Below are 111,244 nucleotides of genomic sequence, written 5' to 3' on the forward strand. Positions count from 1 at the left end.
TTGTCACCGGCCACCTTGAACGAGCCGATGTTCTTGCCGGCATATTTGCCCGACTTCAGCGTGATGGAAAACGTACTGCCGCCGCCCGTGATGGCGGCCGTTGAGCCGGCCTGGGTTTTCCAGTTGCCTTCGATCGGATCAGCCCACGCCGCACCCGCCATGATCAACGTGGCCGCAAGTGCCAGGCTCACTTTTCGAAACATGCTCTTCCTCCCTTTGGATATCCGGCTGGATGCTCCGCCTCGCCGGTCTGCCGTTTACGCAAACGTAAGTTAATCCAGCTCCCGGCAAAACAAAAGCGGTGCCGCTGCGGAAGACTTCGGGATTTTAAAGCGTCTGAATGCGCCCCGTTGGCGAGAAACTGAAACGATCGGCACATTGGCTTTGTCTCTCGTGGTTAGCGGAGTGTTGATGTCAGCCGCTAAAATTTTCGTCGAATTTTGTGCAAACGGGCTGAGTTGCTGGCTTCGTATCCTTAACGAATTCCGCGTTTACCTCTTGTTTTAGCTTTGTTTTCCTCAAATTAAGCACGCCATTTAACGACGGATTCAAGCCTGCACGGCATTCTCGAAAGCATCGAAAGAGCGGCCCGGCAAGACAAACGGAGGCAGCTCTCGGGAGCCAGACAGGGCCAGAACAGGGGATTGAAAATGGCACGTTTTGAAATGCTTGAAGCAGGCTTCGGCGCCATGGGGGCAACTGCCCAGGCCGACATTCTTTTTGAGCTGGGAATGATGTATGCGACTGGCCGCGATTGCGAGACCGATGTCGTTGCCGCCCACAAATGGTTCAACATTGCCGCCATCAAGGGTTCGGCCCGCGCCGCGGAATTGCGCTCGGAACTGTCGGCCGCCATGTCGAAGGTGGAGATTGCCAAGGCGCTGCGCGAAGCCCGCGAATGGATGACCATGCACTGAGATCCGTCCACAGACCTATCGAAGACAGGGAAGCTCCGGGATCAAGACCGCACAGACGGCCAGACCCGGCGGAATAGAAGGCCGCGCAAGACGGTCAACGACGTAAGGAAAAGAACGCGGCAGGCCAGCAAGGCCGATCCGTGCGACACGGGGAAGGCGAGCGGGATTTTTTGGCGCGGCGCGCTTGGAAATTGCTCGACGGCAAAAGAGCCATGACCAGCCGGAACAAGGCTGGCATGGCTTTTTGGCGTGGCTGAGGTCACGCAGGCCCAATCGAGTGCCGCCAATGCGCCTAGACAGGCCCAGCGAAGGATGAAATTGTCCCGCCTCTCTGGAAGAAGCGCGGCCGGGGCGGCCGCGCGTGAGTGGAGGAGTTCTATTGTCATGAAGAAAACGAGTATTTTGAGCGCGGCCGTTTTTGGCCTGATGATGAGTGCGCCGGTCGCGTTCGCCGACGACATCACCTTTTCGGTGGTCGGCCCGATGACCGGGCAGCTCGCCACCATCGGCGATCAGTTCAAGCAGGGCGCACAGGCCGCTGCCGACGCGATCAACGCGGCAGGCGGTGTCGGTGGTCGCCAGATCAAGCTCGACATCGAGGACGACCAGTGTGATCCCAAGCAGGCCGTGTCGGTCGCCAACCGCATCGTGGCCGATGGCGTCAAGTTCATCGACGGTCATGCTTGCTCGGGCTCGAGTATTCCGGCCTCTGCTGTCTATGCCGAAGCCGGCGCCCTGATGATGAGCCCGGCCTCTTCGAACCCGGTGCTGACCGACGCGGCGGCCAAGGCCGGCTGGCCGACCATCATGCGCCTCTATACGCGTGACGATGCGCAGGGCGCCTTCATCGGCCCGTGGATCGCCAAGAAGTACGCCGGCAAGAACGTCGTCGTCCTGCACGACAAGAGCGCCTACGGACAGGGCGTGGCTGACGCCGTCAAGGCAACCATGAATGCCGGCGGCCTCAAGGAGGTGGACTACGAAGGCATCAATGCTGGCGAGAAGGATTACTCGGCCCTCGTCACCAAGCTGAAGGATCTGAAGGCCGACGTCGTCTATTTCGGCGGCTACCACCCTGAGGCTGGCCTGATCCTGCGCCAGTCGGCGGAGCAGAACGTCAAGTTCCAGCTGATCATGCCGGATTCGATCGCCTCGCCGGAATTCTGGCAGGTTGCCGGCCCGGCCGGCGAAGGCACCATGTTCGTATTCCCGTCGGATCCGCAGGCAAAGCCTGAAGCCAAGGCCGCGGTCGAGAAGATCAAGGCGAGCGGCTTCGTGCCGGAAGGCTTCACGCTGTTCTCCTATGCCGTGATCCAGGCCTTCGCCGAGGGCGTCAAGCGCGCCGGCAGCGACGATCCGGCCAAGGTTGCCGAAGCGTTGAAGAACGGCACGCCGATCAGCACGGTTGTCGGTGATGTCACCTTCGACGAGAAGGGCGATCTCAAGAATGCCAGCTACGACATCAACCAGTGGCACGACGGCAAATACGCGCCGATCGCGCAGTAATCGCTGACGTCGCTCCGGCGACCAGATAACCAGAGAAATGGCCGGGTTCATCCCGGCCATTTGTCATTGAAGAGATACTGGCTGACGCAGACGCGGTTGACGGCATTAACCACCGTCCGACAAGGCGGCGCCAAAACCCATGTGGCGGGTTTACCCCATGGAAGATCGCCAACACAGATTTATTGTCACGTGGAGACCGGCGGAACGTGGGCCGTTTGGGACCGCATCACCGATGCTCCGGCAAGCTTGGGAGGACGTGAGCCACTTGGCTGCACATCCCAGCGAGCAAACGTTGCGGAAAGCGTGCTGACGCGAATCTGCGATGACGGATTGGATGCGCTCGCCGTTCGCATATCAGGAATAGCCGTCGGCGTTTCACTTTCGGCCTGGTCTTCTCGACCCGGACCTTGTCGCCAATCTCCCTGGTCATGGCGAACGCGTTGGCCTTGTCCTTCGCAATCAGCACAGTTTGCCAATGCGGCGCCGCGAACGCGTTTGGGATAGATCGCCCCTGATAAGCTTTATCGCAATTTAACTAATGTAGGACACTCTACTGGAAGGCATTCTACCGACTGCGGGAGGATTGGAATGACTGAGCTTATCGACGACGAAGATGTGCTTCCCAAAATCCGCCCAACCGCCCGCTGGCGCGCTGTGGCTTTGACGGCAATACAGTTTGCACCACCGGCCATCTCAATAGGATGTGCCATCCTGGCCGGTTATTTCACGTATAGAGGCGCCAACCAAAAACCGCCCGCGGACGTCGCGGCGCTGGCCGTGTCAATACTAAGATCAGGGGATGCCTCCCCCGAAATGAGAGATTGGGCAACGGAGGCTCTGGGAATACAGACCGACATTCGAATGCCGGCCAGATTTGTCCAGCAATGACAGGTCGGGAACTTGCGCCAAGGCAACCCGACGAACTTTGCCGCGTGACGACGACGATTGGATCGTGGCCGGGTTAGTCCCTGCTATTCTTGCTTGCGATCCGTCGTCCGCTTCCGAACGGTCAGTTCGCAGCAGCGGTCGAAGCGCTCGGCTCCTCGACGAATCGCACCAGCACTGTCCCGTCGGTCACCTGTGCTCCCTCGGCCGCGATCTCGGCGATCACTCCGTCGTGCGGCGCGGCGATGGTGTGCTCCATCTTCATCGCCTCGAGGATCAGCAGCGGCTGGCCCTTGGTCACGGCATCGCCTCGTGCCGCACGCACCAGCTTGACCAGCCCGGGCATCGGCGCACGCAGGCTGCCGGTGGCGCCAGCCGCCTCATCGGCTCTCGCCAACGGGTCCGTGACTGTGAAAGTATAGCCGACGGCGCCTTCGAATACGGTGACGTGGCCTGGCCAGAGGGCGAGGCCAGGAACGGCGCGAAGATCATGCGAATTGGTGCTGTCATAGGGTGCATCGAGCGCCACCTGGAACCGCCCGTCCGGCCGCATCGAAACCCGCGCCACGATATCATCTTCGCCGAATTTCAGCCGTGAGCGCCGCGCCACGCTGTGGAAATGCGCATAGCCAGCAAGCGAAGACCATGGCTCGTTGGACAGTGGCAGTGCTCCCGCGCCAGAGGCCGCAAGGGCGGCCGCGGCGATGGTTCCGCCGCTCGGCGGCGCGACCTCGGTCAGCGCCGGCTGGTGCCTGGCGATCAGGCCGGTATCGACATCGCCTGCGGAAAAGTCCGGATCAGCGACAAGAGCGGCGAGAAAGGCGGTGTTGACGGTCGAGCCGGCGATCTCGGTTCGCGACAGCGCGGCGCCGAGCGCCTTCAGCGCCGTCGGTCTGTCCTTTGCGTGGACGACCAGCTTGGCGATCATCGGATCGTAGTAGGGTGAGATGGCATCGCCGGCCCGCACGCCGGTCTCGATGCGCATGGTAGCGCCTTCGGGAGCGGCGTCCGGAAATTTCAGATGGTGCAGCGTGCCAGTCGCGGGCAAAAACCCTTTCGCCGCATCCTCGGCGTAGATGCGCGCCTCGAAGGCATGGCCGTCGAGCGTGATCTCGCTTTGCGTCTTCGGCAGTTTCTCGCCGGAAGCGACCTTGAGCTGCCACTCGACCAGATCGGTGCCGGTGACCATTTCGGTCACGGGGTGCTCGACCTGCAGGCGGGTGTTCATTTCCATGAACCAGAAGCGGTCGGCTTTCAGGCCTTGCGAGGCATCGACGATGAACTCGACGGTGCCGGCGCCGGAATAGCCGATCGCCTTGGCGGCTTTTACCGCCGCCTCCGTCATCGCCTTGCGCAGCGCTTCCGTCATGCCGGGGGCAGGAGCCTCCTCGATCACCTTCTGGTGGCGGCGCTGCGCCGAGCAGTCGCGCTCATAGAGGTGAACCGCATTGCCGAAATTGTCGCCGAACACCTGCACTTCGATGTGCCGCGGCTTGTCGACATATTTTTCGACCAGCACGCGGTCGTCGCCGAAGGCGGCCTTTGCCTCGCGCCGCGCGCCGGACAGAGCCTCGGAAAACTCATCGGGATGCTCGACCCGCCGCATGCCCTTGCCGCCGCCGCCGGCGCGCGCCTTGATCAGCACGGGATAGCCGATCTCGCGCGCCTTGGAGGCAAGCAGCACGATCTCCTGCGCCTCGCCATGATAGCCCGGCACCACCGGCACACCGGCCTCTTCCATCAGCCGCTTGGCGGCGTCCTTCAGTCCCATGGCGCGGATCGAGGCCGCCGACGGGCCGATGAAGGTGAGCCCCGCTGCTTCCACCTGGTCGACGAAATCGGGGTTTTCCGACAGGAAGCCGTAACCGGGATGAATGGCCTGCGCGCCCGTCGCCAGCGCCGCGGCGACAATCCTGTCGCCGCGCAGATAGCTTTCGCCAACAGGCGAGGCGCCGATATGAACCGCCTCGTCGGCCATCTCGACATGCAGGGATGTCGCGTCGGCATCCGAATAGACGGCGACAGTGCGCACGCCGAGCTTTCGTGCCGTGCGAATGACACGGCATGCGATCTCGCCCCGATTGGCGATCAGGATCTTGCCGAACATGGAGCCTCCCGGGTTTGCCTCGGCCGGCGCCAGCCTGGCAGGCGCCTGCCTATTTGGAAGCGGCGATCTCGCAGGCGCCGCCATTCGTCACCTTGTAGTGCGCGCGCGTGGCCAGGCAGGATTTCATGGCCAGCTCCTCCGCCACCTTTTGCGACGGCGCATTCAGGTGCGCGCCGCAGAGAATGTACAGCGAGACCACCCTGGAATACGGCGTGGTGGCGTAGGCGGAATGGCCGCTGGCCGCCACATAGGCCTTGTATGCCTTGGTGCATGGCGACTTCGGATCGCCACTCAAAGCTGGCGGGAACCGTTTGTCTCCCTCGCTTCCCGTCAGCGTGCCGGCCATGCCGGCGCTGGGGACCGCCGCCATCAGCAAGCCCGCGAATATCGTGGTGGCTACTTGTTTGCCGGTCCTGGATTTCATTCTGCTCCCCCCATTCAGAAAAAAGTCTCGGCTGGTTGCCTACTTCGACGCCGAGACCGCGCAGCCGCCGCTTGCGGTCTTGAGCTTCCACCTGGTCAAGCCGGCCTGGCAGTTGCGCAGCGCCATCTCTCCCGCTGCCTTCTGGGAGGGCGCGTTGAGCTTCGAGCCGCAGACAATGTAGAGGTCGACAACGCGCGAATAAAAGGTCGTGGCGTAGGCCGAATGACCGCTCGCCGCGACATAGGCCTTGTAGGCAACATTGCATTCGCTCTTCGGATCCGAGCCTCGAGTTGCAGGAAAACGCACGTCTCCCTCGCTGCCCGCAAGCGATCCGGCTGCGCAAGCGCCTACTGTTGCTACGATCAGCAGTCCGGCCAGCGTCGATACGGCTGTCCGTTTGATGGTCTTGGATTGCATTCTGTTTCCCCCAGGAAGAAGCTTGCGGTCTGAAGCCTATTTGGACGCAGCGATGCTGCAGGCTCCGGCCGTGGAAACTTTCCACTTTTTCAGACCCGCTTCGCACAATTTCAATGCCTTGGCCTCCGCCGCTTGCTGCGACGATGCGTTTAGGGAGACACCGCAGATCGTATATTCCGCCGACCAGTTGAACGGCGTCATTGCGTAGGCGGAATGACCGCGCGCTGCGATATACTCGTTGTAATTCTTGCCGCAGCCCCCCGTGGTACCCGACGCTCGATAGACCGGGAAGCGGACGTGCCCCTTGCTTCCCGCGAGCGATTCCGCCGAACTGACGCCCGTCGTCGTTAATATTAGAAATCCTGCAAATATCGACGACGCCGACGTGCGGCAATATTTCAGTTTCATTTCCGCCCTGTCCCCATTGCACTGAGCAAGATAAGCAGTAGCGAATATTTTGCTTCCACACCAGTTCGTTGGCGGAGATTCTTGGCTGCCTATGCTGGGGAATCGATTGGTCCATTCAGTTCAGCCTTCTCGCAAGGCAGCAACGGCCTGCCGGTATAGTTCGGCCATTTGACCGTCGAAGCAGCAGAAAATAACGGTCTCCGGCATTTTCTTCTGTTCGATGAATATGCTGACCGTGCTGGCAGCGACTTCTGCCGCCTCATCCTTCGGATAGCGGTAGACACCGGTGGAGATCGCCGGAAACGCCACTGTGCGGCAGTCATTGGTGGCGGCAAGTTCCAGCGAACGGCGATAGCAGGAGGCCAGCAGTTCGGCTTCGCCCTTGCCGCCGCCCTGCCAGACTGGCCCGACCGTGTGGATGATATGTCGAGCCGGCAGCCTGTAGCCCTTGGTGATCTTGGCTTCGCCAACCTTGCATCCATTCAGCATCCGGCATTCGAACTCGAGTTCACGTCCGGCTGCGCGGTGAATGGCACCATCGACCCCGCCACCACCCAGCAGCGAAGAATTGGCGGCGTTGACGATGGCATCGACGTCAAGCTTCGTGATGTCACCGATGTGGATGCGGATCCTGTCGCCGATGCCGTCCATGTCACATCCTGAACACGCCGAAGCGCGTGTCCTCGATCTCGGCGTTGAGCGCGGCGGAAAGGCTGAGCGCCAGCACGTCGCGGGTCTTGGCCGGATCGATGATGCCGTCGTCCCAAAGGCGGGCGGACGAGTAGAGCGGATGGCCCTCATGCTCGTATTTCATCAGGATCGGCTTCTTGAATTTCGCCTCTTCCTCGGCACTCCAGGCGCCGCCCTTGCGCTCGATGCCCTCGCGCTTGACCATGGCGAGCACCGTCGCCGCCTGTTCGCCGCCCATCACCGAGATGCGGGCGTTTGGCCACATCCACAGGAAGCGCGGCGAGTAGGCGCGGCCGCACATGCCATAGTTGCCGGCGCCGAACGAACCGCCGATGATGACGGTCACCTTCGGCACCCTGGCGGTGGCCACCGCCATCACCAGCTTGGCGCCGTCCTTGGCGATGCCGCCAGCTTCGTATTTCCTGCCGACCATGAAGCCGGTGATGTTTTGCAGGAAGACCAGCGGAATCTTGCGCTGGCAGCACAATTCGATGAAGTGCGCGCCCTTCAGCGCGCTTTCGGAAAACAGCACGCCGTTGTTGGCGATGATGCCGACCGGCATGCCATGCAGATGGGCGAAGCCGGTGATCAGCGTCGTGCCGTAGTTCTGCTTGAACTCGTCGAATTCGGAGCCGTCGGCGATGCGCGCGATCACCTCGCGCACGTCATAGGGCTGGCGCAGATCGGTTGGCACGACGCCGTAGAGTTCGTCCGCTGGATGAAGCGGTGGAATCGATTTCTGTAAGTTCAGGCTTACGGTCTTGTTCCGATTCAGGTTCTTGACGATGCGCCGGCAGATGGCGAGTGCATGTTCGTCGTCCAGCGCATAGTGGTCGGCGACGCCGGAAAGCCTTGTGTGCACATCGGCACCACCAAGATCCTCGGCGCTGACGTCCTCGCCGGTGGCCGCCTTCACCAGCGGCGGACCGCCGAGGAAGATGGTCGCCTGATTGCGCACCATGATCGTCTCGTCCGACATCGCCGGCACATAGGCGCCGCCCGCCGTGCAGGAACCCATGACGCAGGCGATCTGCGGGATGCCGGCGGCCGACATGTTTGCCTGGTTGTAGAAGATGCGGCCGAAATGCTCGCGGTCGGGAAACACCTCGTCCTGGTTGGGCAGATTGGCGCCGCCGCTGTCGACCAGATAGATACAGGGCAAATTGTTCTGCAGTGCGATCTCCTGCGCCCGCAGATGCTTCTTCACCGTTAGCGGATAATAGGTGCCGCCCTTCACCGTGGCGTCGTTGACGACGACCATCACTTCGGTTCCTTCGACGCGGCCGATGCCGGCGATCATGCCGGCCGACGAAATCTCCTCGCCATACATCGACCACGCGGCGAACTGGCCGATCTCAAGGAAGGGCGAGCCGGTGTCGAGCAATTGGGCGAGGCGTTCGCGCGGCAACAGCTTGCCGCGCGAGACGTGACGCTCGCGCGCTTCGTCCGAGCCGCCGCGCTCGACGGTTGCGGCTTTCTCGGCGATGTCGGCGACCAGTGCCCGCATGCGTTCGGCATTGGCGCGGAAGGTGTCGGAGGAGGGGGATATCTGGGTCTGGAGCGTGGCCATTCTATACCCTCTCCGCCATGATCTCGCGCCCGATCAGCCAGCGGCGGATTTCGCTGGTACCGGCGCCGATCTCATAGAGCTTGGCGTCGCGCAGCAAGCGGCCGGTCGGATAGTCGTTGATATAGCCATTGCCGCCGAGCAGCTGCAGCGCGTCGAGCGCCATCAGCGTCGCCTTCTCTGCGGCAAACAGCACGCAGCCGGCGGCATCCTTGCGCGTCGTCTGGCCGCGATCGCAGGCGGCGGCCACGGCATAGACATAGGCGCGCGCGGCGTTCATCGTCGTGTACATATCGGCCAGCTTGCCTTGCACCAGCTGGAACTCGCCGATCGCCTGGCCGAACTGCTTGCGCTCGTGCACATAGGGGATCGCCACGTCGAGGCACGCCGCCATCAGGCCGATCGGGCCGCCGGCGAGCACCGTGCGCTCATAGTCGAGGCCCGACATCAGCACCTCGACGCCGCGTCCTTCCTCGTGCAGCACATTGTCGAACGGCACCTCGACATTCTCGAACACCAGCTCGCCGGTGTTGGAGCCGCGCATGCCGAGCTTGTCGAGTTTTTGTGCCACGGAGAAACCGGCCATTGCCTTTTCCACGATAAAGGCGGTGATGCCGCGCGATTTCCGCTCCGGATCGGTCTTGGCATAGACGACAAGCGTCTCGGCGTCCGGCCCGTTGGTGATCCACATCTTGGTGCCGTTGAGCACATAGCGGTCATTGCGCTTTTCGGCGTGCAGCTTGAGCGAGACGACATCCGAGCCGGCACCGGATTCCGACATTGCCAGCGCGCCGACGCGTTCGCCCGAGCACAGCGGCGGCAGGAATCTTTCCTTCTGCGCCGGCGTTGCCCAGCGGTTGATCTGATTGACGCAGAGATTGGAGTGGGCGCCGTAGGAGAGGCCGACCGAAGCCGAAGCCCGGGAAATCTCTTCCACTGCGATTACATGGGCAAGATAGCCCATGCCGCTGCCGCCGAAATCGGGGTCGGCGGTAATGCCGAGCAGGCCGAGCGCCCCGAGTTCGCGCCACAGATGCGCCGGGAATTCGTTCGAGCGATCGATATCGGCGGCGATAGGCGCGATCCTGTCCTGGGCGAAGCGCCGCGCCATGTCGCGCAGTGCCTCGATATCCTCGTCATGCCCGAAGCTGAGCGTGTTCGTGTACATGTCGTTCCTCCTGCCGCATGACCCCGAAAATCGATTTTGATTTTCGGAAAGGGATCATGCGCGAAACAAAAATTCTACAGTGTCCTTTGCGCGTCTAAAAAGACGCGCGGCGCTGTAGCGGATGCCGCGCCGACCAGGCGCATTGTCATTGAAAGATATGTCGCCGTCACTTCAGCGATCGACAGCCGCTCGCCCGGCCGAAACCAGACGATGACCCCGGTCATCATCTGGATCAGCGCCATGGCCGTCAGTCCGGTGTCGTCGATGCTGAAGGCATCAGCCTCGGCGCCATCGCGCAGGATGGCGCGCAGTTCCTTTTCGTAGGCGGTGCGCATGCGCAGGATCTGTGTCAGCCTTTCGGGCGACAGGCTGCGCAATTCCATGTTCGACACATGCGTGGCCTGCCGACGTTCGATATGGAAAGCGATATGGTTTTCAACATAGGCTGAAAGCCGTTGTGCCGGGCCCGCATTGGCCGGCCTGGCCGCTTCCCACGTTTTGGCCAGGCCCTCCATGTGCTCTCGCATCAGCGTGTACAGAAGATCTTCCTTGGTCGGGAAATAGCGGTAGAGCGCGGCTGCCTGCACGCCGACTTCGGCGGCAAGCTGGCGCATCGACATCGCCTCGTAGCCAAAACGCGCGATCAGGTTGACGGCCGCCTCGCGGATCGCCGCTTCGGTCTTTTCGCCATCGGATCCGGTGGTGCGCGCCATATCAGCCCCTTCCTGCGACAGTAATAAAACGAACGTTCAATTAATTCAAGGCGCCCGAACCAAATTCACCATCATGCAACAATCCTGAACCCAACAAGAGCGTTGCCGGCTGCCAATTCCTCGACGTCGACCCTGGAAACCGAAGCCCCGGACGGTCCTTTCCAGAGGCGTTCGATCATTGTCGAGACCGCTTCGTCGAGGCCTGCAATCTGGGCCGTTACAGATCCGTCCGCTTCATTACGAACCCAGCCCGCAAGACCAAGGCTTGTGGCCTCGCCCCGAACCCAGAGTCTGAAGCCGACGCCTTGCACGTTGCCGAGGACGCGCGCCCGCACTTTCCTGCGATGACCAGCCATGAATCTCTCCAAGCCTGTCGCCCTGGAATCTGGCGCATGGCTCAGGGAATGCAACCTGGGAATTGCGCGCAAAACGCAATAGCTGGGCTCTCTGGTTTTTGAAATTTAATTGACTCAGTCCATTAATTTTGGAAAATTCAATTGCCTTGTCGGAAGGTTGGATGCAGATGTTGGACGAACGCAACGCATTAGTGGCGCAGATACGCCACTTCAACCGGTTCTACACCCGCACCGTCGGCCTTCTCGACGAGACCCTGACACAGAGCGCGTTCACCTTGACCGAGGCGCGCGTGCTGTTCGAGTTGGGCCATCACAGCAGCCCCGCTGCTCCCGAAATCGCCGGCGAGCGAGGGTTCCTGGCCGGAGCCTTTCGGTTGGAGAACGGCCCGGCGGCGTCCGAAATCGCCAGGCAATTGCGTGTCGATGCGGCTTATCTGACGCGGATTCTGCGGAAGTTTGCGGGCGAGGGGCTGACCGAGGCCCGAACGGATCCGGCCGACCGGCGCCGAAGGGTTCTCTCGTTGACGCCCAGGGGCGAGGCAGCGCTTGCAAGCCTTCAGGCGGCGGCCGATCGCGACACCGCGCGGCTGATCGAAAACGTGCCCGACGGCAGGTTGCATGAACTGGGCAGCGCGTTGCGCAAGGCAGGGGAATTGCTGGGTGATCCTGCCTGCGGGAATGACGCAGTGACGCTGCGGCCGCACGGTGTCGGCGACGTCGGCTGGGTCGTGCAGCGGCAGGCCCAGCTCTATGCCGAGGAATATGGCTGGAACATCGAGTTCGAAGCCATGCTCGCCGAGATAGGTGCCGATTTCATCCGCAATTTCGTGCCTGGGCGCGATTTCTGCTGGATCGCCGAACGCGGCGGCGAGCCGGTCGGCGCGGTGTTCCTGGTCCATCTGGACGACGAGGTTGCGAAGCTGAGGATGCTGCATGTCGAGGCGGCGGCTCGCGGCCTGGGCATCGGCAAACGCCTGGTCGCGGAGTGCGTGAACCAGGCCCGCGCCTGCGGTTACGTCAGGCTCATCCTATGGACCAACGACATTCTCGTCGCGGCGCGCGCGATCTACGAGCGCGCCGGCTTCAAGCTGGTCTCGCAGGAGCGCCATCACAGTTTCGGCAAGGAGCTGACCGGTCAGACCTGGGAACTGGATTTGTGAGCTTCGTATGCGGCGGTTTGCCTACAAACGGACCCTAATTGCCCCGCGCCGCTGCCAGCGCGCCAGGCAGTTCCTCGGCAAAGATGTCGAGTTCGTGGTCGAGGCCGACGCTGACACGGATGCAGCGGTCGAGCACCGGTACCATCGGCTTGCGGATGAACACGTCGCGCGACAGCAGACCCTGCAGCACTTTCAGCGCGAACGCGCCGTCGCGGCCGCAATCGACGGTGACGAAATTGGTCGCCGAAGGCAGCGGCTTCAGCCCGTTCTGCTCGGCGGTTGCCGCGATGCGTCGGCGGCCGGCCGCGACCCGCGCCACCACGGTTTCGAGATAGCCCTGGTCGGCAAGCGCCTCGACGCCGGCGATCTGGGCCATGCGGCTGACGCCGTAATGGTTGCGGATCTTCTCGAAGTCGCGGATGACTTCGGCCTCCGCAATCGCATAACCGCAGCGTATGCCGGCCAGCCCGTAGGCCTTCGAAAAGGTGCGCATGCGGATGACGTTCGGCCGTGAGATATCGATCGGCGGCAGCGCCGAGGCCGGTCCGAGTTCGCCATAGGCCTCGTCGAGCACCAGCATGGTGGTTTCCGGCAGTGCTTCGATGAAGCGGATGAGTTCACCCGCTTCCCACCAGCTGCCCATCGGATTGTCGGGGTTGGACAGGTAGACCAGTGGTGCCTTGTCCCTGCGCGCCGCCGCGAGCAAGCCTTCAAGGCTTTCCCGGTCATTCTCGTAAGGGACCGTGACCAGCCGCCCGCCGACACCGGCAATGTGGAAATTGAAGGTCGGATAGGCGCCGAGCGAGGTCACCACGGCATCGCCTGGCGCCACATACATGCGCGCCACGAGGCTGAGCAGGCCGTCTATGCCTTCGCCGACAACGACGTTTTCGGCGTCCACGCCGAGATGCCCGGCAACGGCAACCTTCAGATCGTGATTGTCGGGATCGCAGTACATCCACATGTCGCGGGCAATTCCAGCCATGCGCTCTATGACGCGTGGCGAGGGCCCAAAGCTGCTCTCATTGGCGCCGATGCGGGCGCGGAAGGCGCGGCCACGCTCGCGCTCCTGCGCTTCTGGGCCGACAAAGGGCACCGTCGACGGAAGTGCCGCGATGAGCGGCGTCAGGGGAGGGCGTTGGCGCATGGCGGAAGCTCTTATGGAAAGGGCCTTCTTGCTAGCGTGACAGGGGAATGGGTGCAAGTCCTGAGGAGGTACCGGCAGGGAACTCGACGTGTCCTGGAAGGCCAGCATCACGTCGGATTTGCTGGATTCTCTCGCCCCCTTTTGCTAGCGAGACAGGATGAGCAACCGATTTCCGCCCGCTTGGGCAAAGCACCTCAAGACCCAACCCTCGGCGAAGACGGTAGGGCCGAAAACTGCGCCACCGAAAGCCCAGCCGAAGGCCGCTCCGCCTCGCGGTCAGGCCGACGACATGCTGTTGAGGCAAGCGCTTGAGCTACAGAAAGCCGAGCAACTGCCAGAGGCAGAGGAACTATGTCATCGCGTCCTGGCCCGCACGCCACACCATCCGCTGGCCCTGTATATACTAGGAACGCTTGGGCTCGGATACGATGACGAGAAGGCCCTGCGGTATTTCGCTCGGGCGGTCGGAGAGGAGCCGCAGAACCCCTACTACCACCTTAGCCTTGCTGAAGCCTATCTGAAGCTCAGCGAATTTACGCCGGCAATCAGGCACATTCAGCACGCCCTTGATTTGAAGCCGGATCTGGTAGAAGCGCTGTGCGCTTTGGGTGATGCTTACAACGCGTTTGACAAGGGGGAAATGGCGCTGCCGCTCTTCGAGAAGGCGCTGGAACTCGCGCGAGATCATCCTTTAGCCCGAATGGGGCTGTCCCACGCACTCGCAAGCCTCGGTCGTATGGACGAAGCCGCTGTTCATCTGAAAAAGGCAATTGAACGGCGCATCTCAATACCGGCTGCGTATAATGCGCTTGTACATACGCGCAAATACACGGAAGAGCCGCCGGAACTCGCGGCAATCCTGGCAGAGCTTCGAGACCCGGACCACGGGTCGGAAGGAGCGGCAGCGCTTCATCACGCGGCCGGGAAAGTGCTCAATGACATGCGTCGCTACAAGGAGGCGATGGACCACTTCAAGAAGGGAAATCAAGCCGCCGGTCATAAATTCGACCTGGAAAACTACCGTCGATGGGTCGATGCCATGATCGAAACGTTCACGCCGGAACTGGTGGCTTCAACGGCCGCTTATGGCAATCCTTCAGAGCTGCCTGTATTCGTCGTCGGCATGCCTCGCTCGGGCACGACGCTGACGGAGCAGATCTGTGCTAGCCATCCCGATGTTCATGGCGCGGGCGAGCTCAGCAAGCTTAGACGAATAGCCAATGGTATGGGCCTTGGAGACCGCTCCAGCGCGAACGTCGGCGAATCTATAGCGACAATTACTAACGATCTGACCAGGACTTTGGCCGGGGAGCACCTTGCCTATCTCCGCGAGCGGGCTCCTGATGCGCTTCGAATCGTCGACAAGATGCCTCATAATTTCGAGCTGATCGGTCTGATCGGCATTCTCTTCCCTAACGCGCGCATCATTCATTGCCGCCGCGATGCCATTGACAATTGCATCTCCTGCTTCGTCCTGCAATTCAGTAAAGCGCACAGCTACAGCGCCGATCTTCAAACGCTGGGACTTTACTACAGGGAGTATGATCGCTTGATGCGCCATTGGGGGAGGGTTTTCCCCGGACGTGTTTTCGAAAATCGCTATGAGACGTTGATTGGAAATCAAGAGGAGCAGTCGCGTCGGCTCATAGACTATCTCGGATTGCCCTGGGACGATGCCTGCCTGCGCTTTTTTGACCGGGATGGCTCGGTAAATACCTACAGCCGCTGGCAGGTTCGTCAGCCAATCTACAAGTCGTCCGTCAAGCGATGGAAGAATTACGAAAGCGAGATCCAACCGCTAATTGAGTCATTGGGCGATCTTGCTGAGGTTTGACCAGTAGATTCTAGACTATAGGCGACCTTCCCAGGACCATGTAGTCAATCTCGCCGATCGCTCCTTTCGCTGAGACTTCCCCCTGCCAAGCTTGGTCAAAAATGCTTGCGTGGCAAAATCGTACCGCGTGGAGATTGGCCGAGGCGCCTGTCAGTTCGTCATCCTCGGGCTTGACGCGGGGATCCATGTGATTTTGACGCGCGACTGGTCCGGAATTCTGCTCCACTGCATTCTTCGGCTGGGGTAACGGCATGGATTCCTGGGCCTCGCTCCGCTTTGCGTCACTACGATCAAGGATGACGACGTTGGTCGGACCCCCGAATGTAGCACTGTGCGATGGCCCATCGGGACACTGCTGCGGAAAAGAAAAACCCGGCGGTTGCCCGCCGGGTTCCGGTTCCGCCGAAGCGAAGTCTGTTAGAACGAGCGCTGGAAGCGGAGGATGCCGCCGACGCTGTTCTTCTTGTCGGCACCGGTCCAGTTGACATTGGACGGATCGGTCGTGACTTCACCGAACTTGCCGTAGTGGTTGTAGTCAACTTCGGCCGTGACCGTGAAGCCGGGAACGATGTCATAGGCAACGTTAGCCGCCACGCCATAGTTCTTGAGCTGGTCACCCGACACCTGAAGGTTGAACGAGGTCTTCTCGTTGAACTTATAGGTACCGCCGGTCCAGAATGCCCAGTTGCCGCCCCACTGCTTGTAGAAGCCGCGGCCGTGAGCATCGACAAAGTTGGTCAAGTCGTCGTTGAGCTTGCCGTCGGAGCCGTAGCCGCCCATGACGAACAGCGACAGGGCGCTGGAGACGTTCACGTCCAAGCGGACCTTGCCGGCCACCGATTCGTAGTTGCTGTCATAAGCAACGACGCCGGTGATGGCGCCCCAGCCCTGCGTGTACTTCACGCCGCCGACGACATGCGGGACGTAGCTGTCGATCGTGCCAACCGCGCCCGAGCCTTCTTCGAGCGAGACCACGGCCGAGAAGCCGTTGCCAGCGTCGAAGTAATACTGGACGACGTTGGTGTCGAAGTTGCCATAAGGAACCAGCGTATCCTGGATGACGTTGCCGGCGTAGCCGATGAACGTGTCGAAGGCCGATTCGTCCTTACCGACGCGCAGACCACCGAGCTGGATCCAGGCGAAGTTCAGCGAAACGCCCTTGTTGTGGGCGGAGTTGACGGTCCTATCGCCAAAGGTAGTGGCGCCATAGCCGTTGTTGTTGCCGAAGTTGAAGCGGGTCTCGGTATAGGTCTTCAAGGTACCGAGCTCGGTTTCCTGGCCAGTCCAGGTCTTCAGCGTGAAACGGGCGTTCTTTGCAAAGGTGGCCTGGTCTTTGCCGCTCTGCACGTCAAAGGTACGTGCGCCATCGAACGAGCCGATATCGCCCACGCCAATGTCATAGCGGACATAGCCGCCGATGCGCAGGCAGGTTTCGGTGCCGGGGATGTAGAAGTAGCCAGCGCCGTAAACGTCGCAGATCTTGACGTATTCAGCGGGTTCCGGCTCGGCGACGACGACGGCGTCGGCGGCGCGCGCACCGGAAACTGCGATCAGGGCCGCAGCGGAGCCGAGAAGAAGGCTCTTGATGTTCATTTTCTGACCTCCAGTCAGAATCGAACGAAACAGCGTTGTATTTGGCGCGAAGTCGCGCGGACAGGGTCGCGCCAATCCTATCTATCTGTTTTAGTGGGGAAATTTCTGGCTTGTCGCCACCAGGGTGGGCAAGAGTGGCGGAGAGGATGGGATTCGAACCCACGAGAAGCTTTTGACCTCTACTCCCTTAGCAGGGGAGCGCCTTCGACCACTCGGCCACCTCTCCGTTGCGCCGCTGGATAAAGAAAAGCGCCGGCACAATCAACAAGCCCGCGTCATTATATGGAAAAATAAGGAGGCGCCGAACCCCGGTATTTCCGCGATGCGGCGGTTCCGCGGCAATTCGCTGGCCAGCGACTCGCGGCTTTGCCATGATTCCGTCGACCGATTGCCGGATTCGCCCGCAAACAAGGGGGTGCGGAGGGGCGGATGGTTAACGAGAGCTTTCTGAGTGAGGCCAAATCGTGTCATTTGTGCAACAACGCCAGGGGATAGCAGCCGAACAGCCCTTTCGCCGGTACGATCGTGGTTGAACGCCGCCGCCTCATGGGTAATGTCGATATCGAAGGAGCGGCGCGGTGCGCATCTTTTTCGGTAGTGGGGATGGGGCAGGGAACGCTGTCCTTCAGCAAAGAATACCCAGACCCGTTTTTTAACTTTTGACTGGAGGTCAGAAAATGAACATCAAGAGCCTTCTTCTCGGCTCCGCTGCGGCCCTGATCGCAGTTTCCGGTGCGCGCGCCGCCGACGCCGTCGTCGTCGCCGAGCCGGAACCCGCTGAATACGTCAAGATCTGCGACGTTTACGGCGCTGGCTACTTCTACATCCCCGGCACCGAAACCTGCCTGCGCATCGGCGGCTATGTCCGCTATGACATCAGCGCCGGCCAGGAAGGCAGCTTCGACGGCGCCCGGTCTTTCGATCGCATGACTGGCGACGCCCAGGATACCTGGCACAAGAACGCCCGCTTCACGCTGAAGACCTGGACCGGCCAGGAAACCGAACTCGGTACCTTGAAGACCTACACCGAAACCCGCTTCAACTTCGGCAATGGTGACGGCCCGTACGCTGGCAACAGCGGCGCTTCCCTGAACTTTGCCTGGATCCAGCTCGGCGGTCTGCGTGTTGGTAAGGACGAATCGGCCTTCAACACCTTCAGCGGTTACGCTGGCAACGTCATCCAGGACACGCTGGTTCCCTACGGCGATTTCGACACCAACGTCGTCCAGTACTACTTCGACGCTGGCAATGGCTTCTCGGCCGTGGTCTCGCTCGAAGAAGGTTCGGGCTACGAGACCATCGACAGCTATATGCCGCATGTCGTCGGCGGTGTGAAGTACACGCAGGGCTGGGGTGATATCGTGGCGGTCGGCGCTTACGACAGCAATTTTGAAGAGTGGGCCGGCAAGGTTCGCTTGGATGTCAATGCTACCAACGAACTGTCGCTGTGGGTCATGGGCGGCTTCGGCACCGACAAGAACACCGCTCGCAACTTCTTCAAGCAGTGGGGTGGCAACTGGGCAGTGTGGGGCGGTGGCACCTACAAGTTCAACGAGAAGACCTCGTTCAACCTCCAGGTGTCGTATGACGAAGCGAAGGAAGCGGGTGTCGCCGCCAACATCGCCTATGACATCGTTCCCGGCCTCACGATCACGGCCGAAGTTGACTATGCTCACAACAGCCACAACAGCAACGGATACAACTGGACGGGCATCCCGGCCGGCAAGAGCAACGCTATCGGCGGCATCCTCCGCTTCCAGCGCTCCTTCTAAGGGCTGGTTCCATACAGGTGAAATCCAGCCCGGGCGCACAAACGCCCGGGCTGTTTTTGTTTCGTGACTGGGCTTGGGCAGACAGAAGGAAAAGGGGGAATCGGTAGCTGAATTGAATCTGCGATATGATTTCGTGGGATCCCCATCTGGTGGATGAAATCACTATCGCGTGATTCAAAACTCTTGAAAGGACGCCTTGAGGTGGGCTAGGTCTGACCTATCCACTCGGGGGTGTGGCTCATAATGACAAACGAAGCGATTCAAGAGGGTAATCCCTCTGATCATTTTGCGGTGTTCTCTTCTCAGAATTCAAAGTTTAAATATACCTACAACAAGATAAGAGAAGTAAAGTCGCATAGGGTTGGAGACCTATTTTCAGCATATCGGGATATATTGTGGGATGATGGGCGACATAAATACAATGTCAGCTCTTTCATCGGCGAAATAGACGAGATTCTCCTCGGAGAACGGTTCAGCGCCTTTGACCAGAGTACCCTGGACAACCTTATCGGCACCTTGCGCCAGCGCGGCAACAGCAACGCAACCATCAATCGAAAGATGGCTGCCCTCAGCAAACTGCTGCGCAAGGCTCACAAGATGGGGGATATCCACAGCCTGCCCGAGTTCCGCCGCCAGAAGGAGCGGGCGGGACGGATTCGTTTCCTCGAGAGGGACGAAGAGGCCAGGCTGTTCGCCGCCATCAAGAGCCGCAGCGAGGATGCCTACAGGCTTTCGGTCTTCCTGGTCGATAGCGGATGCCGTCTCGGTGAGGCGCTTGGGCTGATCTGGAACGACATCCAGGAGCATCGCGTCAGTTTCTGGATTACGAAGTCCGGCCGCAGCCGCACCATTCCGATGACCGAGCGGGTCAAGGAGGTCATCAAGCTGCCAGCCGCCGAAGGCCGCCGGCCCAAGGGCCCATTCACCAAGCTCAGCCAGGCACAGTTCCGTGCCATCTGGAACGACGCGAAGGCCGAAGTCGGCCTCGGCGCCGACGACCAGGTGGTGCCGCATATCTTGCGCCACACCTGTGCTTCGCGTCTTGTCCAGGGCGGCATCGATATCCGGCGTGTGCAAATGTGGCTCGGCCACCAAACCCTGTCGATGACCATGCGCTACGCGCATCTGGCCACCAACGACCTCGATGGCTGTGTTGTCGTGCTGGAAGTACCTCGATGCGGTGGGTCCGACAGTGCGGCGGCAAAGCCCGAATCGTCTCCAATGCAGGAAAAAAACAGCGAGCCGGTCGCGGCAAAGGCCAAGGTGCGGAAAAGCTCAAAGTCCCAATAGCATAGGACATTTTCGGCGCGCCCCTCGACCTGATCTTGGTCGAGGGGCGCATTCGTTTTTGCCTGTGCCTGTTCTCAGCCCGCGGTCGCACCGCGTTGCTCGGCATTGTCGAAGAACGTGGCGATCCTTTGTGGCAAGTCGCCGGTTTCGAGGAACGGGGCGTGCCCTTGGCCCTCGACAGTGATCGTCTCCATCTGCGAATGGCGTTCTCGCATCTGCCTCAGCGTGTCTTCGGACAGTAATCTCGAATTTGCGCCTCGGAGTGTGAGCAAGGGAATGGCTGCCAACGCCTCGAATTGCGGCCACAGGGCCGGGAGCGGCTGCGTCAGGTCAAGATTGGCAACGGTGTCGACCAGTTTTGGGTCGAAATCCGGCAGCAGTCCTTCATAGGTCTCGCGGTAAAGCGCCTCCACCATCCGCCTCCAGTCGGCGTCGGTGAGCGCGGGAAAATCCTGGCCGTGGACATCGCGCTGGCCATTCATCGCCGCGGCGAAGGTTTTCGGCTTTGGTGCGCGTTCCAGGTAGGACTGGATGTGGGCAAGGCCGGCTGCCTCGATCACCGGGCCGATGTCGTTGAAAACCATGGCTTTCACCACGGTCGGCCGCAGCGCGCCCAGAACATGGATGATCAGCCCGCCGCGCGAGGTGCCAATGAAGGCGGCTGCCTCTATTCCCAATGCCGCCAGCCCGGCAAGAATGTCGCCGGCCTCGACGCCGACATTATAATGGCTGCCATCGGGATCGTAGGCGGATTGCCCACGCCCGCGATAGTCGAAGGCGACGACTTTTCGCGGAACGGCGGATCGCGCCGAAAGATAGAGCGCCAGCTCATGAAAATCCCGGGCATTGCGGGTCAGGCCAGGCAGGCAGACCACAGGCCAGTGTCCGGAATTTGCTTCGCCATAGACCCGCGCGTGAAGTTTTAGCCCATCCGGAGCGCTATGGAAAAAATCGGAAAAGCCTGCAGTGCTCGACATCTGGACGCGATTCCTTCCCGCCGCCGAATCTTCCCTGACTGCTACAGGCGAGGGCGGGGAGGGTCAAATAGGAGCTTGGTCGGAGAAAATGGCCAGTATCCCCCAAGGGGGCGGCAGCTTCGGTGAAATCGCCCCTCGAGCCGTCGGCTTGGGTCAGCTGCGCCCGTTCACCAGATCGCCAACAATGTCGTATTTGCCGGAAATACGCATCTTGTAGACCTCGTAATTCTCCATCACGCGTTGCACGTAACTTCTTGTTTCCGTGTAGGGAATCCGCTCGATCCAGTCGACGACGGCGTCGATGTCCTTGCCGCGTGGATCGCCGTATTTCGCCACCCATTGGCTTGCCCGGTTGGGGCCGGCATTGTAGCCGGCGAAGGTCAGCACGTAGGAGCCGTTGAAGCGATCGAGCTGTTCGCCGAGGAAGGCGGCGCCCAGTGTGGCGTTGTAGCCGGCGTCGGTGGTCAGCCGTGTCTGCGAAAACTGCAATCCGGCCTTCTTCGCCAATTGTTTGGCGGTTCCCGGCATCAGTTGCAGCAGGCCGCGCGCGCCGGCGCTCGACACGGCGCCGATGTTGAACTCGCTCTCCTGCCGCGCAATCGCATAGGCCAGCGCCTTGCCGGAGCCGGAGATATTGGCCGAATCGGGAATGACGCCAAGCGGATGCGACAGCGCGCCGACATCGATGCCGCGCGCGCCGGCAACCTTGCCGACCTTCAGCGCCATGAAATGGTTGCCTTGCTTTTCCGCGAGGACAGCCAGCAGCGCCAGTTCGCCAGGGCTGGTCAACTGCCCGGCTAGATCGCGATAGAGCGTTTCGGCATAGCGGTCGTAGCCGGCCTCCTGCAGCCGCTTGATGGCGCTGACGGCTTCGCGGCCGGCAAAATTCCGCCGGTCGGCGGTATCAGGTTGCGGGTAGACAATGTTGAGCGCCTGTCGGCCGACGCGTTCGGCGGCAAGCTGGCCGTAAAATGTCGTGCCATAGGCCGCGGCGCGCCCCAAATAGTCCTTGGCGTTGCCGGGGCCGCCGACTTCGGCGGCACGACCGAGCCAGTAATAGGCGCGCGACAGGGTCATCGGCCCCTGGGCGAGGTCGGCGATGCGCACGAAATGCGTTGCAGCAAGTTTGGGGTCGTTCAGGCCACGCAGCGCGTACCAGCCGGCGTGGAATTCGGCGTCCGCCGCATTGGCGGCACTTTCGGCGGCATGCATGGCGACAATCTTGTAGGCCGTCTTCATATCGCCTTGGTCGACCAGTTCGCGCGACAACACCCGGCGCTCGACCCACCAGGCGTCCGCATCTACCAGGGCTTCGCGATCGGTCGGTGCCCGCATCACGACGGCGGCGGCGTGGGCAAAACTCTCCTGCTTGCGCAGATATTCGGCCTGCGCGAAGAAATAGCCGGCGGAACGCTGCGCCGCCGGCACTGCCTTCAGCAGTTTGGCGGTGTTCTTGTCGCCTCTGTCCACCGCCGCCCAGGCGTCCGCGAGCTGTTGGGCGCCGGCGAGGCCGGCGACCCGCAGCGCGGAGCCAACCCGGTCGGCATAGAACATACGCTCCATACGAAAACGGTGGTCGGTGGCCGGGATCAGGCCGCCGAATTCCTTAACCAGCGCCGTTTCGTCCTTGGCTTCGAGGATCGCGGTTCGCCAGAACGGTGACAGCACCGAACGCGCCGCCTTGGCATTGCCGGACAAGACATAGGCGCGGGCAAGAACCATCACGCCTTCGAATGTCTGCGGCTGGCTGCCGTCGAATGCCCGAATGACGATGTCCGGGGCAGGGTTCTCGCGATAGAGCGCGCGCTCGCTGTTCTTGCGCAAGGCAACGGTGCCCGGCCAGTTGGGGAGCATCTTTGCCGCGGCGGCGATGTCGCCGCTCGGAACCTTGTCGCCGCCGTACAGCGCAATCGCCCAGGCGAGGATGTGTTGGTCGAGCGAGTTGGCGGGAAGAGCGTCACGCACGGTGCGGGCGCCTGGAATGTCGCCAGCCGCCAGCGCGTCCAGCCCGCTCTTCAGCTGGGCGACGCTGGGCGAGGCATCCGGTTGCGCCTGGGTCTGCAGGCCAGGTACCGGGATCGCCGAGGTGACATGCACATCGACGCTGCCGCCGATCGCCATGCCCGGCATCAGCCCGAGCGTGGCGCCAAGCAGCGCGAACAGGTGAGGCCGACTGGCCGGCATGATCCTATGTCTTTCCTTGTCCTGGCATTCTACAGCAGGTCGATATGCCTCGAAGCCTAGACTTAGGTCGTGAAGGGCCCGTAAATACTGGGTTATCGAGGTCGCCCGAATTGCGCTTGCTGGCACCATGGCAATGCTTGCCGGGCAACAATGTCGAGACTATGGTGCGCCGCTTCGCTTTCGGCTAGAAGGCGCGCACGACAAAACACCGATGCATGTCGCCCAAAAGTGGATACCGGTTTTGGGGAAGCGACATGCATAAACAGCGACATGCATAAACAAAGAAGTCCCAAGGAGTTGGACGACATGCTGAGAGGCTCGCTTACCGCGCTCGTGACACCGTTCGAAAAGAGCGGGCGTTTCGACGAGAAAGCCTTTCGCGCGTTCGTCGAGTGGCAACTCGCCGAGGGCACGACAGGCCTGGTCCCGGTCGGCACCACCGGCGAGTCGCCGACGCTGTCGCATGACGAGCACCGCCATGTCGTCAAGGTCTGCATCGAGGTGGCCAGGGGCCGCGCACCGGTGGTCGCCGGCGCCGGTTCCAACAACACCGAGGAAGCGGTTGGGCTCGTGCAATATGCCGAGAAGGCAGGCGCCGATGCCGCCCTGGTCGTCACGCCCTACTACAACAAGCCGACGCAGCGCGGCCTCTACGAGCACTTCGCAGCCGTCGCCAGGGCGACCAAGCTGCCGATCATAATCTACAACATCCCGCCGCGCTCGGTCATCGACATGACGCCGGAGACGATGGGCCGGCTGGCGCACGACTTCAAGAACATCGTCGGCGTCAAGGATGCCACCGGCAAGGTCGAACGGGTTTCCGAGCAGCGCGCGACTTGCGGCAAGGAGTTCATCCAGCTTTCGGGCGAGGACGCTTCGGCGCTCGGTTTCAACGCACATGGCGGCGTCGGCTGCATTTCTGTAACGTCGAACGTCGCGCCGCGGCTCTGCGCCGAGTTCCAGGAGGCGACGCTTTCGGGCGACAGCGCCAAGGCGCTGGAACTGCAGGACCGTCTGCTGCCGCTGCACAAGGCGATCTTCATGGACCCCGGCGTTTCCGGCGCCAAGTATGCGCTGTCGAAGCTGGGCAAGGTCGAGAACGTGCTGCGTTTACCGCTGGTCACCGTCGAGCAGTCGACGGCCGAAAAGATCGATGCGGCCATGAAGCACGCCGGCTTGATAAACTAGGGATGAGGCGCCACCTCTCCACATCATGAATCAAGTCAGAAAAGCCGATCCCAACAACAAGACCGTTGCGGAAAACCGCAAGGCGCGGTTTTCCTATGAGGTGCTCGACACGGTCGAGACAGGCCTGGTGCTGACCGGCACCGAGGTCAAGTCGCTGCGCCAGGGCCAGGCCAACATCCAGGACAGCTATGCCTCGGTCGAAGGCGGCGAGATCTGGTTGATCAACTCCTATCTGCCCGAATATCTGCAGGCCAACCGTTTCAATCATGAGCCGCGACGCCGCCGCAAGCTGCTGCTCAACAAGCGCGAGATGGCGAAATTGTCGCAGAGCGTCGACCGCGAAGGCATGACGCTGGTGCCACTGAAGATCTATTTCAACGACCAGGGCCGCGCCAAGCTGCTGCTCGCCGTCGGGCGGGGCAAGAAGCTGCACGACAAGCGCGAAAGCGAGAAGCAGCGTGACTGGTCGCGTGAGAAGGGCCGGCTCCTGAAGGAGCGTGGATAGGCTGGGGCATTCGTTTGACGAGCCGGATTGTCCTTTTGAGCTTGGCCAGCCTGGTTCTGGCTTGTTTGGTCGCTGCGGGCGGCTATCTCTATTTCAGGGCATTCTCGCCGGACCGCGACAAATACCCGGTCAGGGGCATCGATGTCTCCCACCATCAGGGCCAGATCGACTGGCGGCGGGTTGCCGCCGACGATGTCGCCTTCGCCGTCATCAAGGCGACCGAAGGCGGCGACCATGTCGACGACGCCTTCGCACGGAATCTGGAAGAGGCCCGCGCCGCCGGTCTTGCCGTCGGCGCCTATCATTTCTTCACTTTCTGCCGGCCGGGTGGCGATCAGGCGCGCAATTTCATCTCGGTGGTGCCGCACGATCAGCCCTTGCTGCCGCCCGTCGTTGACATCGAGTTCGGCGGCAATTGTCCGCAGCGGCCAACGCCCGAGCAACTGAGCGCCGAACTCGCCGCGTTCCTCGCACCGGTGGAGGCAGCGTTCGGCAAACCGGCGATTGTCTATCTGACCGATGAGGCGGCAGAGGCCTATGGCGGGCGCATTGCTGCCCGGCCGCTGTGGCTTCGCTCATTGCTGTTGCAGCCAGACCGCGACGACTGGGTCTATTGGCAGTACCACAACAGGGGACGTGTCGACGGTATCAACGGCGATGTCGATCTGAATGTGCTGCAGGGCGGGCCGGCGGTGTTGGCCGCGCTGGTTGCGCCGCCGCGCTGATGAGCCCGCCGCCGCCCGACTCTATTTCTGCAGGAACGCCGCGATCTCTCTGAAAACGCTGACGAACATTGCCTCGGTCAAGACACCGGTGTTGGTGTTGTAGCGCGAGCAATGGTAGCTCGAAAACAGGGTGATGCCGCCGGCCGGTTGCTGCCCGCCATGCTTGAACGGGTAGGCGGCGACGCGCCCACCAAGCGCGCGCACGGTCGACTGGTGCGCGATCGATCCCAGCGCCAGCACGGCGCGCAGGTTGGGAAACCGGGCGATCGTCGGCACCAGGAAAGTCCGGCAGGTGGCGATCTCGGCGCCCACCGGCTTGTTCTCCGGCGGCACGCAACGCACCGCATTGGTTATGGCCGCGCCGACAAGCTCAAGCCCGTCATCTGGCCGCGCCTTGAACGCACCGCGCGCAAAACCGTGCGAAATCAGCGTCGAGTAGAGCAGGTCGCCAGCAAAGTCGCCGGTGAAGGGTCGTCCGGTGCGGTTGGCGCCGCGCAGGCCTGGCGCCAGCCCGACGATCAGCAACTGGACCGCGGCTTCACCTTCAGGCGGCAGGAAGGTCGGCACCGGCGCATTGAACCAGGATGGTTCGCGCTGGCGCCATTCCGCGATGAAATCATGCAGCCGCGGGCAGAGCGGGCAGTCGCGGCCGGGCTCGGGGGAGGAGGAGATGGCGGTCAAGGCGACCGGCCTCAGTAATCGTCCTCGTCGACCTCAGCCGGCTCGGGCCGCCGCACCGGCCTCTCGGACGGATCGCGGCCGACCTCGTTCTTCAGCGTCATCAGGTCGATGAAATGGTCGGCCTGGCGGCGCAGATCGTCGGAGATCATTGGCGGTTGCGAGGCCATGGTCGAGACGATCGACACCTTGCGGCCGCGCCGCTGCAACGCCTCGACCAGCGTGCGGAAGTCGCCGTCGCCGGAAAAGATGACATAATGGTCGACGACATCGGCGAGTTCCAGCGCGTCGACCGTCAGCTCGATGTCCATATTGCCCTTGATCTTGCGGCGGCCGGTCGAGTCGGTGAATTCCTTGGCCGGCTTGGTGACGACCTTGAAGCCGTTGTAGTCGAGCCAGTCGATCAAGGGACGGATCGAGGAGTATTCCTGATCCTCGACCAGCGCCGTGTAGTAATAAGCGCGCAACAGATAGCCGCGCTTCTGGAAGCTCGACAGAAGCTTGCGATAGTCGATGTCGAAGCCGAGCGCGCGCGACGTGGCGTAGAGATTGGCGCCGTCGATGAATAGGGCGATTTTTTCACGGGGGTCGAACATGGAAAATAGTCCTTTTCGAAATAAGCGGCCGTCTAAACGAAATGCGATAGCGACTATCGGTCAGGCTCATAATAATCCGGCTGACCTTGACACCATCCGAGATAACGCCAGTTTGGTGGCAATCCAAGGCGTGATGGGGCAATGCAAGCAATTGTGATCGCGGCACGGAGTGCATGGATGCTGGTTGATTTTGCAAAATCAGGTGTTTGAACGAGGGATTGAGCGCCTGGCGGCCCCGCCATTGCCATGATGCTTGTATTTTGACGGCGTTCAGGTTAAGGACCGCGCCTGTTTTCCATCAAATCCATCGCATGAAAGGGGCAATCCATGGCCCGCGTAACCGTTGAAGATTGCATCGACAAGGTCGATAACCGCTTCGAGCTGGTGCTCCTTGCCGGCCACCGCGCCCGTCAGATCAGCCAGGGCGCGCAGATCACCGTGCCGCGTGACAACGACAAGAACCCGGTCGTCGCGCTGCGCGAGATCGCCGACGAGACGTTGTCGCCCGACGACCTCAAGGAGGATCTGATCCATTCGCTGCAGAAGCATGTCGAGGTCGACGAGCCCGAAGCCGATGGCGAGGCGATCGCCGACCAGACCGGTGGCGCTGTCGCGGCCACCAACGCCGACGACGCCGAGGAGAATGTCACGTTCGACCGGATGACCGAGGAAGATCTGCTGGCCGGCATCGAGGGCCTGGTTCCCCCGGAAAAGAGCGACGATTACTAGGAGCGAACCACTGTTGCGAAGGTCGCTGGATTAATCGTCCGGCACTTCCGTATCGGCAGTTTCGTGGCTATCTATGACATGCGCCGTACAGCAGTGCGGCGCATGATTCATTTCACCGCTGTGAGATCCCGCCCATGATGCGTCAGTATGAGCTTGTCGAGCGCGTCCAGCGCTACAAGCCTGACGTCAACGAGGCATTGCTCAACAAGGCCTATGTCTATGCCATGCAGAAGCATGGCCACCAGAAGCGCGCTTCCGGCGATCCCTATTTCTCGCATCCGCTCGAAGTCGCCGCCATTCTCACCGAAATGCACATGGACGAGGCAACGATCGCGGTCGCCCTGCTGCACGACACCATCGAGGACACCACGGCGACGCGGGCCGAGATCGACGAGCTGTTCGGGCCGGAAATGGGCAAGCTGGTCGAGGGTCTGACCAAGCTGAAGAAGCTCGACCTCGTGTCGAAGAAGGCCGAGCAGGCGGAAAACCTGCGCAAGCTTCTGCTGGCGATCTCCGAGGACGTCCGTGTCCTTCTTGTCAAGCTCGCCGACCGCCTGCACAACATGCGCACCCTCGACCATATGCCGGAGGCCAAGCGCCTGCGCATCGCCGAGGAGACCATGGACATCTATGCGCCGCTGGCCGGGCGCATGGGCATGCAAGGCATGCGCGAGGAACTGGAGGAGATCGCCTTCCGTTACATCAACCCGGAGGCCTATCGCGCCGTCACTGCACGGCTCGCCGAGATCTTCGAGCGTAACAAGGATGTGCTGTCCGAGATCGAGAAGGCGCTGTCCGCGCTGTTTGAAAAGCATGCGATCAAGGCTGGCGTGAAGAGCCGGCAGAAGAAGCCGTGGTCGGTGTTCCGCAAGATGGAGGCCAAGGCGCTGTCTTTCGAGCAGCTGTCCGATATTTTCGGCTTCCGCGTCGTCGTCGACACGGTCGAGGACTGCTACCGGGCGCTTGGCGCCATCCACACCACGTGGTCGATGGTGCCAGGACGCTTCAAGGATTACATCTCGACGCCGAAGCAGAACGACTACCGCTCGATCCATACCACCATCGTCGGACCGTCGCGCCAGCGCGTCGAGCTGCAGATCCGCACCCGCGAGATGAACAAGATCGCTGAATATGGCGTCGCCGCCCACTCGATCTACAAGGACACTGGCGGCAAGATCAACGGCGCCGCGCATGCGATCTCGAAGGAGACCAACGCTTATGCCTGGCTGCGGCGCACCATCGAGCAGCTTGCCGAAGGTGACAATCCGGAGGATTTCCTCGAAAACACCAAGCTGGAACTGTTCCAGGACCAGGTGTTCTGCTTCACGCCGAAAGGCATGCTGATTGCCTTGCCGCGTGGTGCGACGCCCATCGATTTTGCCTATGCGGTGCACACCGATGTCGGCGACACCTGCGTCGGCGCCAAGGTCAACGGCCGTATCATGCCGCTGATGACGGAACTGAAGAACGGCGACGAGGTCGAGATCATCCGCTCCAAGGCGCAGGTGCCGCCAGCTGCGTGGGAATCGGTCGTCGTCACCGGCAAGGCGCGCTCGGCCATCCGCCGCGCCACCAAGAACGCCATCCGCAAGCAGTATTCGGGTCTCGGCATACGCATCCTGGAACGCGCCTTCGAGCGGGCTGGCAAGACCTTTACCAAGGAGAGCCTCAAGCAGGTGCTGCACCGGCTGGCGCGCAAGGACATCGAGGACGTGCTGGCCTCGGTCGGCCGTGGCGAGCTTGCCTCCACCGACGTCATGAAGGCGGTATTCCCCGACTACAAGGACGAGCGCGTCACCACGGCCGCGCCCAAGCAGCGCGAGGAGGGCTGGTCGAAGATCCGCAACGCCGCTGGCATGCTCTTTCAGATCCCGGGCCGCGCCGCGCGCAAGGACAAGGACCAGCCGAAGGACGGCGCCGTGCCGATCCGCGGCGTGCGCGGCGACCTGCCGGTGCGTTTCGCGCCGGAGGGGGCCGTGCCGGGCGACCGCATCGTCGGCATCGTTCAGCCGGGCACCGGCATCACCATCTATCCGATACAGTCGCCGGCGCTGCAGGCCTTCGACGACCAGCCCGAACGCTGGATCGACGTGCGCTGGGACATTGACGAGCGCACCAAGGAGCGCTTTCCGGCGCGCGTATCGGTTACCGCCATCAATGCGCCGGGTTCGCTCGCCGATATCGCGCAGGTTGTTGCGTCGAACGACGCCAACATCCATACGCTGTCGATGGTGCGCACAGCGCCCGATTTCACCGAGATGCTGATCGATCTCGAAGTCTGGGATCTGAAGCATCTCAACCGGCTGCTGTCGCAGCTCAAGGACAATTCGAGCGTCAGCGATGCAAGGCGTGTGAATGGCTGACACGGCTGATCTATGTGGGGATAGGCGCAGATGAATACCGATGAAGTGCTGGGCATATTCCGCGACGCGGGTGCCGTTCTCGAAGGGCATTTCATTTTGACCTCGGGCCTGCGCAGCCCGGTCTTCCTGCAGAAGGCGCGGGTGTTCATGCATGCCGACAAGACCGAGCGGTTGTGCAAGGCGCTGGCCGAAAAGATCCGTGCGGCGGTGCCTGGCAAGATCGACTACGTCGTCGGTCCGGCGATCGGCGGGCTGATCCCGGCTTACGAAACCTCGCGCCATCTCGGCGTGCCGGCGATCTGGGTCGAACGGGAAGGGGGCGAGTTCAGCTTGCGCCGCTTCGAGATTGCCAGGGGCGCGCGCGTCGTCATCGTCGAGGACATCGTCACCACCGGCCTTTCGATCCGCGAAACCATCGAGTGCCTGCGCGAACTTGGCGCCGAAGTGGTCGCCGCCGCCTGCATCATCGATCGTTCGGCCGGCAAGACCCACGTCGGCGTGCCGCTGATCGCGCTCGCCGAATATGAGGTTCCGGCCTATCCGGCAGACCGGCTGCCGCCGGAGCTTGCCGCCATTCCGGCAATCAAGCCCGGCAGCCGCAACATCTGACGAGGAGGCCGAAATGATCGCCGGCATCGATCATTTCGTGCTGACGGTCGCTTCGCTGAAAGCGACTTGCGACTTTTATCAGCGCGTGCTGGGTTTTGAACGCATCGATACGCCGGGCCGGCCGACAGCGCTGGCCTTCGGCAACCAGAAGATCAATGTGCATGAGGTCGGCCGCACCTTCGAGCCGAAAGCGAAGTCGCCGACGCCCGGATCCGGTGATTTCTGCCTGATCACTGACCGGCCGCTGGGTGAGGTCTGTGCCCGTCTCGCGGCCAACGGTGTGGTGGTCGAACTCGGTCCGGTCGAACGTGTCGGGGCGCGAGGGCTGATGATGTCGGTCTATTTCCGCGACCCGGACGGCAATCTGGTCGAGGTCAGCGAATACCGGTCATAACCTCCAGAGCAGTCGGCTGCGACAATAAATTTAGCGGTTTCTTAAATTCGCCGCGATTGTCCGGCGTTGGAGGGGCGAACCTTACCAAAAATTATGGCCACATGGCTGCTGTGCTGACGGCCTTTGGTTGTTGTTGGGGTCGCGTATGGCTATATCAAGGTTGCGATTGCCATTGGGCGGTCGTCAAGCGCAAGATGTGGCTGTCGCGCCCGGCTGAAGTTGCCGGTGCGGGAGCTGTGGAACGGGAACAGAGTGCTTTTTCGACGTCGCAAGCCTGATGGTCTTTTCGAGCGGGTGCGTACCTATCTGTGGCCGCGCCGCTCGTTTTCGCGCTCGCTTCAGTATTTCTCCAAGCGCATCTTGCGGCTGAAGGCCACTCCGCATGCGGTGGCGGCCGGTGTCGCCGCCGGCGTCTTCGCTTCGTTCTTTCCTGTCGGGTTCCACTTTGTCATTGCCGCCGTTCTGTGCTGGGTGATCGCCGGCAACCTGGTGGCAGCGGCACTCGGCGCGGTATTCTTCGGCAATCCGCTCACCTTCCCGTTGCTATGGGGCGCCTCCTGGGAGACCGGCAAGCTCATCCTGCACGATCGCCTGCCGGTGCATGGCCCACCGGCGCATCTGGGCGAGATGCTGCACAAGCTTTCTTTCGCGCAATTGTGGAAGCCCGTGCTTGAGCCGATGCTGATCGGCGCGGTACCGCTAGGGCTGGTCTTCGGGCTCCTGTTCTATGGCATCACGCGCTGGGGTATGAGCGCTTTCCGCGAGCAGCGGCGCAAGCGCCTGGCCGAGCGGTCCGCCCGGCATGCGCAATCGTCTCATCCCGCCGGAAGCATCGGTACCACGGCACGATGATCATCGGCATCGGCAGCGACCTGATCGATATCAGACGCATCGAGAAGTCGCTGGAGCGCCACGGCCAGCGCTTCATCCACAGAATCTACACCGAGGTCGAGCAGGCACGTTCGGAGGGGAGGCGCGCCCGCGCGGCCTCTTACGCCAAGCGCTTCGCCGCCAAGGAGGCCTGCGCCAAGGCACTCGGCACCGGTCTCGCGCAAGGCGTGTTCTGGCGTGACATGGGTGTCGTCAACCTGCCCAGCGGTGCGCCGACCATGGCGCTGACCGGCGGGGCCTTGGCGCGGTTGGGCAAAATCCTGCCAAGGGGCCATCGAGCGGCAATCCACCTCACCATCACGGATGATTTCCCCCTCGCTCAAGCCTTTGTGATCATTGAGGCGTTGCCCGTCGAAGAAGCGCCACATTGATTGCATCTGAGGACCGGCATTGACGTTGCCCAGCGCGCGCCGAGACTCTATACCATCCAACGCACAATCGAGGACGACATGAGCGTGGCTGAAAAATCCGAGAAGAAATCCGGCGGGCTTGGCGAAACCGTCAGCGTCATCGTCCAGGCGCTTTTGCTCGCCCTGGTCATCCGCACGCTGCTGTTCCAACCCTTTTCGATTCCGTCGGGATCGATGCGGCCGACGCTTCTGGAAGGCGACTATCTGTTCGTCACCAAGTGGTCCTACGGCTATTCGCGTTATTCGCTGCCTTTCGGTCCCGACATTTTCTCGGGCCGCATCTGGGGCTCCGAGCCGAAGCGCGGCGACGTGGTGGTGTTCAAATTCCCACCGGACCCTTCCGTTGACTACATCAAGCGCGTGATCGGCCTGCCCGGCGACAAGATCCAGATGAAGGACGGCCAGCTGTTCATCAATGGGGTCGGCGTGCCGCGCGTGAAGGCCGGCCAGATCGACAATCCCGACATCACCGAGACGGATCGTCCCATCGACGTCTATCGCGAGACGCTGCCGAACGGTGTCAGCTACGACACGCTTGATTTGTCACCGGATTCAATTGGGGACAATACCCGCGAATTCGACGTGCCGCCCGGCCACTATTTCATGATGGGCGACAACAGGGACAATTCCAGCGATAGCCGGTTCACCGTCGGCTACGTTCCCGCGGAGAATCTGGTTGGCCGCGCCAATCTGATTTTCTTCTCGATCGCCGGCAAGGCAAGCCCGCTTGAAATCTGGAAATGGCCGTCCTTGATGCGCGCTTCGCGCCTGTTCCATTTTGTAAATTAGGGATGGCAGCGGCAAAACGGCTTACCGCCGACGCGCTCGCCGAAGCGCTTGTGGAACGCACGGGCCACGCCTTTGCCGACCGCCAGCGCCTGCAGCGTGCATTGACCCACGCCAGTGCGCGCGGCGCCAATGCCGGCACCGACTATGAGCGCTTCGAGTTTCTTGGCGACCGGGTTCTTGGCCTGGTGGTCGCCGACATGCTGCTGGCCGCATTTCCGGATGCTGCGGAAGGTGAACTGTCGCTGCGGCTCAATGCGCTGGTCAACGCCGAGGCGCTCGCGGAAATCGCCGAGGGTATCGGCCTGCCGGATCTGATCCGCGCCGGATCGGACATGCGCGGGCTCGAGGGCCGCAAGCGTATCAATTTGCGCGCCGACGCATTGGAATCGCTGATCGCGGTGCTTTATCTCGATGGCGGGCTGGAGGCGGCGCGCGCTTTCATCCATAAATACTGGCAGCCGCGCTCGCTGGCTTCAGGCGCCGCGCGTCGCGATGCCAAGACCGAATTGCAGGAGTGGGCGCACCAGGCGGCAAGTGCTGTCCCCGCCTACAGCATCGACAGCCGGGAGGGGCCGGACCACGATCCGCTCTTCACGGTCAGCGTCAGGGTTGGTGCATTTCAGCCAGCGAGCAGCAGCGGTCGTTCAAAGCGCGAGGCCGAGCAGGCCGCCGCGGCGGCAATGCTTGTTCGCGAAGGCGTCTGGAACAACGCATCGGACGCGCGGCGCGTTAATGAAGGGAGCGCGGCATGACCGCCACCGAAGACACCTCCGCGGCACCAGAAGCCGCCGCCACGCACTCCGGCTTCGTCGCGCTCATCGGCGCGCCCAATGCGGGCAAATCGACTCTGGTCAACCAGCTTGTCGGCGCCAAGGTGTCGATCGTTACCCACAAGGTGCAAACGACGCGCGCCATCGTGCGCGGCATCGCCACGCATGACAATGCGCAGATCGTCTTTGTCGACACGCCTGGCATCTTCAAGCCCAAGCGGCGGCTTGATACGGCGATGGTGACCACCGCCTGGGGTGGCGCCAAGGACGCCGATATCGTGTTGCTGCTGATCGACGCGGAGCGTGGCATCAGGGGGGACGCGGACGCCATCCTCGAACGGCTGAAGGACGTACGCCAGCCGATGGCGTTGATCCTCAACAAGGTCGATCGGGTCAAGCACGAGACGCTTCTGGCCTTGTCGGCGGCAGCCAACGCAAAGGTGCCGTTCAAGCGCACCTTCATGGTCTCGGCCCTGACCGGTTCTGGCTGCAAGGACCTGCTCGACTATCTCGCCGAAGCCTTGCCGGCCGGCCCCTGGTATTATCCGGAGGATCAGATTTCCGACCTGCCGATGCGACAGCTCGCGGCCGAGATCACCCGCGAGAAGCTTTATCTGCGGTTGCATCAGGAATTGCCCTATTCCTCGCATATCGAGACCGAGAAATGGGAGGAGAAGCCGGACGGCTCGGTGCGCATCGACCAGACCATCTACGTCGAGCGCGACAGCCAGAAGAAGATCGTCCTCGGCCACAAGGGCGAGACCATCCGCGCCATTGGCCAGGCAGCGCGGATGGAGATAGCGGGCATTCTCGAACAGAAGGTGCACCTGTTCCTGTTCGTGAAGGTGCGCGAGAACTGGGGCGACGACCCCGAGCGCTACCGCGAGATGGGGCTCGAGTTCCCGCATTAAGGTCGAAATCGACACTGCGATTCTCACTGCTTTCATGCTGACATCGCAGTCAGGCCGATCGTCCAGTAGCCTTTGTCTGAAAACCACAAAGCCGGTCAGAACTCGACACGGAAGCGACGCCTGACACCTCGGCGCTGAGCAGCGTGTTGGCGATACCGACGAGCGGTAAGAACGCCCGGCCGGCGGTCGAGTTCGAGCGATCACCGCCGCCACGGCGGCGAAAAGGGCGCGAGACGTCGCGGGGCAATCGCCGCCAACCGTTGGCTGCTGTCACAATCAGGTACCCAACAGCGCTCCGGTGAGCTCTGAGCGCCTCGGCAAAGCCAACCGGGCTTGCAGGCGCCTCCGGGCGTTCCGTCGCGACGCCGGAGCGCGATTGGCGGGCGGAGGTCATCTGATGTCCGGTGGGCGAAAAAATCTCCAGGTAAATTTTGCCGAAAGGCGGATATTTCACGCATTTTCGTGTCTGTTTTGGCAATGTAATGCTAAAAGTAAATAATTAGCCGCCAAACTATCCGAATATATATTGAATATATGACGTTGTTCCAGTTGTGCCATTCGATGATGGCATAAGTGTTATTTGTGCAACACAGCATTAATCTGTTTATGGAATCGGATTTATTTCCAAAACCGTCATTGAAGGCGGAAGATCGATGGGTATGTTCGCCGCTGAAAAGGGCGAGCGGTGCGAGCCTTTTTCGTTGTGGGGGTGAGGCGGGAAAACATTGCCGCCAGCCACAAATCCGAAGCCAATTTAAAACTATGACTGGAGAGGTCAGAAAATGAACATCAAGAGCCTCCTTCTCGGCTCAGCCGCGGCACTGATCGCGGTGTCCGGCGCGCGCGCCGCGGACGCTGTCGTCGTCGCCGAACCGGAACCGGCCGAATACGTCAAGATCTGCGACGTCTACGGCGCCGGCTACTTCTACATCCCGGGCACCGAAACCTGCCTGCGCATCGGCGGCTATGTCCGTTATGACATCGGCGTCGGCGACGCCGGCTCGCTCGATGGTGTCAACCATGTCCCTGACCATCAGGACGGCGGCACGCATTCGACCTACTACAAGAACACCCGCTTCACGCTGAAGACCTGGACCGGTCAGGAAACCGAACTCGGTACCCTCAAGACCTACACCGAGACCCGCTTCAATTACGGCAACAGCAGCGGCGACTACCTCAATCAAGGCGACTCCAATTCCAGTAGGGATGACTGGCAGGGTCGTAACAAGTCTCTCTCGCTGCGTTTCGCCTGGATTCAGCTCGGCGGCCTGCGCGTCGGCAAGGACGATACGGCTTTCGATACGTTCATCGGTTATGCCGGCAACGTCATCCAGGATACGCTGGTTCCGTATGGCGGGCAGGAGAGCAACGTCGTTCAGTACTATTTCGACGCGGGCAACGGCCTCTCGGGACTGGTCTCTCTCGAAGAAGGCGCCGGCAAGGTCGGCACCATCGACAGCTATGTTCCGCATGTCGTCGGCGGTTTGAAGTACAAGGGCGACTGGGGTGCGATCACCGGCGTCGTCGCCTATGACAGCAACTATGAAGAAGTCGCCGGCAAGGTCCGTTTGGACGTGAATGTCAGCAAGGAATTTTCGCTGTTCATCATGGGCGGTTACGGTTCGGACAACAACCTCAACGATCCGACCAACGCCATCAATGCCAAAGGTCGCGGCTTCTACAAGCAGTGGGGCGGCAACTGGGCAGTCTGGGGCGGCGGTACCTACAAGTTCAACGCCAAGACTGCGTTCAATGCCCAGGTCTCTTATGACGACTGGAAGAACCTCGGCATCGCCGCCAACGTTGCCTACACCGTTGTGCCCGGCTTTACGGTCACGGCCGAAGTCGACTACCTCAATGCAGGCAAGTTCGGCGATGCCGACTTCAACAACTGGACCAAGGCCAACAAGAAGAGCAGCCTCGGCGGCATCCTCCGCTTCCAGCGCTCGTTCTAACGATCGACTGACCTTACCAGGCCGCCCGCAGCGATATGCTGCGGGCGGTTTTTTTGTGCACGGTCCCGGTGCCGGCCGGGCAGGCGTCGAAACCCATCCCTTGATTTCGCCATCCAACCGGTGAAAAGCTCTTAGGCATGGAATGGCGCGACGAGGGAATCATTCTCGGCACCCGCAAGCATGGCGAAACCAGCGCCATCCTCGAGGTGATGACGCGCGCGCATGGCCGCCATCTCGGCCTTGTCCGTGGCGGCCGCTCGCGCAAACAGCAGCCCGTTCTCCAGCCAGGCAATCGCGTCGACCTGTTGTGGCGGGCACGGCTTGACGAACATCTTGGCACGTTCCAGGCCGAGGCGATCGAGATGAACGCCGCCCGGCTGATGGATAGCGCCGTTGCCGTCTACGGGTTGCAGACCATGGCCCAGCATCTGCGCCTGTTGCCCGAGCGTGACGCCCATGGCGGTCTCTACGAGGCGCTCACCGTGATGATCGTCCATCTCGACGATGCCGACGCTGCCGGCGAACTGGTGGCGCGCTTCGAACTTCTGATCCTCGATGAACTCGGCTTCGGCCTCGATCTCAGCCGCTGTGCCGCCACCGGCACGCGGCAGGACCTTGCCTATGTCTCGCCGAAATCGGGCCGCGCGGTATCGCGCGAGGCCGGCGCGCCATGGCGTGACAAGATGCTGGCGCTGCCGGCCTTCCTGCAGCGCGGCTCTGGCCTGCGGCCGGATCCGGCGGCGGTGGAAGACGCCTTCCGGCTGACCGGCTTCTTCTTCACACGCCACGTCTATGAGCCACGCGGCATCGAGGAGCCCGACGCCCGCGCCGGCTTCCTTGCCGCGCTGCGCAAGCACCATGCGCGCGGCAGGGCCCTGGCCGAAGAGAACGTGGCCAGAGAAATCACCACATGAGCGAAGTCGAGCTTTATCCCGGCCGCGTTTCACCTCTCGGCCTTGGCACCATTCCCGCGTGGAAAGACGCCAATGCTGATCGATACTAGCGGCGCAATAGAGCGGAACCGTGAACTACTGCAGGCAAGCGCGTGGGCGATGGAGAACGTTGCACTTGGCAACGCGGCGATCAATATCCTTCGCGCATCCTGCGATTTGGACCTGAAATCAGATGACCACGTAACAGTGCTGAGGCTGGCAATTAGGCTGATAAACACGGCAGGCGCTGCCGGTGACGCGTTGATGAGTGGATACTATCAACCAACTGCGGCCCTGATCCGGGACCTTATCGAAGTTGGTTTTTTGATTGATCTGTTTCGCCGTGAGCCAAAAAAGGTTGCGGAGTGGCGCCTAGGAGATCGTAGCTTGCGTAAAAAGGGGTTTTCAGCCTTTGAGCTTCGCAAGGCTCTCAACCGTCTTGATGGTTCAACCGAAAACAAGCGGGATGAAGCTTACCAGTATTTCACCTCGCATGGCACGCATGTAGATCCTGATGCGATTGCCCTCACATCACCTAATCGAATGACATTCGTCGGGCCATTTCCCGACCGTGATCGGTTGGTAGGACTTAGTTTTGACCTTGCCAGATACCTTGCTGCCGCCACCGAATATTTCATTCACTGGCTCCTGCTGCAACAATCCGGTGCCGGGCCGAAAGTCGACATCGTTGCCGGTCACATCGACCGGTTTCGCGAGGCATGCAACGATATGGCTACTCGGCAGACGGATCCTCAAGCATAGCGGCTGGCTTTCGGCACCGAAACATGTTCGATCTTTCCGACCGCCAATCTGGCGGCAAGTGAGTTTTCTGGCCGTCTGGCCGCCGCATTTGAATGTCAGTGAGACTGAAACGTCAGTGAAAACTGGCCTGGTTTGGGGGAACCGCCATGTTTGAAAGCCTGATCGGCCTTGTCGCCATCATCGCGTTGTTCGTCATCATTTCGCGCCAGCAGAGCCGCATCGGCCTGATCGAGCGCGAGCTTGGCGCGCTGCGCAGCCTGGTCCTTTCCGGCGTCGTGCCGCCCGTGGCCAAGCCGTCTGAACAATCAGCGATTGACAGCAGGCCTGCCGACGCTGCCACGGCCATTGCGGCAGCAGCCGAAATCGCCTCGCCAGCGGTGAGCGAGCCGGTTACCGCGCAGGCGCCGGCTCTAGAAACGGAAGCTCCATTCGGCAAGGCCGTCCCCGGGCCGTGGACCGCGGGCGAGCCGAAGGCAGTCGAACCCGCCGCGCCCGCCGCGGCGGCGAAGGCGCCCGGCAAACCGGACATCGAAACCGCGCTTGGCACCCGCTGGGCGGTCTGGGTCGGCGGCATCGCGCTGGCGCTGGGGGGCCTGTTCCTGATTCGCTACACGATCGAAGCCGGCATTTTCGGCCCAGGCGTGCGGCTTGCCATGGCCGCGGTTCTCGGTCTGGTGCTGGTCGCCGGCGGCGAGTTCATTCGCCGCACCGGCTTCCAGGTGCCGGTGCAAGGTGCCGCCGGCGCCTATATTCCGGCGATCCTGACGGCGGCTGGCGCCTTCATCCTGTTCGGCACCGTCTATGCCGCGCATGGCATTTACGGCTTCATCGGCCCGGCGCTTGCCTTCACCCTGCTTGGCGCCATCGGCGTGGCGACGATCGCGGCTGCCCTTGTCCATGGCCAGGCGCTGGCCGGCATCGGCCTCATCGGCGCCATGGTGACACCGATGCTGGTCGCCTCGCAGGCGCCCAATCCCTGGGCGCTGTTCGGCTATCTCTCGATCGTGCTTGTCGCCACCGGCGTCATCGCCCGCATGCGCGACTGGAAATTGCTGATGGCGGCGGCCTTTGTCGGCACCGGTATCTGGACCATCCTCTACATGACGGATGCGCCGGGCGCGAACCTCTCCGCCATCCTGTTCATCGACGCTGTCACGCTGGCCGTGCTCGCTCTTGTCTGGCTCAGCCGCCGTGACGACGAAACCGGACCCACCAGGGTCTTCGACTGGCCGTCCATCGCGCCTGGTCTGTTCGTCGCATTCTCGGCGCTGGGCCTGTCGGTCGATCCGGCCTTCGCCGCTGCCGGCGATGCCTTGCCGGGCGCCGTGATCCTCGCCGCAATGGTGGCTGTCGCGCTCTATCGCCCACTGGCGCTGCCGCTGCTTTTCGCGGCCGGGCTGGTGACGGTGCTGATCTATCTCGGCATCATCCCGCCAACGTCCGTGTCATCGGATTTTTCCAGCGGCGCTCTGGGTGTCGACGGCCAGCCGGTGGTGGTGTCCGATGCCTTGACGTTGCGCATCGGCGTTGCGCTTGGCCTGATTTTCATAGGGTCCGGCTTCTGGGCCGCGCGCCGCCTCGCTGCCTCCGCACCGATCCGCGCAGCCTCATGGGGGGCTTGGGGCGTCATCGTGCCACTGGTCATTCTGCTCGCGCTCTGGTTCACCTTTGGCAACCTCGACCGCGATCTTGTGTACGGAGCGGTCGCCGCACTGCTGGTCGTGACTTTTGCCGCCGGTGGCGAATGGATCGCGCGCCGTGAAGAACCGCCCCTCAAGGGCGGCGCGGCGGTGTCGTTTGCCTTGGGCGGCGCGGCGATAGCCGGTCTCTTGATGCTGCACATGGTTTTCGATTCCGGCTGGACTACCATCCTGCTGGGTGCCGCGGCCGTCGTGCCGGCTCTGGCCACGCGCTGGCGCTCCTATCCGGTACTCGGCTGGATTTCGCTCGGTGCGGTGATCGCGGTGCTTGGCCGCGTCGCCTTCGACCCGACCATCGTCGGCGCCGAATTCCTCTCCAGGACACCGGTCTTCAACTGGCTGCTGCCGGGCTACGGCATACCGGCGCTCGCCTTCGGCTTCGCCGCCTGGCAACTCGCCCGCACCACAAATGGCCGGCCGCGCCTCGCCATGGAAGCGGCGGCGGCGCTGTTTGCGCTGCTCACCCTTGCGATGCTGGTGCGTCACGCCATGCATGGCGGCGTCATCGACACGGGGGCTACGACGCTCGCCGAACAGGCGATCTATACGCTGATCGCCATCGGCGCCGGCGCTATCCTGGTCGCCATCGATCTGCGCTCGCCAAGCTCGGTGCTGCGCTATGGCTCGATGGCGGCGGGGGTGGTCTCGGTCGCCTTCATCGTCATCCAGCACTTCCTGGTGTTGAACCCGCTGTTCACCGACGAATCGACCGGCGGCATCCCGGTGTTCAACCTTTTGTTCCTTGCCTATCTCTTGCCGGCCATCGCCGCCGGCGGGCTGGCGCTCTATACCAGGGACAAGAGGCCGAGATGGTATGCGGCGATGCTGGCCGTGGTGGCGGCCGTGCTTGCCCTGGCCTATGCCACGCTGTCGGTCCGGCGGCTGTTCAAGGGCGAGTTCATCGGCCTGTGGAGCGGCCTCGGCCAGTTGGAGACCTACACCTATTCGGCGCTTTGGCTCGTCATCGGCGTGGCGCTGCTCACCGCCGGCGTCTGGTTGAGGTCGCAGGTGCTGCGCATCGCCTCGGCCGCGCTCATTTCGATCGCCGTGCTGAAAGTGTTCATCTTCGACATGTCGGAATTGGAAGGCGTGCTGAGGGCGCTGTCCTTCATCGGTCTCGGCGCGGTGCTGATCGGCATCGGCCTGTTTTATCAGCGGCTGCTGACACGGGCGGCGAAGGAGAACGGATAAAGGCAAGCAAGAACAATAAAATTTCGCTCCGGCCGGGAATAAATCGGCCAACGGGCTCGTTATCTGATTGCTTGGGTGACCGGAGCGGCAGACCGCTTCGCGCTGGCCGCTTGCGCCGCGCCGAGAAGGCGCGTTCAATTGGCTTAACAAAGGCGACCTCAGAACCAGCGGTCATGGACGAAAAGAAGGCAGCGATCCTTGGCGAAATACCGCGTCTGCGCCGCTATGCGCGCTCGCTTTTGCGCGACCGCGATTCTGCCGACGACCTCGTCCAGGATTGCCTCGAACGGGCGCTTGTACGGCTCGACAACTGGCAGACAGGAGAAAGCCCCAGGAGGTGGCTGTTTACGATCATGCATCATTTGTTCATCGACCAAATGCGAAAGGTGAACCGTCGCGGTGAAGCGGCGATGCTGCCGCTGGAGGCTGGCGAGGCAGTTGCCCAGCCGGCCGAGCAGATGGAGAGCGTCGCGTCGCGCGAGATCATCGACGCATTGCAGGCGATCAGCCCCGACCGCCGCGCGGCTCTCGTCATGGTCGCCATCGAAGGTTTTTCCTACGCCGAAGCCGCCAACATTCTCGGCGTGCCCGCTGGCACGCTGATGTCGCGCATTGCGCGCGGGCGTGAGGAACTGCGCGGGCTGCTGGACGACACGGCACGCCGCCGCGCAATAAGGATCGTCGAGAAATGATCCGTCGCGACTTTTCCGAACGTGACATCCACATGGCGCTCGACGGCGAGCTGCCAGCCGATGAGCGCACCGCTTACGATGCCTGGCTCGACGCCAATCCCGAAATGAAGGCCAGGAGCACGCGCTTCACCGCCGACCGGGTGGCATTGCAGGCCGCCTTCGCCGGCGTGCTGGACGAGACCGTCCCAGTGCGGTTGCGCAAGGTCGTGCTTGGCGAGACGCCGGTCAAGGCTGCGGCGCCAAGCTCGCGCTGGTGGCTTTCTGCCGCCGCGGCCGTGCTGCTGGTCGCCGGTGGACTGGGTGGTTACCTTGCCGGCATCGACGGCCTTGGGCAGGAGGATCCGGCCGAAGATCGACTCGCCGAACAGGCAATCGCGGCCCATGTCATCTATGCCGCCGAACAGAGGCATGCGGTGGAAGTTCCGGCCAGTGACAAGGATCATCTGCAGACCTGGCTGTCCAACCGGGTAGGGCTGAAGCTGGTGGCGCCGGATCTGACCGCCGATGGCTTCCAACTGGTCGGCGGCCGGTTGTTGCCGGCCGGCGAGAGCAAGGCCGCGATGCTGCTCTACGAGGACGGCAAAGGCCAGCGCATATCGCTTTTCGTGACCACGGAATCGGCCGAGAATACCAAGGGCACCTACATGGCGGCGCAGGATGGACCCGAGGCCGTGTATTGGCTGGACAAGGGCTATGGCTGCGCCGTCGTCGGTTCCTTGCCGCGCGAGCGGCTGGCCGAGGTGGCCAAGAACGCCTACAGCCAACTTGTGAGCGGACTGGCAAGCTGAACGGCATACTTTTCCGGCTGTCGGCAATCCGTAAGTGGGGTCTGGTTCAGGGGCCTTTGCACTGTCGGCCCCAGTGCCGGATTTGTCACAATTCGGCCCTAATCGAGGTGCGATAGCGCTTGATGAATGCCATCGCATCGACCTGAAAATCGGAATCGGTTTTCGGAAAACGTGATGCGAAGATTCAAGGTGCTGGATCGGACTTCGTGCGTCCAAGTCGACGCCGGTTTTCCCGACGCCTTGGCTGGCGTCAAGGACGTGTTCGAGTAGGGCCATTTCCACCACCAATCGAGGTTTTCTTAAACCGCATGCCTGCCGAGATCCGCACGGCCCGCGCGTCTGACGTCGATGATCTCGCCGCCATAGAGAAAGCTGTTTTCTCGAGCGATCGCATTTCCCGCCGCTCCTTCCGCCTTTTCATCGAGCGCGAGACCGCCGAGACGCTGGTCGCCGAAATCGATGGCCGCGTCGCCGGCTATGCGATCGTGCTGTTTCGCAAGGGCAGTGGGGTGGCGCGGCTCTATTCGATCGCCACCGGCCCTTTCTTTGGCGGGCTCGGTGTCGGCCGCCAGTTACTCGGGTCCGCGGAAGACGCCGCCTTCGAACATGGCCGCATGATGTTGCGTCTCGAAGTGCGCGAGGACAACAGCCGTGCCATCCGCATCTACGAGCAGGGCGGCTACCGCAAGATCGGCCGTGAACCCGGCTATTACGAGGACGGCCAGACGGCGCTTCGCTATGAAAAGACCTTGCGCGGCGATGTTCCGATCGCCACCAGGGTGCCATTCTACCAGCAGACCTGCGAATTCACCTGCGGCCCATGCTGCCTGATGATGGCAATGGCCAATTTCGACCGCGGCTTCGTGCCGGATCCGGTCATGGAAATCCGCCTGTGGCGCGAGGCAACGACCGTGTTCATGATGTCGGGACCTGGTGGTTGCGAGCCGTTCGGCCTCGCCGTTGCTGGCCACGAAAGCGGGCTTTCCGCGGAAATCCATGTTTCCTTCTACGGCGCGCTGTTCCTGCAATCGGTGCGCAGCGAGGACAAGCGCCGGGTGATGGAACTGGCCCAGGTCGACTTTCGCCGCCGCGCGGAACTTTACGGCATCCCGGTGAATTACCGTCCCTTCACCATCGATGACATCCGCACCGCGATCGCGGAAGGAAAATTGGTGCTGGTGCTGATCAGTGGTTTTCTGATGTTCGGCAAGAAGGTGCCGCACTGGGTGCTGGCCATCGGCGACGATGGCGACCATATCCTGATCCACGATCCCTGGGTCGAGGACGAGAGGCAAGAAACCATCCTTGATGCTGCCAACATTCCGGTGCCCTACGGCATCTTCATGAACATGGCGCAGTTCGGCCGCGACGGGCTGCGTGCAGCCATAACTCTGGGGAAGCGCGACAGACAATGACCTGGGTCATCCTTACCGGCCGGCAAAGCGATCTCGACCAGGTGGCGACACCGCACAAGATCATCACCAACCGTGACTATCTCGCGCATCCGTCGCTGTTTCGCGGCCAGCGGCCGAAGGTCATCAACCTGTCGAACAATTACGCCTACCAGAGCCGCGGCTACTATGCCTCGCTGCTGGCGGGCTCGCGCGGCCACAAGGTCATCCCGACCGTCGAGACGATGATCGACCTGTCGGAACGCAAGCTCTACGAGCATGCATTGCCGGAACTGGAACTGGCGCTCAACAAGTGCCGCAAGGATCTCGGTGGCGCCTTTCCGCAAAAAGTCTGCATCTTCTTCGGCATCGGCCCGTCCAAGGTCTGGGATCGTTTCGCCAAGCTGTTGTTCGACTGGTTCCGGGCGCCGGCGCTCGAAGTCCACATCAAGGACAGCGCTGAATGGGCCTCGATCCGCAAGATCGGCTTCCACCCGCTGGCGCGGATGACCGAGGACGAAGAAAAAAGCTTCATCCAGTGCCTGGAGACCTACACCAATCGCGAGTGGCGGGACACCAAGGGCCGCACGCCGGCGCGCTACACCTTCGCCACGCTGGTCGATCCGCACGAGGAACTGCCGCCGTCGGAGATCTCGTCACTGCGCTACTGGGCCAAGATCGCCGAAAAGATGGGGGTCGAGATCGAGCCCATCACCAAGCGAGACCTCGCCAAGCTCGCCAATTACGACGCGCTGTTCATCCGCGAGACCACCTCGATCTCCAACCACACCTATCGCTTCGCCCGCCGCGCCCAGCAGGAAGGCATGCCGGTCATCGACGACCCGCTGTCGATGATCCGCTGCACCAACAAGGTCTATCTCAACGAGTTGATGGCCTACAACAAGGTGCCGGTACCACCCACGGTGATGATCGCCGGGGCCTCGGACCTCGAACTTGCGGCGCAGACGCTCGGCTTTCCACTGGTGTTGAAGATACCGGATTCGTCATTCTCGCGCGGTGTCAAGAAATGCGCCAACTTCGAGGAACTCAAGACACTCGCCACCGAATGGCTGGAGGATTCCGACCTTCTGATCGCGCAGAAATTCATTCCGACCGAATATGACTGGCGCGTCGGCGTGCTCGGCGGCCAGCCATTGTTTGCCGTCCACTATCTGATGGCCAAGAAGCACTGGCAAATCGTCAACCACAAGGCCAACGGCAAGCCCGACCAGGGCGGCATCAAGACCTTCACGCTGAAGGAAACGCCGGCGCATGTCGTCGAGACCGCGGTCAAGGCGGCGCGCTGCATCGGCGATGGGCTCTACGGCGTCGACCTCAAGGAGACCAAGGACGGCGTCTTCGTCATCGAGGTCAACGACAATCCGAACCTCGACCATGGCTGGGAGGATTCCGGCGAAAAGGACGAGGTCTGGGTGCGGCTGACGCAGTGGTTCCTGGAGCGGCTGGACCGGCCGGGGCGGTGATGGTTTCAACCGAGGGGGAAACATGCAGTTCATCGTCATCGAGGATTTCACCGGCTGCGATCGCAAGGATATCTATCGCCGCTTTCGCGATCGGGGCCGCCTGAAGCCGGATGAGCTTGTCGTGCACCACAGCTGGATCGCGGCGGACATGAGCCGCTGCTTCCTCCTAGTGGAGGCCGATGACGTCACGCTGCTGCAGCGCTGGGTCATCGAATGGGCGGATCTGGTGGAGTTCGAGATCGTTCCGGTGGCGACGAGCAAGGACATGGTGGGGGCACTGAGCGGGCACCTCTGAGCATTGCCGCCTGCCGGGTCAACGGAGCGCCGGCGAGCCCACTGCGCGCCGGCATTCGTTGATCAGCCACTCACGGAAGGCCGCAACGACGTCGCGCCTCGCGCTCCGCTCCGGGATCGTCAGGCAATAGGGCTGGCGCAACGCAATCGCCATGGCGGCGGGCCGGACCAGCCTGCCGTCCTCCACCGCCTCGGCACAGTAGACACCTTGCGCCAGCGCCACGCCCAGCCCCGAAATGGCAAGGTCGAGCGCCGCCCGCGATGAGTTGGCCGAGAGGCCGCGCTGCGCTGCCCGGCCAGGTTGGACACCGGCCGCCTCGAACCAGTTGCGCCAGGAGGGAAACGAAGCGCCGGTTGGTCCCCAGTCGGTGTGGATCAGCGGCAGGCCGGCGAGCGGACCGCTGTCCGTCTTGATCCCGTTGGCAAGCCTGGGCGCGCAGACGGGATAGACGGCATCACGAACAATGTCCTCGGTCGGGTGTTCGCGATAATGCGGGCCGTAGGAGAGCCTGATGTCGATCAACTCACGGTCGAACGATACAGGATCGTCATCACCTCTGAGCGATATGTCGACGGCGCCATGGCCTGCGACGAAGCCGGTGAGACGCCGGGAAAGCCAGCCCATGGCCATCGATGGCGGCACCGACACGACAAGGCGCGGGCGGAATGCATCGCCGCCCAGTTCGCGTGAGACGCTGCCAATCTCCTGGAAGGCCATGGTCAGCCTGGGCTGCATCTCGACGCCGGCCTCGGTGAGGACGACCCTGCGATTCACCCGATGAAACAGCTTGCGGCCGATCTGCTCCTCGACGGTGCGGATAAGCTGGCTGACGGCGGCGGCCGAGACCGATAGCTCTTCCGCCGCCGCGGCAAAACTGCCTGTCCGTGCCGCGGCCTCGAAGGCCTGAAGTCCTTTCAGGGATGGAAGTGCGACCATGATTGCCAGATAGATAAGCTCAGCTTATCCAAATTGCAGAAATCGTCGTTTTTGGAAAGTTTTTTCATCGGCTACGGTGGGCACTTCGTCAAATCGCCAGCCCGGATCGAAGCCAATGGACCATCGCGACATAATCGCGTCATTGACCCCCGAAGAGCGCAATCGCCTGACCGCCAAGTCCGACGTTGCCGGTCTCGTTCAGCTCGGCGCTCATTGGGGGGCGATCGTGATCATTGGATCGCTGATCGCCGCGAAGGTGCCGTTCTGGCCGTTGCTGATGCTGCCGCAAGGCATCCTGATCGTGTTCCTGTTCACGCTGCTGCACGAGACGGTTCATCGCACGGCCTTTGAGACGCAATGGCTGAATGATGCAGTGGCGCGGGTGTGCAGCCTGGCGATCGCGTTGCCGGCGGACTGGTTCCGCTACTTCCATTTCGCCCACCATCGATACACCCAGGACCCACGGAACGACCCGGAGCTGGCCTTCCCCAAACCGGAAACCCTGCGGCAGTATCTGATCCATGTATCAGGCATCCCGTTGTGGTGGGGACACCTGAAGACGCTTTATGCCAATGCGATGGATCGAGGCCGGCAGAGCTACGTTCCGCCAAAAGGCCACGCCAAGGTGCGCGTCGAGGCGCGCGCCATGATTGTCTTCTACGCGGCCGTCATTTTGCTCGCCGTGTATTTCCGGCTCACCGTGCTTCTCTGGGTCTGGATCGTGCCGGCCTTGCTCGGGCAGCCGTTTCTGCGGCTCTATCTGCTCGCCGAGCACGGCCGTTGTCCCTTCGTCGCCAACATGTTGGAGAACACGAGGACCACGCTGACGAACTGGTTTGTGCGCAAGCTGGCGTGGAACATGCCATTCCATGCCGAGCATCATGCCTATCCCGGCGTTCCGTTTCATCAACTGCCGGAATTTCATGCGCAGATAGAGCGCCACCTGAAGGTCGTCGAACCGGGCTATGTGAGCTTCCACGAAAAGTACATAGAGACGTTGCGCTGATGCTGCGCAGTCGGCAAACCGGTCGCGCCCAGTTGAGGAAGCGACCGGTTTGAGCGGCTAGACCTGCGCGATTCCGCCGTCGACGAACAGCTCGGCACCGGTGACAAAGCTGGAATCGTCCGAGGCCAGGAATACTGCCGCCTTGCCGATCTCATCGGGATCGCCGAGCCGGCCCATCGGCACCTGGGTAGCAAGGAAGTCAAGCAAGCCCTTCTGGTTCTCAGCCTCGGGTCCTGCAAGCTCGGCGAGGCCCGTTGTACGGGTCGGACCAGGACTGAGGATGTTGACGCGGATTTGCCGTTCCTTCAGGTCGAGTATCCAGCTGCGGGCAAAGTTGCGCAGCGCCGCTTTGGACGCGCCGTAAACGCTGAACGCCGCCGTGCCGGTCGAGCCGGCTGTCGAACCGGTCAGGATCACCGAGGCACCATCGGTTAGCAGCGCGAGTGCCTTCTGCACCGTGAACAGCACGGCTTTGACGTTGCGGCCGAATGTTTCATCATAGTGCTGTTCGCTGATCTGCCCGAGCGGCAGCATCGAACCGCCGCCGGCATTGACCGAGAGCACATCGATGCGGCCGCGTTGCGCTTTCACCTGGGCAAAGAGCCGGTCGAGATCGGCAGAACTGGTCGAATCCGCCTGGACTCCGGTGGCGTTCTTCCCGATCGCCGCGACGGCCTTGTCGATCTCGGCCTGACGCCGTCCTGTGATGTAGACATGCGCGCCTTCGGCAGCGAAGCGCTTGGCGATGCCAAGGCCGATGCCGCTGCTGCCGCCGGTAACCAGGGCGATCCTTCGAGTTTCCGTGTCATTCTTGTCACTCCTGTTGTGGGTGGCAAAGACATATGGACAGGCGGATACTTTCGAAATAGCAATACTTGAAAACAATCATTGCAGAATTGGTGATGGCAAAAGTTCCGGATTTCGAAGGTTTGGCCATGTTCGCCAAAGTGGCGGAGGAGCGGTCCTTTGCCGCTGCCGCACGTGTGCTCGGCCTGTCGGTGGCGACGGTATCGCGTGGTGTCAGTCGACTGGAGGAGCGACTTGGTGCGCGACTTTTCAACCGCACGTCGCGGCGACTGGCTCTTACCGATTTTGGTCAGCGGCTCGCCGAACGTGCGTCCCGTCTCTACCGCGACGCTGAAGATGCCGAGAGTGCCGCTCGCGAACTGTCGGCCAGTCCGCGCGGCCTTGTACGTCTGGCCATGCCGATGTCGTTTGGGCTGCGGTGGGTGGCGCCGCTGCTTCCTGATTTCTTCAAGCTCTATCCGGACGTGTCGATCGATCTGCATCTGAGTGATGCGGTCGTCGATCTTATCGGTGAGGGGTTCGACGCAGCACTGCGGATTGCCGTGTTGCCGGATTCCTCGCTGGTTGCCCGGCGCCTGTGCGGCATCGCCCCGTTCATCGTTGCCGCACCGTCCTATCTCGCCAGGCATGGCCGTCCAGGCACGCCACGCGACCTCGACGCGCATCACTGCCTTGGCTACGCCTATCGTCCGCGACAGGACGTCTGGCATTTCAGCAATGTCGCCGGCGATGAAGAAGTTGTCACGCCGTCAGGGCCATTGCGAGTGACCAACTCAGACGCCCTGGTTCCGACCGTACTGGCGGGATTGGCGATTGCCGAGCTGCCGGAATTCATTGCCAGCGAATACCTTGCCGATGGGCGCATGGAAGTGATCCTGACCGACTGGACTTTGCCCAGAGGCGCGCTGTATTTCGTAACGCCGTCGGCCCGCGCGCGCCCGGCGAAGGTCGAAGCCGTCGCCGGTTTCATGGCTGCGCACCTGTCGAGACCGAGCTGGCAACTGATCCCTCAATAGGAGGCGGGGAAGGGGCAATGGAAGCTCGACGACGTGCTCTCGAACGGCTCGGCGGGCGGAGCGATACACCCCATGGGCCTATGGTCAGCCGGTCTGGCTGTGCAGCGCACGCGATTTCAAAAGACGCTGAATGTCCGATGCCTTTGAGGGCACGCCGATCAGATAGCCCTGCGCCTCGACACAGCCATTGCCGCGCAGGATGTCGAGCTGCGCCTCGGTCTCGACGCCCTCGGCGGTGACAGTGATGCCGAGTTCGGCACCCAGCCCGATGATGGTGCGAACGATCGCGGCCGTGTCGTGATTGCCCAGGTCATGAATGAACGAACGGTCGATCTTGATCTTGTCGACGGGAAAACGCCTGAGATATCCAAGCGAGGAATAGCCGGTGCCGAAATCATCCAGCGCGATGCGGATGCCGAGCTCGCGCAGCTGACGCAGCGTCTTCAGCACGGTCTCGCTCTCGTCCATCAGCACGGTTTCGGTGATCTCCAGTTCCAACTGGCCGGCCGGCACGCCGGAGAAGGCCAGCGCCGAGATGACGCTGCGGGCGAAACCGGCGCTTCTGAGCTGCACGGCGGAGACATTGACCGCGATGCGCACGCCGGCAGGCCAGCTTGCCGCCGCCGCGCAGGCCTTCCTCAGGGCCCATTCGCCAAGCGGCACGATCAGTCCGGTTTCCTCGGCGACCGGAATGAACTCGTCCGGCACCACCGTGCCGCGCGCTGGCGAATGCCAGCGCATCAGGGCCTCCGCGCCGATGATCTCGCCGGATTCTATGTTCATGAGGGGCTGGAAATCGAGATCGAATTCCTGGCGCGGCAGCGCTGTCTCGAGGTCGATCTCAAGCGCCCGGCGGGCCTGCACCATGGCGTCCATTCCGGGCTCGAAGAAGCGATACAGGTTGCGCCCTTCGCTCTTCGCTCGGTAGAGCGCCGTATCGGCGTTCTTCAGCAGCGTATCGGCGTCTCTGCCGTCGTCAGGGAAAACGGCGATGCCCAGGCTGATGCCGACATGCATGTCCCGGTTCTTGTCGCGAAACGGTTTTGCGATTGCCTCGACGATGCGTTTCGCCAGTTTTTCAGCATGGGCGATGCCCTTGAAATTGAACTGGATGGTGACGAATTCGTCGCCGCCGAAACGGGCGACGATGTCTGTTTCATTGTGTAGGCAACGCTGCAGCCTCTCGGCCACGCTTTTCAACAGCCAGTCGCCGGCCGGGTGTCCCCAGGTGTCGTTGACGGCCTTGAAGCGGTCGAGATCGAGCGAGAAGATCGCCAGCGGCATGGCCGCCGCGTCCTCCAGCGCCCGGTCGAGCCGTTCGCGAAACATCGAGCGGTTGGGCAGCCCGGTCAGCGTATCGTGATGCGCAAGGTGGGTCATGCGCTCTTCGGTGCGGCGGCGTTCGGTGACATCGTCGAAGGTCGTCACCCAACCGCCACCGCTCATCGGCCGGCGTGCGACCAGAACCGTCCTGCCGTCGGTAAGATGCCGATACGTCGAATGCATTTTTGCCGCCACCAGGCAGGCCTCGGTTTTGGCGACTTCGCTGTCGACGTCGATCTTCGTATAGATGCCGAGTTCCAGCAGTCGTTCGAGCGCGTCGCGGTGCGTCGTGCCGAGCGGGAAGTCCGTCGCGGTGACGTTGTAGAGTTCCAGAAAACGCCCATTGCGCACGATCAGCCTGCCGTCGGCGTCGTACATCAGCAGCCCTTGCGACATGTTGGCGAGCGCCGCGTCGAAGCGGCGGTGCTGTTCCTTGAGATCCTGTTGGGCGCGTCGCTGCTCGGTGATGTCCTCGTAGATCGAGACCCAGCCGCCCGACGCCAGTGGCCGATGCGAGATGTTGATGATGCGACCATCGGACAGCGTCTCCTCGTAGGTCGAGGGTCTGGCCTGGTCGATATAGGGCTTGCGGATGGCGTAGAGTTCATCGGCGCTTTGCGAGGCAATCCCGATGTCGACGCTGTGCCGCAGGATGTCGAGGAACCGGATGCCGGGTCGCATCACGCTGGCGTCGAGACAGAAGATGTTGAGGTAGTTGCGGTTGCAGATGATCATCCGCTCGTCGGCGTCGAACATGCACAGCCCATGCGACATGTTCTCGACCGCGGCCGAAAAACGTTCGTTCTGTTCGCGCAGTTCGTCTTCCATGCGGCGCGAGCGCTCCATGCCTCCGGCCACCCGCTCCGGGACAACCGAACCATCCTTGGCATCAACGACGGGCATGAAGCGCGCCTGCGGTCCGTGATTGAACGGGACACTGTGGCCGCCGGCGGTTAATTTAGCGTTGTTTTACACGGCGGGATTCACGGTAACCGCAGGGGTGCTCATCTCGGCGGTCCTTGCATCGTCACAAGGCTTGGAGTCGCGAAATTCGGTAGACCGCCGCCGGTGGGACGTTCAACATCGTGCGCCCTATGTGCGTTGCGCTGAGGTGTAATCCCTCAAGGATCGGTTGGGCGACTGGGCATCGTGGACCATAGGTGAATTGGTAGAACGACCCGCCGGACTGCAGGTGGGCGAAAGCCCCGTCGAGGATCGCTATCACCTTCTGGTCGGGCATGCTTCAGTAGTGGCAAGCCACTGATGACCGCCCCGACTGCTGCGTCGTTGCGGAATTCGACATCACCCACGCGGGTGGCATCCATCCGAAGCACCCGCGTCCGAGGAAAACGGGTTTCCAGGTGCTGCGCGAAGGTCGCGCCGTATTCAACCAAGGTGAGATCTTCCGGTCTCACGCCGCGCTCAAGCAGTTTTGCCGTGAAGACGCCGGTGCCGGGCCCGAGCTCAATCACCTGTCCTGTCCTGGAAGTGATGTCCTGCGTGATTATTTTGGCAAGCGCGTTGCCGGACGGGGCGATGGCTGCCACGCGCAGCGGTGCGGCCATCCAGGACCGAAAGAACATCCAGAAATCGTTCTGCATTGGGCCTCCTCGGAAAAAGCGTGTGGTTGTTGAATGCCGTTGAACAGCAATTCAGCGCTGGACGAAGCGGGCATCGAAGGGACGACGGCCAATCGGGAATTGGGTAGCGCTTGGGGCTGTGCGGCACAGTAACGGAACACGCCAATGCAGTTGCGGCAAACGCCAATGGCGCCTTGCCATCCAAGAACGCGTCCGAAAGCACATGGCGGATTGGCCCGCTGCGGGCTAGCGCAGGAAGCTGTCTGAGCCCACCGGTTTCAAGTTGTCGAAGTTGAGTTCACGCCAGCGGTTGGGCGTCGTACCCTCCCACTCCCGGAAAGCACGATAGAAGGAACTCGCGTCCTGGTAGCCGAGCAGGCAGGCTACCTCATCAATGTCTGCCGATGGATCCGACAGCAGTTGACGGCCGAGTTCCTGCCGTGCACCGACAAGGAGTTCGCGGAAACTCTTCCCTTCCTCGGTGATACGCCGCTGGAGTGTGCGTTCGCTCATGCCAAGATCGCGAGCGATGTCGGACAGCTCCGGCCTTCCGCTCGCCAGGCTTCTCTTCAGAACGACCTTCACCTGCTCGGAGATCGAGCTTTGTGCCTGAAGCTCACCGAGCGCGGCCGCTAGTGCCGGCGTAAGAATTTCGAGAAGCTCGGGATTGTGGCCGGGAAAGGGACGATCGAGGTCGGCTGACCGCAGGACCAGCAGGTCGCGCGGGGCGCCGTAGCGGACCGGGCATCCAAAATAATCTCGATGTACGTCGCTCGTCGGATCGGGACGCGTGAATTCGACACGGCGAGGAGTAAGATGCTGTCCCGTTCCCCGCCTGCCGAGCTCGACGAGAAAGGCAAAGGCGACATCGATGGCAACGGCCGGTGCCGGCTCGGTAGCGTAAAGCCACTCGGAGGTGATCGTGCATTCCCCGTTCTCGTCGGCGACATGCAGTTCCTCGGGTGTGCAGAGCCGCTTGAAACGCGCGATCCGGGCGATGCCGTCGCGGTAGTTCCGCGCGTGGAAGGCTGCCAGCGTCGAGGGCGGATGGATCGCGGTGTCAGCGGCTTCGACAAGCTTTATGCCCAGAGCCGGTTCTGCGGATAGGTCTTCCAGAGCCTTCCAGAGCGCGAAATATTGTGCGGTCGTGACAAAGGCCTGTTCGTTGAGGTGAAGGGTCACGGAAAGCCGGGCCTGCCGCAACACGGCGGACGCAGGCAGGCTGAGACGTTCCACGGCGCGCCAGAACGCGCGCGGCACCTTGCATTTGTCGCCCGGAACTCCGCTCATTCCCGCTTTTCCCTCCCTCGTTCACCGCATCTGACTCAGGATGAGGCGATCGAATATGCGATCGCCCAACCACTTCCTGACACCGATCATCATTTTGGCATATTTGCCGGCCGCGTAGCGCGTCTGCGGCCTGGCCGACTTGACGGCCGTCGAGACCACATCGGCGATCAGGCGCGGATCGCTGCCACGGCCGTGGCCGTAAGTCGCTCTCGTCGTCCTCGCCACCGCCTCGGTCACCTTCGCATAAGCGCCGGTTCCGGATCGCTTCAGAAGCCCGTCCGCGACGACATCGCCGAATCCCGTTTCGATCAGGCCGGGCTCGACGACCACGACCTTGATACCAAAGGGGGCAAGCTCAAGCCGCAGCGAGTCCGACCAGCCTTCCAGCGCGTGCTTTGTCGCATGATACCAGGCGCCGAGCAGGGTATAGATCTTGCCGCCCATCGACGTGATGTTGACGATCGTGCCGGCTTTCTTCCTGCGCATCGCCGGCAGCAAGAGCTGCGTCAGGCGGGCCGGACCAAAGACGTTCACCTCGAACTGATAGCGCGCCTCGTCGATGCTGATCTCCTCGACCGGCCCGTAGAGTCCGAAACCCGCATTGTTCACGAGGACATCGACCCCCTCGACTTCGGCGAGGATGCTGGCGACAGCCGCGTCGATCTCCTCGTCCTTCGAAATGTCCATGCGCAACGGGCGTGCTCCGAGCGCCGCGAGATCTTCCATCTTGTCGATCTGGCGCGCGGCCACATAGACCTGAAAGCCGTCCTGGATTAGGCGCTTCGCGATTTCCTTGCCCATGCCGGAGGATGCACCAGTCACCAGGGCTGTCTTTTTCCGTCTGTCAAACATGATTGCCTCTCATCTTGCTGACCAAAATCTAGGATCGGGCACTGGCCCTTTCATTAACGAAGCGCGCCATGAGAGTAGCAGATTACGCCAAAAACAACCGCGCTGGTTGCTTGGCAGTCGAGCGAGTGACCCTAACACGTGCGGATGTCTGACGAGATTTGGTTTCGCTTGCCGCAGGAAAGAGCGCGGTTCCTCTTTCGCGCCTCGCACCAAGACTCAATGCCTTCTGGCGGTCGGCTAATCTCGCCTCATCCTACGGCGTAGATTCCGCCACGATCATGGACTGACGTTTGGACTCGAGCGCCGCAAAGCGCTTCAGGAACGCATTCTGTGCCCAGGTCACGGAGCGTGGCGTGAAATCGAAGCGGTCGGCGTTGAAACCGCGCGGACGGCCGAAGAATTCGGTCGCCTCGGCAGTCGAAAAGCCGGCAAGCAGCGTTGCCTCGAAATAGGCGGCGATCTGGTCGGCGCGCTTGATTTCCTTGCGCAACGCCGCCGCTGGTTCTGGCGGCAGCGAGAAGCGCAAATGAATGGCGCGCTGCAATCGCAACTCGCAGTCCTTGTAGCTGCCGCCCATCACCGATTTGAACGGCGAGATCATGTCGCCGATGACATATTCGGGTGCGTCGTGCAGCAGTGCCGCCAGCCGGGCGTCGGCCGAAGCCCCAGGCACCAGGTCGCAGAACAGCGCTTCGACCAGCAGCGAGTGCTGGGCAACCGAAAACGCATGCTCACCGCTGGTCTGGCCGTTCCAGCGGGCGACGCGGGCGAGCCCATGCGCAATGTCGGATATTTCGATGTCGAGCGGCGAGGGGTCGAGCAGGTCGAGCCGGCGGCCGGACAGCATGCGCTGCCAGGCACGCGGTGGCGCGCCGACGCGATCGGCCGCCATCAGATCTCCTCCGCGCCGACGGCTTCCCGCGGGAAGGTGAACTTCGCCCAGCCGGGAATGGCCATCGTAACCGGGACGTCTCCCGCCATGATCGGCAGGCCGGCGTCGAGCGCCGCCTTGACCCTGTCGATGCGGGCAATGGCAAGCCCTGACGTGCCGGCACTCGAGCCGAGCGTGCCGACCGGCCGTCCCTCGACGGTGAGTTCGGTGCCGGAAGCCGGCAGGGCAAGCCCAGCCTGGACAATCAGCACGCGCCGCCTGGCCGTGCCGCGATGCTGCATGCGCGAAACGACCTCCTGGCCGATGTAGCAGCCCTTCTTGAAGCCGACACCGCCGGTTTCGTCGAGCAGCACGTCATGCGGGAATGCATCGCCGAGCGCGTAGTCTGCCCCACTCTCGGCAATGCCGTGGGCGATGCGAAAGGCCTGCCACGCGGTGGCGTCGCCGTTCGCCGCGGCATTGCCATAGGAGCGCGTAACGACATCGCCGGAAAAGCGCCGGTCGACCACCGCCGCTGAATCAAAGTGCGAGGTCGTTGACTCATTTCCCCACGCAACGGTGACAAGCTCCTGATCGGCCTTGGTTATCTCGGCCTTGGCGCGCAGTTTGTAGAGCGTCAGCCGGCGCACGAAATCGCCTGCCATGTCGGCGCGGCATTCGAGTCGGAAGGCATTCTCGCCTGTGCGCGAGATCAGGAAATCGAACAGGATCTTGCCTTGCGGCGAAAGCAGGGCACCCGGCTTTGCTTCGCCGGCGCCGAGTGTATCGAGATCGGTGGTCACTATATTCTGCAGAAAATGCTCGGCATCCGGGCCGGACACGGAAATGAGGGCGCGGTCTTTCAGCAGGGCAAAGGGCATTGGCGGGAATTGAACCTGATCTTGCAAAACGGTCGGCCTTTACGTAAGCCGCTGGCACTTCCCCTGCAAGAGACTGGACCCATATGGCCACGACCTACGACCTCATCCTGACAGGCGGCACAGTGGTCAACCATGATGGCGAAGGTTTTCGCGACATCGGCGTTCGGGGCGGGCGGATTGCCACCATAGGCGATCTCTCACAAGCGTCGGCCGGCGAGACGATCGACTGCCGCGGCTTGCATATCCTGCCAGGTGTCATCGACAGCCAGGTGCACTTTCGCGAGCCGGGACTGGAGCACAAGGAGGACTTGGAAACGGGCTCGCGCGCGGCGGTGCTTGGCGGCGTCACCGCCGTGTTCGAGATGCCCAACACCAATCCGCTGACCACCAGCGAGGCAGCGCTTGCCGACAAGGTCCGGCGCGGCAGCGGTCGCATGCATTGCGATTTCGCCTTCTGGGTCGGCGGCACCCGCGAGAACGCCAGGGATGTCGGCGAGCTTGAGCGGCTGCCGGGCGCCGCGGGGATCAAGGTTTTCATGGGCTCGTCGACCGGCGACCTGCTGGTCGAGGATGATGATGGCGTTGCATCGATCCTCAAGAACACGCGCCGACGTGCCGCTTTTCATTCGGAGGACGAGTTCCGGCTGCGCGAGCGTCTTGGCGAACGCATCGAGGGGGATCCTTCATCGCACCCGGTCTGGCGCGACGAGATCGCCGCCTTGCGCTGCACCGAACGGCTGGTGCGCATCGCACGAAACGTTCGCGCCCGCATCCACGTGCTGCATATCTCGACGGCGGAGGAAATTATGTTCCTCGAACAGCACAAGGATGTCGCGACCTGCGAGGCGACGCCACATCATCTGACGCTGTCGGCGGACGATTACGCGCGGCTGGGCACGCTCATTCAGATGAATCCGCCGGTGCGCGCCGCGCGCCATCGCGACGGCGTCTGGCATGGCATCGTGCAAGGCATTGTCGACGTGCTCGGCTCCGATCACGCGCCCCACACGCTGGCCGAGAAGGCAAAGCCGTACCCGGCATCGCCGTCGGGGATGACCGGCGTGCAGACGCTGGTGCCGATCATGCTCGATCACGTCAATGCCGGCCGGTTGACCCTGCAGCGCTTCGTCGACCTGTCCAGCCACGGCCCGCAGCGTATCTTCGGCATGGCAAGAAAAGGCCGCATCGCCGCCGGTTACGATGCCGACTTCACCATTGTCGACATGAAGAGGCGCGAGACCATCACCAATGCGCAGGCCGGTTCGAAAGCCGGTTGGACACCCTATGATGGCAAGCAAGTCACCGGTTGGCCGGTCGGCACCGTCATTCGCGGCCGCCGCGTCATGTGGGAGGGCGAAATCGTCACGCCAAGCCAGGGCAGGGCGGTGGAGTTCTCCGAGGCACTGGCGGGTTAGCTGTTTCAGCGGCGCTGGAAAGGCGATCCGCAAAGTCGCTCGGCCAAAGGGCATTCGGCTTGGACACGAGCGGGTGGCTGTTTTGACCGCGCTGCGGAATTTTGCGGGAAGAACTCAGTCGCCGGCGACGAAGAAGGTCCATTGCCCGGCGGGCGTGATGCCGACGCGGTAGAAGATGTAGGCGCCGAACTGCTTCATGTCATCGAAGTCGCCCGCGGTGACGATCTTGAACAACTCAACCCGCTGCTTGGCGTCGAGCTTGTCCAGCGGCAGCGCGAAGAAATACGGCCACACATAGAGCTCTTCCGGCGTGCCGGCATCGAGGTGGACGTAGCCGGCATCGAGCACTTCCTCCAGGATGGCCAGGATTTCCTGGCCATCCGGGTCGCCGGAGAGGCCCTTGAGGAAGGCAATGGCGTCGCCGTCTATATCGGTCAGCGACAATTGCGTCGTGCTGTCGCCCTTGCCGATCAAGGGCCGCAGCTTTTCGATGTCGCCGCTCTTGCAGGCTTCGACGATCAGGTTGTGCATGCGCCGCACCGGCTCGGGCAGTTTGTCGAGATCGTAGACGACCTCGGGTATCGGCGTGTCGGGATCGACGCGCGGTCTGGTCACGCCGCCGTCAGGTGGGCTGCCGGGCTCGGCCTCGTTCGGCGCAGCCGGCTGGCTGGTCGAAGGCGGCGTTCCGATCGGGTCGGGCATCGGCACCGCGCTTCCGGGCGGCGACATGTCGTCGTCGGCCGAAGGCTGGACCGGGGAGGGAAGCTCTTCGCGCTTGATCTCGCTCAGCGCATAGGCGGGGCTGCTCGCGAGGCATGCAATCAAGGGAATCGCGGCACAGCAAGCGGCGAAGCAGATGCAAAGGACCAAGCCACGTGGCTTGCCTGACATCGAAAAATCCACTGCCCGCTTCTCCTTGATTCCGGGCATCATGCCCGAGCGGCATATCGTCAAAGAACCGGACGTCGGTTCAGTGCCGCAGCCGTTCAGGTTCGAAGGCGCCAGCAATCACCTTTTCACGCATACGGTCGAGCAGGGCAAGGGCGGAGGTCTCGCCATTGGCGCGCAGCATCTCGCCGAACGCCGTCTCAAGCGCTGCTTCGGCAATGATTTCGGGCTCTATGCCGGCGGAGAGACCTTCCGCCCAGGCTTCGCTGTGGCTCTCCACGGCGGTCAGGCGTTTTTCTTCCCTGACCAGCGCGTCGATGTCGTTGACACCATGTTCCATATGCGATGTCCACCCTTTCAAGCAGCAATCCGTCGATGTGGATCGGGCCTGATCTGTTCATTTCACACGCAGGGCCAAGTAAGTATCTGTAAATACGACATTTTTTTGATCGTCTTTTACAGAGCCCGATTGCCTTGTGCGAAGCTGCGTTCAGTTCGGGTCAAACTTAGCCGATTAGGGAGGCCTGCGGGGCGAAAACCTTCAGTTTGAGTTAATTTCGCATTCGTGTGGTAACGTTTCGTTAATACTGTTGCAGAAGCGCAACATCAGGATTGCACCAAGATATTGTCCGGCACAAGCCGGATTTCTCCGCTGGCGCCGGCGGCGGCTCGGATACTTGTCGATGAGCCGTTCGGAATGCCTAGTTTCCGTAACGCGAAGCGATGTCACGCGACAGCGTCTCGCCTTCCTTCATGTAACGGCTGATGGCTTCGGTTGCCGAGGCCGTGCATTGCGTATAGGTGCCGCCGAAGGAGCGGTAGCCGCGATTGAAGCTGGCGATGAAGCGTGCGCGTCGCTCGGCATCCGGATTTTCCGAATCGAGCAGCTTCTGCATTTCGACGCGCCACTGATCGCCTTTCTCTCCGCACAAATTGCGCAGGAAATGCAGCGATCCCAGAACCTCCGCCAGCCGCATCAGCCCCGGCTCGAACGGCGACTCGGCGCTGAGCGCCGGCCGCGTCGGGAAAGCCGCACTGACGGCAAGACATACGGCGAGGTACACGGATGGACGGTTCATGAGCCTTCCCTGCCGAACGGCATAAGCCGTTGTGGCCGCCAAACAGCATAAGCCTTTGTGACGAAACAATTTGTCGCCCGCAAGGCGATTTTCAAGACTGCAGCACCCCAGCGTTTCAGTCAGGATCCAGCAAGTCTTCGGCGACCGCGAACACCGAGCCGGCGAGCGGCAGCGCCGTCATCTCGTTGAGTGTATAGAAGGCGGCTGTCTCGGCGTCGTCGCTGGCCACCGCTTCGCCGCCGCCATAGGCGGCACCGAACACCGTCAGGAGATAGTCGACCGGGTGGCTGTCGTCCCTGCCATCGATATGGATTTCCCGAAGCGGGCGGTAATTGGTGGCCCGCAAGCCGGTCTCTTCCAGCAGTTCGCGCTTTGCCGCATCCTCCAGCGTTTCGCCGGCCTCGACCTTGCCGCCCGGAAAGGCATAGAGTCCCTGTGACGGTTGCCGCGCCCGCTTGACCAGGAGCACGGTCTGGCCACGCACGACGGCCACCGAGACTGCCGGAAGTGTCCTGCGCGCTTCGTTCATGGATTTCCGATCATTGAAGGCAGGACTGTTGTGGACCGCCCAGCATGGGGAAGCTTTAGCGGTTGCGCAACGCCGGTTCCATCGCCACTTTCAAACCGAACCATTGGAAGGGCACCAATCGACCATGTGCGGACGCTTTGCCTTGACCGCGACGCCGGACCAGACCGCCGCCTTTCTGGGCTTGGCAGAACTGGAGGATTTCCCGGCGCGCTACAACATTGCCCCGACGCAGCCGATCCTGATGGCGACCGCCGGCGCCCCGCGGGCACCAGGTTCGAATCTGCCGGACCGGCAGTCGGTGCTGGTGCGCTGGGGGCTCATCCCGACCTGGGTCAAGGACACCCGGGAGTTTCCGCTGCTGTTCAACGCGCGCTCTGAAGGGGCAGCCGAAAAGGCCTCGTTCAAGGCCGCCATGCGCCATCGCCGCGCGCTGGTGCCGGCGTCAGGTTTCTACGAGTGGCGGCAGACTGGCGGCAAGAAGGGGCAACCTTATTGGATTCGGCCCAGGCATGGCGAGTTGGTCGCCTTTGCCGGCCTTGTCGAGACCTATGCCGAGCCGGGCGGTTCGGAAATGGATACCGGCGCCATCCTGACCGCCAGCGCCAATGCCGACATCGCCCACATCCATGATCGCATGCCGGTGGTGATCGATCCCAGGGATTTCGCCCGCTGGCTGGATTGCCGTACGCTCGAGCCACGCGATGTCGCCGACCTGTTGCGGCCGGCGCCAACAGGTTTCTTCGAGGCAATTCCGGTCTCCGACCTTGTCAACAAGGTCGCCAACACCGGACCGGAGATACAGGAGAGGGGCGAGATCGGACCCGAGCCCGAGAAGGTCAAGCGCCAGAAACCCGGCGCGGACGACAGTCAGATGACGCTGTTTTAGCAGAGGCTGTTATTTTGAGGCGCATCCTGCGCCGTCATGCCTGACGCCTTTGGCGCCGGCCGAATACTGCTTCAGGCAGCGCGGGGGGATACGATCTTCTGCGCCGGCTTTTTCTTCTTCGCGGTGTGGAGAAGGGCGGCGACGATCGCCGCGGGGCCGATTGCGCGATAGTGGTTGGTCAGCGCCGGTTGCTTGGCGCGGTTGGATTCCTGCTTGCTGCGAGCCATGTCTCTCTTCCCAGGTAACATTTCAGTGTCTGCGTTTGCTGGCCGAATCCGACCAAATCGTGACGTCTGGTGATCTAGCCGGCGAATGTTTCATGACTGTGCCGACATGTTTAATAAAATGTTTCACTGCCTGATTCCGCGTGATCGAACCACGCGTTTGCCAGTCTTCGTGGCATTTTTCTCAGAACCAGCGGCTTGACGGCAACACCGGCCAAGGCGATAAAGCCGCCCATGAAAACGTCTTTCGCCATTTGTGGCATTTGCATTATTGGCTAGCCTCGCGCTGGTCCGGACGTTTTCGCCTCATCTTCCCCTAGATTGGACAAACGCCCCGGCCAGCAGGCTGGAGCCCGATTTGCGCCCTCGGCGCAGGCTGGGCTTCATTATCAACGGACCGGGAAGGCACGAATGTCTGACGCATCGAAGGGCCTGCGCCTCTACAACACGCTAACGCGGAGCAAGGAGGATTTCGTCCCGATCGATCCGCGCAATGTGCGCATGTATGTTTGCGGCCCGACGGTCTACGACTTTGCCCATATCGGCAATGCGCGGCCGGTGATCGTCTTCGATGTGCTGTTCCGTTTGCTGCGCTATGTCTACGGCGAGGCGCACGTCACGTATGTGCGCAACATCACAGATGTCGACGACAAGATTAACGCGCGCGCCCTGCGTGATTTCGGCGGCGAGATCGCTTCCGGGGCACTTTCGCTCAACGAGGCAATCCGGCGGGTCACCGAAAAGACCGCCGACCAGTTCCACAAGGACGTGGCGACGCTCGGCTGCCTGGAGCCGACATTCGAGCCGCGCGCCACCGAATTCGTCGAGCCCCGCGCTGACGGCAAGGCCGACATGATCACCTTGATTCAAAGTCTGATCGAACGTGGCCATGCCTATGTCGCGGCAGGCGAAGTGCTGTTCGACACGGCGTCGATGCCGGACTATGGACAATTGTCGAAGCGCAATCTCGACGAGCAGCAGGCCGGCGCTCGCATCGCCGTCGACGCGCACAAGAAGAACCCCGGCGATTTCGTGCTGTGGAAGCTCTCGTCGCCGGAGGAGCCGGGCTGGAATTCGCCTTGGGGCAGGGGTCGGCCGGGCTGGCACATCGAGTGCTCGGCGATGTCGGCCGCCTATCTCGGCGAGGTGTTCGACATCCATGGCGGCGGGCTCGACCTGATCTTCCCGCACCATGAGAACGAGATCGCCCAGTCGCGCTGCGCGCACGGCACCGATGTCATGGCCAACATCTGGATGCACAACGGCTTCCTGCAGGTCGAGGGGCAGAAGATGTCGAAGAGCCTCGGCAATTTCTATTCGATCAACGAACTGCTGGAGACGGAGACTTTCGGTGGCCGCAAATGGCCGGGCGAGGTGCTGCGGCTGGCAATGCTGATGACGCATTATCGCGAGCCGATCGATTTTTCGGTGCGCAAGCTGGAGGAGGCGGAGAATACGCTGCGCAAATGGAAAAGGGCGGCGGACCTGGCGCCTGCGGCTGGGCGGTTGCCGGCGGAAGTCATCGATGCCTTGTCGGACGATCTCGCCACCTACGCCGCTTTCCAGGTCCTGACGCAGTTGGCCGGCGAAGCCGCGGACAGCAACGAAGCCGCTGCTGCGCTGAAGGCGTCGCTGCTGTTCCTCGGGTTCGATATCGCCTCGGCAAAGGTGGACGAGGATAACGTCGCGAGAACGATCGCCAATCGCCTCGCGCTCATCGCCGCGAAGAACTGGGCCGAGGCCGACCGCATCCGCGACGAACTGTTGGCACAAGGTGTACAGTTGAAGGACGGCAAGGACCCCGCCACCGGCGAACGCATCACCACCTGGGAGGTAAAAAGATGATCGACCATCTCGGCATCACCGTGGCCGATTTCGACGCTTCGAAGGCTTTCTATGACAGGGCAATGGCGCCGCTGGGGGCTGCACTCCTCTACATGGTGCCGCAGGAACACACTGGCGGCGCCAAGGTTGGCGGCTATGGCCGCGACCGGCCGGTGTTCTGGCTGCACGCCGGCAAGGACAAGCCCAGGGATCACCAGCATGTCGCTTTCACGGCGCGCAGCCGTGCCGAGGTCGATGCCTTCCACGCGGCCGCACTCGCCGCCGGCGGCAAGGACAATGGCGGGCCGGGCCTGCGCCCGCACTATCACGCGAACTACTACGGCGCCTTCGTCTTCGATCCCGACGGCAACAATGTCGAGGCCGTCTGCCATGTGCCGGAGTAAGCGGTCATGAGCCTCGACAATCGGCCAATCTACACCGGCGGCTGCCAGTGCGGTGCGGTGCGCTTCCGCGTCGAGGGCGCGCTTGGCGACGCTTCGATCTGCCATTGCCGCATGTGCCAGAAGGCGTTCGGCTCGTTTTACGCGCCATTGGTGTCCGTGCGCGGCGCAAAGCTCGACTGGACGCGTGGTGAGCCGAAATACTTCCGCTCGTCCAACCATGTCGATCGTGGCTTTTGCGCCAATTGCGGCACCCCGCTGACCTTCACCGCGCCGGACGGCGTTGGCCTTGCCATCGGCGCGTTCGACAATCCGGCGGAGATCGTGCCGTTGATCCAGTGGGGCACCGAGGCAAAACTGCCTTACGTCGATACGATCCCGCAATTGCCGGGCGAGGACACGATGGCGGACATATCGTCGGCTCCCTATCTGGCCGATCTCGTCTCCTACCAGCATCCCGACCACGACACCGAACAATGGCCGCCAAAGGAAAAGTCATGACAGAGACGATACGAACCGGCGGCTGCCAGTGCGGCGCCGTGCGTTTTCGCATTCGCGGGGCGCTGGGCCGTGCGTCGATCTGCCATTGCCGCATGTGCCAGAAGCAGTTCGGCTCGTTCTTCGGCGCGCTGGTGACGGTGCCCAAGGATGGCGTCGAGTGGACCCATGAAGAGCCGAGCTATTTCCAGTCGTCGGTCAACATCGATCGTGGCTTCTGCGCCCGCTGCGGTACGCCGCTGACCTACCGGCAGCCCGGCGGGCTCGAGATCGCCATCGGCGCCTTCGACGACCGCTCCGATCTCGCCCCACGGATCCAGGTCAACTACGCCGCGCGACTGCCTTGGGTGGAGACGATCTTCGATCAGCCCGTCCACCAGGATCCTGACTATTACGCCCGGCAGGAGCAGATCATTTCCTTCCAGCATCCCGACCATGAAACAGCGGACTGGCCGACCAAGGGTTTGCAACTATGAGCAGTCAATTGCGTACTCTCTATCCCGAGATCGAGGCCTTCGATTCCGGCATGCTCGATGTCGGCGACGGCCATCAGGTCTACTGGGAGCGTTCCGGCACCAGGGGCGCCAAGCCGGCGGTGTTCCTGCATGGCGGGCCGGGCGGCACCATTTCGCCAAAACACCGGCGGCTGTTCGATCCGAAGCTCTACGACGTCATCCTGTTCGACCAGCGTGGCTGCGGGAAATCGACGCCCAATGCATCGCTCGAGGCCAATACGACCTGGCATCTCGTCGCCGATATCGAGCGCCTGCGCGAGATGGCCGGCTTCGACAAATGGCTGGTGTTCGGCGGCTCCTGGGGCTCGACGCTGGCGCTGGCCTATGCCGAAACCCACCCGGATCGCGTCAGCGAACTGGTGGTGCGCGGCATCTACACGCTGACGCGCGCCGAACTCGAATGGTACTATCAATTCGGCGTCTCGGAAATGTTCCCGGACAAATGGGAGCGGTTCCTGGCGCCGATCCCGAAGGCCGAACGCGGCGACATGATGGCCGCGTACCGCAAGCGGCTGGTCGGCAGCGACCGCAAGGCGCAGCTCGAGGCTGCTCGCGCCTGGAGCCTGTGGGAAGGTGAGACGATCACGCTGTTGCCGGAGCCTGAAACCAGCGGTCCGTTCGGTGAGGACGACTATGCCATCGCCTTTGCCCGCATCGAGAACCATTATTTCGTCCATGCCGGTTGGCTGGAAGAGGGACAGCTGCTGCGCGATGCCTTCAAGCTTGGGGATATTCCCGGCACCATCGTCCATGGCCGCTACGACATGCCGTGTCCGGCGCGCTATGCCTGGGCACTGCACAAGGCTTGGCCGAAGGCGGACTTCCACCTGATCGAGGGCGCCGGTCACGCCTATTCGGAGCCGGGCATCCTCGACCGGCTGATCCGGGCGACGGACAAGTTTGCGGGCAAATGACCATGACCCGCGAGCGCCTTTATCTCTTCGACACGACTTTGCGCGATGGCCAGCAGACGCCGGGCATCGACTTTTCGGTCGAGGACAAGATCGCCATCGCCAGGCTGCTCGACGAATTCGGCATCGACTATGTCGAGGGCGGCTATCCCGGCGCCAACCCGACCGACACCGCCTTCTTCCAGGAGAAGCGCACGGCGCGCGCCAGGTTCGTTGCCTTCGGCATGACCAAGCGGGCAGGGGTGTCGGCCTCCAACGATCCCGGCCTCGCAGCGCTCGTGCAATCGAAGTCGGATGCCATCTGTTTCGTCGCCAAGAGCTGGGACTACCATGTCCGCGTCGCCCTCGGCTGCACCAATGAGGAAAACCTCGACGCCATCAAGGCCTCCGTTGAAGCAGCGATTGCTTCCGGCAAGGAGGCGTTGGTCGATTGCGAGCATTTCTTCGACGGTTTCAAGGCCAATCCCGACTACGCGCTGGCCTGCGCCAGGACCGCCTATGATGCCGGTGCGCGCTGGGTGGTGCTGTGCGACACCAATGGCGGCACGCAGCCGTCGGAAGTCCGCGCCGTCATCGAGAAGGTCATCGCTTCCGGAATACCGGGCGGCAGTCTCGGCATTCATGCCCATGACGATACCGGCCAGGCAGTCGCCAATTCGCTGGCCGCGGTCGAGGCCGGCGTCCGCCAGATCCAGGGCACGCTCAATGGCATCGGCGAGCGCTGCGGCAATGCCAATCTGATCTCGATCGTGCCGACGCTGGCGCTGAAGCCGGCATTTTCCGATCGCTTCGAGACCGGCGTTTCGGCGGAAGCCTTGACCGGCATATCGCGCCTGTCGCGCGCCTTCGACGAATTGCTGAACCGCGCCCCGGAAGCGCAGGCACCCTATGTCGGCGCCTCGGCCTTTGCCACCAAGGCCGGCATCCATGCCTCGGCGTTGGCCAAGGAGCCGGCGACCTACGAGCACGTACCCCCGGAAACGGTCGGCAACCGCCGCCGCGTCATGGTCTCCGACCAGGGCGGCAGGGCCAATTTCCTCGCCGAGCTGAAGCGGCGCGGCATCGACGTGCCGAAGGACGACCACAGGCTCGATGCACTGATTGCCGTGGTCAAGGAACGCGAGGCCGAGGGTTACGCTTATGAAGGCGCCGATGCCAGCTTCGAGCTTTTGGCGCGCAAGATGCTGCACGGCCTGCCGGAGTTCTTCAACGTCACCTCGTTCCGCTGCATGGTCGAGCGCCGCTTTGATGCCAACGGCCAGTTGAAGACGGTGTCCGAAGCGATCGTCAAAGTTCTGGTCGAGGGCGAGGAGAAGATGTCGGTGGCCGAGGGGCATGGCCCGGTCAACGCGCTCGACATCGCGCTGCGCAAGGATCTCGGCAAGTTCCAGGGCGAGATTGCCGACATGGAGCTTGCCGACTTCAAGGTACGTATCCTCAATGGCGGCACCGAGGCGATCACCCGCGTGCTGATCGAATCGCATGACAGCACCGGCGCACGCTGGTGGACGGTCGGCGTTTCCGAGAACATCATCGACGCCTCGTTCCAGGCGCTGATGGACTCCATCGTCTACAAACTGATGAAGAACCGCGAAATGGCTGGGCTGGTGGCGGCGGAATAGGGTTGAACCATCAGCGAAAGTCCATTGATCCATCAGAAGTTTGCGATGGTCTTGCCAAGGCGGCTGGGCCATAGCGTTGGCCCATGGCCACTGAAGCAATGATCCTGGACGCGGATTCGAAGGCCCGGCGTGGCTTTCTGCTGGCGCTGGGCGCCTATCTCTTGTGGGGGTTGCTGCCTTTCTACATGAAAGCCGTGGCGCATCTGCCGCTCGCCGAAGTCATCGCCAACCGCATCGTCTGGTCGGTGCCGATCGCCGCCGCTGTGCTGGTGTGGGCCGGCCGCACCGCGGATTTCAAGGCCGCATTGCGCTCACCGCGCACCATCGCCATGGCCGCTCTGACGGCGGCGCTGATTTCGGTCAACTGGGGCATCTATGTCTGGGCGATCGCCGTCGACCGCACGGTCGAGACCGCTCTCGGCTACTACATCAATCCGCTGGTCAGCGTCGTCGTCGGCGCGCTGCTGCTTGGGGAGCGTCTCGACCGGCTGCAGATCGCCGCGGTTGTGCTGGCGGCGGTCGCTGTCACGGTACTGACGATCGAAGGCGGCAAGCTGCCCTGGGTATCGCTGGCGCTGGCTTTTTCCTTCGCCGCCTACGGCTTCTTCCGCAAGACGCTGCCGATCGGCCCGAGCCAGGGCTTTTTGCTCGAAGTGCTTTTGCTGTCGGTGCCGGCGCTCGGCTACATCGCCTACCTGATCGCGACCGGGCAGGACCACATCGTGTCCGGCAGCGGCGCCGATACGGCATTGCTGATCGGCTGCGGCCCGGTCACGTCGGTACCGCTTTTGTTGTTCGCCTTCGGCGCCAAGCTGCTGCGCCTCTCGACCATCGGCATCATGCAATATATCGCGCCGACCATGGTGTTCCTGATCGCCGTTCTGATCTTCGACGAGCCGTTCGGCACCACCCAGGCCGTCGCCTTTGCGCTGATCTGGGCGGCACTGGCGATCTATTCCTGGTCGATGTTGACGACAGCGCGCAGGGCTGCTGCCCGATAAGGATTTTCGATGTACCTGCTGCATATCGCCAACAAGAATTATTCCTCGTGGTCACTGCGGCCATGGGTGTTGATGCGAGAGCTCGATATTCCCTTCGAGGAGCGGCTGACGCCGTTTCCGACCGGATCGAGCTGGGATCTCTACCGGCCGTTCTCGCCCAGCGGCCGGGTGCCCTGCCTGATCGACGATGGCTGGGCGGTGTGGGACTCGCTTGCCATCGCCGAATATCTGGCGGAGCGCCACCATGGCGTCTGGCCTGTCGAGGCCAAGGCGCGCGCCTGGGCGCGCTCCGCCGCCGCCGAAATGCATTCGAGTTTCACCGCGCTGCGCGGCGCCTGTCCGATGAGTTGCGGCCTGCGCGTCAAACCGTTTCCGGTGTCCGGTGCGCTGAAGCAGGATCTCTTTCGCCTCGGCGATTTGTGGAACGATGGCCTTGCCCGTTTCGGCGGACCGTTTCTCGCCGGCGCTCATTTCACCGCAGTCGACGCCTTCTTTGCACCGGTGGCGTTTCGGGCCCAGTCCTATGGGCTCTCTTTCGAGGGGGCGGCCGCCGCCTATCCGGAGCGGTTGCTTGCCCTGCCGGCGATGCGCGAATGGTACGAGGCAGGCCTTGCAGAGACCTGGCGTGAGCCCGACCATGAAGCGGAAGTCGCGGCAGCGGGCACCATCGTCGAGGATTTTCGCGCGGTTTGACTGCTTACAGCCGCCCAAGGCGCCGCACAAACAGGTAGGTTATGGCAGCGATAACAAGTGAGACCGCCGTCACCACCCAGAAACCCATTGGCGTGTCGACAAGCGGCAGCCCGCCGACATTCATGCCGAACAGGCCGGAAATGATGGTCATCGGCAGCAGCACGGCGGTCATGACGGACAGAACATAGAGCAACTGGTTCGACTGCATGGTCAGCTTGGCCATCAGTTCGTCCTGCAACAGCCTTGTGCGCGCCTGCAACTGCTCGCCGTCATGATAGAGAGTATGCGCCCGGTGCGAGAGCCTGGCCGCCATGTCGTTGATCGGGTCAGGCAACTCGTCGCGATGCGAATGGTCGAGATGGCGAAACAGGTTCGTGAGTGTCGCCATCTGCCGATGGATCACCACCAACCGCCGGCGCGCCTCGACCAGCGCTTGCCGCTCATTGTGCCATGCATCGCGCACGACACGGTCCTCGATGCCGTCGAGCATGTCGCCGAGCTTGCCGAGCTCGCCCGACATGCCATCAAGCGACCGGCCCATCACCGCCTCGATCAGTTCCGCCGGCGAGCGGAATTTCCGTGATCCATTCTCCACCGCCTTGCGGACGGCGTCGACCGACTCCAGCGGCTGCTTGCGTGCGCCGATCAGCATCATATCGTTGAAGGCGAAGCGGAAATGAACCAGCCCGCGCGCCTCGGAAAAATCGTGCCTGAGGTCCGGCAGATCGCCATAGAGCCAGCCGTCCTCGTAGTCGATGTGGCAGCCATGACTGGGGGCAAGGATTGCCTCGCGCACCGGACTCGGCATGGCTTTTTCGGCGCCGATCTCCTGACGGGCGTGCAAGTCGGTGATCTGATAGCTGCGCCATGTCCATCGCGCCTGCGCGAGGTCCCTGGTTCGCACGCCTTCGGCGGTGAAATGGTAGATGAAGAACAGCCCATGCTCGTCGGGCAGGTAAGGCGAAAGGTCGGTGCCTTCCGGGGCGTGAGCGATATCCATGGGCGTGGTGCCAGATGCAGGTTTCGAACTGACGCCGCATGGCGGCCGCCTGACCGTGATTTCTAGCACGGGTAAAGCCGGTTTCGTGTGACGGTTTCTTGACAGCCGATCACGGTCGGTCGAGCAGCATGCGAGTGGCGGACAATCGAGCGCAGCCAGATTCGGCTTAGAGCTTGTCGATCACCGATTGCACGCCTTCGGTCGGCGCGTCGACAGACGAGCCGGCCACCATGATGGCGGCGACGATCGCCTCGGGGTCATCGACGACCAGCGGCTTGACCCGCTGTGCGGTATGGACGAAGCCCTCGGCCGTCATGTGGTCAAGCAAAGCCAGCATCGGATCCCAGAATCCCCCGACATTGCCGAAGACGATCGGCTTGCGGTGATGGCCGAGCTGCGCCCAGGTCATGATCTCGACGATCTCCTCGACCGTGCCGATGCCGCCCGGCAACGCCACAAAGGCGTCGGATTTCTCGAACATCCTGTGTTTGCGCTCGTGCATGTTGTCGGTGATCACGAGTTCATCGAGCCGGTCAAGCGCGGTTTCGGTTGCTTCCCTGTTGATCAGGAAGCGCGGAATGATGCCCGTCACCCTGCCGCCGGCCTTGAGCGCGCCTTCGGCTACGGCGCCCATGATGCCTTTGGTGCCGCCGCCATAGATCAGCCTGAGGCCGGCTCGCGCAATCGAGCGCCCGAGCAGGTGTCCGGCCTTGGCGTAGATTTCATTGCGGCCCGGAGACGAGCCGCAATAGACACAGACGGATCGAATCGTGTTCATGCCGATGATTGGTGATTGGGTCTGAAAGCGTGGTCAAGCCCAGGGCGGGCTTTTTCTTGTCGGCCTATGCAAAACAGGTTAGACCGGCATTAGGTGGCTAAGGGGTAGGGAAATATGGCAATAAATCCACTGAAGGCGTTCTTGTTCGCGGCGGGTGGGACCGTCGCGGCCGCGGGAACCGCCTATGTATCGGGCGCACTCGACCCGTATCTCAATCGCACGCCGCCGGCGGAAGTGGCGGCGTTGACGCCGCCCGCGGCGCCGAAACCGGCTGATCCCGGCACGGAAGCGCGGCTGCCGCCGGCGTCGGTGCCGGCCGCTCCCGCCGCGGCGCCCCAGGCGACGGCCCCGGCCGTGCCGGCAACGGAGGCGGTGGCGCCGGCCGCGCCCGCCACGGCTGGTCCGGTCGCACCGACTTTCGATGTCGTGCGTGTCGAGAGCAATGGCTCGATCGTCGTCGCCGGCAATGCGGCGCCCAATTCGAAGGTCGAGATTCTCAACGGCACGACCGTGCTCGGTTCGACGGTCGCCGGTCCCGATGGCGCCTTTGTCATCGTGCTCGACGATCCGCTGAAGCCCGGCGACTACACAATTGCGCTGCGCTCGACCACTGGCGATGTCGTGACCGCCTCGGCGCAGACCGCTGTCGTCTCGGTTCCCGCGAATGCGGCCGGCCAGGTATTGGCCATGGTCGAGGAGCCGGGCAAGCCGGCTGAACTGCTCACGGTTCCGGCGCCCGAGACAAAGCCGGCCGCACCGGCCACCGGTGACCAGGCCGCCGCTCCGGCAGCCGAAGCGCCAGCGGCTACGGCCCCGGCACCAGCCGCCCCGGCGGCGCCTGCGCCGGCGGTGGTGGAAGCAGCACCTGCTCCGGCGACACCGGCGCCACCGCCCGCCGCACCAGTTGCCGAGCCCAAGATCGTCGTCGAGGCGGTCGAGATCGACGGCAACAAGATCTTTGTTGCCGGTCTCGCGGATGCCGGCCGCAAGGTGCGCGCCTATGCCAACGATATCCTGCTTGGTGATGCGCAGACGTCGCCCGACGGTCACTTCCTCGTCGAGGCGACGCGCGACATTCCGGTCGGCAGCTACACCATCCATGTCGACGGTCTCGACGCCGAAGGTGTGAAGGTGGTGGCCCGCGCCGCCGTACCGTTCGAGCGCGAGCCGGGTGAAGCGATCGCCGCCGTGGCGCCTGCGGAGCCCAAGCCCGCCGAAGCAAAGCCGGCGGCTCCAGCTGCCGCCGAAGCGCCCGCCTCGCCGGCTCCTGCAGCGCCCGCTGTTGTCGCGGCTGCTCCGGCCGAGCCCGCCCCAGCCGCAGCACCAGCGACGCCGGCTCCCGCCGCCGAAGCGCCCGCCGCTGTCGCGGCGGCCACGCCGCCAAGCGACGTACCCGAGACCGTGGCGCCCAAGCTCGAACATGCCAACGGCGCCGTCATCATCCGCCGTCACGACACGCTGTGGCGGATTTCGCGGCGCGTCTACGGCCATGGTGTGCGCTATTCGACCATCTATCTCGCCAACCAGGACCAGATCAGCGATCCTGACCGCATCTGGCCAGGGCAGGTGTTCAAGGTGCCGGAGAAGTCGAAGGAAGGCGAAGCCGCCGACCTCAAGGCGATGGGCGAGCAGGCGACGACCGCGCCGGCCAAGACAAACTGATGCATTGAGCAAGCTGCCCCTCGAACTCGATCCGGGGGCAACGGTTCTTGCCGCGACGACATGCGGCCTACCAATCTCCTCGGCCCGCTGCCCACAAGGGCAGCTTGCCGCATGACCGGTCATCGTTTATCGCCGATGGACGATGACCGAATCCCTCGTTGAAGCAAGCGGAAGCTGCCGCGCGCCGGAAGGCCCCGCCGTGGACAGCCGCGCTATCGCCGCCCGGCTGGCAGCGCTTTCGCACCCGGCGCGCATCGAAATCCTCAAACATCTGTCGGCCAGCAACTCCTGCTGCTGCCGTGAGGTGGTCGACCGTCTCGATCTGGCGCAGTCCACCGTTTCCCAGCACCTGAAGATACTGGTCGAAGCCGGACTGGTCCGCTTCGAGCCCGACCGCCAGCGCTCGCGCTACGCGGTCGACCGCGCCGCGCTTGCCGATGTGTCCGCATCGCTGAGCGCGCTCGTCAATTCCTGCTGCCCCGGCCGCTAAAAGACAAGAAGGTACAGAAAATGGCCGAAAAAACCGTCTCAGACTCCTCGACCCTCAAGACGCTGCTCAACCTGTGGCCTTACATGTGGCCGGCGGACCGCGCCGATCTGAGGGCGCGGGTCACCTGGGCGACGCTGTTGCTGGTCGTCGCCAAGCTGACGCTGGTCGCCGGCCCCTACTTCTTCAAATGGGCGACCGACGCGCTGGCCGGCGATGCCAGATCGGTGCCGCCGCTGCCTTCCTTCCTGCTGGCGCCGGTGATGCTGGTCGTTGCCTACAATGTCGTGCGCCTGGTGCAGCTCGGCTTCAACCAGTTGCGTGACGCGCTGTTTGCCCGCGTGGGCCAATATGCCGTGCGCCAGCTTGCCTTCCGCACCTTTGTCCACATGCATCAACTGTCGCTGCGCTTCCACCTGGAGCGCCGCACCGGCGGCCTGTCGCGCATCATCGAGCGCGGCACCAAGGGCATTGAGACGATCGTGCGCTTCATCATGCTCAACACGGCGCCGACCATCCTGGAATTCGCGCTGACCACCGGCATCTTCGCCTACACCTATGGCTGGAAATATGTCGTCGTCGTCGCGGTCACCGTCTGGGTCTATGTCTGGTTCACGGTGCGCGCCAGCGACTGGCGCATCTCGATCCGCCGCGACATGAACGACAGCGACACCGACGCCAACACCAAGGCGATCGACTCGCTGCTCAACTACGAGACGGTCAAATATTTCAACAACGAAGGCATGGAAGCCGAGCGCTTCGACCGCTCGATGGCGCGCTACGAGATTGCGGCGACCAGGATCTGGACCTCGCTCGGCTGGCTGAACTTCGGCCAGGGCATCATCTTCGGCATCGGCACCGTCATCGTCATGTGCATGTCGGCGCTGGAGGTGCAGGCGGGCACCCAGACGGTCGGCGACTTCGTCTTCATCAACGCCATGCTGATGCAGCTGTCGGTGCCGCTCAATTTCATCGGCTTCATCTATCGCGAAATCCGCCAGGGGCTGACCGACATCGAACAGATGTTCGACCTGCTCGATGTGCCGCAGGAGATCGTCGACAGACCGGATGCCAAGCCGCTGGCCGTCAGCGCCGGCACGGTCGAGTTCCGCGACGTGCATTTCTCCTATGACCCGAACCGCAAGATCCTGAAGGGCATCAGCTTCGAGGTGCCGGCCGGCAAGACGGTCGCCATTGTCGGGCCATCGGGCGCCGGAAAGTCGACCATCTCGCGGCTTCTGTTCCGCTTCTACGACGTTCAGGCCGGCCAGGTGCTGATTGACGGCCAGGATATCAGGGACGTGACGCAGGAAAGCCTGCGCGGAGCGATCGGCATGGTGCCGCAGGACACCGTGCTGTTCAACGACACCATCGCCTACAACATCCGCTATGGCCGCATCGGCGCCAGCGAGGAGGATATGCGCAAGGCGGCCGAACTCGCCCAGATCGGCCCGTTCATCGAGCGGCTGCCCGATGGCTACAAGTCGATGGTCGGCGAGCGTGGGTTGAAGCTCTCGGGCGGCGAGAAGCAGCGCGTGGCAATCGCCCGCACCATCCTGAAGGCGCCACCGATCCTGATGCTCGACGAAGCGACGTCGGCCCTGGACAGCCACACCGAGCAGGAGATCCAGGCCGCACTCGATCTGGTCAGCCGCGGCCGCACCACCATCGTCATCGCCCACCGGCTGTCGACGGTGATTTCCGCCGACGAGATCATCGTGCTGCAGGACGGCCAGATCGCCGAGCGCGGCACCCATGCCGAGCTGATGCGCAGGCATGGCCTCTACGCCTCGATGTGGGACCGCCAGCGCGAGGCGACCGAGGCCGAGGAGCGGCTGCGCATCGCTCGCGAGGGCGACGAGCTTGGCGTCATCGTTCGCCGCCGCACGTCCGAGGTGAATTGAAGGCTCAGCCTGGCAAAACTGGTTTTTCCGCTTGACCTCAACTTAAGTTGAGATTGTAGGCCGTACTTGGAGCCCGGCAAGAAGCGTCGTTCAAGAACGGAACAATCGATATGAGCAAGACAGATCAGAATGTTGATGGCGGCAGCGTGTTCAGGGTGGACAAGTTCGTCGTCCCCGCCGCCGCCCGCGAAGAGATACTCGCCAAGGTCAGGGCAACGCATGAATTGCTGCGCGTGCAGCAAGGGTTCGTGCAGGATTTCCTGCTCGAGCAGTTCTCTGGCCCGGGCGAGTTCAACCTTGTGACGATCGTCGAATGGGAAAGCCAGGCGGTCGTCGACAAGGTGGTGCCGATCGTCAAGGCCGCGCACGAGCGCGTTGCCTTCAACCCGCAGGAGACGATCGCCCGGCTCGGGGTGCGAGCCGACATCGCCAACTATCAGCGGATTCCGGGGCTCTAACCAGGCCAGCCGGCACCAGGTGCCGGCGCGTCTGTGCTGAGCACCTGGCCGGTGCGCGCGTCGCTGATCATATGCTCGAAGCCACGCCATTCGGCGGCGACGATGAACAGCGTTTGCCTGTCGGCGCCGCCCAGCATGCAGGCAAAGCAGCCGCGATCGACATTGATCGTCTGCAGCACCTCACCGCCTTCACGCACCCTCACGCAGTGCTTGTTGGGCACATCCGCATACCAGGCTGCGCCCTCGGCATCGAGGCAGATGCCGTCAGGAAAGCCGTCGAGGTCGGCCCAGACCCGCCGGCGAGACTGCCGTCGGCGGCGATGTCGAAGGCGAGGCCGGCAGTAACGAGACGCGGCGGAGTGGCCGATTGTGTCTGCATTTACGGGAACTCCTTGTTGCGCGCGTCACGGTGGCCGAAAGTCCACGAAAGACGCTGTCTCACCAAGGACGGACGAGGGGTCTTCGTTCCGACAGCCGCTTTTGTGCTTTTCGCTCAGGAAGAAATTACTATTGGCAAGGTGTTGGCCAGCATGACGTTGGCTTGTTCGTTGTCGTCGGCAAGTCGCGGGTCCCGCGGGTCGTGACCGTACCGCCAATATCGCACGTGCCGCTGCACATCACTGCTCTTGCCAGTTGCGGCCAATGCGGCTTTGCCCATTGTTGCGTTGCGGCGAAGGGGGCTTTGGGCTATTGAGGCCGGACTTGAAACGGAGCCCGCCCCAGCCCGATGAGCCTTGTCGATACGGTCAAGAACGCATTCGTACCGATCCATCGCGAAGGCTATCCCTTCATCGCGGCCTTTGGCGCGGCAACGCTTTTCCTCGGCTATTTCTCCTCGATCCTGTTCTGGGTCGGCCTGATCCTGACGGCCTGGTGCGTCTATTTCTTCCGTGATCCAGAGAGGGTCACCCCGGTCGACGACCGCCTGGTGGTCAGCCCCGCCGATGGCATCATCTCGGCGGTCGGACCGGCCGTGCCGCCGCGCGAACTCGGCCTCGGCAATGTCGAGATGACCCGCATCTCGGTGTTCATGAACGTCTTTTCCTGCCATGTGAACCGCGCCCCGGTGCGCGGCCGCATCGCCAAGATCGAGCATCGGCCGGGAAAGTTCCTCAATGCCGAACTCGACAAGGCGAGCACCGAGAACGAGCGCAACGGCCTGGTCATCGAGAGCCCCAACGGCACGGTCGCGGCGGTCCAGATCGCCGGCCTGGTGGCGCGCCGCATCGTCTGCTGGGCAGAGGCCGGCGGCACGATCGCCATCGGCGAGCGTTTCGGCCTGATCCGCTTCGGCTCGCGTGTCGACGTGTTCCTGCCCCTGGCCGCCACGCCGCGCGTGGCCGTTGGCCAGACGTCCGTTGGCGGTGAAACCGTGCTGGCCGAATTCGGCGGTGTCGCCGGCACCCCCCTCGTGCGGATTTCTTGAGCCGTGGGCACGCAATACAAGAAGTTCGAGGCCCATGCCAGCGGCGGTCCGCGCATCCGCGAGATCCCGATGCGCATGGTGTTGCCCAATCTCGTCACCGTGCTTGCCATCTGCGCCGGCCTGTCCGGCATCCGCTTCGGCTTCGAAGGCCGCTTCGAGCCGGCGGTGGTGATGGTGCTGCTGGCTGCCTTCCTCGATGGCATTGACGGCCGCCTAGCGCGGATGCTGAAAGCGACCTCCAAATTCGGCGCCCAGATGGATTCGCTGGCCGACATTGTCAATTTCGGCGTTGCGCCAGCTCTGGTGCTCTATGCCTTCCTGCTCGACCGCGCCGGCTCGCCGGGCTGGATCGCGGCGCTTTTGTTTGCGATCGCGTGCGGGTTGCGCCTTGCCCGTTTCAACGTTCTCGACGACGAGAAGGCCGATCGCCCCCTATGGCAGTCCGAATATTTCGTCGGGGTGCCGGCGCCGGCGGGCGCCGTGCTGGTGATGCTGCCGCTCTATCTCTATTTCCTGCGCACCGGGCTGGAGCCCAGTCGTCCAGCGGCCTTCGTCGCCACCGGCTTCACCATCCTGGTCGCTTTCCTGCTGGTCAGCCGGCTGCCGGTCTATTCCGGCAAGAGCCTGAGAATCCCGGGCGACAGGGTGTTGCCGATCATCCTTGGTGTCGTGCTCTACATCCTGCTTCTGATGACCTATCCCTGGTACACGCTGACCGCATCGGTCGCCGGCTACCTGATCTTCCTGCCGTTCAGCGTGCGCGCCTATTCGAAGCGCGCCAAGCTGGAGGGCGAGAAGGTCCCGCCTTCGGACATAGGTTAGAAGATTCGCCGAAGTCCTTGATCTGACTTAGGCCGCCGCGCTCAGCCCCAGCCTGTCGATCGCTAGCTTGCGGGCCGAGACATAGTCGGTCTTGCCGGACCCCAGCACCGGGATTTCCTCCACCTTGATGATGTCGTTCGGCACCATCAGCTCGGCGGCACCCGCCTGTTTGCCGAACTTGCGCAGCTCGTCAGGATTGGCATCGCCGGCGGTGGTGACCAGCACGATGCGCTCGCCGCGCCTCTTGTCCGGCACCGCCACCGCCGCATGGCGCTCCTCCGGCCACAGCGACTGTACCAGAATCTCGACCGCACCCAGCGACACCATCTCGCCAGCGATCTTGGCGAAGCGTTTGGCGCGGCCGCGAATGGTGATGAAGCCTTCGCGGTCGACGGCGACGATGTCGCCGGTGTCAAGCCAGCCGGTCAATGGCTGCAGCTCACCGGCGCGGTTCGCGGTCATGTAACCCATCATCAGGTTGGGTCCGTCGAGCCACAATTGGCCGGCGTCGCTGATGCCTTCGACCGGCTCCAGCTTCATGCGCATCGCCGGCAACAGCCGCCCGACCGTACCGTCGCGGCCATGGATCGCGGTGTTGACGGCAACCACGGGGGCGGCCTCGGTCAGCCCGAAACCTTCGACGATCTCGGCCTGGAAACGCTCGTGATAGACGCGGCGGGTTTCCGGCTTCACCGCCTCGGCGCCGGCGACGATGAAGCGCAGGCTGGAAAAGTCGCCGTCCTTGGCGGTGCGCGCGTAGTTGGCGAGGAAGGTGTCGGTGCCGAACATGATGGTCGGTTTCACCTTGCGCGCGATCTCGGGGATGATCTTGTAGTGCAGCGGCGAAGGGTAGAGGAACAGTTTTACGCCGGTGACCAAAGGCAGGATGGTGCCACCCGTCATGCCGAAAGAGTGGAAAACCGGCAGCACGTTGAGCAGGATGTCGGACGGCGAGATGGTGATGCGGGCCTCGGCCTGCATGGCGTTCGCGAGCAGGTTCCTGTGCGACAGCACCACCGCTTTCGGCGTGCCTTCTGACCCGGATGTGAACAGGATCAGCGCTGGCTTGGCCGCATCCTGCCGCTGCAGCGGCCAGCGCCACAGCAAAGCGGCTGCAAGCTTCTCCAGCGCGGTGACGCTTTTGCGCACATCCTCCAGCCATAGGAACTTGGCGCCACCCGTTTCGGCCGCCGCAACGATATCGGCGAGGCCTGCCTTCTCGACGAAGGCGCGGGAGGAGATGACGGTACGGATCATCGTCGTGCGCACGGCGGCGGTGACGCTGGCCGGCCCGGCCGTATAGTTGATCATCGCCGCCAGCCGGCCTGTCGACAGAAGGCCGGTAAGCGACAGTACGACGCCGTTGGCGTTGGGCAGCATCAGCCCGACTGCTTCGCCCGGCGCCGTGACCGCCGCGAAGCGTTTGCCCAGGACCCGCGCGCCGATGAACATCTTGCGGTAGCTCAGCGCGCCCGAGATGACGTCCTCGATGATGTGATGCGAGGCGCCCACGCGGTCGGCGGCATCGCGCATGGCCAGAAACAGGCCACGATCGAGGTCGGTGCCGAAAAGCCGGGCTTCGGCGATACGGTCGAACAGCGCATTGGTGTTCGAAGTCTGGTCCGGGTTGCGCGCCACCAGTTCGGCGATGGTCATTGGCTCAAGCACGCTGATCGACAACCGCGGAAACCAATGCCGCGGTGCCTTGTCCGCCGGCGTCAGCGAAACCGGCAGGCCGCGCGCACCGGCGACGAAGATCGGCACGATGCGGGCGTCGGCCTGCATGGCGATGCGGGTGACCGCGCGAAATAGCCGGAATGTCTTGACGTCAGGCTCGACTGCGTCCGGCAGGTAGACGGCGAGCCGGCCCTTGCCCTTCAGTACCCGCACCAGCCGGCGGCTGACGAAGACATGTTCGGCATTGAAGACGATGGTGCGGCCAAGCTCGCGCCAGGGTTCGAGCCAAGGCGACCGCGCCGAGACCTCGTCGAGGATATGCAGCGTGTCGTCCGGCAGCAGCGACAGCATCAGCGCCGGCTCGAAGCGCGATTGATGCGAGATGACATAGATGATCGGGACCTGCGCCTTGCGGGCGATCCTGATGCGGTCGTCGGCGATCCGGTAGGCGAGCTTGAACGGCACGTAGAGCAGCGCCTGGGTGAAGCGCAGGCCAAGGCGGAATTTCTCGACCACGCCGATCAGCAGCCAGGCCAAAACAAGACCCGCGAGCAGCGCCAGTGTCAGGATCATGCCGCATCTCTCCCAACGATCTTAGCATCACGGCTCTTTCACGGCCGCTTCGGCCAGAACCTAGACGATGTGGGAGCAAGGTCAATGCGGAGCTTTTCCTTCTCCGCGAGGGGAGGAGGAAAACCGCGGCTCACGCCGCCTTCAACCGCCCGCTGATAAAACGAAACTCCTGTGTCTTGCCGCCATAGCCGTAGGCTGCGGCCGGCACTTCATGCACGAAGGCATAGCTCTCCTCGTGCGCGCTGCCCAGCAGGCGGCCGAAGGCGGCGAAGATCTCCTTGAGATAGGCCTCCAGTTCGAGCTTGGTGTTGGTACCGTCGACCACCTTGATGTCCAGCCAGAATGTATTGGTCCCGTGCTCGGCCAGCGACCTGCCGCCGGCGAACCAATGCTGTGGATCGATGTAGGATATGGCAACCGCGGTGATCGTCGGATCCTTGCGCAGTTGCGTGGCGGTGATCTTGGTCAGGTCTCTGGCAATCCTGGCGGATAGCGCCGCGTCGGGCTTGCCGGTGACATTGACGTTGATGATGGGCATTTTTCTTCTCCTTGGCTCGAGCGGCGTCCGATGGCCGGCGGGAGAACCATGTCATCATCAAACGGTCAGGAAAATCGAATTGTTTTAAACCAAAGATTCGATAATATCGAATTATGGAGACGCTTGATCCCGACCTGCTCAGGACCTTCCTCGCTTTCGTCGACGGCGGCTCGCTCGCGCGGGCGGCATCGAGCGTCGGCCGTTCTCCCTCGGCGGTGACCGCACAGATGCAGCGGCTCGAGGAGATCGTCGGCGAGCCGCTTCTGGCGCCGCAAGGCAGGGGACGCGGCCTGACGCCCGCCGGCGAGGACCTTGTCGGTCATGCCAGGCGTATCCTGGCGGCGCATCGCGAGGCGTGGCTGGCCATGAAGGGTGCGCGGGCTGCGGGGCGCGTCGCCATCGGCACGACGCAGGACTTCGCCGACAGTGGCTTGCCCGACCTGTTGCGCGCCTTCGCCGTCAGTCATCCCCGCGTCGGGATCGAATTGCGTGTCGGCCGCTCCACCGAGCTGGCACAGGCACTGCGGTCTGGCAGCCTCGATCTGGCGATCGTCATGCGCCAGGCCGCGATGCCGGACGAAATCGGCATCCTGCGCGAGCCGATGATATGGCTGTGTTCACAAAAGGGCCTTGCCTCGCGGCAGGAAGAATTGCCGCTGGCGCTGCTCGATCCATATTGCGGCTTTCGCGAAGCGGCGATCGCCGCGCTCGATGCGGCCGGTCGCCGCTACCGTATCGCTGCCGGCAGCGCCAGCCTGGCCGGCCTGCGCACAGCCGTGAATGCCGGTGTTGCGCTGACGCTGCGCACGGCGCGCTTTGCCCATTCCGGCATTGTCGAGGCCCCGCGCGAGCTTGGCCTGCCACAGGTCCCGACGGCTGAGTTCGCCATTCGGCTGCGCGCTGGTGCCGGGGGTCCCGCCCGCGATCTGGCGGCACTGCTCAGCGGCGACCTGGCTCTGCCTGGGCTCCGTGGTTGAACCGGTGCAAGGTCCGGTCGTGCGGCGGGATCCATCGGCAAAGAAAAAGCCGACCTTGCGGTCGGCTTGAAAGTAGGACGGGCCGAGGGGTTTGGGGGGACTTGGGGTGGCCCGTCGCATCGATAATGCCTGACCCCGATGATGGTTCCGTGACCGAGCCATTTTTTAAGAGATATTTGACGCCATGCGTTGCGAGCGGGCCGCCAGCCAGTCGCGGCCGGCATGGGCAAACACGGCGGCAAGAACAATGGCGCCGCCGATCATGCTGGCCGCCGGCGCAATCTCGCCCAGAAACAGGAAGGCAAACAGAATCGCAAACGGCACTTCGGCCGAGCCGAGCAGGCCGGATTCGGCCGCCGGGATAAGTCGCGCGCCTTCCGTCCACAGGATCGAGGACAGCGCGAAGGACGCGCCGAAGGTGACGAGCAGAACGGCATCCCTTGGCGAAACCGCCAGCGGATCGGTGACGAACCAGCCGAGCACGAACAGTAGGAAGGCCGACACCGCACCGGCCCACACCACGGGCGTGTCGCGGAAAGCGCGCACCATGATCATGTAGAGGCCGCTGCCGATGGTCATCAGCAGCGCCAGCCCGTCGCCGAACAGATTGCCGGCGCCGAAGCCGGACCAGACCATGATCGCCACGCCGCACAGCGACACGGCGGCCGCGACCATCGTCTGCAGACGGAAGGGTTCACGTGTCAGGACCCAGGCCAGCAGCGCGGTGACGAAAGGCGCGGTGGCGTAGATGATCGCGACATTGGCGACGAAGGTGAACTTGAACGCGGAGATGAAGGCAATGCTGGCCAGCGCGCCCTCTACCGCCAGCAGCCAGCCGCGCCAGCCAAGCCGCAGGCTCTCGCGCCCGCCGGAGCGGCGGCGTCGCCACAGCACGTAGAGGCTGATCAGGATCGAGCCGACAAAGCCGCGCCAGCAGATGATGGTGAGCGGGTCGGCATGGATTGATTTGGTCAGCACGCCAGTCAGGCCGAACACAGCCGCCGATGAGGACACCAGGATGATACCGAGCGTGCGTTCTGCGGTTTCGGTGGTGGCTGCGATGTCAGTCATACAGCCAGCCTACGCCGCTCGGTCCTGACATCGTAGTGTCAGCAGTGATGGCCGTGCGCATCAAAGCCGTTTGCGGAAATGCTCGCCGCCCACGATCAGCAGGCCGGCGGCGACGATAAGGGCGGCGCCGAAGAACACTTCGCGGCGCGGCACGTCGCCCCAGATCGCAAAGCCGAGCGCGAACGCCCACAACAGCGAGGTGTATTCGAGGGGTGCGAGGATCGAGGCTGGCGTTCGCTTCATGCCTTCGAAGAGAAGATATTGCGCGAGGCCTCCGAGCGCGCCGACGCTTGCAAGGAGCAGCAACTGGGCCCCGTCCGGTGTGTGCCACCACAGCAGGCCCGGCACCGCCGAAAACACCAGGAAGTAGAAATTGTTGAGGAGCAACTGGATCAGCGAGCGCTCCGCAAGGGCGGTCTTGCGCAGCAGCACGACGGCAATGCCCCACAAGACAGCGGCAGCCAGCACCTGAAGCACCGGCACGGACAGGCCGAGATGGGTGGGATCGCAAGCGACGAAGACGCCGGCAAAGCCGATCAGCACGGCAAACCAGCGCAGCAAGGGCACCTTTTCGCCGAGCATCGCCACCGAAAGCACGGTAACGATGATCGGAGCCGCGTAGTAGACGGTGGTCAGTTCGGCGAGCTGCAGGCTGCGGGCGGCGTTGTAGTAGCAGAGCCAGGCGGCGAGCGTGAAGGCGCTGCGCACCAGCATCGGCCGCACGATCGGCGAGCGCACTGTATCGGCAAACAGCTGTCGTCCGCCGATCGCCGCGCAGGCGCCGAGGATGGTGATGCTGCGGAAGAACATGATCTGCCAGACGCTCATTCCGGCAACCAGCAGCTTGATCGAGGCGTCTTGCGTCGAAAACAGGAAATAGGCCGCGCCGGTCAGCAGGATTCCGGCGAGAACCCTTTCGCGTGTTTCGAGAATGGCGATATCGGCCATAAGGCGCGGGACCAACGTTGCGGAAGGTGACGGAAATGCTGTGCGGAGCGACACGAGGACTCTGAAAAGTCAGGCCACGATGCCGTCCTCTATACGGGTGAAAGTCGGCGCAGCGCTACGCCAGCCCTGAGCTTGCGTTGGGGCAGGGAATGCCGATCTTGCTTCTGCCAAGCGATCGGCACTTATATCTGATAAAGCCACGCCCCCGGTCGGCCACAAAAGCGAAAAAAGGAGCGCACATGGACGCAACCGAACTGAAGGCCATGCAGGCGCCGCTGAAGCAGGCTTATCGCGACGACGCTTCGCGCGCGCTGATCACGCTGCGCGCCAAAGGGTCGGTCGACGACCAATCGGTTGCCTGCAAGGTGGAGACGGGCCGGGCGATCGCAATCGCCGGCCTGCATCCGGCAACCGGCGGCTCAGGGCTCGAGCTCTGCTCGGGCGACATGCTGCTGGAGGCGTTGGTGGCTTGCGCCGGGGTGACGCTCAAGGCGGTGGCGACGGCGCTTGAATTCAAGCTCGGCGCCGCCACGGTGGAGGCCGAAGGCGACCTTGATTTTCGCGGCACGCTCGGTGTCGCCAAGGATGCGCCGGTCGGCTTTCGCGCCATCCGGCTGAATTTCAGTCTCGACACGGATGAACCGCAGGAGCGGATAGATTCGCTACTGAAACTGACCGAGCGCTATTGCGTGGTATTCCAGACCATCAACCAGAAGCCGGAGCTGACGGTGAGTGCGCGTCGCTGATCATGCCTACTCCCCCTTTGGGTCTCCTTTGGGGGAGATAGGCGGTTTACAGCGCCGTGCTGGTGCTTACTGCGCTGACGGCGTTTCGGCGTCGCCCTCGTCGGTGAAGGGCGAGGCGCTCGGCACGCATTGCACCGACCAGCCGGCTGGTGTCGGCTGCTTTTGATATTCCGTGATGGCGGCGGTGCACTGTTCGCGCTTGTCGAAGGTGCTGGGCAGCACGACCATGCCGCCTTGCGGACCGGCGATTACCAGATACCAGACCAACGCTACAGTCGAAGCCATGGGGATTTTCCTTGTTCTGCCCAGCCAGGGCGCTTGTTGCGGGAGTCGTTATGATCCTACCAACTCCACGGAAATGACGAAAGCATGACCGCTGCGCGGCCTTCCACCCTCAAATCACAGCCGCGTGATGACAACGCGGTTTTTGAGGCCAATTTTTAAAGCCAGGCCGGCTCAGTCGGTTGCAAAACAATAGAACAGGCCATCGCCACCGGTGCCCTTCAGCGCCTCCTGGCTACAACCGCCACGCGAGGTGTGCGAGGAATTCCAGGACTTGGCGGCAGCCGAATCATCAAGGCCGGTGCGGTCGTGATGGCCCATCATCGCAGCCCCCTCCGTGCCGCTCATCGTCCAGTCACCGCACGTCTGGTCGGCTATCTTCGTGCCATCGGGCTTGGAGCCGGTCAGCATGTCGTGCCGGTTTGGCGTGTCGCCGCGGCCGTTGACCACTTCGCCCTTCTCGTTAAGCGCCGTCTGCTTGGTGATGCCGTTGGCGTCGCTGTGCAGCGAAGCGACGTCGTCGGCTATCTTGACGCCCTTGGCATTCACCCACGGGCCCTTGCCGATGCGGTCGCGTGCATCGGTGTCGCTTGTCGAAAGATACGCATGCCATGTCTTGCCGGTGACGCCGGCGGCTTCGGCCAGCGACGCGCAATGCGCGTCCGCACCCTTGAGGCCACCGAGATCGGCGCCCTTGCCCGAACCGACGCTGGTGACGAAGAAACTCATCTTTGCGTCTTGCGAGAGGGCTGTGCCGGCAGTGGCGGCCGTGATGGCGGTGGCGGCAACGAGAAGAAGTCTGCGCATGTCGGTCCTCCGGTGGCTTCGAATGGTTACATTCGAAGAAACGTTGCCGGAGGCCTGTTTAATCCGCTTCGCACTCGAGTTTTATTCCGGCTGCCTGTACGCGACAAAGCGGTTGTGCTTGGCCTGGAAGATCAGCCCGGTCTCTTTCAGGTCCGGGCTTGCCAGCGGCACGATGCGCCTGGCGATTTCCGACGGGTGCGGCAGCGTTGCCGGATCCTCGCCGGGTACGGCCTGGGCACGCATCGCGGTACGGGTGGCGCCGGGGTCGGCCGCGTTGACGCGCAGCGGCAGGTTCTGCGTCTCATGCGCCCAGGAGCGCATCATCGTCTCGACCGCCGCCTTGGACGCTGCGTAGGGCGCCCAGAAGGCGCGCGCCGAATGAGCAGCGTTCGAGGAAAGCAGAATGGCGCGGCCGGCGTCGGAGAGCCGCAGCAGCGGGTCGACCGAGCGGATCAGCCGCCATGTCGAGGTGACGTTGATGGTCATCACCTTCTCGAAGGTCTTCGCCTCGACATGGCCGATCGGCGAGATGACGCCAAGCACGCCGGCATTGGCGACGAGAATGTCGAGCTTGCCCCAGCGCTCGTGGATGGCGCCGCCGAGCCGGTCGATGCCCGCCATGTCGGCGAGGTCGAGCGGCACCAGCGTCGCCTGGCCGCCGGCCGCCTTGATCTCGTCGTCGAGTTCCTCCAGGCCGCCGACAGTGCGTGCTACCGCAATGACATGCGCGCCGGCGGCAGCCAATTCCTTGGCGATGAAATAGCCGATGCCGCGCGAGGCGCCGGTGACGACCGCAACGCGGCCGGTAAGGTCGAGGGTCATGCGATGGATTCCGGAAATCTGGCTAAGGCTAAAGCAATTCCAGGAAAAGTGTGAAACGGTTTTCCGTCCGGAATTGCGTCGAAACAAAGAGATAGAGCGGTTCTGCGTTTCCGTGAAACGACGAACCGCTCTGATGACGGTCCGACAATCCTACGTCCCGCTGGTCGCCAGCAGCGACAGCGTGCGCACATTGTCGTGGCCTTCGAAATCGAGCAGGCGGGTCGGATACTGGCCGGTGAAACAGGCGTCGCAGAATTGCGGCTGGTCGTTGTCGCGGCCCGCCTCGCCGACGGCGCGGTAGAGCCCGTCGATCGAGAGGAAGCCGAGCGAATCTACGCGGATGAATTCGGCCATCTCTTCCACCGACATGCGCGATGCCAGAAGCTTCGACTTCTCCGGCGTGTCGACGCCGTAGAAGCAGGACGCGCTGGTTGGTGGCGAGGCGATGCGCATGTGCACTTCCCTGGCACCGGCGTCGCGCACCATCTGCACGATCTTCTGGCTGGTGGTGCCGCGCACGATCGAATCGTCGACCAGCACCACGCGCTTGCCCTCGATCATGCGGCGGTTGGCGTTATGCTTCAGCTTGACGCCCATGTGGCGGATCGAATCGCCTGGCTGGATGAAGGTGCGGCCGACATAGTGGTTGCGGATGATGCCGAGCTCGAAGGGAATGCCCGCCGCCTGGCTAAAGCCGATCGCCGCCGGCGTGCCCGAATCCGGCACCGGCACGACAATGTCGGCCTGGACCGGGTTTTCCTGCGCCAGCTCGGCGCCGATACGCTTGCGCACCTCATAGACGTTGCGGCCTTCGACCGACGAATCCGGCCGCGCGAAATAGACATACTCGAAGATGCAGAAGCGGGTTTTCTGCGGCTCGAAGGGGAACAGGCTCTCGATGCCCTTGGACGTGACCACAACCATCTCGCCGGGTTTCAGGTCGCGCACGAAACGCGCGCCGATAATGTCGAGCGCGCAGGTCTCGGAGGCCAGGATCCAGGCGCCGTCGAGATCACCCAGCACCAGCGGCCGGATACCGAGCGGATCGCGGCAGCCGATCATTTTCTTGGCTGTCATCGCCACCAGCGAGAAGGCGCCCTCGACCTGCCGCACCGCATCGATGAAACGCGAGTTCAAGTCGCGCTCCTTGCTGGTGGCGACAAGGTGCAAGATCGTCTCGGTGTCGGAGGTGGACGAGAAGATCGCGCCCTGCTTCTGCAGCGCGCGTTGCACGGTCATGGCATTGGTGAGATTGCCGTTGTGGGCAACGGCAAAGCCGCCATCGGCCAATTCGGCGAAGAACGGCTGGATGTTGCGCATGCCGGCGCCGCCTGTCGTGGCGTAGCGTGTGTGGCCAATGGCGCGGTTGCCTTGCAGGCTGTCGATGACGCGCTGCTTGGTGAAGGTGTCGCCGATCAGGCCGACATGGCGTTCGACATGGAACTGGGTGCCGTCATAGGAAACGATGCCGGCGGCTTCCTGGCCGCGATGCTGCAGCGCATGCAGGCCTAGGGTGACAATGGCTGCCGCGTCCTGCCGGCCGAAAATGCCGAACACGCCGCATTCATCGTGGAAATGGTCGTCGGCCTCGGCGGAAAGCACGTTGTCTGCGTCTGCCATCTTAAGCTCCGCTAAAATCGCCATATAAGGCGGGTGCGCGTCGAAAGCAACGCGCACCGTGCAGCCGTTCGCATGATCGCCGGTTTTCCGACGTCAGTTCGCCGGCGCTGCCGGTGCTGGATTGGCCGGGGCGTTGTCCGCCGGCGGCGTTCCGGCGTCACTGTCATCGGGAGCCGGCGCATTGGCATCCTCGCCGCCAGCCGGCGCATCCGCCGCCGGTGCGTCGGGGGCGGCGGGCGTCTCGGCAGCCGGCTGATTCGGATTGAGCTTCTTGAGGATGGCGTTTTCCGGGTCCTCGGGCAGCAGGCTTTCAAGCTTGGCGCCGATCGATTCGAGCAACGGCCGCGACTTGGCATCCGTGACCCATGCCGGTGCTTTGGCGCCAGCCAGCCAGTTGAAGAACAACAGCGCCACCGCGACGACCAGAATGCCGCGCGCGGCGCCATAGAGGAAACCCAGCGTGCGGTCGAGTGCGCCGATCCTGGAATCGATGATCCAGTCGGCGAGCTTCATGGTGATGACCGAGACGACGATCAGCGCGATGATGAAGACCACGCCGGCGGCGGCCGCCATGGCGATCTTGTCATTGTCGATGTAAGGCTTGAGATAGGGCAGAACCGGCTTGTAGAAGAAGAAAGCCGCAGCCGCTGCCGCGGCCCAGGAGACGACGGACAGGATTTCGCGCGAGAAGCCGCGGACCATGGCGAGCATCGCCGAGACCAGGGTGAAGCCGACAAGAATTCCGTCAAGCAGCGTAATCGGCATGTCTTTCGCCCCACTCCATGTCTTTCACCAGTCGACGAGCCGCGTCACTCTTCTTCGTCGGCGCGGCTGCGGCGTGAGCCGGCTATACGCGCCACGAGGTCGGCAAGCTCGGTCGGCTGGAAAGCGCCAGCCCCGATCCCCCCGGCAAGCTCCCCGCTGCCCATGGGCAGAACCGCGCTTCCAAAACCCAGCTTTTCGGCTTCCTTGAGGCGCTGTTGCGCATGCGCAACCGGCCTCACGGCGCCCGAAAGGCTGATTTCGCCGAAATAGACGCAATCGGCGGGAAGGGCAAGACCGGTGAGCGAGGAAACCAGGGCGGCCGCCACCGCCAGATCCGCCGCGGGCTCCGAGATGCGATAGCCGCCGGCGACGTTGAGATAGACGTCATGGGTGCCGAAGCGCACGCCGCAATGGGCTTCGAGAACCGCCAGGATCATCGACAGCCGGGCGCCGTCCCAGCCGACGACGGCGCGGCGCGGCGTGCCGAGCGAAGATGGCGCGACCAGTGCCTGGATCTCGACCAGCACCGGCCTTGTCCCTTCCATGCCGGCGAAAACCGCGGCACCCGGCGATTTCGCATGGCGCTCGCCGAGGAACAGCTCGGACGGATTGGCGACCTCGCGCAAGCCCTTGTCCGACATCTCGAAGACGCCGATCTCGTCGGTCGGACCAAAGCGGTTCTTCACCGTGCGCAGGATGCGATAGTGATGGCTGCCTTCGCCCTCGAAGTAGAGCACGGCGTCGACCATGTGCTCGACCACGCGTGGTCCGGCGATCTGGCCCTCCTTGGTGACATGGCCGACCAGCACGATCGCCGCACCCGTGGATTTCGCATAGCGGATCATCGCCTGCGCGGCGGCGCGCACCTGGGTGACGGTGCCTGGCGCCGAATCGGCGAGGTCGGTCCACAGCGTCTGGATCGAATCCAAGATGACGAGGTCCGGCCGCTTGCCGTCGGCGATCGTCGCCAGGATGTCCTCGACATTGGTTTCCGCGGCAAGTTCCACCGGCGACGCAGCAACACCGAGCCGTTGCGCGCGCAGCCTGATCTGCGCGACCGCCTCTTCGCCCGAGACATAGACGATGCGGTGGCCTTTTGACGCGAGCGCCGCGGCCGCCTGGGTGAGCAGCGTCGATTTGCCGATGCCGGGGTCGCCGCCGACCAGCAGCGCCGAGCCGCGCACGAAACCGCCGCCAGTGGCGCGATCGAGTTCGCCGATGCCCGAGATGATGCGCGGCGCGTCCTCGATATCGCCCGACAGGGTGGTCAGCACGACGGCACGGCCCTTGCGGGCGTTGCGCGTATTGGCCGGACCCGAGCCGATGCCGCCGGACGTGCCTTCCTCGACCAGAGTGTTCCACTCGCCGCAGGCATCGCATTTTCCGGCCCAGCGCTGATGCACCGATCCGCAATTCTGGCAGATGAACTGAACGCGCGATTTGGCCATCAGACGGACGCCGCTTGAAAATGGCCTGGGGGCTGGGACAGAGGGCGAGGGCAGGTCAAGAAATTACTCGAACCTTTCCGGCAAATGATGTTCCTCGGCAAGGTCGGAGAAGCGGGTGAACTCGCCCTGGAAGGCAAGGCTGACAGTGCCGGTCGGCCCATGGCGCTGCTTGGCAATGATCACTTCGGCCTTGCCTTGCACCTCGATCATCTTCGTTTCCCAGGCAAGATGCTCGGGCGTGCCTTTCTCCGGCTCCTTGTTCTTGATGTAATATTCCTCGCGGTACACAAACAGCACCACGTCGGCGTCCTGTTCGATCGAGCCCGATTCGCGCAAGTCAGACAGCTGCGGATGCTTGTCGTCTCGGCTTTCGACCTGACGCGACAGCTGTGAGAGTGCGATGATCGGCACGCCAAGTTCCTTGCCGAGCGCCTTCAGTCCTGTGGTGATCTCGGTGATTTCCTGGACGCGGTTCTGCGACGCCTTGGCGGACGAGCCCTGCATCAGCTGGATATAGTCGATGACCATCAAATCCAGCCCGCGCTGGCGCTTGAGGCGGCGGGCGCGCGCCGCAAGCTGCGCAATCGAAATACCGCCCGTCTGATCGATGTAGAGCGGGCGCTTGTGGTTCTCCTGCGTGTACGCGACAAGCTTGCCGAAATCCGCTTCCGTCAAGTCGCCACGCCTGATCTTGGACGACGGGATCTCGGTCTGCTCGGAGATGATGCGGGTGGCCAACTGCTCCGACGACATTTCGAGCGAGAAGAAGCCGACGACGCCGCCATTGGCTGCCTTGACGGAGCCGTCGGCCTGCTGGGCAGGCTCATAGGCGGCGGCAATATTGTAGGCGATGTTGGTTGCCAGCGACGTCTTGCCCATGCCCGGGCGGCCGGCGATGATGATCAAATCCGACGGCTGCAAGCCGCCCATGCGGTTGTCGAGATCGCGCAGGCCGGTGGCAATTCCCGACAGGTGGCCGTCGCGCATATAGGCGGCGCTGGCCATGTCGACGGCGTTCTTCAACGCATCGGAAAAACTTTCGAAACCGCCATCGTAGCGGCCGTTTTCGGCCAACTCGAACAGCCGCCGCTCGGCGTCCTCGATCTGCTCTGTGGGCGCCATGTCGACCGGCGCGTCATAGGCGATGTTGACCATGTCCTCGCCGACGGTGATCAGCGCCCGGCGGGTGGCAAGGTCATAGATGGCGCGGCCATAGTCAGTGGCGTTGACGACGGTGACGGCCTCCACCGCCAGCCGCACGACATATTGTGCCATCGTCATATCGCCGACCTTCTCGTCGGCCGGCAGGAAGGTCTTCAGCGTTATCGGCGTCGCAACCTTGCCCATGCGTATGAACTCGGACGCCACCTCATAGATCTTGCGATGCAGCGGCTCGTAGAAATGGCTGGCCTTCAGGAAGTCCGAGACGCGGTAGAAGGCGTCGTTGTTGACGAGGATGGCGCCCAGCAGCGCTTGCTCGGCTTCGATGTTGTTTGGCGCTTCCCGATAGAGCGGTGTTTCCGCGACCCCGAATTTCCGCGCTGCCTCTGCCATGATATCCCCGATTTCGATCTCGGCTTCTCGATATCAGAACCGGACAATTTGGTGCTGACTTATATGCATCAGTGCCCGTCCAACCGTCTTTGATGCCCGCTTTTCACAGCGCAAAAATTCAGTGGAAAGAATCCCGGTTGACTCGAATCGAAGCTGCGAGCCTAGCGCCTCTCGAAAGAGAACAAAACAGGAAAATTGCGGATGCCGCGGTCAGATCGACGGGTCTTTGAATTCCCGTGGCCCTCAAAAGGGTTCACCGAATATCGCCGAGGTGTCATTTCTGCTTGGGCTGGCGGCGGTTGCCGCCGGGGTGCCATTATTTTATCTCACGCGATTGACAGGTAACGACCGCGTTCCAGTCGAAAGGACGCATCCACGCGAAATTACGTCCTTATCGCCTGCCCAAGGTGTCGCCCCAGTCCAACCGCCGCGCGGCCTTGAAGGCATCGCCGTCGCGTTTGGTGAACAGTTTTTCGCCGGCGCGGCCATCGGTTTCACACAGCTTGAGCAAGACCTTGCCTGAACCGGACTTCGGCGGCGCGATCACGCGCGCGAGGTGAGAAGGGGCGGGTTGTCGCGAGGCGGCGACATAGATGAATTTCTCGTCCTCCCAAGGCACGTCGGCGTCCTTGGCCAGCCTGTGCAGGCGCGAGCGGGCGACGCGGCGGGAAAAATGGCACCTGTCGGGCGGGGCGAGCGGGCAAGGTGCCTGATGCGGGCAAGGCGCAAGCACATGCGCACCAGCCTCTATAAGGTGCCCGCGAACCGCAAGGATACGCTGCCAGCCGGCCGGCGTGCCCGGCTCGACAACCAGCAGCGTATCGCCAGTGAGTTGCCACAGCCGGTCGATCAGCTTCGGCAATGAGGCCGGAACGATTTCATCCAGCACATAGGCGCAGGTCACCAGATCGGCTGGCTTGAGATCGGCAAGGTCGACCGTGGCGTCGCCGGCCAGCCATGTGGTTTGGGCGGCAATTGCGTCGCCGGCGAGCGTCTCGCCAACCTTGCGCACCGCGGCACTGGCTTCGACCAGCACAGCCTGTTCGAGATCGGGCCACAGGTCAGTCGTGGCCCAAAGCACCGTGCCAGGGCCGGCGCCGACGTCGAGCAGACTCTTTGGCGCAAAGCCGGGCCTGGCGTCGCCCAGCGCGTCGAGGCTGGCGCGCACCGCGGCATAGGTCGCCGGCAGCCGCGTCGCCAGATAGGCCCTCACGGCGGCATCCTGCGCCATATGCAGGCGGCCATCGCGCAGTTCGGCGCGGTAGCGGTCCGACAGCGTTTTTGCCGCTTGCTTGAGGGCCGCCAGCGGAATGTTCTCGAGCAGGCGTTCGACTCCTTGGCGAAGTGGCGCTGGGAGTTCCATCTCACGCGCCCCTTGGCGCGAGCAGGATCACTGAAGCGCCGACAATGCAGAGCGCGGCTCCGGCAAAATCCCAGCGGTCGGGGCGCACGCCTTCCGCCAGCCACAGCCAGCCCAGCGACGCCGCGATGTAGATGCCGCCATAAGCGGCATAGGCGCGGCCGGCGGCGTTTGCGTCGACCAGTGCCAGCAGGAAGCCGAACAGAGCGAGCGAGGCGAGGCCGGGAAGCAGCCACAGCGGCGACTTTTCCAGCCGCCACCAGGCCCAGAACGAGAAGCAGCCGGCGATCTCGGCCAGGGTGGCGGCGGCATAGAGGATGTAGGTCATGGAAAAGGTCTCGCGATCACGAGACCTTTTTCCGGGCAACTGCCCGCAATGGCAAGCGGCAATGCTATTCCTGGCCCGCGACCTTGCGGCGGCGAGCTGGCTTGGCGGCGGGGCTCTTTTTCACGGGAGCCGCTTCACGATGCCCCATATCGCGCATCTCAAGCGCCTTCTCGCACTTGGCCATGTAGTCGCGCGACATCGGCAGCGTGTCGTTCTTCTTGGCAATCTGGATCTGGAAGATGACCAAATCCTGCCAGCGGAAGGCGGCTTCCGAGGCGGCCAGATAGAACTCCCACATGCGGCAGAAGCGCTCGTCATAGATTGCCTTGGCCTTGTCGCGGTTGGCGGCGAAGCGCTCGCCCCAATGCTTCAGCGTATCGGCATAGTGGAGCCGCAGGATTTCGATGTCGGTCACGACCAGGCCCGACTTCTCGATCGCCGGCATGACTTCGGAGAGCGAGGGGATGTAGCCGCCCGGGAAAATGTATTTGCGGATGAAGGCGCTGGTCGCCCACGGCACGCCGGAGCGTCCGATCGTGTGCAAGAGCATGACGCCATCGGGCTTGAGCAGTGTGGCGCTCTTGTCGAAGAAGGTGCGGAAATGGTTGACGCCGACATGTTCGAACATGCCGACCGAGACGATGCGGTCAAAACGTTCGTTGAGTTCGCGGTAGTCCTTGAGCTCGAAATGCACGTGGCTTTCCAGGCCTTGCGCGTGGGCGCGGTCGGTGGCGACGCCATGCTGTTCGGTCGACAGCGTCACCCCTTGCACGTCGACGTCGAACGTCTTGGCGAGATAGAGCCCGAGCCCGCCCCAGCCGGAACCGATGTCGAGCACAGTCTGCCCGGCCTTCAGTCTGAGCTTGGCGGCGATGTGGCGTTTCTTGGCGGCCTGCGCCTCATCGAGCGTCATGTCCGGCTGTTCGAAATAGGCGCAGGAATACTGCATGTCCTCGTCGAGGAAGAGCCTGTAGAGGTCACCCGACAGGTCGTAATGGCGCTGTACGTTGCGGCGCGAGCGCGATGCGGTGTTGATCTGCTGCAGGCGGCGGAAGGCGTGCCGCAGGCCCTCGATCGCCTTGGACCAAGTCGCGTCGATACCGCCGCTGCCCATGTTCTGGAAGGCGATGCGCATCACACCCAGCACGCCACCTTCGGGAATGTCGAGCTCGCCGTCCATGTAGGATTCCGGAACCGCCAGCATTGGATCGAGGGTGATGGCGCGCTCGGCACGCGCGGTCTTGATGTGCATGTGCACCGGCTCGCCGCTGCCGTCGCCGAAAACCACTGTCGAGCCGCTGGGGCCGGTTACCTTGAGATTGCCGGTGCGCACCAGGCGGTCGAGAACGCGCTTCAACAGAATATTCATGACCAAATGTCCCCTCTCGGTCAGACTGGCTGTCCTACTCTGCATCAATATATAGAGGTTCGAAAAGTTCCTTTTGGCACAAAAATGCCCGGGCGAGGAGCCCGGGCATTGGTCCAGAATGACTGGACGATCTGGATGTCGATGAAAGCGGCGTGCATCCAGGCGGACGCGCGCCACTTTTCACATGGTCAGGCGTTGTCTTCGCCGCCTTCGAACTCGGAATTCGGGTCGAAGAAGTTTTCCGGCCGGGCGTTGTCGTTGATGTCGTCGCCATAGATGGCTTCGGCGGTGGTCAGCGTCTCGCCCTTGGCCTGGCGTTCGGCTTCGTCGGCCGTGCGCGCGATGTTGAGCGTGATGGTGACCTCGACTTCCGGATGCAGGGCGATCGCCACATTGGTGAGACCGATGGTCTTGATCGGCTGGTTGAGCAGGATCTGGTTGCGGTTGACCGAAAAGCCTTCAGCCGTCAGCAGATCGGCGATGTCGCGGGTCGAAACCGAGCCGTAGAGCTGGCCAGTTTCGCCGGCCGAACGCACGGCGATGAAGCTCTTGCCGTCGAGCTTTTCGGCGACCTGGGCGGCTTCCGACTTGCGCTCGAGGTTGCGGGCCTCGAGCTGGGCGCGCTGGCCTTCGAACTTCTTTTTGTTGGCTTCGTTGGCGCGCAGCGCCTTGCCCTGCGGCAGCAGGAAGTTGCGGGCAAAGCCGTCCTTGACCTTGACGGTATCGCCCATCTGGCCGAGGCGGGAAACGCGTTCGAGAAGAATGACTTCCATGGTTTTGTTCCTTTGGTTGAGCGCCAACCGTCGGGATCGGCGCCGAATTGTCTCTGGAACAGGTCAGGAAGCTTGGGCGCCCTGGCGCCGGTGTCGCTGTCCTGCCTGTGGGCAGTTAGAGGCTTGACCTCAACTCGGGATTTGAAAGCGGCCCTGCGGCGCCCGTCGCCGTGGGGAAGGGAGCGGGCGGCGAGCCGCCCGCTCGAAAGTCCTAGCGGACCACGTAGGGCAGCAGGCCGAGGAAGCGGGCGCGCTTGATCGCCTTGGCGAGCTCGCGCTGCTTCTTCTGGCTGACGGCGGTGATGCGCGATGGCACGATCTTGCCACGCTCGGAAATGTAGCGCTGCAAGAGACGCACGTCCTTGTAGTCGATCTTGGGCGCGTTGGCGCCGGAGAACGGGCAGGTCTTGCGGCGGCGGTGGAAGGGGCGCCGGGTCGGGATCTGATTGATGTCGACCATTATTCTGCACCCCCTTCAAAGCCTTCGCGCGGACGGCGCGGGCCACGATCGGCACCTGCGTCGCCAAACGAGCGCGGCGGACGATCGCCACGGTCGCCGCGATCACGGTCGCCGAACGAGCGCGGACCGCGGTCGCCACGGTCGCGGTCGCCGAAGCCGCCGCGTTCGGAACGCTCTTCGCGCTTCTGCATCATCGCCGAGGGGCCTTCCTCATGCGCGTCGACCTTGATGGTCAGGAAACGCAGCACGTCCTCGGACAGGCCCATCTGGCGCTCCATTTCGTTGAGCGCGGCCGGTGGGCAGGTAAGATCCATCAGCGTGTAGTAAGCCTTCCGGTTCTTGTTGACCCGGTAGGTGAGGGACTTCAGTCCCCAGTTCTCGACCCGGCCGACGGACCCGCCATTCGCGGAGATGACGCCCTTGTACTGTTCGACAAGCGCATCGACCTGCTGCTGCGAGAGGTCCTGCCGGGCAAGAAACACATGTTCGTATAGAGCCATGGTGTATCAGTGCCTTTCTTCGTTTCTCTCCCGGTTCCCGGCGGCAAAAGCCTCTGCAACTTCTCTGACCCGCTGATCCCGAAGGGGCGGGGAAGAAAGGAGCATGACGAGACGGTCGAGAGCGGAGACACGGGAGGCGGAAGCACTTCTGGCTTCACGCGAAGGCTTTCGAAAAAACCTCCGGCCCTCCGTTCAGCCCCCAGCTGGGACCGGCAGATTGCGGGCCTCTATACAGCAATCCGGCCGCAACGCAAGCGCAAGCGGCATTCTCCTATGTCGCAGGAATGGAAAAATCGGGCGGCATCGAGGCGAGGGGCCTTTGGCAGCCCGCAACTGAAGGGCCTGATCGGCTCAACTCGTATGGGCGACAACCTTGTCGACCGTTTCGGGGAAGAAGTCGGGCGCGGCGTGGCGTTTGCCGAACATCATGTCGTATTGCAGCAGGCGGAAATCGCGGATCGCCGGGTCGATTTCCTTCTGCCGCGACCAGTCGGCGGTGGCCTCGCCCGTCGGCGTCAGCAACAGATTGCGGTCGACGACGCGGTAGCGTTCGCGCATCTCGCCCAGGAAACCAGTGTAGTAGGGATGGCTGATGCCTGCCGTCTTCAGGATATGATAGGGCAGGAAAGCCGGGCTGACGGTACCCATGTCCCGCGCCGGGCCGGTGCGGTTCGACCAGATGATCAGCGGCGTCTCATGATGCAAAAGGGCAGCGTCCGCCGACGCTTCCTTGCGCGGCGCGACGTTGTCTTTCAGGAATCCGGTTTCGACATAGACCGGACCCAGCGGCGGCAGATGGTCGCCGAAGAAAGCGATCACGGTCGGACGGGAGCGCTTCTTTGCCCATTCGACAAGGCGTTCGAGCCCGCGATCCGCATCGGCGGATCCCTCGGCGTAACTCAGCAAGGAATCGCGCGCCCACTGGCCGATCGGCGCCTGCACCGTGTGGGTCGGATTGTAATAGCGGTTCGGCTCGTAGGGACCGTGGTTCTGCAGGCTGACCGCGAAGAAGAACACCGGTTCATCGCTGGCGTCGGCCTCGCTGATGATCTCGTCGGTCATCGCCGCGTCCGATGCCAGCGGCCCACGCTTTTTCATCGGCGGCAGCGTTTCTTCCGACTTGAAATCGTTGAAGCCGAAATCGGCGTAGACCGTGCCACGATTCCAGAACCAGTTGGTGCCGGGATGGATGGCGCGCGCCTGGTAGCCCTCGCTCTTCAGGAAGGTTGCCAGCGAAGGCGTCGGTGCGCGCACATACTGCTGATAGGGAATGCTGCCGGCCGGCAGGAACGCGTTGGAAAACCCGGTCAGCGCCTCGAACTCGATGTTGGCGGTCATGCCGCCGAATTCGGGCGAGAACATCGAGCCTGAGCGCAGCGCCCGCACATTGGGGATCGGGTCGGGTGTGATGGTGACGCCGGGAAGCTTGGTCGGATCCCAAAAGGATTCGCTCATGACGACGATGATGTCGGGCTTCTCGTCGGGTACCGAGGCGGTCACATCGGACCTGCCGATGGCCGCGATTGCCTTGTCGGAATAGCCGGCCGGTACCGAGACATGCGCCATCGGCACATTCAGCGCGAAGGCCAGTGCAAAGCCGTTGGAGGCATAGTTTTCCTTCTGGTCCCACATGATCGGGATGATCTGCAGCCGGTCGCGGGTCCACGAGAAGGTGGCATAATCCATGATCGAAACGAAGAAGGCGAGCAGCGGCACGGCCAGCGTCAGCCGGGCAATACGGCCCTTGTGGCTGAGTGACGGAACCTTGCGGCGCCACAGCCGCCAGCCATAGACGAGCAGCGACAGGCCGGCGACGATACCGGCGACCATGGCGAGCGCGGTCATCGGCCGGTCACGCACGAGCAGCGGCAGCAGCGCGAAGATCTGGCGTGCATAGAGGAAATCCGTCGGATAGAGCGGATCACCGAGATAGTGCGACTTCTGGTGGCCGACGAAGGCAAGAGACAGGGTCAGCGGCGCGACGATCATCAAGCTCTGGTGACTGCGGCCGAGCACCGCATCGAGGCCGATCAGGATCAGCGCAAACACGACAATGGTGGTCCAGCCGGGCTTGAGAGGCTGCAGGAAGAAGGAGACGGTGCCGGCAAAATCGCCGCGCACGATCAGCTCTATGGCGAACACCAGCACGGCCGCGATCGCCAGGCTGATCAGTCCATAGCGCACAACCGGCCATGTCCTGCCCGGCAGATAGCCGGTGGATGGATCGTCTTCCAGGAACTGTGGCGCGGCCCTGCCGGCGCGTTTCGAACTCTTTGCCACTCTAACTTCCCCGCCCAGCGACAAACGCGTCACTCGATTGTCATGGAATTGTCACGCAAAGCTAGCGCCTGTGGCGAAAATAAGAAGAGCCAGCAAACGATTCGTGAGCGGTTTTCATCAGGAGTGATCGCCAAAAAGCCTTTTGGAACAGGCACTCGGCCGGCGATGCCGCCGCCGGGACGGGCCGAAGTGGGCTTGACTTGGCGGCCTGCCTTGCGTCACAGGCAAGAAAACTCGTCTATCAGGCAAGCAGAACCAGCCTTTGGGAGCCCTCGCATGGCCGTTGCATTCACCTTTCCTGGACAAGGCAGCCAGGCTGTCGGCATGGGCAAGGATCTCGCCGACGCGTTTCCCGAGGCGCGCAGGGTCTTCCAGGAAGTTGACGACGCGCTCGGCGAAAGCCTGTCTGGGCTGATCTGGGAAGGGCCCGAGGAAACCTTGACGTTGACCGCCAACGCGCAGCCGGCGCTGATGGCGGTGTCGCTGGCCGCCATCAGGGCGCTGGAATCGCGCGGCCTCTCGCTGAAGGACAGGGTCGCCTATGTCGCCGGCCATTCGCTGGGCGAGTATTCAGCGCTCGCTGCCGCCGGCTTCGTTTCGGTTGCCGATGTCGCCCGGCTGCTGCGCATCCGGGGCAATGCCATGCAGGCGGCGGTGCCGGCCGGCGAGGGCGCCATGGCGGCGATCATCGGACTGGAACAGGCTGATGTCGAAGCCGCCTGCGCCGAGGCCGGCAAAAGCTCGGTGTGCCAGATCGCTAACGACAATGGCGGCGGCCAGCTGGTCATTTCCGGCGCCAAGGCCGCGGTCGAACTGGCGGCAAGGCTGTGCACGGAAAAGGGTGCCAAGCGCGCGCTGATGCTGCAGGTGTCGGCGCCCTTCCATTCGGCGCTGATGGCGCCGGCCGCGGACGTGATGCGCGAAGCCCTGGCTGGCGTGGCAAGGAATGCGCCCGTCGTCCCGGTCGTCTCCAATGTGTCGGTGACACCCTCCAGCGACCCCGGCGAGATCGCCCGACGCCTCGTCGACCAGGTGACCGGCCGCGTGCGCTGGCGCGAGACAGTTGAATGGTTCGGCGCGAACGGCGTCGGCACGCTTTACGAAATCGGCGCCGGCAAGGTGCTCTCGGGATTGGCGCGGCGCATCAACCGCGACATCGCCACCGCGTCGGTCGGCACCGCGGCCGAGGTCGAGGCGACATTGGCAGCGCTTGCCTAGTTGGATGCGATTTGACCTCACCCGTGCGAGGGTGTTCTCTTCTCAATCAGGAGACAAAAATGTTTGAATTGAACGGTCGCAAGGCGCTCGTCACCGGCGCATCGGGGGGCATCGGCGAGGCGATCGCCAGGGTCCTGCATGCGCAAGGCGCCATCGTCGGCCTGCACGGCACGCGCGTCGAGAAACTGGAGGCGCTCGCCGCCGAGCTTGGCGACCGGGTCAAGCTGTTCCCGGCCAACCTGTCGAACCGCGACGAGGTCAAGGCGCTGGGCCAGAAGGCGGAGGCCGATCTCGAAGGCGTCGACATTCTGGTCAACAATGCCGGCATCACCAAGGACGGGCTTTTCGTGCGCATGTCGGATGCAGACTGGGATAGCGTGCTCGAGGTCAACCTGACTGCCGTGTTCAGGCTGACCCGTGAACTCACCCATCCGATGATGCGCCGCCGCCATGGCCGCATCATCAACATCACCTCGGTGGTCGGCGTCACCGGCAATCCCGGCCAGACCAACTATTGCGCCTCCAAGGCCGGCATGATCGGCTTTTCCAAATCACTGGCGCAGGAGATCGCCACCCGCAACATCACCGTCAACTGCGTCGCCCCGGGCTTCATCGAATCGGCGATGACCGACAAGCTCAACGACAAGCAGAAAGAGGCGATCATGGCGGCGATTCCGACGCGCCGCATGGGCACCAGCGCCGAAGTTGCGTCAGCCGTTGCCTATCTGGCCTCCAACGAAGCGGCCTACGTCACCGGCCAGACCATCCATGTAAACGGCGGCATGGCGATGATCTGAACGCGGTCCGGCGGCAACGCTTCCGGGTTGTGAAAAGAGACCATTTCGCCTTGGACCTGAGCCGATTTTCGTGTAATGCGGCCCGCAACCCGGCGGTTCGGGCAAAAACCGGTCCGTAGCCGTTGCGTTTCCGGCAGGACCATCTTTCAGCTTGATTAGCGGCATTCTGCCCGCTAACGAAGACAGACAAACAAAAGACGAGGATGCCCCAAATGAGTGACACCGCAGAGCGCGTCAAGAAGATCGTCATCGAGCACCTTGGCGTCGATGCCGACAAGGTGACGGAGCAGGCGAGCTTCATCGATGATCTGGGCGCCGACAGCCTCGACACGGTCGAACTCGTCATGGCGTTCGAAGAAGAATTCGGCGTCGAGATTCCCGACGACGCGGCCGAGACCATCCTGACCGTCGGCGATGCGGTGAAGTACATCGACAAGGCTTCGGCCTGACGCTTTCCGCAGTCGTCACCGGGGAGGACCTGCGATGAGGCGTGTCGTCGTCACGGGCCTTGGGTTGCTGTCGCCGTTCGGCATGGGCTTCGAGCACAGCTGGAAGGAACTTCTGACCGGCCGCAGCGCCGCCAAGCGCATCACCGAGTTCGAGGTGGAGGATCTTGCGTGCAAGATCGCCCACGTCGTTCCGCGTGGCGATGGCAGCAATGCCACCTTCAATCCCGAGGCCGTGCTCGAGCCGAAGGAATTGCGCAAGATCGGCGACTTCATCCTGTACGGGATTGCCGCCGCCGACGAGGCGCTGGCGGATTCCGGCTGGGAACCCAAGACGCATGCGGAGCAGTGCTCCACTGGCGTCCTGATCGGCTCCGGCATTGGCGGGATCGAGGGCATCGCCGAGAACGCGATGATCCTCAAGGAACGCGGCCCGCGCCGCATCAGCCCTTTCTTCATCCCAGGTCAGATCATCAATCTCGTCTCCGGTCAGGTTTCGATCCGGCACGGGCTGAAAGGCCCGAATCATGCCGTCGTCACCGCCTGCTCGACCGGCGCGCATGCGATTGGCGACGCTGCCCGGCTGATCATGTGGGGCGATGCCGACGTGATGGTCGCAGGTGGCGCCGAAGCGCCGGTGACGCGGCTGTCGATCGCCGGCTTCGCCGCGTGCCGGGCGCTGTCGACCGATCGCAATGATGCGCCGCAAACGGCGTCACGTCCCTACGACCGTGACCGCGACGGTTTCGTCATGGGCGAGGGCGCCGGTGTCGTCGTGCTGGAAGAATTGGAGCACGCCAAGGCGCGCGGCGCGAAGATTTACGCAGAGGTCACCGGTTACGGCCTCACTGGCGACGCCTATCACATCACCGCGCCCGCCGAAGACGGCGACGGCGCTTTCCGCTGCATGACGGCGGCATTGAACCGGGCCAAGCTGACGCCTGCCGATGTTGACTACATCAACGCGCATGGCACCTCGACCATGGCCGATACGATAGAACTCGGCGCCGTCGAGCGCCTGGTCGGCAATGCCGCTTCCAGGATTTCGATGTCGTCGACAAAGTCGTCCATCGGTCATCTCTTGGGGGCGGCGGGTGCCGCCGAAGCGATCTTTTCGATCCTCGCCATTCGCGACAACGTCGCACCGGCGACCATCAACCTCGACAACCCGGAGCGCCAAACCGCGATCGACCTGGTGCCGAACAAGCCGCGGGCCCGCCAGATCGACGTGGCGCTGTCCAATTCCTTCGGTTTTGGCGGCACCAATGCTTCGCTCGTCTTCCAGCGCTACAATGGCTGACCGTCCGACTACCGGGCGACGCTTTGGGGTGCCGTCAATTTTGCCATATTCGCCCCTACTCTGCCGCTGGGGATTCGTTGAGCAATCAAACGGTAGGGCAAGATGAACACAAATCCGGTGGGCAACGGAGAATTCGCGCAACGGCCGGCAACTGCCGGACCGATCGTACCGAAGACGGCCAGCGAGGCCTTGCGGCCGGAGGCAGGCACGCCGCCGCCGAAGCGCTCGCGTGCTTCACGCAGCCAGGTTGTGGTGTTCATGAACTTCGTCATCTCCTCGGTGATGCTGATGGTTCTGGTTGCGGGCGTCGCGCTCTATTTGGGCAAGCAGGCGTTCACCGAGCCCGGCCCCTCGGCCAATGGCGACACGTTCCTGGTCAAGCCGAACACCGGCGTCCAGGATATTGCCGACCAGCTCGAGCGCCGCGGACTGATCAGCGACGCCAGGATATTCCGCCTTGGCGTGCGTGCCTTCGGCAATGATTCGGCGCTGAAGGCCGGTGAATACGAGATCAAGCCCAAGGCTTCCATGCGCGACATCATGGAGCTTTTGAAGAGCGGCAAGTCGGTGATGTATTCGCTGACCATTCCAGAAGGGCTGACGGTCGAACAGGCCCTGCAGCGCATCGCCGACGAGACCGCGTTGAGCGGCGACATGCCGGCGACCACTCTTCCCGAGGGCAGTCTCGCCACCGACACGCTGCGCTTCACGCGCGGCGCGACTCGCCAGCAGATGATCGACAAGTTGCTGGCGGATCAGAAGAAGCTGGTCGAGGATGTCTGGCAGCGACGCGCTCCGGATCTGCCACTGGCCAACATCGAAGAGTTCGTTACGCTGGCCTCGATCGTCGAAAAGGAAACGGGCAAGGGTGACGAGCGTTCGCGGGTTGCCGCCGTCTTCCTGAACAGGTTGGCCAAGGGCATGCGCCTGCAGTCCGATCCAACCATCATCTATGGCCTGTTCGGCGGCAAGGGCAAACCCGCGGACCGACCGATCTACCAGTCGGATATCCAGAAACCGACCCCCTACAACACTTATGTGATCAACGGCCTGCCGCCGACACCCATCGCCAATCCGGGTCGCGCGGCACTGGAGGCGGTCGCCAATCCGTCGAAGACCGAAGACCTTTATTTCGTTGCCGACGGCACCGGCGGGCACGTCTTTGCAGCCACACTGGACGAGCACAATGAGAACGTCGCCCGCTATCGCGCATTGCAGAAGAAACAGGCCGATGACGCCGCCAAGGCGGCCGCCGGCACCGGCACCAGCGACGGCAATGCCGTCAAGCCGGCTGACGGTGGCGACGACAGCGGCGGCGATGCGGGCGCTGCCCAGTAGGAAGAAGAAAGGCGTTGCCCGAAAGGCGACGCCCTGACATTTGGAAGAGCGCCGCGCGTCTGATTTCGACGCGCCAGCGGCGTGGTGATTTTCAAGCCGCACTTGCTCCTCTCCGGAAAGCCGGTTTCGGGGTGATGCGCCAGGGATTTGTGGGCGAAATGACTTTGCAGAGCATGACCGGTTTCGCACGTGCCGTCGCCGAGCATGACGGCACCTCGATCGCCTGGGAGGTCAAGTCCGTCAACGGCAAGAGCGTCGAGGTTCGGCTGCGGCTGCCGCAAGGTTTCGAACGGCTGGAACCAGCCGTCAGGCAGACGCTTCAGAAGCGTTTTGCGCGCGGCAATTTCCAGGCGACGCTGACCATCGGCCGTGCCGCCGGCGCGCAGGCGCAGCCGGTCGTCAACGAAGCCTTTCTGAAGGACCTGGCAGGGCTCGCCAAGCGCCTTCAGGAGCAGTTCGGCGCAGCCCCGGCGACGGCTGACGGGTTGCTTTCGCTGCGCGGGGTCCTCGACATTCCCGAAACTGTCGAAACCGAAGAGGTGCGGGGCGCGCTCGATGTCGCGATCATGGCCGCGCTCGAGGTGGCACTCAAAGGGCTGGAGCAGGCACGACAGGGCGAGGGTGCCGCGCTGGCATCGCTTCTGTCGGGCCATATCGACACGATCGAGGCGCTGACGCTGCGGGCCGAGGCGGATCCGTCACGCGAGACGGCGGCGATCCGTGAACGCATCGCCGAGCAGGTCAGGCTTCTGATGGACGCTTCCGCCAATCTGGACGCAAGCCGGTTGCATATGGAGGCGGCATTCCTGGCCACCAAGGCCGATATTCGCGAAGAGATCGATCGGCTGAAAACACATGTCGTATCTGGCCGGGCACTGCTTGGCGGCGGCGGCGCCGTCGGCCGCAAGCTCGATTTTCTGGCACAGGAATTTAACCGCGAATCGAATACGCTGTGCTCGAAGTCGAACGCCGCGGCCGTCACCGCGATCGGGTTGGAGTTGAAGGCCGTGGTCGACCAGTTCCGTGAACAAGTCCAGAATCTGGAGTAGCCGATGGTTGCCAAGGATTTGGGGTCCCGCATTCGCCGCCGGGGCTTGATGCTCGTTCTGTCGTCGCCATCAGGCGCCGGCAAGTCGACGATTGCGCGCAACCTCCTGGAAAGTGATTCCAGCCTGGAGCTGTCGGTCTCGGTCACCACCAGACCGCGCCGCGGCAGCGAGATCGAGGGTGTTCACTACCATTTCCGAACGATGCGCGAGTTCGAGCGGTTGCGCGATTCCGACGCCCTGCTCGAATGGGCGGAGGTGCACGGCAATTGCTACGCGACACCGCGCGAGCCGGCCGAACTGGCGTTGGCTCAAGGGCGCGACATGCTGTTCGATATCGACTGGCAGGGCGCACAGCAGCTCAAGGAGAAGATGCGCGCCGACATCGTCTCGATCTTCATCCTGCCGCCGTCGATGAAGGAATTGAAGGCGCGACTGAAGCGCCGCGCCGAGGACCAGGAAGCGGTGATCGAGACGCGGCTGAAGAATGCCCGCAACGAGATCGAGCACTGGAAGGAATATGATTTCGTCATCGTCAATGACGATCTCGACCGCGCCTTCGCCGAAGTGCGCGGCATCGTTGTCGCCGAGCGGCTGAGGCGTGACCGGCGGCCGGGTCTGTTTGATTTTGTCTCGGGGCTGTTGGACGAGAAGACGGACTGATCGGCTCCTTCTCCCTGTAATCGGGAGAACAGAGCTATACCGCATTGGTCAGCCGCACGAACTCCTCGACGCTGAGCGTTTCGGCGCGGCGTGTCGGATCGATGCCCGCGCGTTCGAGCAGGGCTTCGCCGCCGAGGCTTTTCACACTCTGCCGCAGCATCTTGCGGCGCTGGCCGAAGGCAGCTTCGGTGACGCGGCCGAGTTTTTTCACATCGGTAGGCAGGGGGCTCGCGCGCGGCTCCAGATGCACCACTGAAGAGGTGACCTTGGGCGGCGGCGTGAACGCCTGCGGCGGCACGTCAAAGGCGATCCTGGCCTGCGTGCGCCAGCCGGCCAGCACGCCAAGCCTGCCATAGGCATCGCTGCCGGGCATGGCGACGATGCGTTGGGCCACTTCGCGCTGGAACATCAATGTCATCGAGGCATAGAACGGCGGCCAGTCCGTGACGGTGAGCCACCGTACCAACAGCTCCGTGCCGATATTGTAGGGCAGGTTGGCGATGATCTTTACCGGGCCGCCGTCTCCAGCCGCTCCTTTGGCAAGTGCCGAGAAATCCGTCTTCAGCGCATCGCCGGAAACAACCTCCAGCCGGCCGGGATAATGATCCGACACTTCGGCAAGGGCAGCCAGGCAGCGCTCGTCACGTTCGATGGCGATGACGCGGCGCGCGCCGTTGGAGAGCAATGCGCGGGTCAGTCCGCCGGGGCCGGGACCGACCTCGATCACGGTCGCATCGGACAAGTCGCCGGCGGTGCGTGCGATCTTGCCGGTGAGGTTGAGGTCGAACAGGAAATTCTGGCCGAGCGCCTTCTTTGCCTGCAACCCATGGCGCTCGATCACCTCGCGCAGCGGCGGCAGCCCGTCCATGCTCATGCCCGCGGTCTCAAGCGGCAACCGCCTTGTGTTGGTGTCGGCCAGTTGGCGGGCAAGGCGCAGAGCCGCCATCAGGCTGTCGGGCCGCGCCACGCCCTTGCCGGCTATGTCGAAGGCGGTGCCATGGTCGGGCGAAGTGCGTATGAAGGGCAGGCCGAGCGTGACGTTGACGGCCTCGTCGAAGGCCAGCGCCTTGGCTGGGATCAGCGCCTGGTCATGATACATGCACAGCGCCACGTCGTATCCTGCTCGTGCCCGGGCGTGGAACAATGTGTCGGCCGGCAGGGGGCCGAAAGCGTCGATGCCTTCGGCACGCAGGATGTCGACCGCGGGGCGGACAATGCGCTCGTCCTCAAGGCCCATGGCGCCGCCTTCGCCGGCATGCGGATTGAGGCCGGCGATGGCAAGCCGTGGTCTGGCGATGCCGAAGCGGCTGGCAAGGTCGGCGGCGGTGATGCGCGCGGTCGCGACGATCAATTCGGTGGTCAGCGCCTTCGGCACCTCGGCCAGCGCGATGTGGATGGTGACGGGAACGGTGCGCAGATCGGGGCCCGCCAGCATCATCACCGGCATCGCCTCGACGCCGGTGTGTCGCGCGGCTAGGTGCGCCAGATATTCGGTGTGGCCGGGAAAGCGGAAGCCGGCATCGTAGAGCGGCTTCTTGGCGATGGGGCATGTGACGACGGCCGCCGCATCGCCGGCAAGGCAATCGGCGACGGCGCGGTCGATGGCCTCGATGGTTCCCGCCGCATTGGCCGGGTCCGGCTGGCCAGGGCTGTCAATGCTGCGGGCGGCCAGCGGAACGATCGGCAGCGCCTGGGCAAAGACTTGCGTTGCTTGCCCCGGCGTCGTTTCTACAAACGGTAGCGAAACGCCGAGGTGGCGCGCCCGGGAGGCGATCAGCGCCGGATCGGCAAGCAGATAGAAGGGAGGCAAGCCGGCGGCGCCGCGCGCCAGAAAGGCGGCGATCGCGATCTCCGGCCCGATACCGGACGGATCGCCGACGCTCAACGCGAGCGCAATCACCGCGCTGCCCACGTCAGCGCTTGACGATGCGGGCTTTCGCCTTCAGCTCGTCGACATATTTCTTGCTGAGCTCGTCGGCGTTCTTGTCGCCGCTGGAGCCCTCGCTCTGGAACACCATCTGGGCGACCTTGTCGTCGGATACTTCGCGCGACGAGCAGATGCCGATGAACTCGACGCCGCGTTCGGTCTCGCGCGTGACGGTGGCACCGCCGACCTTGGTTGCCTTGATTTGCTCGGCCCAGTCCGGCGGCAATTGCGGCGCCAGCACCCGGCCCAGATCGCGAACGGTGACGTCGATCAGGCCCTTGGCGAATTCGCGCGTCGTGTTGCAGCCGTTGAAGCGGGCACGCATGGCGTCGGCCTCGCGCTTGCGCTTGGCCAGCGTCGCGCTGCGTTCAGCGGCCGGCACGACGAAGATGACTTGCTGCAGCATGTACTCGGTGGCGCTCGGCTTGGAGCCGCCTTTTTCGAGCATCTTCTTGACAATGTCCTGTTCGCTGACAGCACCGGTGCCATCGCCGGACCGGTAACGTGCGCTCAGGGCCTGGTTCCAAGCCATCTGGGCGCGAATAAATTCCTTGAAGTGGTCTTTGCTGACGCCGGATTTCTCCATGACGCCGTCCAGCTGGCTGAGCTGCATCTTGTTGCTCGAGGCAAAGCGCTGGTAGGCAGCCTCGACCTGCGCGTCGCTGATCCGGATGCCAAGCCGCCGGGCCTCGGCCATACGCAGCGTCTGGTCGATCATTTCCTGGGCGGCGTCGCCCTTCTTGCGCTGCAGCTTCAAGAAGGCGGCGCGGTGTGCGATGTCGCCGGTGGTGACCGGAATGTCGTTGACGACATACTTGATCTCGCTGGCGAAAGCCGGCGGCGTCATCACGGTAATCGACACGGATGTCGCCGCCACAAGCAGCGCGAACCCTGCTGAAAAGAGGTACTTCCTCATCGTCGGTATCCCAATTTTATCCCGGTCCCGCCCAATTTTATCTTTTTCCGGGTGCGCGAATTCCGTGCCAGCCCTATGCGGCGAAACGATGTCGCCGATTACTGGATCGTATCGATGGCACTGGTCGACGAGCCGAAGTCGCCAAGGGTGCGGAAAGACAGGTTGAAGCCGATGCTCTGCGTCACCTCCCTGGTGTTCAGGTCGCGCGACTGCGAGTACGTCATCAGATAGGTGAAGCAGGAATCGTTGTACGCGAAGCCGACGCCGTCCTTGACCAGCAGGCTTTCCTGCAGATCATAGGTTCCGGTCCCGAAGACGCGCCAGTTCTCGGCAAGGTGCGTGGATGCGCCGAGCGTGACTTCATGACGGTCGGTTGTGAATCCATACAGGGGCTGGGCCTGGATGAAGGCGTATTTGGCGCTCAGCGACACCGGCAGGCCGGAATAGGCGGCCTTCACCTCGGCGCGTCGAATCTCGAAAGTCTGTTCGTCGAACCGGCCGCTGACCGAGGCCGCGAACCCGTTGGGGCTGTTGAAGCCAATCAGGCCGACATAGTCGGACTTGGTGGTTTGGAGGCCCGAATAGGCGCCGACATTGACCAGATCGGGCGCCGCGAAGGAGTTCTCGCCGCCAAGCTGATAGGACTGGCCGAAAATGGCGTTGGTGCCCCAGCCATTGATGTAGGAGCCGGAATAGCGCAGGCCGACATTGGCGCGCGAACCGCCTTCGACACGGTCGTACCCGGAGAACTTGTCGCGTTCGAACAAGGTGGTCGCATCGAAGACCATGCTCTGGGCGTCTTCGTTCGGCACGGCAAGACCGCCGACATATTGCTCGCTCGGGCGCACAAAGACCTGCGCCATCGGCTCGATAACATGGCTGGACCCGCTGGCCATGGAAAACAGCAGTGGCCAACGCATCTCAAGGCCGGCTGTCGCCATGTAACGTGCAAACGACGAGCGCATATCGTCCTGCTCACCCAGATTCGTCGCCATCTGGTTGATGGCGGCGAGCGAACCAGATGAAGCGTTGAGGTAGTCGACGTCGCCCTGCAGCGCCAGCAACGGCGTCAGCATCAGCCCGCCGTCGGTGACGAATGTCCGCTTCCATTCGGCCTCGGCGGTGAGACGTCCGGATTCGCCTTCAATGCCGCGGACACGCTGCGTGCCCGAAGCGGGCACGTAAGGCGTGAAATAGGCCTGATCGAGATCGTCGCGGCGGATGACCCGCGCGTTGACATTGAGCGACAGCTGGCCGCCGGCCACCGAGACGTCCGGGATATAGGCATAGTCGAGCGATGGCAGCACCCAGGGCTGCTGGCCGCTTCGCGCGGCGGGATTGTTGTTGAGCGTAGCCTCTTGCACCTCGAAGTGCATTGCGCGCACGTCGAAATAGTTGCGGCCGTTGAGCCCTGTCAGGTAGACCGACGATTGGTGGACGGCGGCATTGTACTTGTCGATGTTGTAGGTGTTCGAGAAGTTCTTGTCGGTCTGCAGCAGCACGTCCCAGCCGAAATTCCAGCGCGAATTGATCGCGAACTGGCCCTGGGTGCCCATCATGCCGCGGAATTTGTTCGGATCGCCCGCCGCGCCCGAATCGACGTTGTGGCCGGCGCTGTCGATGAAGGCATCGGGATCCCGCTGCTGAATCCCGGCGATCTTCAGACTGTACTCGCCATTGTTGAAACGCTGGCGCCATTCGGCCTCGCCGAGGAAGCCCTGCTTGGTGTAGCCACTGCCCGTCACGGTCAGGTCGTATGTCGGCGCGAGCGCGAGATAATAGGGAATCTTGACGCCGACGCCGAGGTCGCTTTTGTAGACGATGCTGGGGATCAGGAAGCCGCTCTTGCGCTTCACCGTCGGGTCGGCAATCTCGAACGCAGGCAGGTAGGCGAGCGGGAAGCCGAAGAATTCGAAATTCGCGTTCTCGAAGCGAACCGTCTTCTTCTCGCCGTTCCAGATGATCTTCCTGGCCTTGACACGCCAGGTCGGCGCTTTGTCTGGCTTGTCCTCGCACGGTTCGCAGGCGGTGTAGACGCCATTGTGGAACGTCGTCAGCACGCCGCCCATGCGCTCGGCGCTTTCGGCGGCGAAATAGGCCTTGTCGATGGTTTCGACACGCAACGCGTTGACGAAGCCGTCGGCAAAATCATCGGTGATGTCGATGTGCTCGGAATTGATCTTGGTGCCGTCGCTGTTGACGACTTCGACATTGCCGCTCGCGACCATCCGCTTGGTGTTGCGGTTGTATTCGACCCTCTGGGCGACAAGGCGATTGCCGCCATAGTCGATCTGCACGCCACCGACGGCGGTCACGGTCTGGTTGTCGTTGTTGTAGACCAGCGTGTCGGCCGCCAGCAGCATCTGCGAGCCGGACGGAACCTTGGTCGCCATGTCGCCAACGTCCTGCGCAAGCGCCGGCAGCGGGACACCGCAGGCAAGCAGGCACGCCAAGGCGCTCGCCGCATAAAGGCGCGCCAAACCGTCCTGCCTGTTGCTGGGCAAAAACGCCTCCCTCACTAGCCGTCTTCCTTGTATAGCAGGAAAGTCACCCCGAAGAACATAGCCACGACGACCGGCACCCAGGCGGCTACGACAGTCGGCACAAACCCCGCCACGCCGAATGCCTTCACCAGCACCGAAACGACATAAAGCAGAAACCCGGCGATGATGCCACCCAGAATCATCGTCGCTGACTGCCCCATCCTAGCAAATCGCATTGAAACTGTTGCCGCAATCAGCGTCATGGCGACGAGAAGGAACGGCAACGCCACCAGCGAATCAAACTGCATGGCAAAGGCATTTGCCTTGAGGCCGAAGGAGCGGGCAACCTCGATCTTTCCCGGCAGGTCATAGAACGGAATGGTTTCGGGGCGCGCCAGCCGTTCCTGCACGAATTCAGGCTTCAGGTTGGTCGCCACGCGATCGCTTGCCGATGGCTGGATGGTGCCGTTCTTGAAGGTCTTGACGTCCTGCAGTTCCCAATAGCCGTCGCGCAGGAAGGCGCGCGCCGCGTCCTTGCGCTCGACGATGTCGCCTTGCGGGTCGAGAATGAAAAATACGGCATCGGCCATCTCCAGTCCCTGGTTGAGGATGGCCCGCGCGCCGATGATGGTGTCCCCGGAACCGGTTTTCTGCCGAATCCACGGTGCGGCATCGGCCGAAACCGTGTTCGATTTGCCGGAGCGCAGCTGGGTCTCGATCTGCTCGGACCACGAGAAGGCGTGCGCGGCGAGCGGATTGATGAT

At 62.9% G+C, this 111,244-nt stretch carries 111 protein-coding genes, 1 tRNA gene and 1 pseudogene (2 of these 113 running past the window's edge); 55 read left to right on the forward strand and 58 right to left on the reverse strand.

Annotated elements, in window-relative coordinates; translation table 11 throughout:
* Positions 1-203, reverse strand: partial view of a DUF2147 domain-containing protein gene (locus tag OOJ09_RS03360; protein WP_269903818.1) — the 5' portion only. Its footprint begins 142 nt before the window's first position; 203 of the gene's 345 nt are visible here — the first part of the coding sequence; it begins with the start codon at positions 201-203; the stop codon falls past the left edge of the window.
* 447 nt (positions 204-650) lie between these two features.
* Between OOJ09_RS03360 and OOJ09_RS03365 the strand changes: the two genes are divergently transcribed.
* From OOJ09_RS03365 to OOJ09_RS03375, 3 genes are all read left to right on the forward strand, one after another.
* Positions 651-917 carry a sel1 repeat family protein gene (locus tag OOJ09_RS03365; RefSeq protein ID WP_010915070.1) on the forward strand — a complete coding sequence of 89 codons (267 nt, stop codon included), beginning with the start codon at positions 651-653 and terminating at the stop codon, positions 915-917.
* Between the two features lie 384 nt (positions 918-1,301).
* Positions 1,302-2,423, forward strand: a complete 1,122-nt coding sequence (locus tag OOJ09_RS03370) for an ABC transporter substrate-binding protein (RefSeq protein WP_269903819.1) — start codon at positions 1,302-1,304, stop codon at positions 2,421-2,423.
* A 588-nt stretch (positions 2,424-3,011) separates the two neighbouring features.
* A complete protein-coding gene (locus OOJ09_RS03375) occupies positions 3,012-3,311 on the forward strand; it encodes a hypothetical protein (protein WP_269903820.1) in 300 nt (99 codons plus the stop codon).
* A gap of 121 nt (positions 3,312-3,432) precedes the next feature.
* On the opposite strand, the gene OOJ09_RS03380 is transcribed toward OOJ09_RS03375, so the two are convergent.
* The 9 genes from OOJ09_RS03380 to OOJ09_RS03420 form a co-directional block, all read right to left on the reverse strand.
* A complete protein-coding gene (locus OOJ09_RS03380; protein WP_269903821.1) occupies positions 3,433-5,415 on the reverse strand; it encodes an acetyl/propionyl/methylcrotonyl-CoA carboxylase subunit alpha in 1,983 nt (660 codons plus the stop codon).
* A 49-nt stretch (positions 5,416-5,464) separates the two neighbouring features.
* A complete protein-coding gene (locus OOJ09_RS03385) occupies positions 5,465-5,839 on the reverse strand; it encodes a hypothetical protein (protein ID WP_269903822.1) in 375 nt (124 codons plus the stop codon).
* A gap of 39 nt (positions 5,840-5,878) precedes the next feature.
* Complete coding sequence (locus OOJ09_RS03390) at positions 5,879-6,256, reverse strand: hypothetical protein (RefSeq protein ID WP_269903823.1); 378 nt, start codon at positions 6,254-6,256, stop codon at positions 5,879-5,881.
* A gap of 36 nt (positions 6,257-6,292) precedes the next feature.
* Positions 6,293-6,664 (reverse strand): hypothetical protein, encoded by a 372-nt coding sequence (locus OOJ09_RS03395; protein ID WP_269903824.1) that lies wholly within the window; start codon positions 6,662-6,664, stop codon positions 6,293-6,295.
* A 120-nt stretch (positions 6,665-6,784) separates the two neighbouring features.
* A complete protein-coding gene (locus tag OOJ09_RS03400) occupies positions 6,785-7,315 on the reverse strand; it encodes an O-acetyl-ADP-ribose deacetylase (protein ID WP_269903825.1) in 531 nt (176 codons plus the stop codon).
* Between the two features lies 1 nt (position 7,316).
* Entirely contained in the window at positions 7,317-8,924 is a 1,608-nt protein-coding gene (locus OOJ09_RS03405) for a carboxyl transferase domain-containing protein (protein WP_269903826.1), read from the reverse strand.
* A gap of 1 nt (position 8,925) precedes the next feature.
* The gene (locus OOJ09_RS03410; protein ID WP_269903827.1) at positions 8,926-10,089 is read right to left on the reverse strand and encodes an isovaleryl-CoA dehydrogenase; all 1,164 of its coding nucleotides are present in this window, start codon (positions 10,087-10,089) and stop codon (positions 8,926-8,928) included.
* 74 nt (positions 10,090-10,163) lie between these two features.
* On the reverse strand, positions 10,164-10,802 hold the full coding sequence (locus OOJ09_RS03415) for a TetR/AcrR family transcriptional regulator (protein ID WP_269903828.1): 639 nt from the start codon (positions 10,800-10,802) through the stop codon (positions 10,164-10,166).
* A gap of 71 nt (positions 10,803-10,873) precedes the next feature.
* Positions 10,874-11,158: an acylphosphatase gene (locus OOJ09_RS03420; protein WP_269903829.1), complete on the reverse strand. Its 285-nt coding sequence runs from the start codon at positions 11,156-11,158 to the stop codon at positions 10,874-10,876.
* Positions 11,159-11,325: 167 nt separating this feature from the next.
* Between OOJ09_RS03420 and OOJ09_RS03425 the strand changes: the two genes are divergently transcribed.
* Positions 11,326-12,318 (forward strand): bifunctional helix-turn-helix transcriptional regulator/GNAT family N-acetyltransferase, encoded by a 993-nt coding sequence (locus tag OOJ09_RS03425; RefSeq protein WP_269904060.1) that lies wholly within the window; start codon positions 11,326-11,328, stop codon positions 12,316-12,318.
* A gap of 34 nt (positions 12,319-12,352) precedes the next feature.
* Here OOJ09_RS03425 and OOJ09_RS03430 read toward each other — a convergent pair whose 3' ends face one another.
* Complete coding sequence (locus tag OOJ09_RS03430) at positions 12,353-13,465, reverse strand: pyridoxal phosphate-dependent aminotransferase (protein WP_269903830.1); 1,113 nt, start codon at positions 13,463-13,465, stop codon at positions 12,353-12,355.
* Between the two features lie 157 nt (positions 13,466-13,622).
* Between OOJ09_RS03430 and OOJ09_RS03435 the strand changes: the two genes are divergently transcribed.
* Entirely contained in the window at positions 13,623-15,299 is a 1,677-nt protein-coding gene (locus OOJ09_RS03435; RefSeq protein ID WP_269903831.1) for a tetratricopeptide repeat-containing sulfotransferase family protein, read from the forward strand.
* 417 nt (positions 15,300-15,716) lie between these two features.
* On the opposite strand, the gene OOJ09_RS03440 is transcribed toward OOJ09_RS03435, so the two are convergent.
* Entirely contained in the window at positions 15,717-16,892 is a 1,176-nt protein-coding gene (locus tag OOJ09_RS03440) for a porin (protein WP_269903832.1), read from the reverse strand.
* A 135-nt stretch (positions 16,893-17,027) separates the two neighbouring features.
* Positions 17,028-17,118: transfer RNA gene (locus tag OOJ09_RS03445), tRNA-Ser, on the reverse strand.
* A 451-nt stretch (positions 17,119-17,569) separates the two neighbouring features.
* Here OOJ09_RS03445 and OOJ09_RS03450 point away from each other — a divergent pair.
* Together OOJ09_RS03450 and OOJ09_RS03455 are read left to right on the forward strand one after the other, a co-directional pair.
* On the forward strand, positions 17,570-18,664 hold the full coding sequence (locus OOJ09_RS03450) for a porin (protein WP_269903833.1): 1,095 nt from the start codon (positions 17,570-17,572) through the stop codon (positions 18,662-18,664).
* 243 nt (positions 18,665-18,907) lie between these two features.
* Positions 18,908-19,954, forward strand: a complete 1,047-nt coding sequence (locus tag OOJ09_RS03455) for a tyrosine-type recombinase/integrase (RefSeq protein ID WP_269903834.1) — start codon at positions 18,908-18,910, stop codon at positions 19,952-19,954.
* Between the two features lie 74 nt (positions 19,955-20,028).
* Here OOJ09_RS03455 and OOJ09_RS03460 read toward each other — a convergent pair whose 3' ends face one another.
* Together OOJ09_RS03460 and OOJ09_RS03465 are read right to left on the reverse strand one after the other, a co-directional pair.
* The gene (locus OOJ09_RS03460; protein WP_269903835.1) at positions 20,029-20,931 is read right to left on the reverse strand and encodes an alpha/beta fold hydrolase; all 903 of its coding nucleotides are present in this window, start codon (positions 20,929-20,931) and stop codon (positions 20,029-20,031) included.
* Between the two features lie 153 nt (positions 20,932-21,084).
* The gene (locus OOJ09_RS03465) at positions 21,085-23,115 is read right to left on the reverse strand and encodes a lytic transglycosylase domain-containing protein (RefSeq protein WP_269903836.1); all 2,031 of its coding nucleotides are present in this window, start codon (positions 23,113-23,115) and stop codon (positions 21,085-21,087) included.
* Positions 23,116-23,421: 306 nt separating this feature from the next.
* Between OOJ09_RS03465 and dapA the strand changes: the two genes are divergently transcribed.
* Genes dapA through OOJ09_RS03480 form a run of 3 tightly spaced genes read left to right on the forward strand, consistent with a single transcriptional unit; the run spans position 23,422 to position 25,533 of the window.
* On the forward strand, positions 23,422-24,303 hold the full coding sequence (dapA, locus tag OOJ09_RS03470) for a 4-hydroxy-tetrahydrodipicolinate synthase (RefSeq protein WP_269903837.1): 882 nt from the start codon (positions 23,422-23,424) through the stop codon (positions 24,301-24,303).
* Between the two features lie 25 nt (positions 24,304-24,328).
* Positions 24,329-24,808 (forward strand): SsrA-binding protein SmpB, encoded by a 480-nt coding sequence (gene smpB / locus OOJ09_RS03475; RefSeq protein WP_269903838.1) that lies wholly within the window; start codon positions 24,329-24,331, stop codon positions 24,806-24,808.
* Positions 24,809-24,822: 14 nt separating this feature from the next.
* A complete protein-coding gene (locus tag OOJ09_RS03480; RefSeq protein WP_269903839.1) occupies positions 24,823-25,533 on the forward strand; it encodes a GH25 family lysozyme in 711 nt (236 codons plus the stop codon).
* 21 nt (positions 25,534-25,554) lie between these two features.
* Here the strand turns inward: OOJ09_RS03480 and OOJ09_RS03485 are convergent, their stop codons facing one another.
* A complete protein-coding gene (locus OOJ09_RS03485) occupies positions 25,555-26,214 on the reverse strand; it encodes a uracil-DNA glycosylase (RefSeq protein WP_269903840.1) in 660 nt (219 codons plus the stop codon).
* Between the two features lie 11 nt (positions 26,215-26,225).
* A complete protein-coding gene (locus tag OOJ09_RS03490; RefSeq protein WP_269903841.1) occupies positions 26,226-26,807 on the reverse strand; it encodes an NYN domain-containing protein in 582 nt (193 codons plus the stop codon).
* Between the two features lie 327 nt (positions 26,808-27,134).
* On the opposite strand from OOJ09_RS03490, the gene rpoZ reads away from it, so the two are divergent.
* From rpoZ to era, 9 genes are all read left to right on the forward strand, one after another.
* Positions 27,135-27,536, forward strand: coding sequence for a DNA-directed RNA polymerase subunit omega (rpoZ, locus tag OOJ09_RS03495; RefSeq protein WP_269903842.1), 402 nt, complete (start codon positions 27,135-27,137; stop codon positions 27,534-27,536).
* 134 nt (positions 27,537-27,670) lie between these two features.
* On the forward strand, positions 27,671-29,899 hold the full coding sequence (locus tag OOJ09_RS03500) for a RelA/SpoT family protein (protein ID WP_269903843.1): 2,229 nt from the start codon (positions 27,671-27,673) through the stop codon (positions 29,897-29,899).
* Between the two features lie 30 nt (positions 29,900-29,929).
* Positions 29,930-30,508, forward strand: a complete 579-nt coding sequence (gene pyrE, locus OOJ09_RS03505; protein WP_269903844.1) for an orotate phosphoribosyltransferase — start codon at positions 29,930-29,932, stop codon at positions 30,506-30,508.
* A 13-nt stretch (positions 30,509-30,521) separates the two neighbouring features.
* The gene (locus OOJ09_RS03510) at positions 30,522-30,902 is read left to right on the forward strand and encodes a VOC family protein (RefSeq protein ID WP_269903845.1); all 381 of its coding nucleotides are present in this window, start codon (positions 30,522-30,524) and stop codon (positions 30,900-30,902) included.
* Positions 30,903-31,154: 252 nt separating this feature from the next.
* Positions 31,155-31,754 carry a DUF2062 domain-containing protein gene (locus tag OOJ09_RS03515; RefSeq protein ID WP_269903846.1) on the forward strand — a complete coding sequence of 200 codons (600 nt, stop codon included), beginning with the start codon at positions 31,155-31,157 and terminating at the stop codon, positions 31,752-31,754.
* Complete coding sequence (gene acpS, locus OOJ09_RS03520; protein ID WP_269903847.1) at positions 31,751-32,164, forward strand: holo-ACP synthase; 414 nt, start codon at positions 31,751-31,753, stop codon at positions 32,162-32,164. Before OOJ09_RS03515 ends, acpS begins: the two co-directional genes overlap by 4 nt.
* Before the next feature lie 78 nt (positions 32,165-32,242).
* Positions 32,243-32,992 (forward strand): signal peptidase I, encoded by a 750-nt coding sequence (gene lepB / locus OOJ09_RS03525; RefSeq protein WP_269903848.1) that lies wholly within the window; start codon positions 32,243-32,245, stop codon positions 32,990-32,992.
* 2 nt (positions 32,993-32,994) lie between these two features.
* Positions 32,995-33,744, forward strand: coding sequence for a ribonuclease III (rnc, locus tag OOJ09_RS03530; protein WP_269903849.1), 750 nt, complete (start codon positions 32,995-32,997; stop codon positions 33,742-33,744).
* Complete coding sequence (gene era / locus OOJ09_RS03535) at positions 33,741-34,673, forward strand: GTPase Era (RefSeq protein ID WP_269903850.1); 933 nt, start codon at positions 33,741-33,743, stop codon at positions 34,671-34,673. The genes rnc and era overlap by 4 nt, the downstream gene beginning before the upstream one ends.
* A gap of 49 nt (positions 34,674-34,722) precedes the next feature.
* Here era and OOJ09_RS03540 read toward each other — a convergent pair whose 3' ends face one another.
* Entirely contained in the window at positions 34,723-35,127 is a 405-nt protein-coding gene (locus OOJ09_RS03540; protein ID WP_269903851.1) for a hypothetical protein, read from the reverse strand.
* Between the two features lie 328 nt (positions 35,128-35,455).
* Here OOJ09_RS03540 and OOJ09_RS03545 point away from each other — a divergent pair, with 328 nt between their 5' ends.
* From OOJ09_RS03545 to OOJ09_RS03585, 9 genes are all read left to right on the forward strand, one after another.
* Positions 35,456-36,628, forward strand: coding sequence for a porin (locus OOJ09_RS03545; RefSeq protein ID WP_269903852.1), 1,173 nt, complete (start codon positions 35,456-35,458; stop codon positions 36,626-36,628).
* A gap of 137 nt (positions 36,629-36,765) precedes the next feature.
* Positions 36,766-37,542, forward strand: a complete 777-nt coding sequence (recO, locus tag OOJ09_RS03550) for a DNA repair protein RecO (protein ID WP_269903853.1) — start codon at positions 36,766-36,768, stop codon at positions 37,540-37,542.
* A gap of 72 nt (positions 37,543-37,614) precedes the next feature.
* Positions 37,615-38,322, forward strand: a complete 708-nt coding sequence (locus OOJ09_RS03555; RefSeq protein WP_269903854.1) for a hypothetical protein — start codon at positions 37,615-37,617, stop codon at positions 38,320-38,322.
* Positions 38,323-38,468: 146 nt separating this feature from the next.
* The gene (locus OOJ09_RS03560; RefSeq protein ID WP_269903855.1) at positions 38,469-41,213 is read left to right on the forward strand and encodes a DUF2339 domain-containing protein; all 2,745 of its coding nucleotides are present in this window, start codon (positions 38,469-38,471) and stop codon (positions 41,211-41,213) included.
* A 173-nt stretch (positions 41,214-41,386) separates the two neighbouring features.
* The gene (locus OOJ09_RS03565; protein WP_269903856.1) at positions 41,387-41,905 is read left to right on the forward strand and encodes an RNA polymerase sigma factor; all 519 of its coding nucleotides are present in this window, start codon (positions 41,387-41,389) and stop codon (positions 41,903-41,905) included.
* A complete protein-coding gene (locus OOJ09_RS03570; RefSeq protein ID WP_269903857.1) occupies positions 41,902-42,693 on the forward strand; it encodes an anti-sigma factor family protein in 792 nt (263 codons plus the stop codon). The genes OOJ09_RS03565 and OOJ09_RS03570 overlap by 4 nt, the downstream gene beginning before the upstream one ends.
* 308 nt (positions 42,694-43,001) lie before the next feature.
* On the forward strand, positions 43,002-44,108 hold the full coding sequence (locus OOJ09_RS03575; protein WP_269903858.1) for a peptidase C39 family protein: 1,107 nt from the start codon (positions 43,002-43,004) through the stop codon (positions 44,106-44,108).
* Positions 44,105-45,568: a RimK family protein gene (locus OOJ09_RS03580; protein WP_269903859.1), complete on the forward strand. Its 1,464-nt coding sequence runs from the start codon at positions 44,105-44,107 to the stop codon at positions 45,566-45,568. The genes OOJ09_RS03575 and OOJ09_RS03580 overlap by 4 nt, the downstream gene beginning before the upstream one ends.
* Positions 45,569-45,590: 22 nt before the next feature.
* Positions 45,591-45,863: a DUF3303 domain-containing protein gene (locus tag OOJ09_RS03585; RefSeq protein ID WP_269903860.1), complete on the forward strand. Its 273-nt coding sequence runs from the start codon at positions 45,591-45,593 to the stop codon at positions 45,861-45,863.
* A gap of 18 nt (positions 45,864-45,881) precedes the next feature.
* Here OOJ09_RS03585 and OOJ09_RS03590 read toward each other — a convergent pair whose 3' ends face one another.
* Positions 45,882-46,799: a LysR substrate-binding domain-containing protein gene (locus OOJ09_RS03590; protein ID WP_269903861.1), complete on the reverse strand. Its 918-nt coding sequence runs from the start codon at positions 46,797-46,799 to the stop codon at positions 45,882-45,884.
* Between the two features lie 115 nt (positions 46,800-46,914).
* Here OOJ09_RS03590 and OOJ09_RS03595 point away from each other — a divergent pair, with 115 nt between their 5' ends.
* Positions 46,915-47,805, forward strand: a complete 891-nt coding sequence (locus tag OOJ09_RS03595; RefSeq protein ID WP_269903862.1) for a fatty acid desaturase family protein — start codon at positions 46,915-46,917, stop codon at positions 47,803-47,805.
* Positions 47,806-47,862: 57 nt separating this feature from the next.
* On the opposite strand, the gene OOJ09_RS03600 is transcribed toward OOJ09_RS03595, so the two are convergent.
* Complete coding sequence (locus OOJ09_RS03600) at positions 47,863-48,588, reverse strand: SDR family NAD(P)-dependent oxidoreductase (protein ID WP_420107492.1); 726 nt, start codon at positions 48,586-48,588, stop codon at positions 47,863-47,865.
* Between the two features lie 119 nt (positions 48,589-48,707).
* Between OOJ09_RS03600 and OOJ09_RS03605 the strand changes: the two genes are divergently transcribed.
* A complete protein-coding gene (locus tag OOJ09_RS03605) occupies positions 48,708-49,628 on the forward strand; it encodes a LysR family transcriptional regulator (protein ID WP_269903863.1) in 921 nt (306 codons plus the stop codon).
* Positions 49,629-49,712: 84 nt separating this feature from the next.
* On the opposite strand, the gene OOJ09_RS03610 is transcribed toward OOJ09_RS03605, so the two are convergent.
* The 6 genes from OOJ09_RS03610 to OOJ09_RS03635 form a co-directional block, all read right to left on the reverse strand.
* Positions 49,713-51,854 carry a putative bifunctional diguanylate cyclase/phosphodiesterase gene (locus OOJ09_RS03610; protein WP_269903864.1) on the reverse strand — a complete coding sequence of 714 codons (2,142 nt, stop codon included), beginning with the start codon at positions 51,852-51,854 and terminating at the stop codon, positions 49,713-49,715.
* Between the two features lie 218 nt (positions 51,855-52,072).
* Entirely contained in the window at positions 52,073-52,552 is a 480-nt protein-coding gene (locus tag OOJ09_RS03615) for a class I SAM-dependent methyltransferase (RefSeq protein ID WP_333474458.1), read from the reverse strand.
* Between the two features lie 225 nt (positions 52,553-52,777).
* Entirely contained in the window at positions 52,778-53,821 is a 1,044-nt protein-coding gene (locus tag OOJ09_RS03620; RefSeq protein WP_269903865.1) for an AraC family transcriptional regulator, read from the reverse strand.
* Positions 53,822-53,842: 21 nt separating this feature from the next.
* On the reverse strand, positions 53,843-54,673 hold the full coding sequence (locus OOJ09_RS03625; RefSeq protein ID WP_269903866.1) for an oxidoreductase: 831 nt from the start codon (positions 54,671-54,673) through the stop codon (positions 53,843-53,845).
* 253 nt (positions 54,674-54,926) lie between these two features.
* On the reverse strand, positions 54,927-55,565 hold the full coding sequence (locus OOJ09_RS03630) for an HD family hydrolase (protein ID WP_269903867.1): 639 nt from the start codon (positions 55,563-55,565) through the stop codon (positions 54,927-54,929).
* Positions 55,565-56,425 (reverse strand): YgfZ/GcvT domain-containing protein, encoded by an 861-nt coding sequence (locus tag OOJ09_RS03635; RefSeq protein ID WP_269903868.1) that lies wholly within the window; start codon positions 56,423-56,425, stop codon positions 55,565-55,567. The genes OOJ09_RS03630 and OOJ09_RS03635 overlap by 1 nt, the downstream gene beginning before the upstream one ends.
* 83 nt (positions 56,426-56,508) lie before the next feature.
* Here OOJ09_RS03635 and OOJ09_RS03640 point away from each other — a divergent pair, with 83 nt between their 5' ends.
* Entirely contained in the window at positions 56,509-57,840 is a 1,332-nt protein-coding gene (locus OOJ09_RS03640; protein ID WP_269903869.1) for a dihydroorotase, read from the forward strand.
* Between the two features lie 114 nt (positions 57,841-57,954).
* On the opposite strand, the gene OOJ09_RS03645 is transcribed toward OOJ09_RS03640, so the two are convergent.
* The 4 genes from OOJ09_RS03645 to OOJ09_RS03660 form a co-directional block, all read right to left on the reverse strand.
* Entirely contained in the window at positions 57,955-58,743 is a 789-nt protein-coding gene (locus tag OOJ09_RS03645; protein ID WP_269903870.1) for a hypothetical protein, read from the reverse strand.
* A gap of 67 nt (positions 58,744-58,810) precedes the next feature.
* Complete coding sequence (locus OOJ09_RS03650) at positions 58,811-59,068, reverse strand: hypothetical protein (RefSeq protein WP_008874920.1); 258 nt, start codon at positions 59,066-59,068, stop codon at positions 58,811-58,813.
* 361 nt (positions 59,069-59,429) lie between these two features.
* A complete protein-coding gene (locus OOJ09_RS03655; RefSeq protein WP_269903871.1) occupies positions 59,430-59,807 on the reverse strand; it encodes a TIGR02301 family protein in 378 nt (125 codons plus the stop codon).
* A 115-nt stretch (positions 59,808-59,922) separates the two neighbouring features.
* Positions 59,923-60,336: an NUDIX hydrolase gene (locus tag OOJ09_RS03660; protein WP_269903872.1), complete on the reverse strand. Its 414-nt coding sequence runs from the start codon at positions 60,334-60,336 to the stop codon at positions 59,923-59,925.
* 124 nt (positions 60,337-60,460) lie between these two features.
* Here OOJ09_RS03660 and OOJ09_RS03665 point away from each other — a divergent pair, with 124 nt between their 5' ends.
* A complete protein-coding gene (locus OOJ09_RS03665; protein ID WP_269903873.1) occupies positions 60,461-61,222 on the forward strand; it encodes an SOS response-associated peptidase in 762 nt (253 codons plus the stop codon).
* Positions 61,223-61,293: 71 nt separating this feature from the next.
* Here the strand turns inward: OOJ09_RS03665 and OOJ09_RS03670 are convergent, their stop codons facing one another.
* Positions 61,294-61,449: a hypothetical protein gene (locus tag OOJ09_RS03670; protein ID WP_269903874.1), complete on the reverse strand. Its 156-nt coding sequence runs from the start codon at positions 61,447-61,449 to the stop codon at positions 61,294-61,296.
* Positions 61,450-61,857: 408 nt separating this feature from the next.
* Here OOJ09_RS03670 and cysS point away from each other — a divergent pair, with 408 nt between their 5' ends.
* The 8 genes from cysS (at position 61,858) to OOJ09_RS03710 (ending at position 68,911) form a co-directional block, all read left to right on the forward strand.
* Positions 61,858-63,291 (forward strand): cysteine--tRNA ligase, encoded by a 1,434-nt coding sequence (cysS, locus tag OOJ09_RS03675; protein WP_269903875.1) that lies wholly within the window; start codon positions 61,858-61,860, stop codon positions 63,289-63,291.
* Positions 63,288-63,674 carry a VOC family protein gene (locus OOJ09_RS03680; RefSeq protein WP_269903876.1) on the forward strand — a complete coding sequence of 129 codons (387 nt, stop codon included), beginning with the start codon at positions 63,288-63,290 and terminating at the stop codon, positions 63,672-63,674. Before cysS ends, OOJ09_RS03680 begins: the two co-directional genes overlap by 4 nt.
* 6 nt (positions 63,675-63,680) lie before the next feature.
* Positions 63,681-64,172, forward strand: a complete 492-nt coding sequence (locus tag OOJ09_RS03685) for a GFA family protein (RefSeq protein ID WP_269903877.1) — start codon at positions 63,681-63,683, stop codon at positions 64,170-64,172.
* Complete coding sequence (locus OOJ09_RS03690) at positions 64,169-64,645, forward strand: GFA family protein (protein WP_269903878.1); 477 nt, start codon at positions 64,169-64,171, stop codon at positions 64,643-64,645. Before OOJ09_RS03685 ends, OOJ09_RS03690 begins: the two co-directional genes overlap by 4 nt.
* The gene (gene pip, locus OOJ09_RS03695; RefSeq protein ID WP_269903879.1) at positions 64,642-65,598 is read left to right on the forward strand and encodes a prolyl aminopeptidase; all 957 of its coding nucleotides are present in this window, start codon (positions 64,642-64,644) and stop codon (positions 65,596-65,598) included. The genes OOJ09_RS03690 and pip overlap by 4 nt, the downstream gene beginning before the upstream one ends.
* The gene (gene cimA, locus OOJ09_RS03700) at positions 65,595-67,217 is read left to right on the forward strand and encodes a citramalate synthase (RefSeq protein WP_269903880.1); all 1,623 of its coding nucleotides are present in this window, start codon (positions 65,595-65,597) and stop codon (positions 67,215-67,217) included. The genes pip and cimA overlap by 4 nt, the downstream gene beginning before the upstream one ends.
* A gap of 83 nt (positions 67,218-67,300) precedes the next feature.
* The gene (rarD, locus tag OOJ09_RS03705; RefSeq protein ID WP_269903881.1) at positions 67,301-68,218 is read left to right on the forward strand and encodes an EamA family transporter RarD; all 918 of its coding nucleotides are present in this window, start codon (positions 67,301-67,303) and stop codon (positions 68,216-68,218) included.
* A gap of 9 nt (positions 68,219-68,227) precedes the next feature.
* Positions 68,228-68,911 carry a glutathione S-transferase family protein gene (locus OOJ09_RS03710; protein WP_269903882.1) on the forward strand — a complete coding sequence of 228 codons (684 nt, stop codon included), beginning with the start codon at positions 68,228-68,230 and terminating at the stop codon, positions 68,909-68,911.
* Positions 68,912-68,915: 4 nt separating this feature from the next.
* On the opposite strand, the gene OOJ09_RS03715 is transcribed toward OOJ09_RS03710, so the two are convergent.
* Positions 68,916-69,911, reverse strand: coding sequence for a transporter (locus OOJ09_RS03715; protein ID WP_269903883.1), 996 nt, complete (start codon positions 69,909-69,911; stop codon positions 68,916-68,918).
* A gap of 166 nt (positions 69,912-70,077) precedes the next feature.
* Positions 70,078-70,689, reverse strand: coding sequence for a TIGR00730 family Rossman fold protein (locus OOJ09_RS03720; protein WP_269903884.1), 612 nt, complete (start codon positions 70,687-70,689; stop codon positions 70,078-70,080).
* 114 nt (positions 70,690-70,803) lie between these two features.
* On the opposite strand from OOJ09_RS03720, the gene OOJ09_RS03725 reads away from it, so the two are divergent.
* From OOJ09_RS03725 to OOJ09_RS03740, 4 genes are all read left to right on the forward strand, one after another.
* A complete protein-coding gene (locus OOJ09_RS03725; protein ID WP_269903885.1) occupies positions 70,804-72,351 on the forward strand; it encodes a LysM peptidoglycan-binding domain-containing protein in 1,548 nt (515 codons plus the stop codon).
* A gap of 142 nt (positions 72,352-72,493) precedes the next feature.
* Positions 72,494-72,841, forward strand: coding sequence for an ArsR/SmtB family transcription factor (locus OOJ09_RS03730; RefSeq protein ID WP_269903886.1), 348 nt, complete (start codon positions 72,494-72,496; stop codon positions 72,839-72,841).
* 20 nt (positions 72,842-72,861) lie between these two features.
* A complete protein-coding gene (locus OOJ09_RS03735) occupies positions 72,862-74,742 on the forward strand; it encodes an ABCB family ABC transporter ATP-binding protein/permease (RefSeq protein WP_269903887.1) in 1,881 nt (626 codons plus the stop codon).
* Positions 74,743-74,852: 110 nt separating this feature from the next.
* Complete coding sequence (locus tag OOJ09_RS03740; protein WP_269903888.1) at positions 74,853-75,200, forward strand: antibiotic biosynthesis monooxygenase; 348 nt, start codon at positions 74,853-74,855, stop codon at positions 75,198-75,200.
* Here OOJ09_RS03740 and OOJ09_RS03745 read toward each other — a convergent pair.
* Positions 75,197-75,568 carry an SMP-30/gluconolactonase/LRE family protein gene (locus OOJ09_RS03745; protein WP_420107493.1) on the reverse strand — a complete coding sequence of 124 codons (372 nt, stop codon included), beginning with the start codon at positions 75,566-75,568 and terminating at the stop codon, positions 75,197-75,199. The two genes, OOJ09_RS03740 and OOJ09_RS03745, sit on opposite strands and share 4 nt — an antisense overlap.
* 359 nt (positions 75,569-75,927) lie before the next feature.
* On the opposite strand from OOJ09_RS03745, the gene OOJ09_RS03750 reads away from it, so the two are divergent.
* Positions 75,928-76,626, forward strand: coding sequence for a phosphatidylserine decarboxylase (locus tag OOJ09_RS03750; protein WP_269903889.1), 699 nt, complete (start codon positions 75,928-75,930; stop codon positions 76,624-76,626).
* Positions 76,627-76,629: 3 nt separating this feature from the next.
* Positions 76,630-77,448: a CDP-alcohol phosphatidyltransferase family protein gene (locus OOJ09_RS03755; RefSeq protein ID WP_091577169.1), complete on the forward strand. Its 819-nt coding sequence runs from the start codon at positions 76,630-76,632 to the stop codon at positions 77,446-77,448.
* A 27-nt stretch (positions 77,449-77,475) separates the two neighbouring features.
* Here OOJ09_RS03755 and OOJ09_RS03760 read toward each other — a convergent pair whose 3' ends face one another.
* Both OOJ09_RS03760 and OOJ09_RS03765 read right to left on the reverse strand, forming a co-directional pair.
* Entirely contained in the window at positions 77,476-79,698 is a 2,223-nt protein-coding gene (locus OOJ09_RS03760) for an AMP-binding protein (RefSeq protein WP_269903890.1), read from the reverse strand.
* Between the two features lie 130 nt (positions 79,699-79,828).
* A complete protein-coding gene (locus OOJ09_RS03765) occupies positions 79,829-80,236 on the reverse strand; it encodes a tautomerase family protein (protein WP_269903891.1) in 408 nt (135 codons plus the stop codon).
* A gap of 113 nt (positions 80,237-80,349) precedes the next feature.
* Here OOJ09_RS03765 and OOJ09_RS03770 point away from each other — a divergent pair, with 113 nt between their 5' ends.
* Positions 80,350-81,213: a LysR substrate-binding domain-containing protein gene (locus OOJ09_RS03770; RefSeq protein ID WP_269903892.1), complete on the forward strand. Its 864-nt coding sequence runs from the start codon at positions 80,350-80,352 to the stop codon at positions 81,211-81,213.
* Between the two features lie 165 nt (positions 81,214-81,378).
* Here the strand turns inward: OOJ09_RS03770 and OOJ09_RS03775 are convergent, their stop codons facing one another.
* A complete protein-coding gene (locus tag OOJ09_RS03775; protein ID WP_269903893.1) occupies positions 81,379-82,284 on the reverse strand; it encodes a DMT family transporter in 906 nt (301 codons plus the stop codon).
* Between the two features lie 60 nt (positions 82,285-82,344).
* Positions 82,345-83,232, reverse strand: a complete 888-nt coding sequence (locus OOJ09_RS03780; protein WP_269903894.1) for a DMT family transporter — start codon at positions 83,230-83,232, stop codon at positions 82,345-82,347.
* Between the two features lie 239 nt (positions 83,233-83,471).
* On the opposite strand from OOJ09_RS03780, the gene OOJ09_RS03785 reads away from it, so the two are divergent.
* Positions 83,472-83,978, forward strand: coding sequence for an OsmC family protein (locus OOJ09_RS03785; protein WP_269903895.1), 507 nt, complete (start codon positions 83,472-83,474; stop codon positions 83,976-83,978).
* Between the two features lie 66 nt (positions 83,979-84,044).
* On the opposite strand, the gene OOJ09_RS03790 is transcribed toward OOJ09_RS03785, so the two are convergent.
* The 14 genes from OOJ09_RS03790 to OOJ09_RS03855 form a co-directional block, all read right to left on the reverse strand.
* On the reverse strand, positions 84,045-84,263 hold the full coding sequence (locus OOJ09_RS03790; protein WP_091577180.1) for a hypothetical protein: 219 nt from the start codon (positions 84,261-84,263) through the stop codon (positions 84,045-84,047).
* A gap of 171 nt (positions 84,264-84,434) precedes the next feature.
* Positions 84,435-85,067, reverse strand: coding sequence for a hypothetical protein (locus OOJ09_RS03795; protein WP_269903896.1), 633 nt, complete (start codon positions 85,065-85,067; stop codon positions 84,435-84,437).
* A gap of 81 nt (positions 85,068-85,148) precedes the next feature.
* A complete protein-coding gene (locus tag OOJ09_RS03800) occupies positions 85,149-85,889 on the reverse strand; it encodes an SDR family NAD(P)-dependent oxidoreductase (protein ID WP_269903897.1) in 741 nt (246 codons plus the stop codon).
* A 150-nt stretch (positions 85,890-86,039) separates the two neighbouring features.
* Positions 86,040-87,509 (reverse strand): amidophosphoribosyltransferase, encoded by a 1,470-nt coding sequence (gene purF / locus OOJ09_RS03805; RefSeq protein ID WP_269903898.1) that lies wholly within the window; start codon positions 87,507-87,509, stop codon positions 86,040-86,042.
* A 93-nt stretch (positions 87,510-87,602) separates the two neighbouring features.
* Positions 87,603-88,274: a CvpA family protein gene (locus OOJ09_RS03810; protein WP_269903899.1), complete on the reverse strand. Its 672-nt coding sequence runs from the start codon at positions 88,272-88,274 to the stop codon at positions 87,603-87,605.
* Positions 88,275-88,318: 44 nt separating this feature from the next.
* A complete protein-coding gene (gene radA, locus OOJ09_RS03815) occupies positions 88,319-89,722 on the reverse strand; it encodes a DNA repair protein RadA (protein WP_269903900.1) in 1,404 nt (467 codons plus the stop codon).
* A 63-nt stretch (positions 89,723-89,785) separates the two neighbouring features.
* On the reverse strand, positions 89,786-91,276 hold the full coding sequence (locus OOJ09_RS03820; protein ID WP_269903901.1) for a replicative DNA helicase: 1,491 nt from the start codon (positions 91,274-91,276) through the stop codon (positions 89,786-89,788).
* A 391-nt stretch (positions 91,277-91,667) separates the two neighbouring features.
* Complete coding sequence (locus OOJ09_RS03825; RefSeq protein WP_269903902.1) at positions 91,668-92,639, reverse strand: small ribosomal subunit Rsm22 family protein; 972 nt, start codon at positions 92,637-92,639, stop codon at positions 91,668-91,670.
* A gap of 1 nt (position 92,640) precedes the next feature.
* Complete coding sequence (locus OOJ09_RS03830; RefSeq protein WP_269903903.1) at positions 92,641-92,964, reverse strand: YnfA family protein; 324 nt, start codon at positions 92,962-92,964, stop codon at positions 92,641-92,643.
* Positions 92,965-93,028: 64 nt separating this feature from the next.
* Positions 93,029-94,333, reverse strand: coding sequence for an SAM-dependent methyltransferase (locus tag OOJ09_RS03835; RefSeq protein ID WP_269903904.1), 1,305 nt, complete (start codon positions 94,331-94,333; stop codon positions 93,029-93,031).
* A 188-nt stretch (positions 94,334-94,521) separates the two neighbouring features.
* Positions 94,522-95,106, reverse strand: a complete 585-nt coding sequence (gene rplI / locus OOJ09_RS03840) for a 50S ribosomal protein L9 (RefSeq protein WP_256749637.1) — start codon at positions 95,104-95,106, stop codon at positions 94,522-94,524.
* Between the two features lie 211 nt (positions 95,107-95,317).
* The gene (rpsR, locus tag OOJ09_RS03845; RefSeq protein WP_006203718.1) at positions 95,318-95,566 is read right to left on the reverse strand and encodes a 30S ribosomal protein S18; all 249 of its coding nucleotides are present in this window, start codon (positions 95,564-95,566) and stop codon (positions 95,318-95,320) included.
* Positions 95,566-96,066 carry a 30S ribosomal protein S6 gene (gene rpsF, locus OOJ09_RS03850; protein WP_224662198.1) on the reverse strand — a complete coding sequence of 167 codons (501 nt, stop codon included), beginning with the start codon at positions 96,064-96,066 and terminating at the stop codon, positions 95,566-95,568. The genes rpsR and rpsF overlap by 1 nt, the downstream gene beginning before the upstream one ends.
* 351 nt (positions 96,067-96,417) lie before the next feature.
* Positions 96,418-98,370, reverse strand: coding sequence for an LTA synthase family protein (locus OOJ09_RS03855; RefSeq protein WP_420107494.1), 1,953 nt, complete (start codon positions 98,368-98,370; stop codon positions 96,418-96,420).
* A 252-nt stretch (positions 98,371-98,622) separates the two neighbouring features.
* Between OOJ09_RS03855 and fabD the strand changes: the two genes are divergently transcribed.
* From fabD to fabF, 4 genes are all read left to right on the forward strand, one after another.
* Positions 98,623-99,564 carry an ACP S-malonyltransferase gene (gene fabD / locus OOJ09_RS03860; protein ID WP_269903906.1) on the forward strand — a complete coding sequence of 314 codons (942 nt, stop codon included), beginning with the start codon at positions 98,623-98,625 and terminating at the stop codon, positions 99,562-99,564.
* 59 nt (positions 99,565-99,623) lie between these two features.
* Positions 99,624-100,361 carry a 3-oxoacyl-[acyl-carrier-protein] reductase gene (gene fabG / locus OOJ09_RS03865; RefSeq protein ID WP_269903907.1) on the forward strand — a complete coding sequence of 246 codons (738 nt, stop codon included), beginning with the start codon at positions 99,624-99,626 and terminating at the stop codon, positions 100,359-100,361.
* Positions 100,362-100,573: 212 nt separating this feature from the next.
* Positions 100,574-100,810, forward strand: coding sequence for an acyl carrier protein (locus tag OOJ09_RS03870; RefSeq protein WP_006203723.1), 237 nt, complete (start codon positions 100,574-100,576; stop codon positions 100,808-100,810).
* Positions 100,811-100,844: 34 nt separating this feature from the next.
* Complete coding sequence (fabF, locus tag OOJ09_RS03875; protein WP_269903908.1) at positions 100,845-102,107, forward strand: beta-ketoacyl-ACP synthase II; 1,263 nt, start codon at positions 100,845-100,847, stop codon at positions 102,105-102,107.
* Positions 102,108-102,115: 8 nt separating this feature from the next.
* On the opposite strand, the gene OOJ09_RS03880 is transcribed toward fabF, so the two are convergent.
* Positions 102,116-102,367: a hypothetical protein gene (locus tag OOJ09_RS03880; protein WP_269903909.1), complete on the reverse strand. Its 252-nt coding sequence runs from the start codon at positions 102,365-102,367 to the stop codon at positions 102,116-102,118.
* On the opposite strand from OOJ09_RS03880, the gene mltG reads away from it, so the two are divergent.
* The 3 genes from mltG (at position 102,366) to gmk (ending at position 105,154) form a co-directional block, all read left to right on the forward strand.
* Positions 102,366-103,445: an endolytic transglycosylase MltG gene (gene mltG, locus OOJ09_RS03885; RefSeq protein ID WP_269903910.1), complete on the forward strand. Its 1,080-nt coding sequence runs from the start codon at positions 102,366-102,368 to the stop codon at positions 103,443-103,445. The two genes, OOJ09_RS03880 and mltG, sit on opposite strands and share 2 nt — an antisense overlap.
* A gap of 158 nt (positions 103,446-103,603) precedes the next feature.
* Entirely contained in the window at positions 103,604-104,494 is an 891-nt protein-coding gene (locus OOJ09_RS03890; protein WP_269903911.1) for a YicC/YloC family endoribonuclease, read from the forward strand.
* Positions 104,495-104,497: 3 nt separating this feature from the next.
* Positions 104,498-105,154 (forward strand): guanylate kinase, encoded by a 657-nt coding sequence (gmk, locus tag OOJ09_RS03895; protein ID WP_256749645.1) that lies wholly within the window; start codon positions 104,498-104,500, stop codon positions 105,152-105,154.
* 34 nt (positions 105,155-105,188) lie between these two features.
* On the opposite strand, the gene rsmA is transcribed toward gmk, so the two are convergent.
* The 5 genes and pseudogenes from rsmA to lptG all read right to left on the reverse strand — a co-directional run.
* The gene (gene rsmA, locus OOJ09_RS03900; RefSeq protein WP_269904062.1) at positions 105,189-106,028 is read right to left on the reverse strand and encodes a 16S rRNA (adenine(1518)-N(6)/adenine(1519)-N(6))-dimethyltransferase RsmA; all 840 of its coding nucleotides are present in this window, start codon (positions 106,026-106,028) and stop codon (positions 105,189-105,191) included.
* Positions 106,029-106,052: 24 nt separating this feature from the next.
* Positions 106,053-107,066, reverse strand: a pseudogene (pdxA, locus tag OOJ09_RS03905) (4-hydroxythreonine-4-phosphate dehydrogenase PdxA); the annotation flags it as partial.
* Position 107,067: 1 nt separating this feature from the next.
* Positions 107,068-107,997 (reverse strand): peptidylprolyl isomerase, encoded by a 930-nt coding sequence (locus OOJ09_RS03910; RefSeq protein WP_269903912.1) that lies wholly within the window; start codon positions 107,995-107,997, stop codon positions 107,068-107,070.
* A 98-nt stretch (positions 107,998-108,095) separates the two neighbouring features.
* Positions 108,096-110,516: an LPS-assembly protein LptD gene (locus OOJ09_RS03915; protein WP_269903913.1), complete on the reverse strand. Its 2,421-nt coding sequence runs from the start codon at positions 110,514-110,516 to the stop codon at positions 108,096-108,098.
* On the reverse strand, positions 110,516-111,244 hold the 3' portion of the coding sequence (lptG, locus tag OOJ09_RS03920; RefSeq protein ID WP_269904063.1) for an LPS export ABC transporter permease LptG. It continues 357 nt past the right edge of the window; 729 of the gene's 1,086 nt are visible here — the last part of the coding sequence; its start codon lies beyond the right edge, outside the window; the stop codon is at positions 110,516-110,518. Before lptG ends, OOJ09_RS03915 begins: the two co-directional genes overlap by 1 nt.

The sequence above is a fragment of the Mesorhizobium qingshengii genome, from assembly GCF_027563465.1.
GTDB classification, from domain to species: Bacteria; Pseudomonadota; Alphaproteobacteria; order Rhizobiales; family Rhizobiaceae; genus Mesorhizobium; species Mesorhizobium qingshengii_A.

Bases quoted from the DNA above. Each gene is read 5' to 3' on its own strand.
- OOJ09_RS03365 (WP_010915070.1), top strand. From the start codon at position 651: ATGGCACGTTTTGAAATGCTTGAAGCAGGCTTCGGCGCCATGGGGGCA.
- OOJ09_RS03370 (WP_269903819.1), top strand. From the start codon at position 1,302: ATGAAGAAAACGAGTATTTTGAGCGCGGCCGTTTTTGGCCTGATGATG.
- OOJ09_RS03375 (WP_269903820.1), top strand. From the start codon at position 3,012: ATGACTGAGCTTATCGACGACGAAGATGTGCTTCCCAAAATCCGCCCA.
- OOJ09_RS03380 (WP_269903821.1), bottom strand. From the start codon at position 5,415: ATGTTCGGCAAGATCCTGATCGCCAATCGGGGCGAGATCGCATGCCGT.
- OOJ09_RS03385 (WP_269903822.1), bottom strand. From the start codon at position 5,839: ATGAAATCCAGGACCGGCAAACAAGTAGCCACCACGATATTCGCGGGC.
- OOJ09_RS03390 (WP_269903823.1), bottom strand. From the start codon at position 6,256: ATGCAATCCAAGACCATCAAACGGACAGCCGTATCGACGCTGGCCGGA.
- OOJ09_RS03395 (WP_269903824.1), bottom strand. From the start codon at position 6,664: ATGAAACTGAAATATTGCCGCACGTCGGCGTCGTCGATATTTGCAGGA.
- OOJ09_RS03400 (WP_269903825.1), bottom strand. From the start codon at position 7,315: ATGGACGGCATCGGCGACAGGATCCGCATCCACATCGGTGACATCACG.
- OOJ09_RS03405 (WP_269903826.1), bottom strand. From the start codon at position 8,924: ATGGCCACGCTCCAGACCCAGATATCCCCCTCCTCCGACACCTTCCGC.
- OOJ09_RS03410 (WP_269903827.1), bottom strand. From the start codon at position 10,089: ATGTACACGAACACGCTCAGCTTCGGGCATGACGAGGATATCGAGGCA.
- OOJ09_RS03415 (WP_269903828.1), bottom strand. From the start codon at position 10,802: ATGGCGCGCACCACCGGATCCGATGGCGAAAAGACCGAAGCGGCGATC.
- OOJ09_RS03420 (WP_269903829.1), bottom strand. From the start codon at position 11,158: ATGGCTGGTCATCGCAGGAAAGTGCGGGCGCGCGTCCTCGGCAACGTG.
- OOJ09_RS03425 (WP_269904060.1), top strand. From the start codon at position 11,326: ATGTTGGACGAACGCAACGCATTAGTGGCGCAGATACGCCACTTCAAC.
- OOJ09_RS03430 (WP_269903830.1), bottom strand. From the start codon at position 13,465: ATGCGCCAACGCCCTCCCCTGACGCCGCTCATCGCGGCACTTCCGTCG.
- OOJ09_RS03435 (WP_269903831.1), top strand. From the start codon at position 13,623: ATGAGCAACCGATTTCCGCCCGCTTGGGCAAAGCACCTCAAGACCCAA.
- OOJ09_RS03440 (WP_269903832.1), bottom strand. From the start codon at position 16,892: ATGAACATCAAGAGCCTTCTTCTCGGCTCCGCTGCGGCCCTGATCGCA.
- OOJ09_RS03450 (WP_269903833.1), top strand. From the start codon at position 17,570: ATGAACATCAAGAGCCTTCTTCTCGGCTCCGCTGCGGCCCTGATCGCA.
- OOJ09_RS03455 (WP_269903834.1), top strand. From the start codon at position 18,908: ATGACAAACGAAGCGATTCAAGAGGGTAATCCCTCTGATCATTTTGCG.
- OOJ09_RS03460 (WP_269903835.1), bottom strand. From the start codon at position 20,931: ATGTCGAGCACTGCAGGCTTTTCCGATTTTTTCCATAGCGCTCCGGAT.
- OOJ09_RS03465 (WP_269903836.1), bottom strand. From the start codon at position 23,115: ATGCCGGCCAGTCGGCCTCACCTGTTCGCGCTGCTTGGCGCCACGCTC.
- dapA (WP_269903837.1), top strand. From the start codon at position 23,422: ATGCTGAGAGGCTCGCTTACCGCGCTCGTGACACCGTTCGAAAAGAGC.
- smpB (WP_269903838.1), top strand. From the start codon at position 24,329: ATGAATCAAGTCAGAAAAGCCGATCCCAACAACAAGACCGTTGCGGAA.
- OOJ09_RS03490 (WP_269903841.1), bottom strand. From the start codon at position 26,807: ATGTTCGACCCCCGTGAAAAAATCGCCCTATTCATCGACGGCGCCAAT.
- rpoZ (WP_269903842.1), top strand. From the start codon at position 27,135: ATGGCCCGCGTAACCGTTGAAGATTGCATCGACAAGGTCGATAACCGC.
- OOJ09_RS03500 (WP_269903843.1), top strand. From the start codon at position 27,671: ATGATGCGTCAGTATGAGCTTGTCGAGCGCGTCCAGCGCTACAAGCCT.
- pyrE (WP_269903844.1), top strand. From the start codon at position 29,930: ATGAATACCGATGAAGTGCTGGGCATATTCCGCGACGCGGGTGCCGTT.
- OOJ09_RS03510 (WP_269903845.1), top strand. From the start codon at position 30,522: ATGATCGCCGGCATCGATCATTTCGTGCTGACGGTCGCTTCGCTGAAA.
- acpS (WP_269903847.1), top strand. From the start codon at position 31,751: ATGATCATCGGCATCGGCAGCGACCTGATCGATATCAGACGCATCGAG.
- lepB (WP_269903848.1), top strand. From the start codon at position 32,243: ATGAGCGTGGCTGAAAAATCCGAGAAGAAATCCGGCGGGCTTGGCGAA.
- rnc (WP_269903849.1), top strand. From the start codon at position 32,995: ATGGCAGCGGCAAAACGGCTTACCGCCGACGCGCTCGCCGAAGCGCTT.
- era (WP_269903850.1), top strand. From the start codon at position 33,741: ATGACCGCCACCGAAGACACCTCCGCGGCACCAGAAGCCGCCGCCACG.
- OOJ09_RS03545 (WP_269903852.1), top strand. From the start codon at position 35,456: ATGAACATCAAGAGCCTCCTTCTCGGCTCAGCCGCGGCACTGATCGCG.
- recO (WP_269903853.1), top strand. From the start codon at position 36,766: ATGGAATGGCGCGACGAGGGAATCATTCTCGGCACCCGCAAGCATGGC.
- OOJ09_RS03555 (WP_269903854.1), top strand. From the start codon at position 37,615: ATGCTGATCGATACTAGCGGCGCAATAGAGCGGAACCGTGAACTACTG.
- OOJ09_RS03560 (WP_269903855.1), top strand. From the start codon at position 38,469: ATGTTTGAAAGCCTGATCGGCCTTGTCGCCATCATCGCGTTGTTCGTC.
- OOJ09_RS03565 (WP_269903856.1), top strand. From the start codon at position 41,387: ATGGACGAAAAGAAGGCAGCGATCCTTGGCGAAATACCGCGTCTGCGC.
- OOJ09_RS03570 (WP_269903857.1), top strand. From the start codon at position 41,902: ATGATCCGTCGCGACTTTTCCGAACGTGACATCCACATGGCGCTCGAC.
- OOJ09_RS03575 (WP_269903858.1), top strand. From the start codon at position 43,002: ATGCCTGCCGAGATCCGCACGGCCCGCGCGTCTGACGTCGATGATCTC.
- OOJ09_RS03580 (WP_269903859.1), top strand. From the start codon at position 44,105: ATGACCTGGGTCATCCTTACCGGCCGGCAAAGCGATCTCGACCAGGTG.
- OOJ09_RS03585 (WP_269903860.1), top strand. From the start codon at position 45,591: ATGCAGTTCATCGTCATCGAGGATTTCACCGGCTGCGATCGCAAGGAT.
- OOJ09_RS03590 (WP_269903861.1), bottom strand. From the start codon at position 46,799: ATGGTCGCACTTCCATCCCTGAAAGGACTTCAGGCCTTCGAGGCCGCG.
- OOJ09_RS03595 (WP_269903862.1), top strand. From the start codon at position 46,915: ATGGACCATCGCGACATAATCGCGTCATTGACCCCCGAAGAGCGCAAT.
- OOJ09_RS03605 (WP_269903863.1), top strand. From the start codon at position 48,708: ATGGCAAAAGTTCCGGATTTCGAAGGTTTGGCCATGTTCGCCAAAGTG.
- OOJ09_RS03610 (WP_269903864.1), bottom strand. From the start codon at position 51,854: ATGCCCGTCGTTGATGCCAAGGATGGTTCGGTTGTCCCGGAGCGGGTG.
- OOJ09_RS03615 (WP_333474458.1), bottom strand. From the start codon at position 52,552: ATGCAGAACGATTTCTGGATGTTCTTTCGGTCCTGGATGGCCGCACCG.
- OOJ09_RS03620 (WP_269903865.1), bottom strand. From the start codon at position 53,821: ATGAGCGGAGTTCCGGGCGACAAATGCAAGGTGCCGCGCGCGTTCTGG.
- OOJ09_RS03625 (WP_269903866.1), bottom strand. From the start codon at position 54,673: ATGTTTGACAGACGGAAAAAGACAGCCCTGGTGACTGGTGCATCCTCC.
- OOJ09_RS03630 (WP_269903867.1), bottom strand. From the start codon at position 55,565: ATGGCGGCCGATCGCGTCGGCGCGCCACCGCGTGCCTGGCAGCGCATG.
- OOJ09_RS03635 (WP_269903868.1), bottom strand. From the start codon at position 56,425: ATGCCCTTTGCCCTGCTGAAAGACCGCGCCCTCATTTCCGTGTCCGGC.
- OOJ09_RS03640 (WP_269903869.1), top strand. From the start codon at position 56,509: ATGGCCACGACCTACGACCTCATCCTGACAGGCGGCACAGTGGTCAAC.
- OOJ09_RS03650 (WP_008874920.1), bottom strand. From the start codon at position 59,068: ATGGAACATGGTGTCAACGACATCGACGCGCTGGTCAGGGAAGAAAAA.
- OOJ09_RS03655 (WP_269903871.1), bottom strand. From the start codon at position 59,807: ATGAACCGTCCATCCGTGTACCTCGCCGTATGTCTTGCCGTCAGTGCG.
- OOJ09_RS03660 (WP_269903872.1), bottom strand. From the start codon at position 60,336: ATGAACGAAGCGCGCAGGACACTTCCGGCAGTCTCGGTGGCCGTCGTG.
- OOJ09_RS03665 (WP_269903873.1), top strand. From the start codon at position 60,461: ATGTGCGGACGCTTTGCCTTGACCGCGACGCCGGACCAGACCGCCGCC.
- OOJ09_RS03670 (WP_269903874.1), bottom strand. From the start codon at position 61,449: ATGGCTCGCAGCAAGCAGGAATCCAACCGCGCCAAGCAACCGGCGCTG.
- cysS (WP_269903875.1), top strand. From the start codon at position 61,858: ATGTCTGACGCATCGAAGGGCCTGCGCCTCTACAACACGCTAACGCGG.
- OOJ09_RS03680 (WP_269903876.1), top strand. From the start codon at position 63,288: ATGATCGACCATCTCGGCATCACCGTGGCCGATTTCGACGCTTCGAAG.
- OOJ09_RS03685 (WP_269903877.1), top strand. From the start codon at position 63,681: ATGAGCCTCGACAATCGGCCAATCTACACCGGCGGCTGCCAGTGCGGT.
- OOJ09_RS03690 (WP_269903878.1), top strand. From the start codon at position 64,169: ATGACAGAGACGATACGAACCGGCGGCTGCCAGTGCGGCGCCGTGCGT.
- pip (WP_269903879.1), top strand. From the start codon at position 64,642: ATGAGCAGTCAATTGCGTACTCTCTATCCCGAGATCGAGGCCTTCGAT.
- cimA (WP_269903880.1), top strand. From the start codon at position 65,595: ATGACCATGACCCGCGAGCGCCTTTATCTCTTCGACACGACTTTGCGC.
- rarD (WP_269903881.1), top strand. From the start codon at position 67,301: ATGGCCACTGAAGCAATGATCCTGGACGCGGATTCGAAGGCCCGGCGT.
- OOJ09_RS03710 (WP_269903882.1), top strand. From the start codon at position 68,228: ATGTACCTGCTGCATATCGCCAACAAGAATTATTCCTCGTGGTCACTG.
- OOJ09_RS03715 (WP_269903883.1), bottom strand. From the start codon at position 69,911: ATGGATATCGCTCACGCCCCGGAAGGCACCGACCTTTCGCCTTACCTG.
- OOJ09_RS03720 (WP_269903884.1), bottom strand. From the start codon at position 70,689: ATGAACACGATTCGATCCGTCTGTGTCTATTGCGGCTCGTCTCCGGGC.
- OOJ09_RS03725 (WP_269903885.1), top strand. From the start codon at position 70,804: ATGGCAATAAATCCACTGAAGGCGTTCTTGTTCGCGGCGGGTGGGACC.
- OOJ09_RS03730 (WP_269903886.1), top strand. From the start codon at position 72,494: ATGACCGAATCCCTCGTTGAAGCAAGCGGAAGCTGCCGCGCGCCGGAA.
- OOJ09_RS03735 (WP_269903887.1), top strand. From the start codon at position 72,862: ATGGCCGAAAAAACCGTCTCAGACTCCTCGACCCTCAAGACGCTGCTC.
- OOJ09_RS03740 (WP_269903888.1), top strand. From the start codon at position 74,853: ATGAGCAAGACAGATCAGAATGTTGATGGCGGCAGCGTGTTCAGGGTG.
- OOJ09_RS03750 (WP_269903889.1), top strand. From the start codon at position 75,928: ATGAGCCTTGTCGATACGGTCAAGAACGCATTCGTACCGATCCATCGC.
- OOJ09_RS03760 (WP_269903890.1), bottom strand. From the start codon at position 79,698: ATGATCCTGACACTGGCGCTGCTCGCGGGTCTTGTTTTGGCCTGGCTG.
- OOJ09_RS03765 (WP_269903891.1), bottom strand. From the start codon at position 80,236: ATGCCCATCATCAACGTCAATGTCACCGGCAAGCCCGACGCGGCGCTA.
- OOJ09_RS03770 (WP_269903892.1), top strand. From the start codon at position 80,350: ATGGAGACGCTTGATCCCGACCTGCTCAGGACCTTCCTCGCTTTCGTC.
- OOJ09_RS03775 (WP_269903893.1), bottom strand. From the start codon at position 82,284: ATGACTGACATCGCAGCCACCACCGAAACCGCAGAACGCACGCTCGGT.
- OOJ09_RS03780 (WP_269903894.1), bottom strand. From the start codon at position 83,232: ATGGCCGATATCGCCATTCTCGAAACACGCGAAAGGGTTCTCGCCGGA.
- OOJ09_RS03785 (WP_269903895.1), top strand. From the start codon at position 83,472: ATGGACGCAACCGAACTGAAGGCCATGCAGGCGCCGCTGAAGCAGGCT.
- OOJ09_RS03790 (WP_091577180.1), bottom strand. From the start codon at position 84,263: ATGGCTTCGACTGTAGCGTTGGTCTGGTATCTGGTAATCGCCGGTCCG.
- OOJ09_RS03795 (WP_269903896.1), bottom strand. From the start codon at position 85,067: ATGCGCAGACTTCTTCTCGTTGCCGCCACCGCCATCACGGCCGCCACT.
- OOJ09_RS03800 (WP_269903897.1), bottom strand. From the start codon at position 85,889: ATGACCCTCGACCTTACCGGCCGCGTTGCGGTCGTCACCGGCGCCTCG.
- purF (WP_269903898.1), bottom strand. From the start codon at position 87,509: ATGGCAGACGCAGACAACGTGCTTTCCGCCGAGGCCGACGACCATTTC.
- OOJ09_RS03810 (WP_269903899.1), bottom strand. From the start codon at position 88,274: ATGCCGATTACGCTGCTTGACGGAATTCTTGTCGGCTTCACCCTGGTC.
- radA (WP_269903900.1), bottom strand. From the start codon at position 89,722: ATGGCCAAATCGCGCGTTCAGTTCATCTGCCAGAATTGCGGATCGGTG.
- OOJ09_RS03820 (WP_269903901.1), bottom strand. From the start codon at position 91,276: ATGGCAGAGGCAGCGCGGAAATTCGGGGTCGCGGAAACACCGCTCTAT.
- OOJ09_RS03825 (WP_269903902.1), bottom strand. From the start codon at position 92,639: ATGGAACTCCCAGCGCCACTTCGCCAAGGAGTCGAACGCCTGCTCGAG.
- OOJ09_RS03830 (WP_269903903.1), bottom strand. From the start codon at position 92,964: ATGACCTACATCCTCTATGCCGCCGCCACCCTGGCCGAGATCGCCGGC.
- OOJ09_RS03835 (WP_269903904.1), bottom strand. From the start codon at position 94,333: ATGAATATTCTGTTGAAGCGCGTTCTCGACCGCCTGGTGCGCACCGGC.
- rplI (WP_256749637.1), bottom strand. From the start codon at position 95,106: ATGGAAGTCATTCTTCTCGAACGCGTTTCCCGCCTCGGCCAGATGGGC.
- rpsR (WP_006203718.1), bottom strand. From the start codon at position 95,566: ATGGTCGACATCAATCAGATCCCGACCCGGCGCCCCTTCCACCGCCGC.
- rpsF (WP_224662198.1), bottom strand. From the start codon at position 96,066: ATGGCTCTATACGAACATGTGTTTCTTGCCCGGCAGGACCTCTCGCAG.
- fabD (WP_269903906.1), top strand. From the start codon at position 98,623: ATGGCCGTTGCATTCACCTTTCCTGGACAAGGCAGCCAGGCTGTCGGC.
- fabG (WP_269903907.1), top strand. From the start codon at position 99,624: ATGTTTGAATTGAACGGTCGCAAGGCGCTCGTCACCGGCGCATCGGGG.
- OOJ09_RS03870 (WP_006203723.1), top strand. From the start codon at position 100,574: ATGAGTGACACCGCAGAGCGCGTCAAGAAGATCGTCATCGAGCACCTT.
- fabF (WP_269903908.1), top strand. From the start codon at position 100,845: ATGAGGCGTGTCGTCGTCACGGGCCTTGGGTTGCTGTCGCCGTTCGGC.
- mltG (WP_269903910.1), top strand. From the start codon at position 102,366: ATGAACTTCGTCATCTCCTCGGTGATGCTGATGGTTCTGGTTGCGGGC.
- OOJ09_RS03880 (WP_269903909.1), bottom strand. From the start codon at position 102,367: ATGAACACCACAACCTGGCTGCGTGAAGCACGCGAGCGCTTCGGCGGC.
- OOJ09_RS03890 (WP_269903911.1), top strand. From the start codon at position 103,604: ATGACTTTGCAGAGCATGACCGGTTTCGCACGTGCCGTCGCCGAGCAT.
- gmk (WP_256749645.1), top strand. From the start codon at position 104,498: ATGGTTGCCAAGGATTTGGGGTCCCGCATTCGCCGCCGGGGCTTGATG.
- rsmA (WP_269904062.1), bottom strand. From the start codon at position 106,028: ATGAGCATGGACGGGCTGCCGCCGCTGCGCGAGGTGATCGAGCGCCAT.
- OOJ09_RS03910 (WP_269903912.1), bottom strand. From the start codon at position 107,997: ATGAGGAAGTACCTCTTTTCAGCAGGGTTCGCGCTGCTTGTGGCGGCG.